This window comes from Paenibacillus sp. FSL L8-0708 (genome assembly GCF_038009325.1).
GTDB classification, from domain to species: Bacteria; Bacillota; Bacilli; order Paenibacillales; family Paenibacillaceae; genus Paenibacillus_AQ; species Paenibacillus_AQ odorifer.
On record NZ_JBBPBC010000001.1, the window covers coordinates 632396 to 747738 of the forward strand.

At 45.7% G+C, this 115343-nt stretch carries 106 protein-coding genes and 2 riboswitches (2 of these 108 running past the window's edge); of the genes, 80 read left to right on the forward strand and 26 right to left on the reverse strand.

Annotated features, from left to right (window positions below; translation table 11 throughout):
- Nucleotides 1–185: the final stretch of a UbiA-like polyprenyltransferase gene (locus NYE58_RS02960; RefSeq protein ID WP_076276036.1), read on the forward strand. The gene continues 700 nt to the left of window position 1, outside the view; 185 of the gene's 885 nt are visible here — the last part of the coding sequence; its start codon lies off the left edge, out of view; the stop codon is at nucleotides 183–185.
- A gap of 520 nt (nucleotides 186–705) precedes the next feature.
- Here NYE58_RS02960 and NYE58_RS02965 read toward each other — a convergent pair.
- From NYE58_RS02965 to NYE58_RS02980, 4 genes are all read right to left on the reverse strand, one after another.
- Nucleotides 706–1686 carry a polyprenyl synthetase family protein gene (locus NYE58_RS02965; RefSeq protein ID WP_076138208.1) on the reverse strand — a complete coding sequence of 327 codons (981 nt, stop codon included), beginning with the start codon at nucleotides 1684–1686 and terminating at the stop codon, nucleotides 706–708.
- 16 nt (nucleotides 1687–1702) lie between these two features.
- Complete coding sequence (locus NYE58_RS02970) at nucleotides 1703–2152, reverse strand: hypothetical protein (protein WP_076124508.1); 450 nt, start codon at nucleotides 2150–2152, stop codon at nucleotides 1703–1705.
- 245 nt (nucleotides 2153–2397) lie between these two features.
- Nucleotides 2398–4278 (reverse strand): FAD-dependent oxidoreductase, encoded by a 1881-nt coding sequence (locus NYE58_RS02975; RefSeq protein WP_076124507.1) that lies wholly within the window; start codon nucleotides 4276–4278, stop codon nucleotides 2398–2400.
- A gap of 48 nt (nucleotides 4279–4326) precedes the next feature.
- Nucleotides 4327–5220, reverse strand: a complete 894-nt coding sequence (locus NYE58_RS02980) for an FMN-binding protein (RefSeq protein ID WP_076124505.1) — start codon at nucleotides 5218–5220, stop codon at nucleotides 4327–4329.
- A gap of 460 nt (nucleotides 5221–5680) precedes the next feature.
- On the opposite strand from NYE58_RS02980, the gene NYE58_RS02985 reads away from it, so the two are divergent.
- The 5 genes from NYE58_RS02985 (at nucleotide 5681) to NYE58_RS03005 (ending at nucleotide 9995) form a co-directional block, all read left to right on the forward strand.
- Nucleotides 5681–5884 (forward strand): CsbD family protein, encoded by a 204-nt coding sequence (locus tag NYE58_RS02985; protein ID WP_036682530.1) that lies wholly within the window; start codon nucleotides 5681–5683, stop codon nucleotides 5882–5884.
- Nucleotides 5885–6053: 169 nt separating this feature from the next.
- Nucleotides 6054–7466: an ATP-binding protein gene (locus tag NYE58_RS02990; RefSeq protein ID WP_076179738.1), complete on the forward strand. Its 1413-nt coding sequence runs from the start codon at nucleotides 6054–6056 to the stop codon at nucleotides 7464–7466.
- 95 nt (nucleotides 7467–7561) lie between these two features.
- On the forward strand, nucleotides 7562–8836 hold the full coding sequence (locus tag NYE58_RS02995) for an MFS transporter (protein WP_051491245.1): 1275 nt from the start codon (nucleotides 7562–7564) through the stop codon (nucleotides 8834–8836).
- Between the two features lie 19 nt (nucleotides 8837–8855).
- Nucleotides 8856–9521: an oxidoreductase gene (locus NYE58_RS03000; protein ID WP_076124502.1), complete on the forward strand. Its 666-nt coding sequence runs from the start codon at nucleotides 8856–8858 to the stop codon at nucleotides 9519–9521.
- A 93-nt stretch (nucleotides 9522–9614) separates the two neighbouring features.
- Nucleotides 9615–9995: a RidA family protein gene (locus NYE58_RS03005; protein WP_036682524.1), complete on the forward strand. Its 381-nt coding sequence runs from the start codon at nucleotides 9615–9617 to the stop codon at nucleotides 9993–9995.
- Nucleotides 9996–10089: 94 nt separating this feature from the next.
- Here the strand turns inward: NYE58_RS03005 and NYE58_RS03010 are convergent, their stop codons facing one another.
- A complete protein-coding gene (locus NYE58_RS03010) occupies nucleotides 10090–10857 on the reverse strand; it encodes a TspO/MBR family protein (RefSeq protein ID WP_076124500.1) in 768 nt (255 codons plus the stop codon).
- A 463-nt stretch (nucleotides 10858–11320) separates the two neighbouring features.
- On the opposite strand from NYE58_RS03010, the gene NYE58_RS03015 reads away from it, so the two are divergent.
- From NYE58_RS03015 to NYE58_RS03025, 3 genes are all read left to right on the forward strand, one after another.
- Nucleotides 11321–14407: a DEAD/DEAH box helicase gene (locus tag NYE58_RS03015; RefSeq protein ID WP_076276038.1), complete on the forward strand. Its 3087-nt coding sequence runs from the start codon at nucleotides 11321–11323 to the stop codon at nucleotides 14405–14407.
- A gap of 33 nt (nucleotides 14408–14440) precedes the next feature.
- Nucleotides 14441–15232 (forward strand): hypothetical protein, encoded by a 792-nt coding sequence (locus tag NYE58_RS03020; protein ID WP_076124497.1) that lies wholly within the window; start codon nucleotides 14441–14443, stop codon nucleotides 15230–15232.
- 141 nt (nucleotides 15233–15373) lie between these two features.
- On the forward strand, nucleotides 15374–16525 hold the full coding sequence (locus NYE58_RS03025; protein WP_341001022.1) for a WD40/YVTN/BNR-like repeat-containing protein: 1152 nt from the start codon (nucleotides 15374–15376) through the stop codon (nucleotides 16523–16525).
- Nucleotides 16526–16889: 364 nt separating this feature from the next.
- On the opposite strand, the gene NYE58_RS03030 is transcribed toward NYE58_RS03025, so the two are convergent.
- Complete coding sequence (locus tag NYE58_RS03030) at nucleotides 16890–17579, reverse strand: GTP pyrophosphokinase (RefSeq protein ID WP_445671779.1); 690 nt, start codon at nucleotides 17577–17579, stop codon at nucleotides 16890–16892.
- 243 nt (nucleotides 17580–17822) lie between these two features.
- Here NYE58_RS03030 and NYE58_RS03035 point away from each other — a divergent pair, with 243 nt between their 5' ends.
- The 4 genes from NYE58_RS03035 to NYE58_RS03050 are packed head-to-tail and all read left to right on the forward strand — an operon-like array spanning nucleotide 17823 to nucleotide 20437.
- Complete coding sequence (locus tag NYE58_RS03035) at nucleotides 17823–18614, forward strand: zinc ribbon domain-containing protein (RefSeq protein ID WP_076276041.1); 792 nt, start codon at nucleotides 17823–17825, stop codon at nucleotides 18612–18614.
- A 40-nt stretch (nucleotides 18615–18654) separates the two neighbouring features.
- Nucleotides 18655–19473, forward strand: coding sequence for a TrmB family transcriptional regulator (locus NYE58_RS03040; protein WP_076124492.1), 819 nt, complete (start codon nucleotides 18655–18657; stop codon nucleotides 19471–19473).
- 25 nt (nucleotides 19474–19498) lie between these two features.
- Complete coding sequence (locus NYE58_RS03045) at nucleotides 19499–19801, forward strand: hypothetical protein (protein ID WP_038568522.1); 303 nt, start codon at nucleotides 19499–19501, stop codon at nucleotides 19799–19801.
- A gap of 42 nt (nucleotides 19802–19843) precedes the next feature.
- Nucleotides 19844–20437: a xanthine phosphoribosyltransferase gene (locus tag NYE58_RS03050; RefSeq protein ID WP_076276042.1), complete on the forward strand. Its 594-nt coding sequence runs from the start codon at nucleotides 19844–19846 to the stop codon at nucleotides 20435–20437.
- A gap of 114 nt (nucleotides 20438–20551) precedes the next feature.
- On the opposite strand, the gene NYE58_RS03055 is transcribed toward NYE58_RS03050, so the two are convergent.
- The 4 genes from NYE58_RS03055 to NYE58_RS03070 form a co-directional block, all read right to left on the reverse strand.
- The gene (locus tag NYE58_RS03055; protein WP_076193704.1) at nucleotides 20552–21508 is read right to left on the reverse strand and encodes a diacylglycerol/lipid kinase family protein; all 957 of its coding nucleotides are present in this window, start codon (nucleotides 21506–21508) and stop codon (nucleotides 20552–20554) included.
- 110 nt (nucleotides 21509–21618) lie between these two features.
- Nucleotides 21619–21957 (reverse strand): DUF4870 domain-containing protein, encoded by a 339-nt coding sequence (locus NYE58_RS03060; protein ID WP_036682511.1) that lies wholly within the window; start codon nucleotides 21955–21957, stop codon nucleotides 21619–21621.
- A gap of 93 nt (nucleotides 21958–22050) precedes the next feature.
- Nucleotides 22051–23016 (reverse strand): serine hydrolase domain-containing protein, encoded by a 966-nt coding sequence (locus tag NYE58_RS03065; RefSeq protein ID WP_340394955.1) that lies wholly within the window; start codon nucleotides 23014–23016, stop codon nucleotides 22051–22053.
- A gap of 313 nt (nucleotides 23017–23329) precedes the next feature.
- A complete protein-coding gene (locus NYE58_RS03070) occupies nucleotides 23330–23461 on the reverse strand; it encodes a hypothetical protein (protein WP_256715230.1) in 132 nt (43 codons plus the stop codon).
- A 48-nt stretch (nucleotides 23462–23509) separates the two neighbouring features.
- On the opposite strand from NYE58_RS03070, the gene NYE58_RS03075 reads away from it, so the two are divergent.
- From NYE58_RS03075 to NYE58_RS03135, 13 genes are all read left to right on the forward strand, one after another.
- Nucleotides 23510–23698: a hypothetical protein gene (locus NYE58_RS03075; RefSeq protein ID WP_019913840.1), complete on the forward strand. Its 189-nt coding sequence runs from the start codon at nucleotides 23510–23512 to the stop codon at nucleotides 23696–23698.
- 403 nt (nucleotides 23699–24101) lie between these two features.
- Nucleotides 24102–25148 carry a cytochrome c oxidase subunit II gene (gene coxB, locus NYE58_RS03080; protein WP_076124488.1) on the forward strand — a complete coding sequence of 349 codons (1047 nt, stop codon included), beginning with the start codon at nucleotides 24102–24104 and terminating at the stop codon, nucleotides 25146–25148.
- 126 nt (nucleotides 25149–25274) lie between these two features.
- Nucleotides 25275–27122: a cytochrome c oxidase subunit I gene (gene ctaD / locus NYE58_RS03085; protein ID WP_076124740.1), complete on the forward strand. Its 1848-nt coding sequence runs from the start codon at nucleotides 25275–25277 to the stop codon at nucleotides 27120–27122.
- Nucleotides 27119–27745 carry a cytochrome (ubi)quinol oxidase subunit III gene (locus NYE58_RS03090; RefSeq protein ID WP_038568531.1) on the forward strand — a complete coding sequence of 209 codons (627 nt, stop codon included), beginning with the start codon at nucleotides 27119–27121 and terminating at the stop codon, nucleotides 27743–27745. The genes ctaD and NYE58_RS03090 overlap by 4 nt, the downstream gene beginning before the upstream one ends.
- Before the next feature lie 5 nt (nucleotides 27746–27750).
- Nucleotides 27751–28077 (forward strand): cytochrome C oxidase subunit IV family protein, encoded by a 327-nt coding sequence (locus NYE58_RS03095; RefSeq protein WP_036682505.1) that lies wholly within the window; start codon nucleotides 27751–27753, stop codon nucleotides 28075–28077.
- 85 nt (nucleotides 28078–28162) lie between these two features.
- Nucleotides 28163–29083 (forward strand): cytochrome c oxidase assembly factor CtaG, encoded by a 921-nt coding sequence (gene ctaG / locus NYE58_RS03100; protein ID WP_341001028.1) that lies wholly within the window; start codon nucleotides 28163–28165, stop codon nucleotides 29081–29083.
- 26 nt (nucleotides 29084–29109) lie between these two features.
- Nucleotides 29110–29574 (forward strand): DUF420 domain-containing protein, encoded by a 465-nt coding sequence (locus NYE58_RS03105; protein WP_076124485.1) that lies wholly within the window; start codon nucleotides 29110–29112, stop codon nucleotides 29572–29574.
- Nucleotides 29575–30569: 995 nt separating this feature from the next.
- Nucleotides 30570–31298 carry a hypothetical protein gene (locus NYE58_RS03110; protein WP_076124484.1) on the forward strand — a complete coding sequence of 243 codons (729 nt, stop codon included), beginning with the start codon at nucleotides 30570–30572 and terminating at the stop codon, nucleotides 31296–31298.
- Between the two features lie 61 nt (nucleotides 31299–31359).
- On the forward strand, nucleotides 31360–31755 hold the full coding sequence (locus NYE58_RS03115) for a GntR family transcriptional regulator (RefSeq protein ID WP_076124482.1): 396 nt from the start codon (nucleotides 31360–31362) through the stop codon (nucleotides 31753–31755).
- A 27-nt stretch (nucleotides 31756–31782) separates the two neighbouring features.
- Nucleotides 31783–32703: an ABC transporter ATP-binding protein gene (locus tag NYE58_RS03120; RefSeq protein ID WP_341001030.1), complete on the forward strand. Its 921-nt coding sequence runs from the start codon at nucleotides 31783–31785 to the stop codon at nucleotides 32701–32703.
- Nucleotides 32704–32707: 4 nt separating this feature from the next.
- Entirely contained in the window at nucleotides 32708–33610 is a 903-nt protein-coding gene (locus NYE58_RS03125) for an ABC transporter ATP-binding protein (protein WP_076218889.1), read from the forward strand.
- A complete protein-coding gene (locus tag NYE58_RS03130) occupies nucleotides 33603–34883 on the forward strand; it encodes an ABC transporter permease (protein ID WP_076124479.1) in 1281 nt (426 codons plus the stop codon). The genes NYE58_RS03125 and NYE58_RS03130 overlap by 8 nt, the downstream gene beginning before the upstream one ends.
- Nucleotides 34884–34917: 34 nt before the next feature.
- Nucleotides 34918–35106, forward strand: a complete 189-nt coding sequence (locus NYE58_RS03135; protein WP_076218888.1) for a hypothetical protein — start codon at nucleotides 34918–34920, stop codon at nucleotides 35104–35106.
- 459 nt (nucleotides 35107–35565) lie between these two features.
- On the opposite strand, the gene NYE58_RS03140 is transcribed toward NYE58_RS03135, so the two are convergent.
- The 3 genes from NYE58_RS03140 to NYE58_RS03150 all read right to left on the reverse strand — a co-directional run bounded on the left by NYE58_RS03140 (nucleotide 35566) and on the right by NYE58_RS03150 (nucleotide 37137).
- Entirely contained in the window at nucleotides 35566–35925 is a 360-nt protein-coding gene (locus tag NYE58_RS03140) for a hypothetical protein (RefSeq protein ID WP_341001033.1), read from the reverse strand.
- 133 nt (nucleotides 35926–36058) lie between these two features.
- Entirely contained in the window at nucleotides 36059–36580 is a 522-nt protein-coding gene (locus NYE58_RS03145; protein WP_051490930.1) for a hypothetical protein, read from the reverse strand.
- 14 nt (nucleotides 36581–36594) lie between these two features.
- Nucleotides 36595–37137, reverse strand: a complete 543-nt coding sequence (locus NYE58_RS03150) for a hypothetical protein (protein ID WP_139330148.1) — start codon at nucleotides 37135–37137, stop codon at nucleotides 36595–36597.
- A gap of 80 nt (nucleotides 37138–37217) precedes the next feature.
- Nucleotides 37218–37382: riboswitch (cyclic di-AMP (ydaO/yuaA leader) on the reverse strand.
- A 419-nt stretch (nucleotides 37383–37801) separates the two neighbouring features.
- Nucleotides 37802–37991, forward strand: a riboswitch (cyclic di-AMP (ydaO/yuaA leader).
- A 251-nt stretch (nucleotides 37992–38242) separates the two neighbouring features.
- On the opposite strand from NYE58_RS03150, the gene NYE58_RS03155 reads away from it, so the two are divergent.
- The 6 genes from NYE58_RS03155 to NYE58_RS03175 all read left to right on the forward strand — a co-directional run bounded on the left by NYE58_RS03155 (nucleotide 38243) and on the right by NYE58_RS03175 (nucleotide 45695).
- On the forward strand, nucleotides 38243–38659 hold the full coding sequence (locus tag NYE58_RS03155) for a hypothetical protein (protein WP_076124472.1): 417 nt from the start codon (nucleotides 38243–38245) through the stop codon (nucleotides 38657–38659).
- A 126-nt stretch (nucleotides 38660–38785) separates the two neighbouring features.
- Nucleotides 38786–38863 (forward strand): K(+)-transporting ATPase subunit F, encoded by a 78-nt coding sequence (gene kdpF / locus NYE58_RS37415; protein ID WP_076116927.1) that lies wholly within the window; start codon nucleotides 38786–38788, stop codon nucleotides 38861–38863.
- Between the two features lie 12 nt (nucleotides 38864–38875).
- Nucleotides 38876–40552: a potassium-transporting ATPase subunit KdpA gene (gene kdpA, locus NYE58_RS03160; RefSeq protein ID WP_076141854.1), complete on the forward strand. Its 1677-nt coding sequence runs from the start codon at nucleotides 38876–38878 to the stop codon at nucleotides 40550–40552.
- Between the two features lie 16 nt (nucleotides 40553–40568).
- Nucleotides 40569–42602: a potassium-transporting ATPase subunit KdpB gene (kdpB, locus tag NYE58_RS03165; protein ID WP_341001036.1), complete on the forward strand. Its 2034-nt coding sequence runs from the start codon at nucleotides 40569–40571 to the stop codon at nucleotides 42600–42602.
- A 76-nt stretch (nucleotides 42603–42678) separates the two neighbouring features.
- Complete coding sequence (gene kdpC / locus NYE58_RS03170; RefSeq protein WP_076124738.1) at nucleotides 42679–43266, forward strand: potassium-transporting ATPase subunit KdpC; 588 nt, start codon at nucleotides 42679–42681, stop codon at nucleotides 43264–43266.
- A gap of 104 nt (nucleotides 43267–43370) precedes the next feature.
- Complete coding sequence (locus NYE58_RS03175) at nucleotides 43371–45695, forward strand: histidine kinase (protein ID WP_341001038.1); 2325 nt, start codon at nucleotides 43371–43373, stop codon at nucleotides 45693–45695.
- 99 nt (nucleotides 45696–45794) lie between these two features.
- On the opposite strand, the gene NYE58_RS03180 is transcribed toward NYE58_RS03175, so the two are convergent.
- The gene (locus NYE58_RS03180) at nucleotides 45795–46034 is read right to left on the reverse strand and encodes a glutaredoxin family protein (protein ID WP_076124465.1); all 240 of its coding nucleotides are present in this window, start codon (nucleotides 46032–46034) and stop codon (nucleotides 45795–45797) included.
- Nucleotides 46031–46357: a bacillithiol system redox-active protein YtxJ gene (gene ytxJ / locus NYE58_RS03185; RefSeq protein ID WP_042123836.1), complete on the reverse strand. Its 327-nt coding sequence runs from the start codon at nucleotides 46355–46357 to the stop codon at nucleotides 46031–46033. Before ytxJ ends, NYE58_RS03180 begins: the two co-directional genes overlap by 4 nt.
- A gap of 228 nt (nucleotides 46358–46585) precedes the next feature.
- On the opposite strand from ytxJ, the gene NYE58_RS03190 reads away from it, so the two are divergent.
- From NYE58_RS03190 to NYE58_RS03220, 7 genes are all read left to right on the forward strand, one after another.
- Complete coding sequence (locus NYE58_RS03190; RefSeq protein WP_341001040.1) at nucleotides 46586–47308, forward strand: SDR family NAD(P)-dependent oxidoreductase; 723 nt, start codon at nucleotides 46586–46588, stop codon at nucleotides 47306–47308.
- Between the two features lie 49 nt (nucleotides 47309–47357).
- Entirely contained in the window at nucleotides 47358–47993 is a 636-nt protein-coding gene (locus NYE58_RS03195; protein ID WP_076185171.1) for a ThuA domain-containing protein, read from the forward strand.
- 145 nt (nucleotides 47994–48138) lie between these two features.
- Nucleotides 48139–48531 (forward strand): MerR family transcriptional regulator, encoded by a 393-nt coding sequence (locus NYE58_RS03200; protein WP_076185170.1) that lies wholly within the window; start codon nucleotides 48139–48141, stop codon nucleotides 48529–48531.
- A gap of 37 nt (nucleotides 48532–48568) precedes the next feature.
- Entirely contained in the window at nucleotides 48569–48895 is a 327-nt protein-coding gene (locus NYE58_RS03205; RefSeq protein WP_341001042.1) for a thioredoxin family protein, read from the forward strand.
- 111 nt (nucleotides 48896–49006) lie between these two features.
- The gene (locus tag NYE58_RS03210) at nucleotides 49007–50755 is read left to right on the forward strand and encodes a spore germination protein (protein WP_341001044.1); all 1749 of its coding nucleotides are present in this window, start codon (nucleotides 49007–49009) and stop codon (nucleotides 50753–50755) included.
- 27 nt (nucleotides 50756–50782) lie between these two features.
- On the forward strand, nucleotides 50783–51874 hold the full coding sequence (locus tag NYE58_RS03215) for a GerAB/ArcD/ProY family transporter (protein ID WP_341001047.1): 1092 nt from the start codon (nucleotides 50783–50785) through the stop codon (nucleotides 51872–51874).
- On the forward strand, nucleotides 51871–53082 hold the full coding sequence (locus NYE58_RS03220; protein ID WP_076310501.1) for a Ger(x)C family spore germination protein: 1212 nt from the start codon (nucleotides 51871–51873) through the stop codon (nucleotides 53080–53082). Before NYE58_RS03215 ends, NYE58_RS03220 begins: the two co-directional genes overlap by 4 nt.
- Before the next feature lie 28 nt (nucleotides 53083–53110).
- Here the strand turns inward: NYE58_RS03220 and NYE58_RS03225 are convergent, their stop codons facing one another.
- Nucleotides 53111–53998, reverse strand: coding sequence for a CHAD domain-containing protein (locus tag NYE58_RS03225; RefSeq protein WP_076124450.1), 888 nt, complete (start codon nucleotides 53996–53998; stop codon nucleotides 53111–53113).
- 239 nt (nucleotides 53999–54237) lie between these two features.
- On the opposite strand from NYE58_RS03225, the gene NYE58_RS03230 reads away from it, so the two are divergent.
- Nucleotides 54238–55131 carry a lipoate--protein ligase family protein gene (locus NYE58_RS03230; protein ID WP_081391852.1) on the forward strand — a complete coding sequence of 298 codons (894 nt, stop codon included), beginning with the start codon at nucleotides 54238–54240 and terminating at the stop codon, nucleotides 55129–55131.
- Nucleotides 55132–55233: 102 nt separating this feature from the next.
- Here the strand turns inward: NYE58_RS03230 and NYE58_RS03235 are convergent, their stop codons facing one another.
- On the reverse strand, nucleotides 55234–56019 hold the full coding sequence (locus tag NYE58_RS03235; RefSeq protein ID WP_341004231.1) for a carbon-nitrogen family hydrolase: 786 nt from the start codon (nucleotides 56017–56019) through the stop codon (nucleotides 55234–55236).
- A gap of 158 nt (nucleotides 56020–56177) precedes the next feature.
- Between NYE58_RS03235 and NYE58_RS03240 the strand changes: the two genes are divergently transcribed.
- From NYE58_RS03240 to NYE58_RS03275, 8 genes are all read left to right on the forward strand, one after another.
- Nucleotides 56178–56606 carry a MarR family winged helix-turn-helix transcriptional regulator gene (locus NYE58_RS03240; RefSeq protein ID WP_076304354.1) on the forward strand — a complete coding sequence of 143 codons (429 nt, stop codon included), beginning with the start codon at nucleotides 56178–56180 and terminating at the stop codon, nucleotides 56604–56606.
- Between the two features lie 33 nt (nucleotides 56607–56639).
- Nucleotides 56640–57275 carry a nitroreductase family protein gene (locus NYE58_RS03245; protein WP_076223389.1) on the forward strand — a complete coding sequence of 212 codons (636 nt, stop codon included), beginning with the start codon at nucleotides 56640–56642 and terminating at the stop codon, nucleotides 57273–57275.
- A gap of 59 nt (nucleotides 57276–57334) precedes the next feature.
- Entirely contained in the window at nucleotides 57335–57628 is a 294-nt protein-coding gene (locus NYE58_RS03250) for a putative quinol monooxygenase (RefSeq protein WP_036676736.1), read from the forward strand.
- A 175-nt stretch (nucleotides 57629–57803) separates the two neighbouring features.
- Nucleotides 57804–59372 (forward strand): phospholipase D-like domain-containing protein, encoded by a 1569-nt coding sequence (locus tag NYE58_RS03255; RefSeq protein WP_341001050.1) that lies wholly within the window; start codon nucleotides 57804–57806, stop codon nucleotides 59370–59372.
- Between the two features lie 62 nt (nucleotides 59373–59434).
- Nucleotides 59435–59812 (forward strand): hypothetical protein, encoded by a 378-nt coding sequence (locus NYE58_RS03260; protein ID WP_341001052.1) that lies wholly within the window; start codon nucleotides 59435–59437, stop codon nucleotides 59810–59812.
- A gap of 74 nt (nucleotides 59813–59886) precedes the next feature.
- Nucleotides 59887–60213, forward strand: coding sequence for an ArsR/SmtB family transcription factor (locus NYE58_RS03265; RefSeq protein ID WP_036676741.1), 327 nt, complete (start codon nucleotides 59887–59889; stop codon nucleotides 60211–60213).
- A 107-nt stretch (nucleotides 60214–60320) separates the two neighbouring features.
- A complete protein-coding gene (locus tag NYE58_RS03270; protein ID WP_076185164.1) occupies nucleotides 60321–62084 on the forward strand; it encodes a SulP family inorganic anion transporter in 1764 nt (587 codons plus the stop codon).
- 150 nt (nucleotides 62085–62234) lie between these two features.
- Complete coding sequence (locus tag NYE58_RS03275) at nucleotides 62235–62930, forward strand: DUF1361 domain-containing protein (RefSeq protein WP_038568569.1); 696 nt, start codon at nucleotides 62235–62237, stop codon at nucleotides 62928–62930.
- Here NYE58_RS03275 and NYE58_RS03280 read toward each other — a convergent pair.
- Nucleotides 62927–63244: an MGMT family protein gene (locus NYE58_RS03280; RefSeq protein WP_076124439.1), complete on the reverse strand. Its 318-nt coding sequence runs from the start codon at nucleotides 63242–63244 to the stop codon at nucleotides 62927–62929. The genes NYE58_RS03275 and NYE58_RS03280 overlap by 4 nt on opposite strands.
- 214 nt (nucleotides 63245–63458) lie before the next feature.
- Here NYE58_RS03280 and NYE58_RS03285 point away from each other — a divergent pair, with 214 nt between their 5' ends.
- The 17 genes from NYE58_RS03285 to galU all read left to right on the forward strand — a co-directional run bounded on the left by NYE58_RS03285 (nucleotide 63459) and on the right by galU (nucleotide 89827).
- The gene (locus NYE58_RS03285) at nucleotides 63459–64511 is read left to right on the forward strand and encodes a LacI family DNA-binding transcriptional regulator (RefSeq protein ID WP_076193723.1); all 1053 of its coding nucleotides are present in this window, start codon (nucleotides 63459–63461) and stop codon (nucleotides 64509–64511) included.
- A gap of 67 nt (nucleotides 64512–64578) precedes the next feature.
- Nucleotides 64579–66993 carry a hypothetical protein gene (locus NYE58_RS03290; RefSeq protein WP_076276049.1) on the forward strand — a complete coding sequence of 805 codons (2415 nt, stop codon included), beginning with the start codon at nucleotides 64579–64581 and terminating at the stop codon, nucleotides 66991–66993.
- Between the two features lie 93 nt (nucleotides 66994–67086).
- On the forward strand, nucleotides 67087–68487 hold the full coding sequence (locus NYE58_RS03295; protein WP_076124434.1) for an extracellular solute-binding protein: 1401 nt from the start codon (nucleotides 67087–67089) through the stop codon (nucleotides 68485–68487).
- 13 nt (nucleotides 68488–68500) lie between these two features.
- Complete coding sequence (locus NYE58_RS03300) at nucleotides 68501–69499, forward strand: carbohydrate ABC transporter permease (RefSeq protein WP_341001055.1); 999 nt, start codon at nucleotides 68501–68503, stop codon at nucleotides 69497–69499.
- Nucleotides 69499–70377 carry a carbohydrate ABC transporter permease gene (locus NYE58_RS03305; RefSeq protein WP_081383335.1) on the forward strand — a complete coding sequence of 293 codons (879 nt, stop codon included), beginning with the start codon at nucleotides 69499–69501 and terminating at the stop codon, nucleotides 70375–70377. Before NYE58_RS03300 ends, NYE58_RS03305 begins: the two co-directional genes overlap by 1 nt.
- Before the next feature lie 19 nt (nucleotides 70378–70396).
- Nucleotides 70397–76771: an S-layer homology domain-containing protein gene (locus NYE58_RS03310; protein WP_341001057.1), complete on the forward strand. Its 6375-nt coding sequence runs from the start codon at nucleotides 70397–70399 to the stop codon at nucleotides 76769–76771.
- 1527 nt (nucleotides 76772–78298) lie between these two features.
- Nucleotides 78299–79849, forward strand: coding sequence for a spore germination protein (locus tag NYE58_RS03315; protein ID WP_143762001.1), 1551 nt, complete (start codon nucleotides 78299–78301; stop codon nucleotides 79847–79849).
- Nucleotides 79846–81003, forward strand: a complete 1158-nt coding sequence (locus tag NYE58_RS03320; protein ID WP_341001059.1) for a Ger(x)C family spore germination protein — start codon at nucleotides 79846–79848, stop codon at nucleotides 81001–81003. Before NYE58_RS03315 ends, NYE58_RS03320 begins: the two co-directional genes overlap by 4 nt.
- Nucleotides 81004–81243: 240 nt before the next feature.
- A complete protein-coding gene (locus tag NYE58_RS03325; protein WP_076279652.1) occupies nucleotides 81244–82350 on the forward strand; it encodes a GerAB/ArcD/ProY family transporter in 1107 nt (368 codons plus the stop codon).
- 246 nt (nucleotides 82351–82596) lie between these two features.
- On the forward strand, nucleotides 82597–83115 hold the full coding sequence (locus NYE58_RS03330; protein ID WP_076278132.1) for a DJ-1/PfpI family protein: 519 nt from the start codon (nucleotides 82597–82599) through the stop codon (nucleotides 83113–83115).
- A 23-nt stretch (nucleotides 83116–83138) separates the two neighbouring features.
- Nucleotides 83139–83765 carry a hypothetical protein gene (locus tag NYE58_RS03335; RefSeq protein WP_076278133.1) on the forward strand — a complete coding sequence of 209 codons (627 nt, stop codon included), beginning with the start codon at nucleotides 83139–83141 and terminating at the stop codon, nucleotides 83763–83765.
- 18 nt (nucleotides 83766–83783) lie between these two features.
- Nucleotides 83784–84080, forward strand: a complete 297-nt coding sequence (locus NYE58_RS03340; protein WP_076278134.1) for an antibiotic biosynthesis monooxygenase family protein — start codon at nucleotides 83784–83786, stop codon at nucleotides 84078–84080.
- 14 nt (nucleotides 84081–84094) lie between these two features.
- Entirely contained in the window at nucleotides 84095–84913 is an 819-nt protein-coding gene (locus NYE58_RS03345; RefSeq protein WP_076186267.1) for a phosphotransferase family protein, read from the forward strand.
- Between the two features lie 28 nt (nucleotides 84914–84941).
- Entirely contained in the window at nucleotides 84942–85487 is a 546-nt protein-coding gene (locus tag NYE58_RS03350; RefSeq protein WP_076278135.1) for a DUF1697 domain-containing protein, read from the forward strand.
- A gap of 206 nt (nucleotides 85488–85693) precedes the next feature.
- Nucleotides 85694–87823 carry a glycosyltransferase family 39 protein gene (locus tag NYE58_RS03355; protein ID WP_341001064.1) on the forward strand — a complete coding sequence of 710 codons (2130 nt, stop codon included), beginning with the start codon at nucleotides 85694–85696 and terminating at the stop codon, nucleotides 87821–87823.
- 78 nt (nucleotides 87824–87901) lie between these two features.
- A complete protein-coding gene (locus NYE58_RS03360; RefSeq protein WP_341001065.1) occupies nucleotides 87902–88888 on the forward strand; it encodes a glycosyltransferase family 2 protein in 987 nt (328 codons plus the stop codon).
- Between the two features lie 18 nt (nucleotides 88889–88906).
- Complete coding sequence (gene galU, locus NYE58_RS03365; RefSeq protein ID WP_341001067.1) at nucleotides 88907–89827, forward strand: UTP--glucose-1-phosphate uridylyltransferase GalU; 921 nt, start codon at nucleotides 88907–88909, stop codon at nucleotides 89825–89827.
- A 389-nt stretch (nucleotides 89828–90216) separates the two neighbouring features.
- Here the strand turns inward: galU and NYE58_RS03370 are convergent, their stop codons facing one another.
- The 3 genes from NYE58_RS03370 to NYE58_RS03380 form a co-directional block, all read right to left on the reverse strand.
- Nucleotides 90217–90783, reverse strand: coding sequence for an FAD-dependent oxidoreductase (locus NYE58_RS03370; protein ID WP_076278138.1), 567 nt, complete (start codon nucleotides 90781–90783; stop codon nucleotides 90217–90219).
- Between the two features lie 167 nt (nucleotides 90784–90950).
- The gene (locus tag NYE58_RS03375) at nucleotides 90951–92534 is read right to left on the reverse strand and encodes a sensor histidine kinase (RefSeq protein ID WP_076124414.1); all 1584 of its coding nucleotides are present in this window, start codon (nucleotides 92532–92534) and stop codon (nucleotides 90951–90953) included.
- Nucleotides 92531–93214 (reverse strand): response regulator transcription factor, encoded by a 684-nt coding sequence (locus NYE58_RS03380; RefSeq protein ID WP_076220407.1) that lies wholly within the window; start codon nucleotides 93212–93214, stop codon nucleotides 92531–92533. The genes NYE58_RS03375 and NYE58_RS03380 overlap by 4 nt, the downstream gene beginning before the upstream one ends.
- Nucleotides 93215–93689: 475 nt before the next feature.
- Here NYE58_RS03380 and NYE58_RS03385 point away from each other — a divergent pair, with 475 nt between their 5' ends.
- From NYE58_RS03385 to NYE58_RS03395, 3 genes are all read left to right on the forward strand, one after another.
- Nucleotides 93690–94853, forward strand: coding sequence for a glucose-1-phosphate adenylyltransferase (locus tag NYE58_RS03385; protein ID WP_076278140.1), 1164 nt, complete (start codon nucleotides 93690–93692; stop codon nucleotides 94851–94853).
- A gap of 122 nt (nucleotides 94854–94975) precedes the next feature.
- Complete coding sequence (gene glgD / locus NYE58_RS03390) at nucleotides 94976–96079, forward strand: glucose-1-phosphate adenylyltransferase subunit GlgD (protein ID WP_036676786.1); 1104 nt, start codon at nucleotides 94976–94978, stop codon at nucleotides 96077–96079.
- A gap of 99 nt (nucleotides 96080–96178) precedes the next feature.
- Nucleotides 96179–98611, forward strand: a complete 2433-nt coding sequence (locus tag NYE58_RS03395; RefSeq protein ID WP_036676789.1) for a glycogen/starch/alpha-glucan phosphorylase — start codon at nucleotides 96179–96181, stop codon at nucleotides 98609–98611.
- A gap of 81 nt (nucleotides 98612–98692) precedes the next feature.
- Here the strand turns inward: NYE58_RS03395 and NYE58_RS03400 are convergent, their stop codons facing one another.
- Nucleotides 98693–99172, reverse strand: coding sequence for a GAF domain-containing protein (locus NYE58_RS03400; protein ID WP_341001070.1), 480 nt, complete (start codon nucleotides 99170–99172; stop codon nucleotides 98693–98695).
- Between the two features lie 228 nt (nucleotides 99173–99400).
- Here NYE58_RS03400 and NYE58_RS03405 point away from each other — a divergent pair, with 228 nt between their 5' ends.
- From NYE58_RS03405 to NYE58_RS03420, 4 genes are all read left to right on the forward strand, one after another.
- Nucleotides 99401–99682 carry a hypothetical protein gene (locus NYE58_RS03405; RefSeq protein WP_036676794.1) on the forward strand — a complete coding sequence of 94 codons (282 nt, stop codon included), beginning with the start codon at nucleotides 99401–99403 and terminating at the stop codon, nucleotides 99680–99682.
- 184 nt (nucleotides 99683–99866) lie between these two features.
- Entirely contained in the window at nucleotides 99867–100421 is a 555-nt protein-coding gene (locus tag NYE58_RS03410; RefSeq protein ID WP_076219362.1) for a GNAT family N-acetyltransferase, read from the forward strand.
- A gap of 30 nt (nucleotides 100422–100451) precedes the next feature.
- A complete protein-coding gene (locus NYE58_RS03415; RefSeq protein ID WP_076219361.1) occupies nucleotides 100452–101960 on the forward strand; it encodes an MDR family MFS transporter in 1509 nt (502 codons plus the stop codon).
- A 25-nt stretch (nucleotides 101961–101985) separates the two neighbouring features.
- A complete protein-coding gene (locus NYE58_RS03420) occupies nucleotides 101986–102444 on the forward strand; it encodes a hypothetical protein (protein ID WP_341001075.1) in 459 nt (152 codons plus the stop codon).
- A gap of 163 nt (nucleotides 102445–102607) precedes the next feature.
- On the opposite strand, the gene NYE58_RS03425 is transcribed toward NYE58_RS03420, so the two are convergent.
- On the reverse strand, nucleotides 102608–102967 hold the full coding sequence (locus tag NYE58_RS03425) for a hypothetical protein (RefSeq protein WP_341001077.1): 360 nt from the start codon (nucleotides 102965–102967) through the stop codon (nucleotides 102608–102610).
- A 243-nt stretch (nucleotides 102968–103210) separates the two neighbouring features.
- Nucleotides 103211–103678, reverse strand: a complete 468-nt coding sequence (locus tag NYE58_RS03430; protein WP_036676802.1) for a MarR family winged helix-turn-helix transcriptional regulator — start codon at nucleotides 103676–103678, stop codon at nucleotides 103211–103213.
- Between the two features lie 349 nt (nucleotides 103679–104027).
- Between NYE58_RS03430 and NYE58_RS03435 the strand changes: the two genes are divergently transcribed.
- The 3 genes from NYE58_RS03435 (at nucleotide 104028) to NYE58_RS03445 (ending at nucleotide 107528) form a co-directional block, all read left to right on the forward strand.
- On the forward strand, nucleotides 104028–105371 hold the full coding sequence (locus tag NYE58_RS03435; RefSeq protein ID WP_341001079.1) for an MFS transporter: 1344 nt from the start codon (nucleotides 104028–104030) through the stop codon (nucleotides 105369–105371).
- A gap of 160 nt (nucleotides 105372–105531) precedes the next feature.
- A complete protein-coding gene (locus NYE58_RS03440; RefSeq protein ID WP_036676805.1) occupies nucleotides 105532–106272 on the forward strand; it encodes an ABC transporter ATP-binding protein in 741 nt (246 codons plus the stop codon).
- On the forward strand, nucleotides 106269–107528 hold the full coding sequence (locus tag NYE58_RS03445) for an ABC transporter permease (RefSeq protein WP_076186290.1): 1260 nt from the start codon (nucleotides 106269–106271) through the stop codon (nucleotides 107526–107528). Before NYE58_RS03440 ends, NYE58_RS03445 begins: the two co-directional genes overlap by 4 nt.
- A gap of 449 nt (nucleotides 107529–107977) precedes the next feature.
- Here NYE58_RS03445 and NYE58_RS03450 read toward each other — a convergent pair whose 3' ends face one another.
- A complete protein-coding gene (locus tag NYE58_RS03450) occupies nucleotides 107978–109246 on the reverse strand; it encodes a BaiN/RdsA family NAD(P)/FAD-dependent oxidoreductase (RefSeq protein WP_076219358.1) in 1269 nt (422 codons plus the stop codon).
- 394 nt (nucleotides 109247–109640) lie between these two features.
- On the opposite strand from NYE58_RS03450, the gene NYE58_RS03455 reads away from it, so the two are divergent.
- The 3 genes from NYE58_RS03455 (at nucleotide 109641) to nadE (ending at nucleotide 112676) form a co-directional block, all read left to right on the forward strand.
- A complete protein-coding gene (locus tag NYE58_RS03455; RefSeq protein WP_081393520.1) occupies nucleotides 109641–111143 on the forward strand; it encodes an ATP-binding protein in 1503 nt (500 codons plus the stop codon).
- Between the two features lie 120 nt (nucleotides 111144–111263).
- Entirely contained in the window at nucleotides 111264–111698 is a 435-nt protein-coding gene (locus NYE58_RS03460) for a BrxA/BrxB family bacilliredoxin (RefSeq protein ID WP_036676813.1), read from the forward strand.
- Nucleotides 111699–111866: 168 nt separating this feature from the next.
- A complete protein-coding gene (gene nadE / locus NYE58_RS03465) occupies nucleotides 111867–112676 on the forward strand; it encodes an ammonia-dependent NAD(+) synthetase (RefSeq protein WP_076124401.1) in 810 nt (269 codons plus the stop codon).
- A 95-nt stretch (nucleotides 112677–112771) separates the two neighbouring features.
- Here nadE and NYE58_RS03470 read toward each other — a convergent pair whose 3' ends face one another.
- The gene (locus NYE58_RS03470) at nucleotides 112772–113599 is read right to left on the reverse strand and encodes an alpha/beta hydrolase (protein WP_341001082.1); all 828 of its coding nucleotides are present in this window, start codon (nucleotides 113597–113599) and stop codon (nucleotides 112772–112774) included.
- 209 nt (nucleotides 113600–113808) lie between these two features.
- Between NYE58_RS03470 and acpS the strand changes: the two genes are divergently transcribed.
- Nucleotides 113809–114207 carry a holo-ACP synthase gene (gene acpS / locus NYE58_RS03475; RefSeq protein WP_076124398.1) on the forward strand — a complete coding sequence of 133 codons (399 nt, stop codon included), beginning with the start codon at nucleotides 113809–113811 and terminating at the stop codon, nucleotides 114205–114207.
- A gap of 37 nt (nucleotides 114208–114244) precedes the next feature.
- Nucleotides 114245–115343, forward strand: partial view of an A/G-specific adenine glycosylase gene (gene mutY, locus NYE58_RS03480; protein WP_341001084.1) — the 5' portion only. The gene runs 185 nt beyond the window's last position; 1099 of the gene's 1284 nt are visible here — the first part of the coding sequence; it begins with the start codon at nucleotides 114245–114247; the stop codon falls past the right edge of the window.

Sequence of the window (115343 nt, forward strand, 5' to 3'; positions counted from 1 at the left end):
GGCAGGATCTCGGCTGGGTGTATCTAGTTGGGATTGGCATCGCTACAGTGCTCCTGATGACCGAGCATAAGATTATAAAACCTTCGAATCGTAAGCTGATGAAGGTGGCTTCTTATAATCTAAATCAGGTAATCAGCATAGTGATATTATTGTGTACGCTGATTGATTTTTTCTATGTTAGTTAGGGAGCTGGCTTTGGTGAGCCGGCTGGCTGAGCATTGGCACATTGCCCTCAAACTAACAACAAAAGACAATAGCCTACCCAAAAGGGGGAGGCAAGGGGATCGGAAAGCTGGCTACGCTAGCTTTCCTTTTTTGTGTTGACTCGGTTCCCCGCTCTGCAAGGGGGAAGCTACGAGTTGAATGCAAAGATTAGGGAAAACCTCCCTAATCTTATTGATTTTTTTATCCTTTGACTCTGTTTTAGGGAATTTCTCCCTGAAATATAGCTGGTTACTTTTAAAAGCATGCTAAAGTGGACTTTATTAGGGAGGTTTTCCCTAATTATATCCGATGGAGTAGAATGACTAGTCTAGCTCATGTGCGCTACGCTGCGTTTGCGTTGTTTAGCTTGTCCTGTTGAAGCGGAAAAATAGCAGTTTGAATTTGCGGCAAGATCAATGAAATGATTTGTTTAAAGCAAAAAAACGGATACCCCCAAGTGAATGGGAGGTATCCGTTTTAATTTGTATTAGAACGTACGCTTTAGCGATCACGGTCCGCAAAATATTGCAGCAACGTTTCCAGATCAGCATGCGCCGGGTAGGAGGAGAGCTGCTGCACAATAGCTGCAGCTTTATCCAGATAGTTCTGGCTGACCCGTTCAGCGCGAGCGAGGGCATCGCTATTGTTAATTAGGGTGAGCACATATGCTACTTCAGCGTCGGAAGAATCCGGGCCGATTGCACGGATCACAGGCGAGAGCTTAGGGTCCTGCAAGGCGTACAGCACTGGCAGGGTGACCTGACCATGTCGCAGGTCGCTACCGGCAGGTTTGCCTAGGACATCGGCGGACTGTGTGAAATCTAGCAAGTCATCTTGTATCTGAAAGGACATCCCTAAGGCTTCTCCAAAATTATAAAGGAGATTGGCAACTTCTTCGGTGCTTTCAGTGGACAGTGCACCAACCCGTAAGCAGGTTGCCATAAGAAGAGCGGTTTTGTTTAAGGATTTCTCCAAATACTGATCCATTGTAATTTCATAATCAAAAGCATGTTCCATTTGCTGATATTCACCCAGACACAGCTGAGCGGTGGCTACAGAGGATAAGTCATGAACGTATCTGTTTTTATCGCCGGTATATTTGCTCAGCAGCTCGATGACCCGAGCGGACATGTAATTACCAACATGTACTGCTGACAATGTACCCGTCTTAATATGTAAGGCGGGTACGCCCCGCCGTAACTCTGAACGGTCAATGATATCATCATGAATTAATGAGGCGGCATGAATAAATTCAGCAGCAGCAGCTAATTGAAGCGCTCTGCGACCGGTATCCTTACGGCCAAACCGACTGCCAACAATGACCATGAGGGGACGAAGGCGTTTACCACCGGAATTTATAAGCTCTAGAACACTTTGCGCGAGCTGAGATTTCTTAGGTACATCTTTATCACGCGCTACAAGGTTTACGATTTCGCGGTTGATTTCATTTATGTCTATATTTAAGGCCTCATGCAGCTTCATTTATGGATCCCACCTGTCAAATGGCTTTACTTGTGCGACTACGCTGTCTGCACTCTTGAATCAAGAACTCTTCGATTCCAGTAGCTGGATCATGTTCCGCGAAGTCTCCATTTGACCGTCTAATCTGCATTTTTTTGATCGAAGGAGCTAGATAAGCAACTAAGTCGAGCTCACGGCATTTCACCGCAAACTGCAGGTAAAAGCTATACAAATAATCTCCATCCAAAATGTTGCGTGTAAGGTCGGGATGATGTGGGATACATTCCATATGGCGCTCTGCTGCCAAAGTGAGAATAGTGTAAATACCCAGCAAATTGACTTTGCGGCTGTATTCCAGATCATGGCGTTCCAGTACCGAGATTAGCTGTTCACATGCAGCCGGAGAGGGCTGAAGCTCAATTCCGGCAATAGGTGACATTTCAGTATGCAACAACCGGAGGGTATCTTCTATGAGTTGTTTGTTCACAAGATTCTCTCCTTCTTGTCGGTTTTGCCGGAAGAAACCATACCCCGATCATCCCTACAAAACCATTCATTCAAGAAAAAACCACCATTTCCTAGGATTAGGAAGGTTATTTTCTTCTTGTAAATAAGGAGAGTAATGTGTCCTAGGGACACATTACTCTGAAGTATATCCATATTTAACCCTAATAAAATACAATTTGCACATATGTTCTATATGATAAATTACACAAATTCAGGGTTTTATTATCAGTCGGTGTATAGATACCATCGTCTGACGAGCGGAATTCTCTTCCACTGTTTCTTAAGCCAAGGAAGTACATAGTAGTCTAGACCAAGTGTGCTTCCCGATCCGCCGATGCAGGCAATACCAGCAGCAACGTACCATAACATTTCTGTCGAGGCCATTTTGGTTGACCAAATCATGACCGACATGCCTACGGTCGCTATAGAAGCAAGTGCTGTGAAGAGACCAACGATGAGCATAATACCGAAGACGATTTCTGCACATACCATACCGATTTGGAACCATTTCGCGAGGAAAGTATAACTTCCGTCATTGTTGTAGAACATCAAATCCATGAACCAGTTTGTAATGTTGTATACGAAGTTAGGTACAGGCAACGCTTCAACTGCTTCTTTTGCAGTGGATACTGCTGAAGCTGCAGATTGTGCATCTACGGTGTCTTTAACTGCATCTACTGCAACACTGGCTGCTGATGAAGCATCCGTTGCAAAAGGAGCAGCTGGAATCAAGAAAATCTTATCTGGATCTTTCCAAATCTTTTGGATCTTCTCAATACCTTCGTATAACCACATACCCCCAAGTAGAACACGAAGTGGAACGAGCCAGAAATTAGGTGAACGTTTGGAGAAGTGACCACCCAAGAAGCTCTTGCGGTTCTCAACATGGAAGAATTCATGCATCATATATGTCCATACTTTATTGAATCCGACAACCTGAGACAGGTAGAACATATTAATAAAGTGTTTGGATAGCATTGCCATGAATCCAGTAAGCATAAAGAACTTACCTGGCAGACCAACGTTAGCTACGCCGTAGCGGCTACCAATGGAGACCATTGTACCGTGGAAACCTGGTTTGTAAGCTTTTTTAGCAGTGTTCTGAATGTCGGCGGCAATGTTGCCAGCAACAATCGGAGCGGCTTGTTCAGCGTTCTCAACCATTTGTGGTACAGGACGAGTTTCACCTTCAGGAATGTAGAAAATGTTGTCCCCTACTACGTAGACGTTCTTATGATCTACACTTTCCAGGTTCTCATTCGTAACAATCCGTTTGCGGCCTTGTTGTTGAACTTCAAGTCCACCAACGATTTCGGAGCCTTCAACACCAGCAGTCCAAACAATTGTTTGGGAATCGACGACGTTTTTCTCACCAAGGGCAACACTACCATTGCCTACTTCGGTGATTTTAGCGCCAGTAACGATTTCCACGTTCAGCTTACGAAGGCGAGCTTCAGCTTTTTGAATCAGCTTATCTGGAAGGATAGGCAGAATCTTCGGAGCCATATCAGCCACAATCAGTCTTACTTCGGATGGGTCGATAAAGAACTCCTTGCATAATTCCTCGCGTTGTTCAGCCATTTCACCAACCAGCTCGACACCAGTAAAGCCGGCACCGATAATAACGAAGGTCAGCATAGCACGGCGTACAGCTGGATTTTTCTCCATAGCCGCTTTGGTATACATATCGCGGATTTGGCGTTTCAATGCTACCGCATCATCGTAAGACCAGAAGGAGAAGGTGTTTTCTTCTGCGCCTGGAATGCCGAAGAAGGTTGGTTTGCTACCTGTGCCGATTACAAGGTAATCGTAAGCGTAGGTAGCTTTATCGGACTTAAGTTTTCTGCTTTTGAAATCGATATTGCTGATCTCATCAAGAACAACATCTACTTTAAGGCCCGCAAAAATTTTCTTAAGATCGATCTTGATTGAATCCTCTGGAGCACGGTTCGCGGCAACCTCATGCAGCTCAGTCAATAGAGTGTGATATGGATTCCGGTCGATCAGTGTAATTTCAACATCTTTGTTTTTCTTAAATTTCTTTGCCAGTTTCTTAGCCGTGAGTACGCCGCCGTAGCCGCCGCCCAAAATGACTATTTTCTTCAAGAGAAATTCACCTCATTCGTCTGATTAGCTGCAGAAGGTCCTGCGAAATTATTTCGCGCCTTCGAGTGCTTTTTCTGCAAGTGTAAAATATTCACCAACATGAATACTCACGCCGGAAATTGCATCAGTTTTGCCTTCAGCATCAAGCGTTGGAGCAGTACCTTTGTTTTCAAGGAAGTATTTTTCAGCCAAAGCGATTTCTTCATGCCATTCAGCAGAAGCGCCGCCAGCTTTCATACCATATTTACCATCAACGGAGAATTGCTTCTTGTCATCGCCAGCAGCATTCAAACCACTGAATTTAACAGCTACAACATTACCGTTAGCAACAGTCAGGTCAACAGTGGATTTCCAACCGGATTCAGCGTCCATTTCGCCTTCAGCATGGTAGCCTCCGTCTTTATATTGACCAGCTTCTACTGGACCAGCAGCAAGAGCAGCTTGAGCAGCTTTTACAAAGTCAGATACGTGTACGGATACACCAGAGATGGCATCAGTTTTCCCCTCAGCATCAAAAGTTATAGCTGCTGGATCTTGTTTTTCGATCAGGAATTCTTCAGCTTTAGCTGCTTGCTCGTGCCATTCAGAAGAAGCACCGCCAGCTTTCATGCCATATTTACCATCTTCAGAAACCTTTTTCTTCAGGTCGCCTGCAGTGTTAACGTTAAAGGCATCCCAGTCAGCTTTAGTGATCTTTCCACCTTCTACAGTTAAGAGTGCGAAATATTGCCAGCCAGTTTTAGCATCAACGTCAGCAGTACCGTAGTAAACTCCGTCTTTGTACTGTCCAGCTTCAGTTCCAGCGTTACCGGAATTTGTTGCAGGAGCAGTTGTTTCAGCTGGTGCGTTAGTAGGGGCTGCGGCGTTGTCTGTGTTGTTACCACAACCTGCGAGCAATCCAAGGATAAGTGCGCTCGACAAGATAACAGAAGCTTTTTTCATTTCAAATGACCTCCAAAAATATAGTTTAAAATATATATATTAAAATGTAAAACATTTTAATAGTCGAGCGAAGTGATAAAAATCACTTTATAAATGATATTTGTCACTTTAATCTCATACCTCATTACCCGTTTGTAACAGTATCATGACTTATATCGGCATAGATTAGAAAAAAATTTAATGATGTTGTTTTATCTCCGATGGCATTCTAGCACATGGACTAGGAAAACATTTGTGAAATAAATCACTTAAAAAATTAAATATTTAATTTATATCTGGATTATATCAAATTTTAAAAGATTTGAATACATAAATTAAAAAATATATGTGACAGAATACGACTTAATTTGCTAATGCCATGAATGGCGGAAAGATTCATAGCGAATGGGGAAGGGTAAGTAAAGGTAACACGGGATAACGATCCTACCCTAATTAATTCAGCTAAGGAGATGAGCTTATAATGGACAACAATGTATTTAAAGGGAAATGGAAACAGCTCAAAGGCGAGGCCAAGAAGCAATGGGGCAAGCTTACAGATGATGATCTTGACGTAATTGATGGTGAAAAGGATAAATTAGTAGGTAAACTACAAGAACGTTATGGACACACGAAAGAAGACGCGGAAAAAGAGTACCAAACTTGGGGACGTTCCTACCGCGATTAATTCGTTACTAATGACGTCTATAATAAAATTCCAGAAGAAGAGCGCAAATCGCATCTGATTTGCGCTCTTCTTCTGCGTCCGTGGGCGGTTAGTTATCGAATAGGGCTTTAGTATGGTAGTATTATGAGATGAAAGTTGTAATTTATTTTGCCAAGGTGGGAGTGAATCTATGGGTTATCTTAAAATATTTTTTGGAAACACCGCGATGCTAATAGCTGTAGCCTATTTGGCTAATCTTATATATAAAAGCACCATTTCAAATGCAAGTGTAAGAATAAAGAAAGTAAGCTGGGTATTACTAGCCATCTTTGCCGGGTGGATTAGTACTCTTTTTGGATATAGGCTGGATGAGCATGTGATTTTTGATTTGCGTTTTGTGCCACTTATTATTTCAACGCTGGCTTATCCGCATCCTTTCATTCTTGTTTTGATTGGTATAGGAACAGGTCTTACACGGTTAACTTTTGGAGTAAATGAGGCAGCAATGGCTGGTACAATTAATTTGTCCATTCTAGGATTTGTTTGTGCTGCGCTTAGCTACTGGGTCAGACGATCTAGCTTATGTATAGTGAACAAAGGTTTGATCGTGATTCTAGTCGTAAATGTAATGAATGCAATCAACATTATGGTGTTTGGTGTGATTCCCGCCCCAGAGTACATAAGAGAGATTATGCCGATTACTTTCCCTGCAGGGTTGATTCTAAGTGTTCTATTCTCCTTAATTATTCGTGACTTTCAATTAGGACTCTTACGGAATGTGCAGATTCAGCGTGCTAATGAACAACTGTCCGCCCAGACGGAGGAGCTGCATAAGAATAAGATAGCGCTTGAAGAACGTGCCGATCAGTTAATGATGGCTTCGCAATTTAAATCCGAATTTCTGGCCAATATGTCTCATGAGCTTCGAACACCACTGAATAGCATCATTAATTTATCGCAATTAATTGAAGACAATGATAATTCTCTTACGGAAGCAGAAATGAGTGAGTATGCAGCCATTATTCGCCGTTCTGGTGAAGAATTATTGATGATAATTGGCGATATATTAGATCTCTCCAAAGTGGAAGCAGGTCGATTGGATATTATAAATGAAGATTTAAGTGTTATTGAGATCCCAGAGATCCTGGCTATGCAATTCGCTGTCACGGCTAAACAAAAGGAACTGGAATTTACTATTGCTATGGAAGAAAACATCCCGCAAATGATTCATTCCGATCCACAGCGGATTCAGCAGATCCTGCGTAATTTGCTCTCTAATGCTTTTAAATTTACAAAGTCTGGCCATGTCGCACTCCGTATTCGTCAAGAGGAACGTGGGGAAAGAGCTATTGTGAAGCATTGGATTGTATTTGAGGTAGAAGATAGTGGGATAGGTATTGCACCAGAGAAGCATGCCATGATCTTTGAAGCCTTCCAACAGGCGGATAGAACAATTAGTCGAAAATATGGCGGAACAGGATTAGGACTTTCTATTAGTAATGATTTGGCCAGACTGCTCGGAGGGTTCATTACTTTAGAAAGTGAGGAGGGTAAAGGGAGTCGTTTTTCGCTTTATTTACCCCTCGAATTCATAGAAGAGTAAGCTCCAATATTATTTGTTAATTTGGCGTATTGACAGTAGATTGATGCGGAGTAGAATGAAGCAAATGCCGCATCAAAGGAGTGTTACCCCTTTCTATGAACAACATGGAAACTAAGCACACAGTTACTAGTTCAAAGCGTGTCCGTAAAACCTCAGTACATCGCAGAAATTTGCGCATTGCTACCTGGGAAGGTGTGCCATCGACCATTTTCCAGGTCCTTCTGCAAGGGCAGTTTCTAACAGGATTCCTGCTATATTTAGGAGCCACTTCAAGTCAAATTGGATTTGTGCTAGCGCTTACCACTTTGGTTAACGTGATGCAGATCGGGGTAGCTTTTTTGATTCAGAAGCTGCCAAGCCGCAAATGGGCTATGGTTACTTTTATCGGCCTGCATAGGATACTTTGGAGTTCTACGGGGCTAATTCCGTTTATTTTTCCTAAAGAGTATTGGGTCATGGCTTTTATAGCCTTATATACTACTGCTTTTATTGCCAATACGGCGGGTGGTGTGCTGTGGAGCTCTGTGATCAGCGATCTTGTTCCGGCACGTGTGCGTGGACGTTATTTTGGGATTCGTAATACGTTCCTGAATGCACTCGGTAGTCTGGTGATGTATGGTGGGGGTATCGTTTTGGATCGTTATCCCGGGAGCCATGGCTTTCTGATTCTTTATATTGTCGTGTGGATTTTCGCGATCTCTAACGTTGTTGTATTCTTTTTTTATCCCGACGTGCCTTTCGAGAAATCGGAAGAACATAAATTTTTGCCGATGTTTAAGAAACCGCTTAAAGATACTTTATTTATGAAGTCTACTTTGTTTCTGGCCGCCTGGTTGCTGCTGCAGAATTTAACTGTTCCGCTATACTCGTATGTCATGTTGCAGTTACTTCATATAAATTATGAAACGTTATCACTGCTTAATGTATCCCAGACTCTTTTTATGATGGCTAGTTTCTATGTTTGGGGTAATCTAAATGCAAAATATAGCAATAAACGTCTGTTGTTCTTTACGTTGCCGATTATTGCCTTGTCCTCGTTGATGTGGGGACTCTTGTCTGTGTTGCCGATGCTGTTGGTGTTGTTTGCCGCTCATATTGTTTTTGGTGTAGGTGTAGGCGGTTTCAACCAGCTGGCCTTTAATTTTATTATTGGAGACACGCCGAAAAAAGAACGGCCTATGTATATGGCGACCTATGCGGCGCTTACGGGTTTATCATCCTTTTTTGGTCCGCTTATTGGGGGACAGCTGTATGAAAAAATTGCCCACTGGCCGCAATGGACCCAAGTATACGGTATGCAGTTGGTAGTGGGAACGCTTATGATCGCTCTTGCCTTCCTGCTGGGCCGTCGTATTCTAAAGGACGAATAGAAGTAAAGGGGACTATTCCATGTTAAGGATTGCGTTGGTATTAGGGGCTACTGGATTAGTAGGGAAAGCGGTTACGGAGGAATTGCTGAATCGTGAAGGTTGGGGTGAGGTGAGAGTGCTTGTACGGACTCCATTAGCTTTAGAACATCCTAAGCTTAAGCAAATCGTTGTGGATTGGGAGAGCCTGGCGGAGTATAGCGATTCGTTCGAAGGTGTTCATTCCATCTTCTGTTGCCTCGGGACTACGATCAAGAAGGCAGGTTCACAAGAGCAGTTCGAACGTGTCGATCTGGATTATCCGCTTGCAGCTGCTGCTATTGCGAGAGATCACGGTGTTAAACAGTTCTTGGTTGTTTCATCCATGGGGGCAGATGCCAAATCGCGCAATTTCTACAGTCGGACTAAGGGGAGAGCAGAGGAAGCGTTAAGCAAAATCGGTTTTCAAGGGCTGCATTTGTTTCGGCCATCCTTGCTGCTGGGTCATCGTGAGGAATTCAGACTGGGAGAACGCGTCGCGGCTAGATTGATGAAAGCACTGGAGTTTGTGATGGTTGGCAAAGCGGCTAAATATCGTGCCATACCTGGTGTAACTGTGGCGAGAGCTATGGTTAATATTGCCTCTGCTGACACGCATGGTCTGCATATCTACACGAATGAAGTAATACATGTGATTGGAAAACGTTAAGTTTTTCGGGCTGCTAATAAATTTGCATTACGGTGAGAACAGGACTTACAATGGACAATAAATGATCAGCGTTTAATGGAGAGGGGTAACAAGATGAGTAAAAAACAAGTAGCTACTACAAAAGCACCAGGAGCCATTGGTCCTTATAGTCAAGCCATTACCACCGGTAGTTGGGTATACACTTCAGGACAACTGGGCCTTAATCCCGAGACAGGGAATTTGGCTGAAGGCGTTCAGGAACAAGCTCGTCAAGCACTTAGCAATGTACAAGCTATTCTTGAGGAAGCTGGTGCATCACTGGATCATGTAGTGAAGACCACCGTATTCCTAAAAGATATGAATGATTTTGCAGCAGTTAACGAGGTTTACAGCACTTTCTTTAAAGAACCTTATCCTGCCCGCAGTGCTATTGAGGTTGCTCGGCTGCCCAAAGACGGACTTGTTGAGATCGAAGCGGTAGCACGTAAGAAATAAATATGATTTCGCACTTCTAGATTATTCTACAAAAAAAAGGCGGGTTAAGGAGGATCACCTTCTTAGCCTGCCTTTTATATTATCAAGAGGACAATCAGTATCTGCTGTATCTTCTGCGGCGTGGTGTGAGCAATAGCCAAATGCTGTAGAGCAGCAGAAGACCTGCCGTTACTGTGCCCGTTACAAAGACTGCATTAGCTTCTCTATGTTCCAAGGCGATCGCGATGAAAGCCCATACGAAGACCAGAGGATAGATGCTGTCTCGGTTAGGGTAGCTGACTAACACCGCAAGCAGTGTCCCCACGCAGAGCATGATCACGGCCCAGGTTATCCCGCTAAGTCCAAACCCATCCCAATGATTTTTCTCCAGAACAACGCTAACATTCACGATAGTCGCCACAGAGATCCAGCCAAGGTATATACTAAAGGGTAGCTTGATCAGCCATTTCTCACCTGAAGTAGGATTTGCAATCTGGCGCGTTCGGCGATAGATAACAATGATGGAAATTAACATTAACACCATGGCAATCAAAGAAAGCTCGATGTATAGATACTGCCAGAGGAAAAGCCAGCTCATATTAAAAACACAGCTCAGGATAAACCAGAACGAAATAGCTCGTACAGAATCCCTAGAACTTGTATAGGAGCGGAATTGATAAATAACGAAACCGGCTAACAAGAGGTAGATCAGCGACCAAATGGAGAACGCGTAGCCAGCAGGAGTCATGTAAGTCTTATATTTGTCAGAGATTTCTCCTGTACTGTTTCCGCCCAAAGGCAAGGTTACCGCCAGCACATTTACGATAATTACACCCACAAAGAATACGAGGTTCCACCATTTATAAGGATTATAACGTCTCAAATAATTCACTCCCTAGCTTTTTTAATAGGGTGTTGCTTATTTAGAATATACCCCTTTTTGGCCTAATTAAGACTATAAAAAGAAAAGAAGTGACTAGTGAGTCATAACATTCTTGGATAGCAGGGCAGTAGTGCGGGGTATTTTAAATGAATCAAATTACTGGGTGTTTCTATATCCTTCAACTTTATTTCATAAAAATCTACAGAAAATATGCAGAAATGTTTTTAAATCAGCGCTTTTTCGTATAAGATGAAGAGATGAAGATTCAAGAAAATATAAGTTTTGTCCTAGTTCTTTATCCTTATATTTACCGCAGGAGCGCATCGCCTCTCTAAAAGAGGAAGAAGCGGCTTCTACTTGTATAGCTTCAAAATTTATTTCTCGCGGAAAAGGTTGCAGTTACCCTTCCTGATGGTAGGGGGCTGGTTCTTTTTTTGCTTGCTTAAAAGACAGGAGATCACCGATGACTAAGCATCTGTATGCAATATGGTTAGGGGACGTTTTATTTTGCTTCTCTGGCGAAACTTCGGAGCCGAAGGTTGACGCTTGGACTCGCGTAGTGAAGCGGATGGAGCTACAGGGAGGAGTGCGTCCTTTTGCAACTGCTGCTCTGCGTCTGGCAGAAGTGAAATATCCGGCTCCCCCTGTAGAGGGGAAGCCAGCCCGGCGCGGATTGCCCGGACGAACGTTCGAAGGGCTCGCCTTGGTTCCTAGCGATGCATTTCAACTGCTTCTGGCATGGGATGAGACGTTATGCCGAGATCAGGGAGTGGAGCCAGGCGGCGAACTGCGTTACTGGGCAGCAGCGGCACGTTTTGCGCTGGAGCTGATGGGTACGGGCGGGATTACGCCGGGGGCCTTGCCACCACGCCCTGTGGGCTCACGTCGCCGCGGCGGCGAACAGGCGGCGACGGTCTGCTGGTCGCCAGCTTTCCGAAAGCAGGAGGACAAAGAGATCTTTCTGCAGCTGGCAGCATCCATGCCTGTTCTTGCACTAGGAACGCATATCGCAGAGGCAGGGGATTTATCCTCTCGTGATGAGGCTGGAGCATATGTGCTTTACTCCTTTATGCAGGCTGTAATGACTGCTGAGATAAAAAAAGTAATTGCGGGCATTGAAAGTGAGTTAATCCCTTATAAAGCGAATTATCGCCGGGGTTATTCCCCTTTAACAGAACTGTGGTGGAATAGCCTTCTCACGGGAAGCCGAGATATACCCGTGCAAGGAACTCCGGCAGAGGTGACAGACCTTTTGGTCACTGTGAACGAGACCGCTGGCAGCGATGTGCCACATTCAGAACCAGAGGAAGCACGGAGCGGGCAGCTGGGTCTTGGGTTACGGCTGGAGCCGCCAGAAGACAATAATGAAGTCTGGCGGTTAACCTTCTGGGCGGAGAATAAGGAAGAAGGGGAATTCTGGTTTCCCGCCAAATCGATCTGGAGTAGTAAAGAACGAGAGTTTACGTTATGGGGTAAACGCTATCGCAATATCCAGCAGCAGCTGCTTATAGCGCTGGGCCGGGCTGCGAAGATATCGCCGGATATTCAGCGCGCTCTTGCTAAGCCTGCGCCTACGGGGGCGGATTTGGAACCGGAGCGTCTTTATTTCTTTTTGAAGGAGACGGTGCAGCAGCTGCGCGATCGGGGAATAACGGTGCAGATGCCTTCGCGCTGGAGCCGTGAGGGACGCCGCCGCATTGGCATGAAGATGAAAATGCAGCCGGGCGTGAACGGGGGCGATAGCCCTGCGCCCGCAGCTCTGGGTATGGAAGAGCTGATCTCGTTCCGTATTGAGGCCTCGCTTGGAGATAGTACGATTAGTGAGGAAGAATTAAATGCATTAGTAGAGGCCGGTGTACCTTTTGTACGTTTCCGCGGGGAATGGATCGAGATAGATCCTAAAGAAATCCGCCAGGTTCTTAGATATATGAAACGCCATGAAAACGGAGAAATGACTGCCGCGGATTGGATGCGTCTAGAAGCCGAGGATGGTGAAGATCGGCTCTGGAAAGGAATGTCCGTCACTGGGATGGAGACATCCGGGCTGTTGGCATCACTTATGCGCGGAGATGTATTACGTAATCTTCCGGTGCGTCCTGTACCTGAGGGTCTGCATGGAACTTTAAGACCTTATCAGGAGCGGGGTTATCAGTGGCTGGCCGAGCTCAGTGGTCTGGGTTTTGGGGTATGCCTCGCCGATGATATGGGTCTAGGTAAAACGGTGCAGGTTATCACCTGCCTGCTGGACCGGGCGTTAAGTGCTCCCCCTGAAGAGAAGCAGGAGCCTGTACTGATTCTCTGCCCAACATCGCTTCTTGGCAACTGGCAGCGGGAGCTGCAGCGCTTTGCACCTTCGCTTAATGTACACATACATCATGGTGGACGCCGTGTTCGGGGAGATAGCTTCTTAGAACTGGCAACCAGTCATGATATCGTACTGACGACCTATCATTTGGCAGGCCGTGACAGTGAGGATTTAGCCAATGTCCAGTGGTCAACAGTGGTGCTGGATGAAGCTCAATATATTAAAAATCACCGTACGAAGCAGGCGCAGAGTGTGATGAAGTTATCAGCGCCGCATCGCATAGCTATGACAGGTACTCCGGTAGAGAACAGACTTGGCGAGTTATGGTCTATTTTCCACTTTTTAAACCCGGGCTATTTAGGAACCTATCATTCCTTCCGGCAGCGTTATGTGTCTGGTGAAGGTGGGGAACGCCTGCGGGAGCTACATCGCTTGGTATCCCCCTTCCTGTTGCGGCGTCTGAAGAGTGACCCGGATATTTCTAAGGATTTACCGGAGAAGCTGGAGCTGAAGTCTTATTGCCCGCTGACCGAGACCCAAGCTGCCCTGTATCAGGGTGTCGTGGATGAAATGCTCGGTGTGATCGGGGAGAGCAGTGGTATGGCTCGCCGTGGACTGGTGTTATCCTCTCTGACGAAGCTGAAGCAGATTTGCGATCATCCTCAGCTATTCCGGAAAGAAGAAGGACGGAGTCCACGCAATGAACATTCCGGTAAAATGGAGGTTATGTTCGAGGTGCTGGACAGTGTCGCTGAAGTTGGCGAATCTGTGTTGATCTTTACGCAATACGTAGCGATGGGTGAGCTGCTGGTGAGCAAGCTTACTAAGCGTTATGGTACATCGCCGCTGTTCCTTCATGGGGGGATTCCAAAACGGGAGCGGGACGAGATGGTGCATGATTTTCAAGAGGGCAAGGGTCCAGCCTTCTTCGTGTTATCTCTTAAAGCGGGCGGAGTAGGTTTGAACCTAACCCGGGCCAATCATGTTATTCATTACGATCGCTGGTGGAATCCGGCAGTGGAGAATCAGGCGACAGACCGGGCTTTCCGAATTGGGCAGGATAAGAACGTACAAGTTCATAAGCTGATTTGCCAAGGAACGCTGGAGGAACGTATTGACGAATTAATTGAGCGGAAGAAAAGCCTTTCGGAGCAGGTTGTTGGTTCTGGTGAAACATGGTTGACCGAGATGTCTAATCATGAACTGAAGGAGCTTATTGAACTGCAGGATCAGGATTGGATGTAAAGAAAGACATGAGGAATACGGAGGGATCGAACAATGAGTGAACTGTTAGAGATGCGGCTGGAAGTTGTGCCTGGATTAGTAAAAGCAGCATGGACGGCTTCGCCCGGGAAAGTGACGGGAGGGTCGCGGGCAAAAGGTGAATGGAATGTCGGTACTTCTGCTGTTCCTCAGGGACAAAGAACGGAGCAACCTCTCTCTCTGAAGGTTCCAGTATGGCATGCTGCCCGTAGAAAAGAAATATTGCGGCGTCTGGCGCTAAGTCCGGATGAGGTATTTGCTTTGCTGCAAGGGAGATTGACGGGTGGGCTGGCGGAACTGGAGCTTCTGCCTACAGATACTGAGCTGGAGCAAGCCCTCTTTGAGGGGGAAGGGTTAGAGAACCAGGCGGAGACTCTGCAGCTTATAAAAGAACGACTTGCTGAAGAGCCGCTGCTGGCGCTTTCTCTGAGAGGATTTACTAAGGGAGAACTCCTGGATGGAATATTTGCCCTTTGGGCTGAAACTGATATAGCTGCCGATGATTCTGAGACAGAGGCAGCCCCAGCTAGTGAGCTTGCAACAGAATTAGCACGGCTAGAGCGCAAGGGCCCCGCAATTTCTTCTGGGGAATGGCTTGCAGAAGCGGCTGCTGAAGGTTCGCTTCACCAGCCGGGACCGCAGTTCCATGAGATTACGGCTAGGCCATTTCCTTCATCGCCGGTAGTAGCAGCGGTAACGGAAGACTGGGGAGCTTTGCTGCCTCAGACACCTAAGGCTCTAGAAGGCCTAACTTTGATTATGAATCGAGTAGCAGAAGCTGCTGCCCGTCGTGCAAGTAAGGCGTAATTAAACAGCAGTGGAGTTTAGAGAAGCCGCATCCTATCTGAGGAGGCGGCTTCTTCTTTGTGTAATGCTTCTGTAACCTTTTACCATTAAACTCTGTCTATGATTATAGAATAGAAGGAAATGGAAAAAGGAGGATTTCATTTGAGACTATATACCGTTTTTGCCCCGATAATCATTGCTGGGTTATTTCTGCAATCCTACATGGTAAACGATAATCTTGGTTTAGATTCGAGTATGGGGACAAATACCGCTGAGCTGAAGACGAAGATGAATTCTTTGCAGGGGTATCCTGCTAAATTTCGCATGAATGACATAAAGCATGGATGGGGAATAGACGAGACTGGATTATGGACTACGAACGATGGAGGAAGTAGTTGGTACCATCCGGACAGCAATATCGTTCCTATTCCACAAGAAACAGGCATCTTTGCCGCAGCAAGCTTTTTCCTGAATGCCACAAATGGCTGGATTATTAGTAGTCATGGTATGGGTCAACCTATTCAGATCTATCATACCTCTGATCAGGGCCAGACCTGGAAGGAGACAAAACTCCCCGTCACGGAGGATTGGGAGCAAGGATACAGTGGCGGTTTTATTCATTTTATCGATGTGAATAACGGGTATGTGTTGCTGGATTCAGAACCTGGTCTCGGGATGATGGAGAAATCCTTGTATCGCACGGCTGATGGCGGGAACAGCTGGAAGCGAATCGGAAATCTAACGGGGAGTATTAAAGCCTATCCAACAGGGATAACCTTTCAGGATTCCCAGAATGGCTGGATCACCTCCAGCAACCATGGGCAAGAATACATTTTAACATTCAGAACTACGGATGGCGGGAAGAGCTGGAAGCCGGAGCAATTAAAGAAGCCAGCTGCTCTGGCAGCCTTTACTTACAGTAATAGTTATCCGCCTAAATTCTCAGGCAAAGACAATATGAAAGGCATCCTGCCGCTGGAGATCGTTGACGATGGGATTCGAAGTATGGTGTTTTACACAAGTGATAACGGAGGCAGGACATGGAAGCTTGGCCCTCAATTGCTCGGTACTGAGGCAGCGAGAACAACATGGCTGAACGCTCGTGAAGGTTGGGCTTTGCAGGAGGGCGGCAAACTGGTGGCGACTGTCAACGGGGGTGTAAGCTGGAGGTTGATTGCGACATCACAGCTATTCGCGAAGGCAGAAAACATTCAGTTCGTTACGCCGAAAAACGGCTGGTTGGCGGGTCCAGGATTTCTACAGACCACTACAGATGGCGGCGTCACATGGAAGCCTTTGGTTAGTAAGCCTTGAGGCTGAATACAGCGGAACGCCGGGTCATGATTAGCCGTTGGTTGAGGTTTAGGGACTCAGGAGGCGTTATTCACACATTTATCGCCTATCCAGCATGTTTTCGGACTCCAGTGCAGCTATTTCATATAGTAGGGCGCAGATCGGGTGTTTTTTATGCCGTTAGCGACTTTGGGGTCCGTTAGTATGCAAAATGGAGGATTATTTTGCGAATAAGATCGGCTGTGTCCGATAGCACCTTGCTTCGGCGGCGAAGGGTAATGATCAAACGGCCTAATCGATTAAAAAGAAGGGGGTGTCCCAGCAGCCATTGTCATGGCTTATGAGACATCCCCTTAATTTTTGAGAAATGTAGAAATATGAAAGCTTAAACCTGCCCGCCGGCAGGGGATTCCCCTTCTGCAAGTTCCAGAATCTCGTGGCGTAGGCGCAGCATTTTTTGATCCAGTTCATCGGCGGCGCGTGCGGCATCCTTCAATTCCTCCGCAACATGCGAAGGAAGCTGCTTATCGAATTTATAATACAGAATATGTTCCATACTTGCCCAGAAGTCCATGGCTAGGGTTCGCAGCTGTATTTCGGCTTTGACCCAGCGTGTTCCTTCCAGCAGGACGAGCGGAATTGCGACGATAAGATGCAGGCTTTGATACCCATTCGGCTTGGGATGGGCTATATAATCTTTGATCTCCAATACGCGAATGTCTTCGCGTGTGCTGAGGTGATCAACCAGACGGTAAATATCTTTAACAAAAGCACATACAATCCGCATACCTGCAATATCGTGAATGTGCTGCTCCATATTTTCCAAGTTGAACTCGAAACCTTTGCGCTCCATCTTTTGAAGGATGCTCTTGGGTTCTTTAATTCGGCATTTAACATGCTCGATGGGACTGAAGCCGTCACGGACCTGCCATTCCGTTTTGATCACATCGATTTTATTCTCAAGATCGTTTAGTGCATGGCGATAGAGTGCTGGCAGAGACTTGAACTCATTGATAAGATTTGTGAAATCCTCGTTATCTTGCCAATGTTGCAGATCCTTAACGTGTACCTGCATCTGTTTTAGCGTAAGCTGTGTGCTGTCATGTTCTTCCACTGAAACTCTCCCAATTTCGTTATTTGTGATTAATTCTATTTTAACCGATGTAGAACCCCTGACGCAAAATAACGTCTGAAATCAGGGAAAATAAGAATTTATAGGAACATTCTCCGCTAAATCGCGTATTAAAGCACATTAATGAATCTGTTCGATACATTTGGTATGATAGAAACACGTATCGCTGGAGAGGGAGGAACTGTAATGAGTTTTATGAAACGAATCAAAGATAGTGCGAGCCGGGTTACCGAAAAAGCACAAAGCTCTGTTGAGATCGGCAAGCTGAACGGGCTTATTTCCGATATTGAACGTGAGATGGAAGTGGAATTCACGAAAATGGGCAGGCTTTTTTATGAAGGGTATCGCTCTAAGGATATGTCTGTAGCTGAAGGCAAAATGGTAGAACTGGCACGGACCTGTTCCAAGCTTCAGGAAAAAATTGAAGTCCAACGCGCAAGAATTGCTGAACTGAAAAATGAACGGTTATGTTCTTGTGGCAATGTTGTGGCGCTCGATGCAAATTTTTGTCCAAAGTGTGGAAGTAAGCTGGAGGAGCTAACCACATCAAGAAAGATTCCGTCACCGCCGGTATTCGTCAAAACTGTGGATGAGGACGAAGAGGATGAGGATCAATACTATGGTGCGGATGAGCTAACGGATGAAGAGAAGGAGATTGCAATGAAGCTCCATCCGCAAAGTGTGGTGTATTCTGAGATCCTGCCTTCAGAGGATGATGAGCTGCCATTGGAGGAATATGCGGCGAACGAACATGACATTGAACGGGATCGCAGACATGCTGATCAGCTGGAACGGGAAAGACAAAGACAGCTTGAGCTGGATCGTCGCATCCGCGATTGGAACGCGAATGAACATCAGGACGAGTCCGCAGTCACCCAGGACAGTGGTGTTCGTGATATGATTAAGTGTCAAATCTGTCGGAATGAATTGCCAAAGGGCTCCTTATGGTGCCCGCGTTGTGGATCGGAGCAAATATAGTACAGATATCAGTCAGCTTAGGGCTTAGGGGGACAACAAGATGGAACAGCTGCTGCTGCATCTGCGCAATCTGGGCTTCACGGAGATGGAGTCCAAAATCATGGTCGAGCTTGCGACTAAAGGTCAGGCTTCTGGCTATGAGGTTGCCAAACAGCTCGGAGTTTCAAGATCAAATGTGTATGCGGCGCTTCAGCGCCTAACACAGCAGGGATATGTACGATGTGGTGAAGGAGAGCCTGCGCGGTATAGTGTTCTCAATCCGGAGGAGCTGGCGACGATGATCTCGGGAAGAGTTCAAGCTTCGCTGGCTTATATGGAAAGTGAGATGCCTCGCGGGGGGCCTGTTAGTCCTTCTTTTTATAATGTAGAGGGCGACCGCAATGTAATGGGGGCGCTGATTCGCCAGCTTAACATGGCAGAGCAGGAGATTGTAGTGGATATGTGGCGCGAGGAAGCGTCGCTTCTGCGGAGCGAACTTGAACAGGCCGAACTGCGTGGCGTTAGGCTTTTATGGGCTTTTGACGGTGGCAATGCTGCTGCTGCCTCTTACCCGGTATGGCCGTCATTCGGAAAAAATTCGCAGCGGGCGGATGGACGGAAGTTCTCATTTGTGATTGACCGGAGCTGGTGTATGCTGGGGATGCGTTATGATGATGGGTCGGCGCAAGCAGTGGTAACAGAGCACCCGGTGTTAGTGGAGCTGCTGTTGAATCATTTCACACAGGAAATGGTCTTGTTCGAGCTGGAGCAGGATATGGGCGCAGAATTAGTAGAGCGTTATGGAGAACGTTACAGCAAAATTCATAGCAAATATGTTATGTATGATCAAGGCGATGATGGGGAAGAACAGGCGCAGTAGTTATTATCATAGGGAGGTGAGAAGCATGGAATGTATCGTTCATTTTGAAGTGGTGCACAATGATGGTCCTAAAAAATTGCGTGGACTGTTGTTTCTGGATAAGGGAGCATCTCCTGGAGAAGCAGAATTAGTCGAAATGTTTAAGGATATGAATTTTAACGTGAGACTGGAAGACCGCGAAAAATTGATTTTTAAACCGGTAAATCCGGGGGATTTCTTGGAGATTCGAATTACGGGTTATGATAACGGTCAGGAAAAGAGCAAGGATGATCATAATTTAAAATCGATCGTTGGAAATTTATTGCCTCAGAAGCCGACAGGTCTGTAATGTGGGGAGAATGGATTCAATGATGGGAGAAGGAGGAGCACTATGGAGCTGTTGAGACAAAAAGTGTTGAAAGAAGGTATTGTACTCGGGCAAGGAGTGCTCAAGGTGGATTCTTTTCTGAATCATCAGATGGACCCCTTCCTGATGCGTGAGGTTGGCCGTGAGTTTATCCGCCGGTTCGCTGGCGAAGAAATTACGAAGGTGCTGACTATAGAATCCTCGGGGATTGCTCCGGGGATTATGACAGCATTAGAGCTGGAGGTTCCGCTGATTTTTGCCCGTAAGCAGAAATCGCTGACGCTGACAGAAGACATTTACGTGGAGAAGGTCTACTCCTTCACGAAGAAAGAAACGAATGAAATTACCGTTTCGAAGAAATTCATTGCTCCCGGAGAACGGGTGCTGATTGTTGACGATTTCTTGGCGAATGGTGAAGCCGCCTTCGGACTTGCCCGTATTGTTGAGCAGGCGGGGGGAAGTGTGGTTGGAATTGGTATTGTGATCGAAAAAGCGTTCCAGCCAGGAAATCGGCTGCTGCAGGAAGCGGGATATCGCGTAGAATCACTTGTGCGTATTGCTTCACTGGAGGACGGAAGAGTCACTTTCGTGGAAGACGAGGAAGAGCCTCTTATTTGAGGCTTTTGGAATGAATTCTCAGTCAAAAGCTATAGGATATACAAAACAGCAAGCGACTTGGTAATGAACCAGTCGCTTGCTGTTTTTTGTGTGTATGGTATGCACGGGTCAGGGTTACCCGTTACTGCCGCATGCCGCTGCAGTGTCGGCGGGCAGCTGTACGCTGTCCGCTGCCAGCGGCGATAGCACCCGCAGCGCCCCCGGCTCGCAGCGAACGGCCAGCGGCCCTTTGCCGAGGCTCTCGCCGTCGCCGATTGCAGGCCGGGCCTCGGCAAAGCCCACAGCTACGCTGCGTCCGCGCAGCATAGACACGAAGGGCAACGCCACATGCTTGCCCTTCAGTACCGTGGGGAACAACCGCAGCAACTGCCCGCGGCTGCACCCATGCACGACGCAGACGTCAAGCTGGCCGTCATCGGCCTTTGCCTGCGGGCAGATCAAAAGCCCGCCGCCGTAGCTGGGCAGGTTGCAGATCGAGACCAGCCATGCCTTCTCGAAGGCGTGCTCCGTACCGTCGCAGACTACACTTACCCGGCAGGGCTTGAATGTCATCAGCGTATGCAATATGCCGATGATATACGCCAGCTGGCCTGCTCCAATGGCATTGCACAGCCGTTTGTAACGGCTGGCATTCACATTCTCGGCCACTTGAGCATCAAAGCCATTGGCAACGGCTGTTACGGTCAGTCCGTTTGCTCCTGAAAGCAGGTCTGCTTCGATATACCGCTCGCTAAGGGCGGCCTCCAGCGCGGCTTCTATGGAAAGTGGAATGCCGAACCCCCGGGCGGTGTCGTTGCCGGAGCCGGCAGGAATTACGCCCATGGGGATATCTTTGCCGCAAAGTGCACCCAAAATGCTATGGAGCGTGCCGTCACCGCCGATTACAATCACGGCTTTCCAATCCTCGCGATGCTTTAGTGTATTTAAAACAAGGGCTTCTGCACCCTCTACGCTGTGCGTAAACAAGGACATGAAAGGCAGCGAACGCTCCTTCATGAGCGCCTCTACAGTATGCCAGGTCCGGCCGCCTGCTCCCCCGCCGGAACGCGGGTTTATGATAAATAGATACATATGATTTCCTCCAGCCTGTAGAATTCCATTGATGCCCTTTCTACATTGTAAGGAGTGGATGGGCAAAAGGGAATACTTTTCAGCGATCAGAGGGGCTGCTTTTTGGGGGATTACAGATGGCGAATCTGACTTTCTGCGATATCACCTGCCCAAGGAAGTTTATACCACCTGCCACTTAAGGCATGGTAGATCATTAACAGCCACACCCCAAAGCTGCAAAGAGAGACGAGGGCACTCATCAAGGGACCGAGGAATGGGACCAATCCGGTTAGAACGTGGAGGATCATCAGCACCCCGAAGGTAATCAGTGATTGCAGCGAATGGAACAGCACAAAGCGGCTGCGTTTCTCCAATGCGAGAAAGACGACGCCGCCGAGAAAAGGGAAAAAGTAACATAACGCGCCCGCTATATTATCGGGCAATCCGGTGGATGATTTAAAAGGGGACAATGGGCTCACTCTCCTTCTGCTTGGAGAAGAAGGGGCTTGATTGTTCGAATCCTTCTTCCTTACAAGCCTATGACTTGTCAGGAAAAAGTATGTTTAGCTCATTGAAGGGAGAACATACTTTTCAAGCAGCCTGCGAGGGTTCTTCCAGTTGTTTGTCTTGCTCTCTGCTGTAAAGACCACTACAGCATCCAGATTGGGAAAGAGCAGAATCTGCTGCCCGCCATGCCCGTGGGCGAGCTTGTAGGGCTGCCCGCTCATCGTACCGATCCAAAACTGATATCCGTAATCACCAAACGCTGGATATCCCTTTGCTTGAGCGGTAAGTGCATCCTGCAACCAATGTTCTGGGATGATTTGCTGCTCTGCAAACACTCCATTATTCAGCAGGCAGATTCCGAATTTAGCCATATCCCGAGACGTTAGGTGCAAACCGATATGACCCATGCTATGTCCTTCGGGGCTAGGTAACCAAGCGGTATTAGCCATTCGGAGTGGAGTGAATAAATGCTGTGCTGCATAGGAAAATGCATCAAGACCTGTAGATTCACTAATCATTATCGAGATTAGATGTGAGTCGATGCTTCGATATTGGAACTGGCCGATTTGTTCTGGAATAATGTTCAAGCTAAGGCCAAAGGAACCCCAGCGGCGGCTGCGATGGAGGTTCCGAACAAGCGGTTCACCAAGCTTCTTCCCTGTGATCCAGCTAAAACCGGAAGTCATGGTAAGAAGATGACGGAGTGTAATTTTTGAGAGATGTGGGGAGTGAAGGTATGGAATATGCTTGCGAAGGACCTCGGACACAGAAATATGGAGATCAGGCATCTCTCCACGGCCGATAGCGATTCCCGTAAGGACACTGACAAAACTTTTGGTGGCAGAACGGAGATCATTTAATGCTCCAGCATGATGGTCGTTATAATAACGTTCGAAGATAAGTTTTCCATGACGCACAATAAGCATGCTATGCATCTTGGGGTATTCTTTTAGGATAGCTTGATGGGCTTGTTCAAGACCCTCCCGGCGTGTATCGGTGTCTTCTGGCGTTGCGGTAGTCATTAGGGGAATTACAGGCTGGGCCATAAAGATCTCCTTCTCATTTGTTGATAAATACAATTTCGCTTGCTGTATAGGTTATTGTATTTTAACCAGTTTGGAGACATCTGACTTACGAAGACAGCTGTTAAAAATAATATTTTCCAAATAGTACATTTTACAAGGAAAGGTGGAAGTTAATCCGGAATATGATACAATATAACGATAAGGCCCGAAAGGAGTGATTCAGTAAGTGGCTCTTCGGGTAATAAAAGTGTCAAGGAGCTATCGTTCATCAGGCGTCCTTACTCTCAGCCCAAATCACGACGAACCTGCTTCACCGGCAAGGCGGTGTTTCAAAGGCTAGATTTAGCTTTAGATTCCACGTTTTGACGGATAGTGCAAGCCACGTATGTGTAATGGATACTTCACTTGCATTCGAGGTTACGGCGTACTTTTCATCATGCATTCTCTACAACGGAGCATTCATTTTCAATGTTTTGGGAGGGAACTGATCATGGCAAGTAAAGGTCATAACGAAGTCAAGGAAAGTCTACGGGAAATGACACGCATTTTCCGGCCCAAAGATCCCAAGAAATTCGTAAAGGAGTACGTCCGAAAGTATCGGATTACAGGAGGCTATGAAGAAGAACTGACCATGGTCGTGGAACACGAGTTGGTACGGATGAATTCATCCGTCTCCTAGCTAACAGATACGTTTGTCACTTGCTTAACTTTAGACATCATTTTGAGTAATAACATCCACGAGGATTCTTATAAACCGTGCCCGAGCAACTTTTGTTGCTGGAATCGGTTTTTTTTGTATGCGCATTTACGAATAAGGAAAAGTCTTCCTCATAGAATAGTCAAATGAATTAATAGACACATTTTAAATTGAATACGCTTTCTTTATTATTTTTTATTTGTTTGCGTTTTCATAAAATGCTATAAAATCCAGATGGGACAAGGGTTTATTGTGTCGAAAATTACAATGTGAACTAGTTGTGAACGATTGACAAAACTTTCCCTTAAACTTATATTAATAGTGATTGTTATAATTGACAGAAAAAAACAGGAATCTACGAAATCGGGAAAAGCGGGGTAGATCAATGATGAAAACGTGGCAGGCTGTAAAGCGACTCCTTCCCATGACCGCTATGTTTGGACTCTTTCTTGCCGGGTGCGGTCGTGAGGACTTGTCAGTACTCAGACCACAGGGACCTGCAGCAGACAGATCTTACGGATTAATGGAGCTGTCGATCAGCATTATGATCGTGGTGTTGCTGATTGTCTTTACGATTGCAGCTTATGTACTGATCCGCTTCCGCAGAAGACCGGGTCAGAATGAAATCCCTGAGCAGGTTGAGGGCAGTATGAAACTTGAGATTCTCTGGACAGTCATTCCGCTCATCCTTGTTGTAGTACTGGCCGTGCCAACGGTTAAAGCTGTGTTTGCCGCTGGAGATGATCATTCCAATGACAAGAATGCGATCAAGGTTAAAGTAACCGGCCACCAATACTGGTGGGAGTTTGAGTATACCGACTATAAGGTAACTACAGCGCAGGACCTGATTATTCCGGTGGGCAAAGATATCGCCTTTGAACTGGAAACTAAAGATGTGCTGCACTCCTTCTGGGTCCCTTCTCTTTCCGGTAAAATCGATACCAACCCAGCTGGAACGATTAACCGCTTTAGCTTTAGTGCGCCTAATGAAGGCGTTTACCGTGGGAAATGTGCGGAGCTATGTGGACCTTCTCATGGATTGATGGAATTTAAGGTGAAATCAGTTAGTGAACAAGAGTTTCAAAAGTGGATTGATTCTATGAAAGCACCTGTAGCTGTGCTGCCAGAGGATCCTGCTTTAGCTGAGAAGTTCAAAGCGGCATGTCTGACTTGCCACGCTGTAGGTGATCAAGGGATTAATAATGCGCCGAACTTGACCGGAATTGGTTCTCGGGAATCGATTGCTGGAATTCTGCTCAACGACGACACGAGGGAAGATGGTGCGCCGATTGAAGAGAATCTCAAAACCTGGCTGCACGACCCGCAATCCGTAAAACCAGGCAATCTGATGCCTAACCCCAAAGATCTGGGCCTGAGTGATGCTGAGATTGATGGCATTGCAGAGTATCTGGCCAACTATAAGCTGGACTAATGCCTTAGCCTAAAGGCGGGCGGAACTTTCGAAAAGGGGGGACGAACTTTGGCTCAAGCAGCGCATACCTTGAATTCATCCAAGCCTCTGAGGCACGGCCACAGTGTGAAGCGCCATACAGGACTTATGGATTGGCTAACAACCGTCGATCACAAAAAAATCGCGATTTTGTACCTATGGGCCGGAGGATTATTTTTTGGCATCGGGGGAATTGAAGCGCTTCTGATTCGTTGGCAGCTCATCAAGCCGATGAATAACTTTTTGGATGCACAAACGTTTAATGAACTCATAACCATGCATGGTACGACGATGATCTTCCTCGGCGTCATGCCAGTCATCTTCGCACTCATGAATGCCGTCATTCCGCTACAGATCGGTGCACGTGACGTAGCCTTTCCTTTTCTAAATGCACTTGGTTTCTGGACCTTCCTGTTCGGCGGGATTCTACTGAATCTTAGCTGGGTTATGGGTGGTGCTCCTGATGCCGGGTGGACCGCCTACACCCCACTATCTACGAGTACATACAGCACTACACACGGTGTAGACTTCTATACGATCGGCTTGCAAATTGCCGGATTAGGGACCCTCATCGGGGGGATTAACTTTCTAGCCACGATCATTACGATGCGTGCGCCGGGAATGACCTATATGCGGATGCCGATGTTCGCCTGGACTACATTTATTACTTCCGCCATTATTTTGTTTGCTTTTCCAGCAATAACAGTAGGTTTAGTACTACTGACATTCGACCGGATTCTAGGAGCCAATTTCTTCGAAGTCGGAGCCGGAGGAAGTCCAGTGCTATGGCAGCATATCTTCTGGATATTTGGTCACCCGGAAGTGTATATTCTCATTCTGCCTGCCTTTGGGATTATTTCCGAGGTCATCCCAACCTTTTCGCGTAAAAGACTGTTCGGATATAGCTCCATGGTGTTTGCAACCATCTTGATCGCCTTCTTAGGTTTTATGGTTTGGGCTCACCACATGTTCACAACTGGACTTGGACCTGTAGCTAACGCGTTGTTCTCCGTATCAACGATGTTAATTGCGGTTCCAACCGGGATTAAAATTTTTAACTGGTTGTTCACGATGTGGGGCGGGCAAGTACGTTTCACAACCCCTAACCTGTTCGCTGTAGGATTTATTCCTACATTTACTATGGGGGGAGTTACTGGAGTGATGCTGGCGTCCGCACCTGCTGACTTTCAGTTCCATGATACGTATTTTGTTGTAGCGCATTTCCACTATGTTATTGTAGGTGGTTTGGTGCTTGGCCTGTTCGCAGGTCTGCACTACTGGTGGCCAAAAATGTTCGGAAGGATGCTGAGTGAGACGCTGGGCAAGTGGACTTTCTGGACGTTTATCATCGGATTCCATCTGACCTTTTTTGTACAGCATTTCCTTGGGCTTATGGGGATGCAGCGCCGCGTATTTACTTATTTACCAAATCAGCAATTTGATTTGCTAAATCTAGTCAGTACCATTGGTGCAGGACTTATGGGTGTTGGTATGATTATTTTCTTGGTGAACATCTTCCTGACTTCCAGAAAACCAGCGGATGCAGGCAATGATCCGTGGGAGGATGGACGTACATTGGAATGGACCATTCCTTCACCGCCGCCAGAATATAACTTCAAGCAAACACCTCTTATTCGGGGGATTGATGCCTTCTGGAAAGAAAAAGTAGCAGGGAATAAAGGCATGACACCAGCAGAGCCGGTGGGCTCAATTCATATGCCGTCAGCAACGATTTTACCGTTTACGATGTCTATCGGAATTTTTATCGCTGGGCTTGGCTTTATGTTTAGCCGTGATGAATTCGGCAATGCTTTTATGAGCTTCCTGTTTAATAATTATATCGTTACAGCCATCGGTCTTATTATTACATTTGGATCCATGCTGATGCGTTCACTGTATGATGATCACGGATGGCATATTGAACCTGAAGAGCTGGAAGGAAGTGAGCGGACATGACAACGGCACATGCAGAAGCTTCTAAGGATACCTTTCCGCACGAGCCGGAAAAAGCTACGCTCGAAGGACGCAACAAGGTTCTTGCCTTTTGGTTGTTTCTAGGCGGCGAAGCGGTATTGTTCGGCACGTTGTTCGCTACTTTTCTCGCACTGCGTAATCAGACGAATGAGGGGCCTTCGGCGAATGAACTGTTTCACCTGCCGCTTGTTGCCGCTGCAACATTCATCCTGCTGGTAAGCAGTCTGACGAGTGTATTCGCTATTCAAGCGATGCACAGAAATCGGCCGGCACTGCTACGGAATTGGCTTTTAGTTACTGTAGGCTTAGGTTTAGGTTTCCTGGTTTTGGAGATCTATGAGTTTACTCAATATGTAAGACACGAAGAATTCGGAATGACCACAAGTGCATTCAGCTCGGCATTCTACACACTGGTAGGATTTCATGGTGCGCACGTAGCCTTCGGGATCGCTTGGATCTCCATCTTGATCGGGCAGCTCGCCCGCAAGGGGTTAACGGTTGTTACTGCACCAAAAGTGTATGTGTCAGCCATGTACTGGCATTTTATCGATGTAGTATGGGTCTTCATCTTTACGGTTGTATACCTACTCGGAAAGGTGGGCTAGGCACTATGACGACGGATCAGCATATGCCAGATAGCGGCGGGTATAAGCAACGTCATCGGCATGAAGGACCACAGAAACATATTGTTGTCTTTATTTTCTCCATTGTCTTAACATTGATTGCTTTCGCTGCTGTTGCGGCTGGGGGCGTAAATGCAACCTTTGCGATTATTTTGCTGCTGGTAATGGCTGTTCTTCAGGTCATTGTGCAGATGGGCTTCTGGATGCATCTAAAAGATAAAGGGCATCTTCTGCCGATTCTCTTCATGCTGGGTGGCTTCTTTATCGCTGGGACCTGTATTGTTATGTCGCTGTATTGGGTTTGGTGGAATTAACGGACGATAATGAAAGAGGTGGGCTGCGATGCCCCCTCTTTTTGATGTTTAGATATATGAATTCCTGCGCTAGGAGGTTGGGATTATGCTGGGATTAGAATACTTTAGCTTTGCTGAACTATGGAGTCCGCTTTTTCTAGCGGTAATGCTGCTGCTGACAGCAGGTTATTTTGTGTGGATTGGTCCGATTGCTGGGCGTTATGCCGATTCAATAACGGTGCCATTTTGGCGTAGAGCGTTATTTGTCTGTGGGATGCTTGCCCTTTACCTGGCACAAGGAGGACCCATTAGCCTTTTGGGGCATATGATGTTTTCCTTCCACATGGTCAGTATGGCCTTGTCTTATCTGGTAGCGGTGCCGCTGATTATGCTTGGAATTCCAGATTTTATATGGCGCAGGATACTAAAGGTGAATCCGCTTCGGCGGTTATCTTTTTTAGCTCATCCGGTAGTAGCTGCTCTATTGTTTAACGGACTTTTTTCCTTGTACCATATTCCTGTTATTCATGATTATGTGATGCTGCATTTTACTGTTCATCGTATTTATTACATTGTTTTGTTCCTGACTTCTGCTTTAATGTGGTGGACACTGATTAATCCGCTGCCGGAACATCGTATGGCGAGTGGGCTTGGGAAGATTGGATTTATTTTTCTGAACATGGTATTGCTGACGCCGGCTTGCGGGCTGATTATATTTGCCGATCATCCGCTCTACGCCACTTACAGTGATCCAGAGACTTGGGCGCGTGCTATGGGCTATTGTATCTCGGGTGACCCCTCTGTTTTACTTCAGAATTTTGGAGGTCCTGCATTCTTTGAAATGATGTCGCCTAAGGTGGACCAACAGGTGGGAGGCATCGCGATGAAGTTCATTCAGGAATTTATTTTTGCCTCTATGCTTGCTTATGTGTTCTATCATTGGTATAAAAAAGAGAACGGACAAGACGACGATGAATTGTCGACGCCATCCTCAACACTTCAGGAGAGCAACTTGAACCGTGCATAACTGGTAGACTGCCGAGGGGGAGAATCATGGATATTTTCACAGTGTTTCCGACTATTAGTACGTCATTCATCGTGATCAGCGCGGTGCTGGTGGCTATAGGTTGGTGGCTCATTATCAAGGGCAAACGCGAGGCGCATAAGAAAACGATGATTGCTGCCGCTATCGCTGCGCTGCTGTTTTTTATTGTTTACGTATCGAGAACGTTGTTTGTGGGAAATACCTCATGGGGTGGACCGGATGAACTGAAGACAATTTATCAAGTGTTTTTGATCTTCCATATCGTTCTGGCAACCGTAGCTGCGGTATTCGGACTTACTACGTTAACACTTGGTTTCAAGGCGAAGTACTCCAAGCACCGTAAGTGGGGCAGAGTGACATCCATAATCTGGTTTATCACAGCGATTACAGGCGTTATGGTGTACGTGCTGTTGTATGTTTTGTATCCAGGTGGACATACCAAGCCGGTGTGGGAAGTTATTTTGGGTGCGTAAAATAAGTGCTTGAATAGAGCACAGAGTTTAGTGCGTTGAGCGAATGAACTGCACTAAAGTAGCAGAACCGTAAATAGTTATGAAATAAGCCTATATATCTGCATGTTCCTGAGTAGGGATTGCGGGTGATGGGCTTATTTTGGTTTGTAGAGCTTCGGGATCTGTCCTGAAAATGAACGAAGTTAGCACGAAAAAGATGTAATTGGGGAAAACCTCCCTGAAAATGAACGAAAATAGCTTAAAAAGGCCATAATTAGGGAAATCCTTCCTGAAAGTGAATGGATTTAGCTCAATAACGGAGTAATAGCTGAAATTTTGGGGAGTTTTTCCCTAATGTTAATCCGTCCGGCAGTCGCCCATATCCCATACCTGAAACTGCACTAGCAGCCGAACTAGCATTCCACACCTGAAACCTGAACCAGTCAGCAGCCGAATCAGCACCCCGCCCCCGAAACCGCACCATCCGCAATACCCGCATCACACAATCGGAACTGTACCATCCGCCGCTCACGCATCACACAATCGGAACTGCACCATCCGCCGCGCACGCATCATCCCCCCGAACCAGCACCACAGCCGCACCAGCATACTAACCCGAACCAGTATCCGCTCCGGCACTCGCCTCCATAACGCACTTCACACCAACGCGTTACATAGAAGCAAGAGTGAACTCTTACTACTTCATTTCCAGAATGAATTATCTAATAAACTCAATTATCCCAGTTATATTCGCCTCGTAGCATTCTGCCTCAATTCCCCCTCGTTGTAGATAATCCTAACAAATAAGCTTTACCTAACGTCTGAGAGTGTCTTCATAAGCTTGAAGTATGAGGTTGCTTAAACCTCCTATTTCTTTTGAATAATTTCCAGTTACAGGATTGACAATGTAAAATTAAGGTCATATACTGTGTATATAGATATATACAGTAAGCACAGGGATATGAACACCTGCTTCTGCTAGACGCTGAAGACATTGTAAAGCGAGGTTAGCATTAATGAGAACATTAAAAGATTCATGGTTTATGTTGCGCTCTGATTTTCGCGGAGATAAATTAAAAATATTAGGGACCCTCGTAATAACAGTTGTTTTTATGAGTTATCTTGGTGGACTGACTAGCCTGATAGCAAATGATGTACTAGGTGAGCAGGATCGGACGATGCTAGCGGATTTCTTATTTCTCTCCTTTATCCCCTTATTGGGATTAACATTCTCTCGCCGCTCCATGAAATATTGGAGTGAAGATTCTTACACAAAAATGTTGGTTTACTTACGAACTTTACCGATTCCAGCTGCAGTAATATTATCGCGGAGGAAACTTCAGGGTGTGGGCTCCTTTACTCTAAATGGTACGTTATTCTTCGTTATTATTTACTTGTTAGGAGAGAATTTCCGGGCAGAGCTGGCGGTTCCTTCGTACATAGCTTTTGCGATTACTTGGCTTGGCTTCGGATTCATGGTCTCAGGTCTATATATTTTTATTGAATATCTTTTTAGCGGCAAAGCTTATCTATGGCTAACATTGCTTATCGTAGTTTTATCGTGGGCAACATCGTTCTTAGTTACACTGGGCGGAGGCAGTTTGTTCTTATACAGTATCTCCTATTCGAAGGAGTGGGGGCTGTTATCTCCGATCATGTGGGGGTCACTACTGCTGGGAACAATATCTGTGCAGTTATTCTCTAAATGGACTATACATCGGCTGAAAAGTCGCAATCTCATATAAAAAATCGGAAATGGCAAGGACTGCGCTCTAGCACGCTAGAGTGGAAGGCGAGGTGTAAATAATGTGGATACCGGTACAAATCAACGAAAATAGTGCAGAGCCCCTCTATCATCAAATAGAGACTCAGCTTAGATCATTAATCATTAGCGGAGTCATTACAGAAGGTACGCTGCTGCCCTCGATTCGTGAGTTCGCAGGAGATCTGAAATGCAGTGTAATTACAGTGCGGCGCGTATATCAGGATCTGGAGAACGAAGGTTTGCTGCGAACGCGACAAGGAACAGGTACCTTTGTATCCCATGTAGGTGACGGAGCCATGGAAGAATATAAACGTGAAACGGTTGGCAAAGCACTTGAAAGTGCAGTGGATATCGCCCGATCGGTACATTGCAGCAAGGATGAACTTGAACAGATTTTTATGGAGATTGTAGAACGCAAGTATAGAGAAAAGGATTGAGAGGGGGCGCTTACTCATATGGTACAGATGGCTATAGAATTGCGGAATGTACTTAAACGGCGGAGAAACAAGACGATAGGGCCACTGACCCTGAATCTGCCTAAAGGATATATTACAGCTTTGGTAGGTCAGAATGGATCCGGCAAAAGCACGCTGCTGAATCTGCTGATGCAGCTGACTAATCCAGAGGAAGGCGAGATATATTGGTTCGAGAACAGGTATGATAGCGGGTTGTCTCTGGAGCTTCGCCAGACCATTGCCTATGTTCCTGAAACGTCAATTACTGAGGAGAACCACTGGAATGCAGAGGAGGCAGCACGATTTCGGAAGTATTGGTATCCAAATTGGGACGATCAGTATTTTCACGAGCTGATGGATCGCTTTGAGGTTCCGTATCATATGAGACTTTCGAAGATGTCTAAAGGGGAGCGCCGGAAATTCGAAATTGCTGCAGCACTTGCGGCACGGCCAAGTCTGCTGCTATTGGATGAACCTTCATCGGGTCTTGATCCTTTTGCCTGGAAGATTATGATCGAGACACTTCGTAAATATATGGATGAGCACAACGCAACGATTATCATCTCCACACACATTGTGGATGAGGTGCGACGGCTGGCGGATTATATCGTCCTTATGCATCGGGGAGAACTGCTGGGTATGGCTGAAAAAGACAGTCTGTTCGGTGCTTGGACCGAGGTTTGGGTGAATGCTGCGGATGAAGAGGAGCTTGCGGAGTTATCGGCTGAGTTGCCAGGAGGCTTGCACTTTACCATGGATACACCGGGTGTAGCTTCTTTTATCATAGAACAATTTTCTGAAAACGAGAAACGCATTCATGACTTGGGCGTAAAGGTTATCAAGAGCCGCAGTTTGGAACTGGACGAAATATTAAGTTTATGGACACAGGGTCATCGTCCTATTCTAATTGACCACAAGAGAGGGGACTAGAGAAATGGAAGCCTTAAAGCTGGAAAGTGTAGTTAAGCAATATGGAGAAAAAACCGCAGTAAACGGAATTAACCTAACCGTAGGTAAAGGGGAAATTTACGGATTACTGGGGGCGAACGGCGCGGGAAAAACAACCACGATGCGTATGGTGCTCGGCCTAATCTACCCTGATGAGGGCAAGATTTTGTATAACGGAAAACCTTTCAACAGTGAACTGCAGCAACTTATGGGTTATCTGCCCGAAGAACGTGGACTATATCCTAAGGTGAAGATCAGCGATCAAATCGTTTACTTGGCCCGCCTGCGTGGGATGTCAGCTAGTGATGCAGATAAGAGCTTGCGCTATTGGCTGGATCGATTCGAGGTTCCGGATTATTACAATAAAAAAATAGAAGAGCTTTCCAAAGGAAATCAGCAAAAAATGGGCTTTATCGCCGCTGTCGTTCATAAGCCGCAGATTCTGATTCTAGATGAAGCTTTCAGCGGGCTGGACCCAGTAAACGTGGAGCTGCTGAAAGATACGGTCAAAGAATTACGTGATTCGGGAACAAGTATCCTCTTCTCTACGCACCGGATGGAGCATGTGGAAGAGCTATGCCGTAACATTACGATTCTCGATCGATCCAATACGGTCGTTCAAGGGGATATCCGCACGATCAAGAATGGCTACCCGCGGGAAGAAGTATTGCTGCGTACAGCTAATGAGGTAAAAGGTTTGGAGTCCATCGCAGGTGTTACAGCAGTTAAACAGCTGGAGCGTGGGTATCTGTTATCGATCAGTGAGATCGGTGCAGCACAGCGTATTTTACAGCAGGCGATAGCACAGGGTGAAGTGGAGCATTTTGAAATCAAGGAACCTACGTTAAACCAAATCTTTATCAGAGCGGTGGGTGAATCTAATGAATAAGATGGGGACAATTATCGGCTTTACCTTTAAAAATAAAGTTAGAACGAAATCATTTATGATTACTACTTTGATTCTAGTATTATTGCTCAGCATAGGGATGAATCTTCCCTATATCATCGATCAGTTTAAGGGTGATTCGGCCAAAAGTGAAGTTACTCAAATTGCTGTGATTGCTGAAGAGGGAAATCAGGTTGCAGAATTGTTGAAGGCTTATACTGCGCCAGAGGGCATGCCACAGGCTAAGATAGTACAATATGCTTCTGCGGAGGATGCCGAGTTAAAGAAAGCATTAGATGAAGAGACCGTAGAAGGTTATGTTACTTTTGCGGAACCTACTGGTGAAGGGCTTCCACCCGTTACTTATCATAGTAATGATGGGGAACTAAACGGAGATGTGCAAGTTTATCTCCAAAATGCACTTCAGCAAGCAAACACACAATTCATCGTTGGCGACAAGCTGACCTCTGAACAGATTGCTGCAATGTCAACGCCTGTGCAGATTACTACACAACAGCTTAACGCAGGCGGTGGCAGTGAAAGCTCTCAGGAGGACACTCCAGCCATTAACTACATTATCGTATATGCCATGCTTATGTTGTTCTTTATGTCCATTATGATGACAGGCAACATGATTGCCGCAGAGATAACTTCTGAGAAAAGCTCGCGGATTATGGAGATTCTGATTACAAGTGCCTCACCTTTAGCGCAAATGTTCGGTAAAGTTATCGGTGTTTTCCTAGTAGGAATATTGCAAATTGGGATCTTTGTCGCAGCGATCGTCGTCAATTTGACGCTCCCGCATAATGCGACTGTATTGGCTGATTTTGATCTCGATTTAGGCCAGCTCAATATTAACTTGCTGCTCTATGGATTTGTCTTGTACGTATTAGGTTACTTCCTCTATGCCTTGATGTATGCGGCTGTAGGTTCGATTGTCAGCCGTACGGAGGATCTCGGTCAGGCGGTAATGCCAATCATGATGTTAGGCTTCGTAGCGTTCTATGTTCCACTGTTCAGTATCTCCAATGCAGATACTCTAGTGGTTAAGATAGCGAGTTATGTGCCCTTCACCTCACCATTGACGATGCTGCTCCGAATTGGTGTCGGCGAGGTGGCGATCTGGCAAGTCATTGTATCGCTGCTGATCCTGCTTGTGACTACCTTCATCTTCGGATGGCTGGCAGCCAAGATCTATCGTACCGGCGTACTGATGTACGGCAAACGCCCAAGTATTAAAGAAATTAGAAAAGCAATGAAAGCTTACAAGATCTAAGATGACCTCATATAACTTTTAAGGAGTGCTAATGATGTCTACAAGCGAACAATATACCATTATGCTTTTAATGAGTTCGGTATCGCTGGCTACGGTTAGTAGAATGCTTCCGGATGGCTCCACTTTTATGGATTTTGTTCAAGGTCTATTGACTGGTGTTGCTATAGTGGGGATGTTGGCGGGATTGTGGATGTACGGTAAGGCGCGTAAGAGTAAAGCGTAATAGTAAGCACTGAGTTTTCGGGGGTATCCTAACAGCCGTTTATGGTTGCTGGGATATCCCCGTTTTTGAGTTGGCAATCTCTTTGTATACGAGCTGATATAGCTAACGGACCCAGCAGCACTTAAATGCAGCAATCATCGAGATTTGGCAAGATATCGGACACTATAGTCGCTATTGGCATGAAAAAGGGTGAATCAGTAGCTCTTTTAACCAAATAGTTGCACTGGAGTCCGATACTATGCTCAAAAGGCGATAAACGTGCAAATAACGTCATCTTGGTCCGTAAGCCTTGGTGGAAGATGATTAGGGCTTGCTTTAAGACGATCCGAGACGTTCACTGCTCGGGATTTCTACTGGAGTCCGAACGCCGGCTATATTTGTGGAAAAGCTTCAATTAAAGGCTCCTGAGTCCGTTAGATGCTTCATGCGCTTAAAGATTGTCTGAATTCTTGTCAGTGACTAAATTATAGAAAGATTTGCGCTCGTTAGTATATCCGTTTGGGTGGTCATCTGCTCCCGTAGAGCTCTAAGCTGTGTTTTCAGTGCGGGAACACTTTTTTGCAGAATAATGCTTATTTGAGAAAGAGGCAGCTTTAGGCCGTACCACATGACCTTCACAAGCTGTTCCTCCCAAGGTAATGCCTTAGCCGATAGAAGGGAGCGCCGGGCAAAAGAATCAGCACACTGGTGAATACAAGTGCGGTAAGCGTGGATAGAGAATAACTGAGGATCAAAATCATCCTGACGATATATTTTATGAAGCTCTGTGAAGGTGCGGATAGTAATCTTGTCTGCCTCATTAGATTGTTCTAACAACATGGAACTAAGTACGTAGACTTCATTAGTATACTTTTGAACACACTCTGCAAATTTAGTACTGTAGGTGGACTCGGGAGGTAAGGGGTCAGGCATGGTGAACACGATCCTTTCAGATTGAGAGATTTGCTTGAATCTATAATATAGAAAAGTAAGAGATGGATTTATTGATAAGATCGGCGGTGTCTGGTTCCGGGCAACTGTGTTTCTGCTGGGAGGCAGTGGATAAAGCTTTTGAAGGCTTGTAGTAGAGCCGTTCACTTCTGGAATTGCTCCCCCCTGCTGCAACACTGTACAGACGCCCTTGCTGAATATGCCCTGCCAAGGATTTACCCTGGAGCTTGGCCTTTAAATCCTGCAAAGCACCCTGAACTAGCTCAAGCTTAACCTGCTCCCAATCTGAACCTTCGCGGCGGACCTTATCCAGCGCTTCTTCAAGACGGCAATGACAGATGGCCCGTAAAAAAGAACTCCATTTAATGAGATCGAAATTTTTGGTGTTGGCAGAGATCAGACAAGCCCCCCAACTGCAGCCTCCCTTACAGGTGAGCTTCAGAATACCATAACGGCAGCCTTCAGCCCCTTCCATTCCATAGTGAATAGGCTCGGGTTCATCCAATACAAATACTTCAATGCGGGATAGTCTGCGCTGGTCCATAGTAGGGTTCCTCCTTAGATTTCCAAAAGCTTTAAGTCTACATGATGAGTGACACTAGCCCTTTCTACACAAGCGAGCATTTCCATTTTATTCTCACAGACTGCGGTATGCTCTAGCCATAGTCGGAACTTCTCTTTTCGTATAACAGATAGATGTAAGGGAAAGGTGCTGCGGGATCTCAAGACATACCAACCGGCGCTTACATCTTTCCAAGGCTCCTTGAAGGCTGTAAACCACGGGAGCTTTTGGTGCGATGACCAATCCTGCTGCTGCTGTTGTTCTCGAATTTTTTTATATATCTCATATACAATCTTAGAGTCTAAACAGTCTTTACAAGAAGAAGGTGTGCTGAACTGGCGAAGGGCTTGGATCTGGTTCTGGCCAAATGCATAGCCTACAATGTACCTGTGATTATGTTCTTCGAACCACAAGGCCCCGAAACAAACGTAATTTAGACTTATCGGCTCAAGCAGCCCTTGATGTATCCCTAAATAATAGTGCTTCAAAACATTCACCCCATCCAGCGTGCTATCACCTAATAAGCTCAGGTAACGCAAAAACCGCAGCAAGAGGAGGACCTCTGCTGCGGTTTTGGATTACAGGCAGATATACCTGGGCCAAAGCGTGGCGGATCAAGGGTCTCTCTCTTTACGCTTACGAGGTTAGCTGTCGGATTCGGACGGTGAGAGTCGCCCTACCTATTGAGACTTATGCAGTCTCCTTTGGATTCACCCCAAGTAGGCCAGGTGGCCTGATGGTTCCCCCGTTCCCTGCGAATGCAGGAACTCAGCGTTGATTGTTTTTCATGAATTAGATTCAACCCGAATCATACTCTTTTCAAGATTTTCTGTAAAAAACGGAAAATGTTCTTTTAGAGCAATTTTAACCATATCCTGCCGACTACGACTGAAAAACGAGGTAAATAGGTATTTATGGCGTGTTATCGCGCCTCTTTCTCGCTCAGCCTCAGCTTCTTGCGTTTCTACCTATAATGGGAATTTGCAGTATTTTCGCTCTAAAAAGGTGAATAAAATCACATGGGTTATAGATAGCGATTAAACGCTCCAAACTCGAGTAAACAAGAGATATAGAGAGATTAGATATCAAGTAAGCGCTATCTAATGGGAAAATAGTTTTTAATTTGCATTATTTTGGCATCATTCAGGTTTTACAAGTCTTCGTGCATAAGAGTATGATTACTCCTGTTTCAACGACAATCGAATATTTGATCCGCTTAATTTCCGGTAAGGAAAGCGGGGGAACCAACAATCGGCAGCCGATGTGAGAGTCGGAAGCAGATTATGGGGTGAATCCTGTAGAGGGTGTGAGTGAGCTCGCATCTATACAGGTAGGGCGACTCTCACCGCCCGAATCCGACAGCTAACCTCGTAAGCGTATGGAGAGAGGATGAGTGCAATGTGACCGCTAGCGAGCCACAGAGGAGATCCTTTGTGGCTTTTTGCTGTGCTCTTAGAAGCAAAGCATTTATGGAGGCCTCCCCTAAGAGGTCGCTAAATTCATCATTAGCGGTATTTGTAAGGCAGCGTCTAATGACGTGACACAACCGAGCTTTAGGTTGTGCCCGAAAATGACGATAGGTCAACATCCTTTCGGAGATTTTCGTTGCCTCCTTGTTGTAAATGAGCAGGAGGAGAAAAAAAGATGACGGATCAGAATGAATATGTGCTTGTATGTGCGCCTACAAAGGCGGGAGAACATTTCATTAAACTTCTGAAGTTCAGGGGTATTAAGATGGCGGGATTAACCAACAATGTGGCTGAGAAAGCTTTACTTGAGGAGCTCGGGATTGAGCAGGTTATTCTAGTGGATACCCGCCATCAGAGCACTTGGTTTCGCCCATCGTTCCCGGTAGGCAGGGTATATCTGTTTGAGAGCAGCTTTCCGCTTTGCTGCCGCTATATTCAGATGTGCCGTACCTGGACGACACAGCCGATTTTTGTGATTACAAGTTCAATAAATCCTAGATTGGTCTATAAAAGACTTGGTGCGAGCTATGTAATCTATTCCCATAGTGGTGATGCTGATTTTCTAATCGATAGATCACCTCATCAAGGATAATGGAAGGAGTGCGGAAGATATGATGGATCTGTATATGGTGGCTTCGTTAGCTGTAATTTACGGGTTATTTTATGGCTTTATGCGCTGGTGCGCAGGTGTAGTTGAGGATACGGGGAGGGATAAGCTGTGATTCTAGTAATCGCTGTTACCCTACTGTTGTTTTTATATCTGGTTTACGCGTTGATTCATCCTGAGAAATTTTAAGGAGGGGCATTCATGGGCATTTTGCAAATAGTCGTCGTAATTGTAATTCTCATCTTGCTGGTCAAGCCGATGGGAACGTATTTATATCATGTATTTTCTAACGAACCGAATCGTACGGATCGCTGGTTTGCAGGCACAGAGAAAGGTATTTATAAGCTGATCGGCCTGAAAAAACGGGACGGAATGTCCTGGAAGAAGTATGCACTCAGCTTTGTTTTAACTAATATCGTACTGGTTGCTTTCAGTTATATTTTTCTGAGATTACAGCGGGGATTGCCGCTGAACCCGAATGGAATTGCCGATATGGAACAGACGCTTTCATTCAATACGGTGATCAGCTTTATGACCAATACGAACCTGCAGCATTATAGCGGGGAGACGGGACTATCGTATTTTTCACAAATGGCAGTCATCACGATGATGATGTTCACGTCTGCAGCGAGCGGATTTTCTGTTGCGGTTGCTTTTGTCAGAGGGATTACAGGACAGAAATCAGTCGGGAACTTTTTCGAGGACTTCGTAAAAGCACATATTCGTGTATTCATTCCATTAGCTCTGCTAGTTTCATTGGTGCTGGTAGGATTGCATGTGCCACAAACGCTCAAGCCATCGCTTGAGGTCACTACACTCGAAGGGCAGACACAACAAATCGCTATCGGTCCAGTCGCTTCTTTGGAATCAATTAAACACTTAGGTACGAATGGTGGCGGCTTCTTCGGAGCCAATTCAGCGCATCCTTTCGAGAACCCTAATCCACTTACGAACGTGCTGGAGATTCTCTCTATGTGGATGCTGCCAGCCTCTCTGCCATATATGTACGGATTGTTCGCTAAGAACAAACGTCAGGGCTGGGTGATTTTCACAGCAATGATGACCTTGTTCGTACTACTGCTGGGATTGAATTATTATGCGGAAACCAAAGGCAATCCAGCTATCAATGCGCTGGGGATCGAGTCTTCGCAAGGTAGCATGGAAGGTAAAGAGGTACGTTTTGGTATCCCGCAATCTTCGTTGTTCACTTCGGTAACAACGGCAGCTACGACAGGTAGTGTTAACAATATGCATGATACGCTGACACCGCTGGGTGGCATTACCCCTCTGGCCCTAATGATGCTCAACAATGTCTTCGGGGGAAAAGGTGTCGGACTAATCAATATGCTGATGTATGCCATCATGGGTGTCTTCTTATGTGGACTAATGGTTGGCAGAACACCAGAGTTTCTCGGGCGAAAGATAGAAGCCAAGGAGATGAAGCTAATTGCGATTGCTATCCTTGTGCATCCGTTCATTATCCTTGTACCAACAGCAGGTGCGTTCTTAACGGACTTGGGCAACGGTTCCATCACGAATCCCGGATTCCATGGACTTAGCCAAGTGTTATATGAATATGTCTCTTCTGCCGCGAACAATGGTTCAGGATTTGAAGGGCTTGCGGACAACACCACCTTTTGGAATGTTACAACCGGGATCGTAATGCTGCTTGGCCGTTATGTCTCTATAATCGCGATGCTGGCAGTTGCAGGCTCACTGATCCAGAAGAAGCCAGTTCCTGAGACGATTGGCACATTCCGCACAGACAATGGTCTGTTCACCGGAATTCTGATTGGTACAGTAGTAATTATCGGTGCGCTGACGTTTCTGCCGGTCATTGTGCTCGGCCCGATTGCAGAATATTTGACCTTACGGTAGGAAGAGGGAGAACAAGATGAGTACTGTAAAAAGAAAAAAGCTGCTGACGGGACCCATACTCCTAAGCGCTATAAAGGATAGCTTTATTAAGCTTAACCCGGTGACGTTAATCAAAAATCCGGTCATGTTCGTAGTCGAAATCGGTACGATTATTGTATTGCTTATGGTACTGGCCCCCGGATATTTTAATGCAGAGAAATCGGTAGGCTTCAATATCACAGTGTTGTTCATTCTGCTATTCACAGTGCTGTTTGCCAACTTCGCTGAAGCGCTGGCTGAAGGCCGCGGGAAAGCCCAGGCGGATTCACTCAAGAAAACGAAACAGGATATCACAGCTAACAAACTCGTTGGAGGGTCTGTGAAGACCGTTTCTTCTTCCGAGCTTCGTAAAGGAGATATTGTCATCGTCAGTCAGGGAGAACTTATCCCTGGCGATGGTGAAGTAATTGAAGGGCTGGCCTCCGTAGATGAATCTGCAATAACAGGTGAATCTGCACCTGTTATTAAGGAAGCCGGCGGAGATTTTGGCTCAGTCACAGGCGGCACCCGGGTAGTCAGTGATGAGATTAAAGTCAAAATTACCAGTGACCCCGGTGAGTCATTCCTGGATCGGATGATCTCCCTCGTTGAAGGGGCGAAACGTCAAAAGACACCCAATGAAATTGCACTAAATACACTCTTGATCAGTCTGACGTTGATTTTCCTGATTGTAGTAGTGACCTTGCGGCCAATTGCGACTTATCTGGGCGTTGATCTAGATATTCCTGTTATGATCGCCTTGCTGGTCTGTCTGATCCCGACCACAATCGGGGGTCTGCTCTCCGCTATCGGGATAGCAGGGATGGACCGCGTCACACAGTTTAATGTCCTTGCTATGTCAGGGAAGGCCGTTGAAGCTGCCGGCGACATTAATACAATGATTCTAGATAAGACCGGTACGATTACTTTCGGAAACCGGATGGCGAGTGATTTTGTGCCAGTTGGAGATGAAACGGAAGCTGAGCTTACGGCTTGGGCAGCTATTAGTTCGCTAAAGGATGAGACTCCGGAAGGACGTTCTGTTATTGAGCTGGCTAAGAAGCTGGAACGCAGCTATGACAGCAAACTTGCTGAAGGCGGAGAGTTCGTAGAGTTTAAGGCTGAGACCCGGATGAGTGGTATAGATCTGCGTGATGGACGATCTGTTCGTAAAGGGGCAGTCGATTCCGTGAAGAAATGGGTACAGTCGAAGGGCGGAGTCATTCCCGCGAACCTCGACAGTAATTCCGATGCTATCGCTCGGATGGGGGGGACCCCGCTTGCTGTTGCGGTAGACAACCGGATTTATGGACTTATTTACTTAAAGGATACAGTTAAGCCAGGCATGAAAGAGCGGTTTGATGAGCTGCGAAAAATGGGAATCAAGACTATCATGTGTACAGGGGACAATCCGCTGACCGCAGCTACTATTGCCCGTGAAGCAGGGGTAGATGATTTTATTGCAGAGAGTACACCTGAGGATAAAATAGCGGTTATCCGCCGTGAGCAGAACGAAGGCAAGCTGGTGGCAATGACTGGTGATGGTACGAATGACGCACCTGCCCTTGCCCAAGCTGATGTGGGCTTAGCGATGAACAGTGGGACTACAGCCGCTAAGGAAGCAGCAAACATGGTTGATCTGGACTCCGATCCCTCGAAGATCATTGAGGTTGTAGCTATTGGTAAACAGCTACTGATGACGCGGGGCGCGTTGACAACGTTCAGTATTGCGAATGATATCGCTAAATACTTCGCAATTATTCCGGCAATGTTCATGCTCGCCATTCCTGAAATGGAAGCCCTGAATGTCATGGGATTGGGTTCACCTAGCTCGGCAATTATATCTGCATTAATATTTAATGCGATTATTATTCCGCTGCTGATCCCATTGGCTATGAAAGGTGTCTCGTATAAAGCGATGAGTTCTACGAAGCTGCTGGGACGTAATATTTTTATCTATGGTTTAGGTGGAGTAGTCGTTCCTTTTGCGGGCATCAAGCTTATTGATTTGCTCGTAAGTGTATGGATTTAACAACGGATTGACTAATCATTGAAAGGGTGAGAGCATCGTGAATAACAGAAAATCGATTGCGGACGCTGAAGAACAGTTGTCATCATCGAAGGGTGCTAATTTCTTTATTATATTACGGCTATGTCTAGTGTTTATTGTTCTTTGCGGAGTGATTTATCCTCTGACTACTACAGCGATTGCTCAAGTTCTGATGCCATCGCAAGCGAACGGCAGTCAGCTGAAGAATGACGCTGGAGTAGTTGTGGGCTCAGAACTCATCGGGCAAAGCTTTACGGACCCGGCATTATTCCATGGCCGTGTATCCAGCATTGATTATAAAGCGGAAGCCTCAGGCTCCAATAACTACGGCCCATCCAACCCGGATATGCTGCAGCGGACGAAGGATTCCATCACACAGTGGCAGCTTGATAATCCGGATGTGCCTGTAAACAAGCTGCCGGTTGATTTAGTAACCAACTCGGGTTCAGGTCTTGATCCGCATATCACTCCTGCGTCGGCAATTGTGCAGATTCCCCGGATCAGTAATTTGACTGGGATTCCAGCCGCGCAGCTGGAAGAGCTAGTGAATAAGCAGACCGAAGGTCGCGATCTAGGGCTGTTTGGTGAAAAGCGGGTAAATGTTCTGAAGCTGAACATGGAGCTGCAGAAATTAACGAACAAATAAATATAGCTAATATCCCTGCCCGATTGTTCAAACTGGGTCAGGGATATCTTGCTTTCTGGCATAGAAGAGTGAATGGATGAACGGGTTATTAAGGAGTGGTCTTGATGGGAACATATCGGAGGAAGACGCCGGAGGAACTGCTGCTCTCTATTTATGAGCTGCATCGTGGACGTCTGAAGATCTATATAGGTCCGGTCAGTGGATCAGGCAAGACCTATCAGATGCTGCGTGAGGGTCAGGCGCTGAAAGCTCAGGGCATCGATGTTGTAATCTGTGCGGTTTCAACCAACCAAAGTCCAGAAACAAGGGATCAGCTGGGTGACTTGGAACGGATTCCAAGTATTCATTGGTTTCAGAAGGAGATCGAGAAGAAGGATCTGGACGTGGAGGCCATTGTGGCGCGTAATCCAGAGGTTGTACTGACCGATGGATTGGCTCATCATAATCGCGAGGGTGCGGAGAGATCGACTAGGCTGGAGGATATCAAATATTTATTGGGCTGTGGAATTAGTGTCATCACAACTGTAAACGTATACGAGCTGGAAGGCGCAGCAGATCTTGCGCGGAAGTGGACGGGGATTGAGGTGGAATATTCCTTGCCTGCGGAAGTGCTCACCCTTGCAGATGATATCGTTCTAATTGATGTGACTCCGGAAAAGATACTTCAACGTTTGTCCGAAGGACATTTGGGCAAGAAGCAGCGGACTTCGCTTTTTAACAAAGGGAATCTAAGCAAGCTGCGGGAGCTGGCGCTGAGAATGGTTGCGGAGGATGTTAATGGTTCGCTGGAGAAGCATCGGGAGGAGCAAGGATTGCTGGGGGCTTCGGGGATTGCCGAAAAAGTGTTGGTGTCCGCACAGTATTATTGGAATGGCTCGATTCATATCCGCCGTGGGCAGCAAATCGCTAAACGGTTAAACGGAGATCTGGCGGTGGTATCCTTCTGGAAGCAGGGCCTGACGCCCTCTAAGGAAGCAGCAACCTTCAAGCGATCCCTATGGAAGCTGACTGAGAAGATTGGGGCCTCGATGGAGGAGATTTCTTTTCGCTCGAAGAGGGAGATTCCGGGACTTCTAGTGAAATACGCCATCCAGCATAATATTACCCGTATCGTTATGGGTCACTCTAAGCAAACGGCGTGGCAGGAGCTGTGGAAGGGTTCGATTGCTAACTCATTGTTAAAGCAAATCCGCGGAGTAGATGTGTTTTTCGTGGCTGATCGTGCTGAGCGTGAGGGAGAACGTGTTCTTCCTACCCGGCAGAGCCGAAATGAGCGGAAAGCTGATGCCTATCACAGATTAAGCACTCAGGAAGTAAAGGATAAAATCGATGCGATTCGTGGGGGCACATTTAAAGTGTACATTGGTGCTGCTCCCGGGGTGGGCAAGACTTATAAGATGCTGCGAGAAGGAAATGATCTCTTAAAGAGAGGGATCGATGTTGTTATTGGACTACTAGAAACGCATGGACGTAAAGAAACCCTTGAACAGATCGTTGATCTGGAGATCCTTCCGCGACTGAGCATTGACTATCGGGGGACTGTCCTTGAGGAAATGGATACGGCAGCTATTATTAAGCGTAATCCGGAGGTCGTACTGGTAGATGAACTGGCACATACCAATATGCCGGGCAGCAAGCATAAGAAGCGGTATATGGATGTTATGGAGTTATTGGATGCGGGGATCTCTGTAATCTCCACAGTGAATGTTCAGCATTTAGAAAGCTTGAATGATGCAGTAGAACAAATTACCGGAGTTAGAGTTAGAGAGACTTTCCCGGACAGCATTCTGCAACGGGCCGACGAAGTTGAACTTATCGATGTATCCCCCAAAACACTGCAAGAGCGGATGAAGGATGGAAAAATATATGCGATGACCAAAGTGGATCAGGCGCTGGGTGCTTTTTTCAAAATCGGCAATCTAATCGCCCTCCGTGAACTGGCGCTGCGGGAAATTGCTGATGATGTGGATGAACGTCTGGAGGCCTGGGAACGTGTCGGGTCGCTGCGGGGACCTTGGCGGCGGCAGGAAGTGATCTATGTGTGCATCACCTTAGGAGATCATGCGGAACGTCTGATTCGGCGCGGTTTTCGGATTGCCTATCGTCTAAAAGCTTGCTGGTATGTTACGTACGTACAGGAATATAAGCAGAGCGGGCCTTCTTACGATAAACGAATTAATGATTTGAAAGAATTGACGGAACGACTGGGTGGAACGTTTAAGATGATTCCTAACGTGCTCCCGGCACGAGTGTCTTCCTTGCTGCTTGAAAGGTCTCAAGCCTTACAGAGCACACAGATTATTATCGGCCAGTCCCAACGCTCATGGGTGCGCAAATGGCTACGCGGGGATGTCACTAAACAGATTTTGCGTTCGGCCAGAAATGTAGATGTACTGGTCGTGGCAAATCTTATGCGTGAGGAACCCTAAGCTTTAGAACAATGAAAAAAAGGGATTCCTTGCCGAGTGGCTGCTGGAATCCCCTTTTTTGTAAGCATATATCAAGTGCTAAATAATTAAACGAATGAATTACTGAGCAGCTTCGAGAAGTGCTTTCAGCTCGGGAAGATTGAATCCTTTGGTGGCGTGATCCCCTGCTACAGTAACAGGAACACCCATGAAACCAAGCTTTTCGACTTCCTCTTGATAGACGGTGCTAGTCATAACATCTCTTACTTCAAAAGGGATACCTTGCTCCGTAAGATATTGTTTGACCAGATTACAGTCGCTGCAGCCTGCTGTTGAATAAACAATCACTTGCTGGCTCATTGGTTCACAGCCTCTTTGATAGCATCTCTTGTGATCTTCCAGTGGGAAGTGTTCCAGCGGACCTCATTATCCTCAAGCAGGAAGAGCTGTGGAGATTCATGCTTAATCCCGAAATCCTCGGCAATTTGATTGGAAACTGGACGATCCTCGATGACTAGAACTACTGCTGCTGCAGTATCCGCATCCTTTAGATAAGCCTGGAATTCTTCATTAGCTTTGGCGCTAATCGGGCAGGTAGTGCTGTGTTTGAACAGCAGCTTCTTGCCAGGTTTAGCCACATACTGCTCAAGATCTTCCAATGTATGAAGTTGTTGAATAGACATAGATATCACCCTCCTGGGATCGTTATTTTACTAACCATTGTGTTGTTAACAACCTGTAATCATGATTGTAACATATATTAAATTTAAAACAAAAAGGATTCTGGAGCAGCTAATCCAAGAATGACTAAACCCTCATTTTAGCGCGTTGAAAAAAAGAGGACGGCATGCTAAGGTGAAAGGAAGACAACTTGCTTCAATAATCCTTACTAGGTAGGAGTGTTGATAAGAATGAACAGAGTCGCATGTGTGACTGGAGCTGATCGGGGTCTCGGATTGTCTCTTGTGCACTCTCTTTTAGAGAAACAGTTCTCAGTATTTGCTGGACAATACATGAGAGATACAGATGAATTGAAAGCGCTTAAAGAGGAGTATCCGGAACAGCTGGAACTTATTCCACTCGATATTGGTAGTAAGGACAGTGTAAAGCAGGCAGCAAGGGCTATCGCCAGCAGAACTGTGCATGTTGATATTCTTATTAATAATGCCGGAATTATTCATTCCGCAGATGATGCTACGATGCTGGTGGATATGGATGATGAGGGCATGGCGGAGATTTATAATGTGAATACACTAGGCGCGTTGAGAGTCAGCAATGCACTTATGGGACTTTTATTGCAAAGTAAGGATAAATTGATTGTTAATATTTCTTCGGAAGCGGGCAGCATTGGCAGAAATAAACGTATTAACATGTACGGCTACTGCATGTCTAAGGCGGCTCTCAATATGCAATCCTCCCTGATGCACAATCATCTAAAGACGCTTGGGGGTCAAGTGATGGTGTTTCACCCCGGCTGGATGAAGACTTATATGCATGGCGAAAAAAATGAGCAAGCCGATATTTCACCCGATGTGTCTGCAGACCAGATTATAAGTCAGGTTATGGAGTATAAAAAGTATCTAGGGGATGAGCCGGCCTATCTTGACGTGGATGGAAATACATGGCCTTGGTAGATGGGCTTCCCGTAATCAAAAAAACTACACGAAGAAAGGCGATGATAGGATGTCTACACTAAAAGCACTGGCACTCGGAAGTTATTCGGAGGTTAAATATCACCCATTTGCGGGAGTAGACCGGGAGATTGAGCAGATCCTTGCCAATGACCTGCAGGTATTCTCCTCGGAGGATTATGGGCTGCTTAATAAAGAAACATTATCTGACTACAAGCTGGTGATCTCTTATACCGAATTCTCCGATGATAAAATACCGGCGGAACAAAGCAGCGCATTGCTCTCCTATGTGGCTAACGGTGGTGGATTACTAGTGGTACATAACGGAATCTCCTTACAGCGTAATCAGGAGCTAGGCGCTATGCTGGGAGCGCATTTCACTCATCATCCAGAATTCACTTCGCTCCAGATGTCCATACCGGCACGGGAGCATCCCATTATGCAGGGGATCGAAGAATTTGTGATCGATGATGAGCCTTATTATTTTGAGCAGCATCCCTATTTCGAAACAACTGTGCTTATGGAATATCCTCATGATGGGGCAATGAGACAGGCGGCTTGGTGCCATGAATTTGGTCTAGGCCGGGTTGTTTATTTAATGCCTGGTCATCATTTGCCGTCATTTTCCGTAGAGCCCTTTCGCCAGATGATTCTTAGAGGTGGACTTTGGGCGGCAGGATTATTATAGGATATAAGCGGATATACCTGTTGTAAAATAAAACACGAGTCCAACTGCGGGTTAGCCGCGGTTGGATTTTTTTTGTTGACTCTAACATTGGTGTCAGGGTTTATACTGGTGTAGAACAATTCTCATGAACCCCGGGGAGAATGCTATGAAAATAGGTGAGCTTGCTAAACTGACGGGCGTAAGCGTCCGTTCACTTCGTTACTATGAGAGTCAAGGATTAATCTCGCCGATCCGTCAGGCCAACGGATATCGGGAGTATTCTTCACTTGCTGTAGAGACGGTAGAAACGATTAAACTATATTTGAACCTGGGTCTGTCGACAGAGCAGATCGCGGGCTTTCTACATTGTGTCTTGAAGAACAAAGAAGCTTTCTGCGCAGAAGTGATGCCACTATACCGCAGTAAATTGGAAGATATTGAACGTCAGCTTGTAGAGCTGAATCAGATCAAGAGAAATTTGGAAGAACGAATGGCATCTATTCTGCAGGAGCAGGATGAGAGCAAGTTGGGAACGTGTCCACTGGAGAACTTGGAATAGTACTGCTGGTGTTGAAAAATATGAGGAGGAATGGCAAATGTCTATTATAAATGCCGATAGTGCGGATTGGGTGCGGTCAGAAATACGTGGTGGAGGAACGGTACTGGTGGATTATGGTGCGCCATGGTGCCCCCCTTGTAAGGTGCTGCTGCCTGTTCTGGAAGATCTTCACAAGGAATATGGAGACGATGTTTCTATTGTTAAGGTGAATTGTGATGAACTGCCGGATTTGGCTGGAGAAGCGGGTGTTATGGGGATGCCTACAGTCATTGTATATAAAGAGGGGCAGCCTGTGGAAAAGCTGGTCGGTCTGCGTCCGAAAGCAGCCTACCAAGGCATACTGAACAAGGTTCTTCAAGCATAAGGCGATAATTTTAAAGATGAAATTAGGGAGACTCCATATTGTGGGGTCTTTTTTGCGTGCATGATTTACCCATCTTCGGTAAAAAATACGAACACAGTTATAAAGGAGGTGATGAGGGTGTGGAATATTATTCTAGAGATAATTCCTAAATGGAGTGTGATTTTCCAAGCTATTATGATCTTTTTCGTTCCGTTTATTCTAATCCGGATGATGAGTTGGGCTAATGTAAAGGAAGATACGATAAGTACTAGAGCAAAAAAAGCTGCCGGCAGCATAGGCGGGGGTGTTCCTTACGGAGAAGCCTCTCTAGGTTCTAGCAATACGAAAAAGGTTGCTAAGGCGGACGATTCTGTTGGAATCAGTGAAGAATCTTCTACAGGAGCAAGCTATAGCGGTCAATTTCGGGAGGATTTGCAAAGATTTAAAGAGATGAGCACAGATATGCATGATGTGAGTTTTCGGGAGTTACGTATCGGAGGTATAAAGCTGCAAGCGGCCCTTATATTTGTAGATGGACTGACAGATAAAGATAAAATGGATCGGAATATTCTGAAGCCTTTAATGAATGCCTATAAGGTTTTTAAGGATCCCCATACGATACCGGAAGCAAAGGATCTAAAAGATATTCTCATTCATGAGATCGTGCTTATTTCGGAAGTTGAGTTTACAGATGATGTGAAGCTCTCCCTTCAAAAGGTGTTGTTCGGCTCTGTAGTGCTGTTAGTAGAAGGGATACCGGAGGCTATTGTGCTCAGCACCCCGAAGGGGAACACAAGAGGGATAGAAGAGCCTGAATCAGAAGCTGTCTTGCGGGGATCTCGAAGCGGATTTAATGAGACGTTAAGTGATAACACGGCATTACTGCGCCGACACGGGCAGAGCACAGAGCTAGCCATGATTTCTTTTACTGTAGGCAAGAGGATGAAGAAGGATCTGGTTCTAACTTATATCAAGGACATCGCGAATGATGAACTGGTCGAAGAAGTCAAAAGAAGAATCAGGACGATTGATATAGATGATGTGCAAGAATCTGGTTATGTGGAGCAATTAATCGAAGATAATAGCTTCACGCCATTCCAGCAGATTCAGAATACGGAAAGACCTGACCGCGTAATGGCAGCGTTATTGGAAGGGAGAGTAGCTATCCTGCTGGATGGCACACCCTTTGCCTTGATCATGCCCGTGTCCTTCGGGATGCTGTTGCAATCCCCAGAGGATTATTACGATCGGTGGATGGTGGGGTCGTTGGTGCGCTTACTGCGTTTTCTCGCCGCATTGATATCAATGTTTGCACCGGCACTATATATTTCCTTCCTCTCGTTCCAGCCAGGATTAATTCCGACTAAGCTGGCCATATCAATTATCAGCTCCCGCCAAGGTGTACCTTTTACAGTATTAATCGAAGCCTTAATCATGGAGACCTCGATTGAAATATTACGGGAGGCTGGACTCCGGCTACCTAAACCTATCGGTCCTGCAATGGGGATTGTAGGCGGTCTGATCATCGGCCAAGCCGCGGTAGAAGCAGGAATCGTGAGTCCTATTCTAGTTATCGTTGTTTCAGTTACAGCGATTTCCTCTTTCACCATCCCTATGTATAGTGCAGGAATGACGCTGCGTATGCTCCGTTTTGTAGCCATGTTTTTTGCAGCAGTCTTTGGATTATATGGAGTGGTGTTATTCTTTCTTTTCATCAGTGCCCATTTAATCAAGCTAAAAAGCTTTGGCATGCCTTATCTTGGCATGTTTATCCCGTATAAGATTAAGGATTGGAAAGATTTTATATTCCGTATGCCGCTGCAATTTCTAACAGGCCGCCCTACGCTGTTGAAGCCGAAGGACCCCCGACGCAAAGGGTGAGAGATCGAAGTAAAGGAGGAAGCGAATATGAGTACCGAGGTGAAGGACCGAATTACTGCTGTTCAAGCGACGATCATATTAGCCAATTATACTATTGCGGCAGGGATACTTACACTTCCTCGGACGATTGTAGAGGCGAGTGAAACTCCAGACGTGTGGATCTCCGTTTTTTTAGGGGGAGTAATTACCTTTTTAACGGGTTTAATTATAGTGAAACTTAGCCAACGGTTTCCAGGTCAAACTATTTTTCAATTTAGCGGGAAAATCATTGGCAAGCCACTTGGAGTGATGCTCTCTATATTAGTGATTGTTTATTTTCTGTGTATAGCCAGTTTTGAAGCACGTTCCGTACAGGAAGTGACCTCTTTTTTTCTGCTGGAGGGAACCCCTCCTTGGGCTATTGTTGCTGTGTTTATTTGGATAGCCTTCTATTTATGCAGAGGAGGACTTAATGCTATCACTAGCATGTGTAGGTTGATTGTTCCGATTACTTGGACAGTTTTTGTTGGAGTATGCTTGCTTAGTATTGAAGTTTTCGATATCGATAATTTGCGGCCTTTCCTTGGAGATGGTTTAGGACCGGTATGGAAGGGCATCAGGCCAACCATTCTGACTTTTACTGCTGGTGAAGCGATGCTGTTCGTTGTTGCTTTTATGGATAAGCCACAAAAAGCAGTAAAGGTAATTATTGCTGGATCATGTATATCAACGTTCTTTTATCTTTTAGCTGTTGTAATGACTATTGGTGCGTTTTCTATAGATGGAGTGGTCACAAGAACTTGGCCATTTCTTGATCTAGTGAGAAGCTTTGAGGTGAATTATCTTATTTTTGAGAGGTTTGAATCGCTGCTGCTGGTAATCTGGATTATGCAAATTTTCTGCACCTTCTGCATCACTATTTATGCTGCTGCTTTGGGAGTTTCTCAAATATTTAATAAACGATTTAATAGCTGCTTATTGGCTATACTTCCAGTAGCCTATCTAGTTTCCAGAATGCCACCAAATGTGAATGCTCTATTTGCATTAGGGACAGTCGTAGGTAATTGGATGATCGTTTTATTTGGATTAATTCCATTGCCGCTATTGATCATCGCACATTTCCGGAGGGCGGCTTCATGAAAAAATGGAGAGTGTCGATTACATTTCTTATAGTATGTATTCTGTTGACCGGTTGCTGGAGCAGTACACCTGTTGAGGAGTTAAGTATGGAGATTGGTGTTGCCCTGGACAGTGCGGAGCAGAACGAGAATGAAGAGGCTACTCAGCAAGGAGGTGGGGGGAAGCCCATGCCTAAACAAATCATGAGTACTTATCAGTTTGCGATTCCTCAAGGCTCGGGAGGGTCAGGTATGAAGTCTGGTGCGGCCTCATCCTCAACCAGAAATTACTATAACATGAGTGAAGTAAGTGATTCTATGTTTGAAGCATTACGGGCACTTTCACTGCGTACTAGACGTACTCCAATCGGACATCACCTTAAGGTCATTGTGATCGGTGAGAAGCTTGCACGCTCCACCAAGTTTTCTGAGTTAATTGATTTCTTTAGCAGGGATAACGATATCCGTCCCAGTGTTCTACTATATGTCAGCAAGGGAAAAGCCAGAGATGTATTGGAAAATGCGCTGCCCGGCCAAACCCCTTCATTTGTATTAGAGGGGATTTTTGTGAATAGAAGTCGGAGCACGAGGATATGGGAGCCGGTTTCAATAGCTAAAGTGGCGGGTCCTTTGCATGGTAAAAGAAGTTTCATGTTGCAGAATGTGATTTCTTTAGAAAAAGAGAAGGAGACAAAGCTGGATGGAGCAGGCGTAATTAAAGGGAAAACGGGAAAGCTCGTTGGTTTTTTAGATGCATCGGAGCTGGAAGGTATGGTCTGGCTGACTGGAAAGGGAGAGGGGGGTGCTCTCAAAGCATACGACCCGTCTAACAATAAGCTCATTACCTATGAAATCAAATCTCTGGGTAGTAAGTATAAAGCTAATGTGAAGGATGGGAAGATCTCTTTTCATGTGAAAATAGAATCTACGGGGAGATATGGTGAGGCTTTTGCCAAGAGTGCAAAGAAGTTACATGACGGCATTGTAAAGGAGGATAAAGCAGTGCTGGAGAAGCATGTCTTAGACATGCTTCAGGTCACTGTGAAAAAAATGCAGAAGGAGCTGCATACAGAGGTTGCAGGTTTCGGCAACGCTTTGCGTATTCAACATCCAGCCGTATGGCGGAGCGTAGAGGATAACTGGGATGAAACCTTTAGTGAGATTCCGATTACCTATGAAGTGAAACTGAATATTGAAGAGTATGGTGCATCAGATACAACGGCTGAATAGAAAGGACCATTTGCAATGTTGTATGGAGCTACTTCGTTTGTGTCTGGATAGGAATGACATCATTATGATGCAGTGCATCGAGCACTTCATCCTTTAATTGCGACGTGAAGGCATTCCATGCTTTTTTACCGATGTCCAGCTCTTCACGTCCAATAGCATTCAGTGTTTCCAGCCATAGACGTTTGTCGTTAATCAGCCCAAGTTGATCTTGAATCTCCTTATAGATCTCCTCATGCGCATGGAATTTCTGATTTAATGCAAAATCGGCTGCACTCGCGGTATAACGCAGTTCCTTAGCAGCGATTCTTAGCTGGTGCAAAGCGTCGAAGGCTTCTTTAGATTCGGCATTGTCTTCATGGAAAATAGCTTTACAGGTTTTTTTCTTCTGCTCATAAGCGATCTCAAGCTCACGCATAACAACGTTAACATTCTTTTTGGCGGCTAGGGCTTCAAGCTGCTCGCTTAGGAAGGTCTTCCACTTTTCCTCGAGGTCTTCATTAATTAGTTCAGGCAGCTCCTTAGCGAGCTTCTTGCGGTAAGTTTTGCGCTTGTCCTTTTGGTACGCAATCACTGCCTTTAACAGGTCTGCAGTTTTGGAATCTCCGTTCTCCTTCGCCTGCTTGCGCTTGTTCTTGAAAGATTCTATTAGAACATCTGCATCTCGCACTTTACCTAATCTCTTTTGCGCTTTTTTGAAAATAGGGTACAGGCCTGAAGTGTGCCGCGGATCAAGAATGGATAATAGACTTAGCAGCTTACGGCAGTTCACTCTTGCCTGGTGGATATCTTCATCAGCGAATTTATTTAATGCGTCATGGCTGTAATCCCAAAAGTTGATATAAAGGTGGTTAAGGGCTTGTTCCCATTGCTTTGTTTTGGTTAGCTGTCGTTCTTTGGTCAGCTTGTCTCCTGTCATGCAGCATCACTCCTTAACGTTTGGGATAGCATGAATTTAGGGCTTCCCCTATTATGCTCTGGGGTAAGTCCATTTACTATAAGAATAGCGTTATCATAACCTCATTTCAATTCTCTGCTCACAGCATGGAGACAGATCGGTTACAATATTACTATCATTATTTATACGGATAGGCTTGGATCTTTAGCTGGTAGAGAATAGCAGGTCTCGTGGCTCATATTCGGGAAAGAGGGGCTTTGGTGGATACTCGTGAGTATGATTCAATATTTAGTAAACTTCCTTCAGAAATGGGGCTCTTTCAACATCTGAGTGCAAGGGATGAGAGCAAAGGTACAGAAGCAGGGAGCTTAGAGGATATGCTGGTCCCGTTCGCTTTTGAGGAAACCTTATGCCGGGATGTTGGAGCGGGACTTATACCTCCTAGCTTACATCTGTGGAGTCATTCTGGTGGTGTGGCACTTGGACTTCGGGACAGTAAGCTACCGTGTGCAGCTCAGGCGATGCTTACGCTTGAGGCGCAAGGGATTAGAACAGCGGTTAGGCATTCCGGCGGAGCTGCGGTGCCTCTGGATGCAGGGATCATTAATGTTTCTCTAGTTCTGCCCAAAGGACGTGGAAAGCTGGACTTTCATGATGACTTTAAGCTCTTGGCTGCTTTGATCACGGAAGCGGTTGCTATTAGTCATCCACAGGCTGCGGCGCAAATTGAGGCTGGTGAGATTGTTGGTTCTTACTGCCCTGGTGATTTCGATCTGGCCATTGGTGGCCGGAAGTTTTGTGGTATTGCTCAGCGTAGGCAGAACAATGCCTATTTTGTACATGCATTTGTTGTAGTTTCTGGCTCGGGACAAGAACGCGGTGAACAAATTCGTAATTTCTATGCGCAAGCCTCCGGAGGAGACTCCTCACTATCATATCCACAGGTTCGTCCAGAGACGATTGCTGGACTGGGTGAACTCGGTGGACCTGAAGTGGCGAAAGTGTTTGGGGAGGGGATTATTCAGGCTTTGATTCGTCGTGGAGTCTCTCTTAGAGCATCCCGCATTTTGCAGCAAGAGACAGGATACAGCCTGGACTATGATGATCCACGTGTGCTCGATGCAACGCGGGTGCTGCGCGAGCGGTATTCCTAAGGGCTGAGCATGGGTTAGAGTCTGTTAAAAAAGGACGTAACGGAAAGCTGGATAATGCCAGCCTACGTAACGTCTTTTTTAATATTCAACAATGACGCTCTATTAATTATACAACTCAGGACGTCTGTCCGAAAAAATCGGAATTTGTTTCCTAATCTCACGCACCTGATGTAAATCGATCTCTCCGGTTAGAATTTCTTCCTCTTCAGAAGCCTCACACACAATATCTCCCCAAGGATCAATAATCATTGAATGCCCAGCAAAGATATTGGCAGGATCGCTGCCTGCACGGTTGCAGGCTACAACAAAACATTGGTTCTCGATGGCCCGGCTGATCAACAGCGCCCGCCAGTGGGACAATCTGGGCAGTGGCCATTCAGCGCAGACGAACAGGATTTCCGCCCCTTGTGCGGTATGGGCGCGAACCCATTCCGGAAACCGGATATCATAACAGATTAGCCCTGCACATAACGTATTGTCTAATGTGAATAGTCCTTTGGCTTCTCCCGGCTGCAGATACAAATGTTCATCCATCAGCTGGAACAAATGCAGCTTGCTGTATTGTCCGACGAGCTCACCTGATCGATTAAATACATACATACGATTAGTTACACCAGTATCATTTCGGCTAGCGACAGAACCAGCGATGATATTGATGCTGTATTGTTTAGCCAAGCTGGAGATAAATGTCTTGGTAATTTCTCCTTCCGGATCGCCAATATCTTCTAAGCGAGTTAGATCATAACCAGTGGTCCATAGCTCAGGGAGAATCAGACAATCGGGGGCAGCGACAGCGGCTTCTTTTATTTTCTGGACAACAGCAGCATAATTCATAGTGGGATTGCCAAATGCTATATCCAGCTGAATCAGGGATATTCTCATAGGTATCCTCCTCTTTTGTTCAAGCGTATAGCACCGGATGAGGATAAGCAATGTTGATTTTTTAAAAATGATTTGATATATTAGTTGACGGGTCAATGATTATGCGTTAGTATAATTTTACACAAAACAATTGCATGCAATTAAATATAGAAAGGAGGTATATTTTGACGGAGTACTGTCCTGAGGAAGAACATATATTTGAACTGCTGCAGGCCTTAAACAAAGGAATCTCTCCAAAATTCGAACGTTGTGCAGGGATCAGTCCCACACGGCTTCGCCTCCTGCATGAACTGTTTCGGGTAGATGAAGTCAGCCAAATCAGTCTGCAAAAGGAAATGGATATTGATGCGGCAGCCGTCACACGTCATCTGAAGGGATTGGAAGAGAGTGGCATGATCGCTCGCCGCAATAACCCAGCCGATAACAGGGTCACATTGGTCTCATTAACCGATCAAGGTCGGGAAAGAATGGTTAAATATAGCGAAGAGAAAAGGCGGTTTATCGCTACTCTGCTAACAGGTTTTAACGATCAGGAGCGAGCAGTGCTCATTGATATGCTCAATCGTCTGCAATCTAATATCATTCTGTTGTAACTTACAAAACACACTAAAAGGAGAATTAAACATATGAACGCTACACAAACAAATGATTTTCAAGAAATTATTACAGGACGCCGCTCTATCCGCAAATATGATCCATCCGTTAAAATCAGCAAAGAAGAAATGACACAGATCCTTGCCGAAGCTACACTTGCTCCATCTTCAGTGAACATGCAGCCTTGGCGTTTTCTGGTCATTGAAAGTGACGAAGCTAAAGCTACTTTAGCGCCTCTCGCTCGTTTTAATAACGTACAAGTAGAGACTTCTGCGGCTATGATTGCCATCTTTGGTGATCTGAACAACTTCGATTACGCTGAAGAAATTTACGGTACGGCTGTTGAACGTGGACTTATGCCTGCTGAAGTAAAAGAAAATCAATTAACCAGATTATCCGCTCATTTCGCTAACCTGCCACGGGAAATTAACAGAGACACCGTGCTTATCGATGGCGCACTTGTTGCTATGCAGCTGATGCTGGTTGCTCGTGCACATGGTTACGATACAAACCCAATTGGTGGATTTGAAAAAGACCAAATCGCTGAAGCGTTTGGTATGGAAAAAGATCGTTATGTTCCTGTAATGCTGCTCTCCATTGGTAAAGCTGTTGATGCAGGTTACCCCTCTGTTCGTCTGCCTATCGATAAAGTTGCTGAGTGGAAATAATTATTAAAGTTAGTAAGCCAACACGCTACCATAAACACTAATCTTAGGAGGAATATACAATGATCATTATTCATGCTGTACTTAAAGTTAATCCAGAGCGTCGCGAACAGTTTTTGACGGAGTCTAAAGCATTACTGGCTGCTACTCATGCTGAAGAGGGTAACCTTTCTTATGAGCTATATGAGAATGCTGGAGAAGCCAACTCATTTATTATGATTGAGCAATGGCGTGATGCTGAAGCAGTATCCAGCCACAATACGAGCGCTCATTTCACTGCTTTCTCAGCTAAAGCTGGCGAATTCTTGGCTGCTCCTCTAGATGTTAAAGTATTTAGCGCAGAACAGGTAAAATAAGCTGTCTCCATTCTTAGCGAATTCTATTTAAACCTAAACAGGGATGATCCATAGCCATAAAGGCTGTGGGGCATCCCTATTTTGCATTTCACCCCGTTTATAAAAAGGAGATCTAGGGTATCTATCCTTACCTTGATTCAAAGGCATGCAATATAAACGATGGGGGACTTTACATATGAAGACACAGAGAAATATGATTGATTTCTTGAATTATTATCTATCCGGCGGATCGCTTGCCCGTATTATGGGTGTAGCAGGAGAAGAGGTGGAGCGTAAGCTTGAGGGGATAGACCTAGAGGCTGCCAGAGCCTATCGTCAGACGCTTGGCGGAGTCATTACGACAAGTCAGCAGCTATTCCAGCTTCCTGGATTTAGTCCAAGCTTACTGGAACAACTTACTGAAGTATTGGGCAGACTAGACTCAGGCAAGCTAAAGGTTCTGGCTCCGCAGACTACGTGGAATAATCAAGTAACACCTTACGTGAATGGTCCGGAGTGTCTAGGAATGATATTAGAGGAGATCAGAAAAGCGCAGCATTATATCCACCTGTCTGTCATGCTTTTTTTTAATGATCGCTCGGGCAATCTGGTTGCAGATGAACTGTTTTATGCTCTTAAGCGTGGCGTTAAGGTAAGGGTTATGGTCAATTACACATTGACGGCATTGGGGTACGGAAATAATCTGGAGTACGGCCAGTTCTCCAAGATTGCTGATCAGCTCGAGAATGCAGGCGCCAAGCTGTTGAATACCTTCAATTCGTATTATTCAGCTATGGAATGGCGGGTGAAACGAAAGGCGCTGGAGCAAGAGGGAGTGCCGGAAAGTATCCTGTTTCTGCAGGATAAAGTGCAAGAGGATGTTGAGGTCACAGGACTGAATGTCATCGATCATCGGAAGTTTATGGTCATAGATGGGGTAACCTCGATTATAGGCAGTGTAAATATTGGTGACCAATATACGTATGAGACCCCAGTGCAGGCATCCTCTGCAATGAGTATAGATGGACATCCACAGGGGATTCCTAGTAAAGAGGCTGAGTGGCATGATGGCTGCTTCCGGATTCGCGGCGCAGCAGCGCAGCCTTTGAATGCGATGTTCTATTCTCGCTGGCTGCTTCTAGGCGGAGATCATTTTGATGTGAATGATGTCTTTTATTATCCGGATGTGGATTATCATTTTGGTGAGGAAGAATGTACGCTGTTAGCAAGCTTTCCAGGTAACCCGGTTAACCTGATTCAACAATATTATCTGGATCTAATTACTTACGCGGCTGAAGAGACTATCATCGTGAATCCTTATTTGATTGATCAGGATTTTTGGGATCGGCTCGGGCTGCTTGGTCCGGAATGCTCGTGTAATTTGAACATTTGTAACCCGCTGGAGGTTAATGATCATCCTACAAATCGCGCGGCGGTAAGAGGCAATATGTATATGCCGTTTATTAACGGTGTTTCCTTCTATGACTACAGTGCCACCGGTCGATTTTCCCATTGGAAAATTACCTATGATCATAGATCACAAGCCGTTTTTCATGGTTCATATAATATCAACGAAAGAAGTGCCTGCCACGATTTTGAGCTGGGAATGCTGGTAAAAGGGGAGGCCTTTGCAGAGCAGATAAAGTCTATGATCGATTATGACCTGAGTGTCTCGCGGAAGATTACCAGTAAAAGTGAGTTCTTTAAGCATCCTTGGTTACACCCTAGTACTTATCTGAATAAGGCAACCCAGAATTATACTTGATAAATTGGGCTAATTCTCATGATATAATGATCGTTATAAATCATTAGGGTGGAGTATGGGCTATGCAAATCAAAATTACAAAAAGTGGTTTGAAAAAGGACGAGGTATTTTTTCTCACAGAATTTGGGGAGGGCCGGGGAGTCTGGTGTGGTGCTCCTGTGAATCCAGGGGCAGAAATGGATGTGGAATTGGAGCTTTCGGAGCTGCTTATGAGGTGGGTGGATATCCATCCTGTGCCTGCAGGTGAGTTCAACATCAGGCTCGAACAGGATAGGGTTATTTTTACGGGCGTATTGGAGAATATTGAAGAAGATGGCACAGGATTTTTACGAATAGGTGAAGGGTTAGTGATGTTCGAGTGTCTCGGTGAACCTATGGCACTGGGTGTGTTCGTAGAATTGCAGGTCCGTGATGTGCGAATCTATCCCTTCAGTATTTGACGCTTCTTAGGGACTAAGATAACATACAAAGATAACATTAGATTCAGAAAGTTAAGCATGAGGAGTAGAAAGCTATGAACACCGAAATTCAGCAATTTAAGACCGAATTCTTCAAGGCGCTGGCTCATCCGATGCGTATTCGTATTCTGGAGCTGCTTAGCGAAGGTGAGAAGAATGTGAATGAACTGCAGGCTATTCTCGGCTCGGAAGGTTCTGCTGTATCCCAGCAGCTAGCTGTTTTACGCGCCAAAAATGTAGTAACCAGTGTGAAAGAAGGCACCACAGTCATTTATGCCTTACGTGATCCTCTGATCAAGGACCTTCTGGTCGTGGCCAAACAAATATTTGATAACCATCTCGTGAATACCATTTCATTACTGGAAGGCATGCGCGGCGAGTGAAAATGGAATAGATTAACGTTATTTTGGCGTTGACAACAGTCGCGTCCTAGAGTAATGTTCTTCTTATATTCAAATAATCAGATATTTAAAGAAAAGAAGGTTTGAACATGACAGGGCGGGGTCGTTATAAAGGCTACAACATGAACGCTTTTCGCAAGGATTTGATATCAGGGACAATCGTCGGGGTTATTGCCATTCCTTTAGGGATGGCATTTGCTATTGCTTCTGGTGTAAAGCCGGAATATGGCATTTATACGACAATCGTTGCGGGCATATGTATTTCATTGTTCGGGGGATCGAAATTTCAGATTGGTGGACCGACAGGTGCATTTATTCCTATCTTGTTCGCTATTGGGATGCAGTATGGTTATGAGAACCTGCTGTTAGCGGGGATGATGGCGGGGGTTATTTTAGTCCTCATGGGATTGTTAAGGCTGGGTGTACTGATTAAATTTATTCCGAAGCCGGTCACGATTGGTTTCACAGCAGGCATAGCGGTTATTATCTTCACCGGACAGATTGCTAACTTCCTTGGGTTAAGGGATATTGAACGGCACGAGAGCTTTGTAGATAACATGAAAGAAATTGGACTTCATCTATCGACGATCAATGGATATAGTATCCTGACCGCCGCGATTTGTCTGGCTGTTGTTATCCTAGCGATTCGCTTCGCTCCGAAGGTGCCGGGTTCATTGGTCGGTCTTCTTTGTGCAACTGTCATAGCAGCGTTATTTTTTAGCGGTAAGGTGACTACGATTGGTTTGGCCTATGGGAATATCCCTAATACATTGCCAAGCTTCCGTTTTCCGACCATTACCTGGGAGCGGATTACACTGCTGATTCGTCCGGCCTTTATCATCGCGATGTTGGGTGCTATTGAATCCTTATTGTCAGCTGTCGTAGCTGATGGGATGACGGGCAGCCGCCATAACAGCAACCGTGAACTGATTGGTCAGGGAATCGCCAATATTGCAGCTCCATTGTTTGGAGGAATTCCAGCCACGGGTGCCATTGCCAGAACCGCCACAAATATCAAAAGCGGCGCAGTTTCTCCGATCTCAGGGATCGTTCATGGGGTAGTGGTATTCCTAATTCTTCTGTTGTTTGCACCCTATGCTTCTAGTATTCCGTTGGCAGCGATGGCTCCTATCTTGATGGTAGTGGCTTGGAATATGAGTGAGCGTAAACAATTTCTTCATTTGCTTAAAATCAAAACAGGTGATTCTTTGGTATTATTCATCACTTTCTTGTTGACGATATTTGCAGATTTAACGCTGGCCGTAGAGGTGGGATTGATTCTTGCGGTGATTTTGTTTGTGAAACGGATGGGAGAGGTTCATCTGGTATCCAAAGTATTGCCTGATCCTAATTCCGTCAAGGTAGGAGCACATATGGTAACGGAGAGTCATGATTGTCCGCAGATTGGGATTTATACCGTGGAAGGACCGCTGTTTTTTGGCGCTGCGTATAGATTTGATGACACCATGCCGGGTTATGGCTCAGATCAGCCGAAAATTATATTAATGCGGATGGGAAAAGTGCCATTCATGGATACTACGGGTGAATCCAATCTGGCGGAGCTGGTGCGGCATCTCCATGCTGTTGGAGGGAAACTGATGATCTCCGGTGTTCAGCCGCAGCCGCTTGAGCTACTTAAGAGAACCGGGCTATATGACAAAATAGGAGAGGCACAGTTTTATCACCATACCGGTGAAGCGATCAATGAAGCTCTTAGCAGTATTAATCACAATAAATGTATCGGATGCAGTCATGCGGCGTTTAGGGAGTGTACGGCATTATCCTGTCAGGAGGATGCAGGTGGACTACGAGGTCTGACAGGACGCAAGAAGCCAGCATTGCCTCTGAACTAATCAGCGGTACTTGAGCTTAATAAATAAAGTCGGCCTGGGCGCTATTCTTGCGTCTGGGCTTTTGTATTAAAATTGGACTTCGGAATTCTGAATTTGTACAATTGGGTATAAGTTTAATGTAATCAATATCGATAAGGAGAATATAAGCTCATGAAGGAATTGAATTATCCGAAGGTGTTTATGCTCTTGGCGGGATTGTCTGTCGCTACATTGGCGGTATATCGTGTAGTGTCACTTCAGACGGATTCGTTTTACGGTTTTTTAATTTGGAATTTGTTCTTAGCTTGGATTCCGTTTTTATTTTCCATGGCTGCTTATGAGCTAGACAAAAGGAAGATAGGCGGTTTATTACTTCTTCCTTTGGGTGTCGCGTGGCTGCTGTTCTTTCCCAACGCGCCTTATCTCATGACTGACCTGGTGCATTTAACGGTAAGAAAAAGTAGATATATCGTGGAGGGGGCCATTCAGAATCGCTACTGGTATGACTTGGTCACTCTTTTATTGTTCACCTGGAGTGGATGGTTGACCGGTTTTTTCTCATTGTATCAGTTCCAGACGGTCATTTATCGCAAAAGCAACCTGCTGTGGTCATGGGTATTCGTGCTTGCGGCATGTATGCTCGGGGGATATGGTGTACTGCTTGGCCGAGTCTACAGACTCAATAGCTGGGACGTCCTGACGGACAGGCATCAGTTGTATCAACTTGTTCTGGATAGCCTGAATCTCCAGTCCGTATTTTTCAGCTTGTTCATTGCCTTTGTCCTGCTGGTCATTTACGCGACGATGTATTGTCTACTCAATGCTCTTGGCACCGGAGAAAGACGAAGAGTTACCAGAGGGTACTAATCGGCACACTCCGGCTCAAACTGGAATTGCTTCAGATCTACCACACCTTTTTCATTAAAACTAACTCCCTCTCCCTGTAGATAGAGCCTCTGGAGGGAGTTAGACTCATCCTCAGTTAGTGCGATCATTCCCTTAGCATTAATGACCCGATGCCAGGGCAGCTTATATTTTTTGCTCATGGAGTGAAGGATGCGAACGACCTGCCTCGCTCCTCTTGGGCTGCCTGCCGCGCGGGCAACTCCTCCGTAAGTCATCACTTTACCTTCTGGTATAGACTGTATGATATGAATAACTCTCTCAGTAAATGGTGTCATAGCAAGCTCAAGCTCCTATATCTTATTTTTATCCAATGAACAACAGATAAATCAATTCTAAACGAAACGGGGGACGAACAGGAGGATTTTTTGAGAATAGCAAAAAAGGGGTTGCAAAGCAATAAATACGCGTGGTATATTTTAACTGTAAAAATAATCTAAACGTTTAACAACGTGATTGAAAGAGTTCCATAATAAGATAGGAGAAGGTGTAATGAGGAAAACCAGCATTAAAGACATAGCCGCAAAGGCTAATGTTTCGATTGCTACAGTCTCCTATGTGCTTAATGGTACCCGCAATGTACGTTCCGATACAAGGGAACGAGTTGTTGCAGCCATTGAGGAGTTGAATTATAAGCCGAATGCTATTGCGAAGAGTCTCAAACTCAACCGTACGAATACAATAGGTGTTATTGCAGAAGATGTGACGGTATTTAACACCCCCGATATTATCGATGGAATTAATGATTTTGGAGATCGTAATGATTTGCATATTTTACTGGTGAATCTTCGTTTGGACAAGCGTATCGGCCGTAACTTCTCGAATACGGAAGACTATCGAAAGTATGCCGCTAATGCGGTTGCCGAACTGCTCAGTAATCAAGTGGATGGGATTATTTATATCGGTGTTCATCCCCGTGATTTAACGGGTTTAATCGATACGGAAGGTAAGCCTATTGTGTATACCTACTCTTACACACAGGACGATATCTCTATCCAGTATAATGATGAGCAAGCTGCTTACCAAGCCATGTCCTACTTGGTTAACCAAGGACATAGCAGAATTGCTGTAATCAGTGGTTTGATGGATTCAATCCCTTCCAGATTAAGACTGAACGGTTATTACAAGGCCGTTACTGAATATCAATTACCATTCGATCCACTGTTAATTAAGATGGGAGACTGGGAGAGGGAATCAGGGTATCGTCTTACCTCCGAGTTGCTCGCTTTGCCGGAGCCTCCAACCGCGATTCTTTCCATGAATGATGTAATGGTTGTAGGTATTTTGCAGGCGGCAGAGGAAAAAGGGTTTAAAATACCGGATGATCTGTCGGTTGTCGGTTTTGATAATCGTGAATTCAGTGATTACTTACGCCCGCGTATAACAACAATGGGACTTCCGCTACATGAGATGGGCTATCAAGCTATTGAGGTGTTGTTCAATTTAATCAAGGGGACGAAGATGGATTCACTGACCATGCCGGAGTGCCGGTTGATCGAACGTGATTCCGTGGCTACGTTAAAAAATGCTGTGAGACAAAAATAAGTTTCACAGCTCCTTTTTCCTCATAAATCTAAACGTTTAACTTAAAATATTGAAGAGGTGCTAGGCAATGACGATTCTAGGCAACGAAAATTTCAGGATGGAGTTAAGCGACCGCGGAGCGCTTCAGTCTCTGATATTACAGGGCGACCCTAGTGAAATGAACTGGGTAGTTGATCCGTCTTATTTGGAAGAGGCAGGTTATGCGGATACAGATAAGCTATTCGGAGAATGGACAATAGAGCTAGACGGGAATATCATAAAAAGCACTGATCTGTTGCCCAATATCACGCTAGAAGGAAAACACCGTGTAATTGTGGATTTTGAAGGCGCGCCGATTGCAATCAGACTTACATATTCTTTGGAAGATGAGCGACTAAGATGGACTATTGAAGCTACGAACCGCTCAACACAGTCTGTAAGAATTAATGGACTTCATGTGTGGTTTTCGCTCGCTTATGTCATGTACCGAGATGAAAATGTGCAGCGCAATATGAGTCAGTCCTGTGCAGTATTCCCCCATCTTGGTGGAGATTTCGCTAAAATTGCTGCCATTCGACGGAACAACGAAGCACCACATCTGGGTGTTTATGGTGTTCAGGGCAGAACAGTAACCGTAGGTACTTATTGTAGTTATAAGAATCGTTTTCTTGAGCAGGTTTCCCCTTCTTTGGATGGTCTGCTGTATCATCGGCTATCGTTGGTGGAGGACGGATCATCTATGACCGAATCTGCAGCTGCCGACTGGATATATGGTGGCGCTTACAGTCCGCTGGATCTTGACGCTGGAGAGACCTCCAGCTGGGAATACATATTCCATCCCTGTCAGAATCGAGATGATTTCTATAGGCAGGGTATGGCCTATGGACATCCACGCTGGAGCTATACGCCTGTATTAACCCGGGGAGGAAGGTTCGAAGCTGTTGTTGATCTGCCGCAGGGCCAGGCTCTACGTGAGCTGCGTTTGTATAGCACTTCACCGGTAACGGAGCTGATCCGCCAGGAGAATATTACGAACGAAGCTGTACGGTTGGAGTCAGGCAGCAGCTACACTATATCTTTACAGCGTTTGGAGCCGGGAGAACATAAGCTGGAGCTGGGGCTAGAAGATGGACGGACCGATATCCTGGTCTGGAATGTACTGGAGTCGATTGACCTGATTCTGGAAAAGAGAGCCGAGTGGTTGGTAAATAACAACTTTGGAGGGACAGGTGAGGCCGAGAGGCCATATGCCTTCCGTCCGCTATCGAATCAGGGAGAATCGCTGGGTAAGGTTGCTTTTCTTCTGATGAAGAATAGCATGGCCAAGGCTGTCCCCGAACAAGTAGCTAAGGCCGAGATTGCCGCAGTATTGGATGTGAAGGAGCATTGGTTTGAAGGCGGAGATTTCAATCATCCGCGTCCCTTGTATGGAGAATTCTACCGCATTTATGATCTGGATTATATTGGGCATGTCTTTTATCTATTGTCACGAATGGATGGTTCATTACTTAAAATTCATTCTCCTAGAGAATATCTACAATGGGCTGCCGAAATCATGTGCCTTCGCCTAGACCCTGATCGGCATAGTGGGCAGCGTGAGCAGGATGAGAGCCGTCTAAATGGTATATTTGTGCTCTATATTCTTGATTTATTAGAGGCACTGAAGCAGAGCGGTCTTTCGGAAGAGTATAAACGTCTACTTACCTTATGGGAGCAATTTGGCAGAAATCTGGAGACAGGGATACAGCAGTATGAGGGAGCTATAACGGAGCATTTTTACGATAATGCAGGATTTGGTCCTACCTGTGAAACATTGTGTCACCTTGGAAATAAAGAGGAGGCTCAGCGTTATGGGCAACTAATTCTGGCAAATATCGGATTCAGCAATGATTACAGAGTGCAGAATCCGGATCGCTGGTGGGAAGCTTTGTCGTATATGATTCATTCCCTTTGGGGTGGATTGGTAGCAGGAGCATCCCGGGTTGCCTATGAATTCCTTGGAGACCCTGAATATTTGGAAGCCGCTTACCGTTCTACGATGGCAGTATTCAATTGTTACGATTGGAATGTACGCTCTACTCCACGCCGTTTGTTGCCTGGAGAGGCAGCCTCTACATATAGTGTGGCAGCTCCTAACCTGAACATGCCAGAATTGTCGCGAAACCGTTTTGGGCAATCCGTATTTGTGGGGGCAAGTGATTCCTTGTTTGCTTCGCTGTTCTCGGGTGTGACAGGAGATGATTGGGATATGGGGGAGGAGCTAGTGGCCTATCTAATGGGCTTCGGGACAACCACATATTTGTACAGGGATCCACGCGGAAAGATGCGCTGTATTAACGGTTATATTGAAGAAGACTCGGAGGGCTGGATCGTAACAAGTTACGCTGCATATCCGTCAAGATATGTGCTGCTTGAGGATAAGCTCGAATATCGCACAACTGAGGGGATACTAGAGTCTCGCGTAAGACTGGCAGGCGGAGGAATATTCAGCCCTTGTCTGTAATCGCTAAGAATGACAAACCATGATGATTTTAGGCTAAAGCTTTAAATGCTTGGCTTGAAATAAATAGATATGAAAAAAAGGGAGGCAACAAACATGAAGTTTGGAAAACGTACTCTAGTTCTATCTTTAGCATCAATGATGGTTTTTTCCGCACTGGCAGGCTGTTCGGGCGATTCCAACAACGCGGCTCCAAAGGCATCTGAAGGGTCTGGAGCAGCCAACAAAGAAACTACGCCTGATAAAGATGTAACCTTGGAATTATTGTATTGGGGTGATGATGTACAGAAAAAGCTGGTAGAAGCGGCAGCAGAAAAATATACAGCCGACACCGGAGTGAAAATCAATGCACAAGTACTTCCAGCAGATGGCTCCTTTGATACATTTATTCAGACCCGGCTCGAATCCGGTGAACTTCCAGATATCAGTTATATGGGTGAAGGCGATATCCAAAAGTACAATGAAATGGGAATTATCGAAGATATCAGCGATTTATTAGCGGACGGAAGCATTCCTGAAAAACTATCAGCGATTACAATCCATTCACCTGAGCAAAAAGTGATTGGAGTCGGCCTATCCAACCAGTTGGAGCTGCTTTACTATAGCAAGTCCAAATTTGATGCAGCAGGTCTTGAATATCCACCCTCCAAAGTTGAAAATGCGTGGGATTGGGATACATTCGTGACAAACGCGAAAAAGCTAACGACAGATACTAAAGGAAAAACAGCGGCAGATGAAGGCTTTGATGCTGCTCTGACCGAGAACTACGGGCTTGGTATGACAGCGGGACGGGAGTTCCACCACTTCTGGGCAGCTTATGCCAACGGTGGCGGGATTGTTTCCCCGGATGGAAAGGAGTTTCAATGGGATTCTCCCAAAACGGTTGATGCCATCCAGAAGCTAGCTGATCTCGTTAACAAAGACAAGGTTGCATCCGCTTTCAATTACACTTGGAATTCCGGAATTGGTTCTGCGGTAGACGCTTTGAGTGGTGGTTATGCCATGGCAATCAGCGGCTCTTGGGATCTAGCTAATATCAAAGGTAATGAAGATATCGGCGTTGGCGTTCTGCCTAAGATGGAAAAGGCAGTAACGATGAACTGTGGTGCTCCGCTTGTTGTGTACAATACATCGAAGCACATTGAGGAAGCCAAGAAATTCTATGCTTACATGGTCAACCCTGAGAACAGTCTGGAGCTGCTGAAGAGTGGTGCGTGGTTGCCGAACCAGGCAGATTGGTATACCGATCCTACCTTGGTTGAAAAGTGGACCTCCGATCTTCCTGAAAGCGCAAAAGAAACTATCCTTAGTTATTCCACAACGAAAGACTCTATCGCACAATGGCCTGCATATTACGTTCCTGCCTACCTCAAGATGAATACTGAATATGAGAAATCTATTGATCAGGCGTTGGCAGGTAAGAAAAGTGTTAAAGAAGTCTATGACGCGATCATGCCAGCGATCAAGCAGTTGTTCGAGAGCGGCAAGGTTTCCTAATTAGAGCTTATATTTGAAAAGAGGGCTATTGCTTATGAACCCAGAGAGCAAAACCGAAACGGCTGCGGTCTATGTTAAAAAGCATGCCAGAGGTGTCACCAAAGAGGCGGTGGCTGGATATTTGTTTGCAGCACCGGCCATTATTGGATTTTTGGTATTGACGCTTTATCCGATGTTGGCCAGTTTGTTTTACAGCTTTCATAAAATAACGATTATGAGCGGAAGCCAAGTTATGGAGTGGATTGGACTGGATAATTTCCGGTACATATTCACCAATACCAGCTCCGAATTCAAGAAATCCATAACGGTAACCTTGATTTATGCCTTCATTAACGTGGCGCTTGTAATCACCTTTTGTCTGATTGTTGCACTCTTATTGAACCGTAAATTTATCGGCAGAAACTTGATGCGGGCTATATTCTTTCTGCCGTCTGTAGTTCCGATGCTGGCGACAACGATTGTGTGGCAGATGCTTCTACAGAACCAAGCCAAGGGTGGATTGCTTAACTGGATTTTATTGCAGATAGGAATAGCCCCTGTTGATTTCCTGACAGATCCCATCCGTATTTTTGAGACATTGTTTATCATGAGCTTGTGGACCTGTGGTGGGACGATTGTTGTGTTCATCGCTACGCTGCAGGATGTTCCGGGAGAATTGCTGGAAGCTATCGAGATGGACGGGGGAAATGCTTGGCACAAGTTCCTCAAAGTAACCTATCCGACGATCAAGCCTGTCCTCTTTTTCCAATTGATTATGTGCATGATGACCTCTATCCAGATTTATACGCAAAGTGTGGTGTTGTCCAGAAATGGTGCACCCGATCGGATGACTTATTTTATCAACGTTATGATCTATGACCATTCATTTGTTCAGGTAGGGATGCGCGGTTTGGCGTCTGCTGAGGCATGGGTCGTCTTCCTAATCACTATGGCCATTACTGGTGTGCTGTTCTACTTCCAGGGCGCATTTAAAAGGGACGATTCGATGGGCAAAAGAAAGAAGGCGAGATAATGGCGGCTACCGCAATTATGAATTATACAAGTATCCAGAAAAAAAAGAAAAGAGCTAAAGCCATCAATACCGGGCTGATTCTGCTCTCCTGTCTGCTCGCAGTGGTGTTTGCTTTTCCGCTTTATTGGCTGCTGCGAGGTGCCTTCGTGAGCCATACAGAAATACTGGCGCGGCCGCCTGTGTTTTTCCCCGAGTCACTAAATGTCGATAATTTTCGGCTTGGGTTGGAACGTATTCAGTTCCTGCGGCAGCTCTGGAATTCAGTTTCGATTGTAGTTCCTTATGTGATCGGGACGGTGCTGACGACAAGCTTTGCGGGGTATGCCTTTGCTAAGCTGAACTTTCCGCTGCGCGGGATGTGGTTCGTGCTGGTCATCAGTACGATGATGCTGCCTAGTGCCGTAACCCTGCTGCCACAATATTCTCTTTACACTTCTTTGGGACTGGCTGGCAAACCTGCTCTTATTATTCCGGCCTTTTTCTGTGCAGGCGGCAACGCGTATTTTGTCTTTTTGCTCCGGCAATTTTTCATGACGATTCCACTAGAACTCAGTGAAGCTGCCAAGATTGACGGTGCGGGTTACTTCCGTATCTACTCCCGCATCATGCTGCCGCTTATACGTCCCGCAATGATTGTTGTGGCGTTGTTCAGCTTTATCAACTGTTGGAATGAATTTTTCTACACCATGATTTATTTGAAGACTGAAGCAGATTATACGCTGCCTATGGGCTTGTATATTGTGAACGGGATGCGCATTCCGAACTATGAACAGGTCATGGCACTGGCGCTCGTCGTTACAGCTCCTTGTCTAGTATTTTTCTTGATCGGCAACAAATATTTTGTTGAGGGCATTACATTAACAGGAATCAAGGGATAAAAAGGAGGAATTCATCCAAATGACAAGTCATAAATGGCCCAGAAGAGCTTCTGTAGCGGCATTATGCGCGGCTGTGGTATTAAATGCAGGGATTGTTCCCGTATCGGCTAACTACACGACTGATTTCTATCATGAAGGTGTAGGCACCAATTACGGGCAGGCGAAGTGGAAGGATAATTCTATTGTTAAGGAAGGCGTTAATTTCAGCGATGTCACCGTCGGAGAAATGATGCAAGCGATTGAAGCTTTTGATTTTGAGGCTTTTGCAAAAGATAATTCCGATTTGCCTTGGCTTGACGCCTTGCTAGTTAACGAAGGTGTCATTCCGGATGATGTCAACGACGAAGTTAGCGCCAATACTCTGTTCAGCCGGGGAAGCGCTTTGTACATGAAGACTCAGGATAATACCAAGCTGGGTTTTGTGGGAACGGTGCATTACGCGGATACTTTGAACAAGGACACGATGTATAACATCACCCTTTCTACAGGAGACTTGGCGGAACAGAAAAATGTGCGGAAGAACTACCCGAGTCATGAGAATCAGACCTACACAAGCGGAGGCCTGGAGATTAACCAGCGGAAATTTATTTCCAGCTATAACAGTGCTGTAACGCTGCTTCAATTGAAGAATCCTACAGCCAGCGATATAACGTTGACGATGAAGGTTAAATCACCTTTCGTCTCAGCGGCTGAGGGTGATGAGCTGGTGGGTTACAGAGTGGCTGCTCCGCTAATGATAGGCAAAGCCGGGCAAAAGGTAGTTGAAGCAATGTCCTACGTGGATGTTCACCTGAGCGGAAACGGCATGAGTCCTTCCGGAAATGAACTGGTTAAAGAGATTACAGTGCCCGCCGGTGGCTCCGTTGACCAAAAGGTAGTCATGGGTTGGCTCGCGGATGAAATACCAGGCTCAAAGCTGCATTATGAGAGCTTTAAGGCTGCTGACAGCAATGATACAGCCTTCTCCGCACAGGTGCGGGAGTACAACGAGTGGTGGGCAGAGAATATTCCATATATCGATGTTCCCGATGAGAATGTGAAGAAGGTACTTTATTATCGTTGGTGGTGTAACCGCTTTAATTTGCTGGATGCCAACATTCCGGGCAATGACTGGCAGTTCCCGATGAACATGGAGGGCGTTCTCGGCTACAACAACGGGATTACGGTCAGTGTACCTTGGGCGATGCAGGATCTGAAATGGCTGCGTGATCCTTCCTACTTGTATGGAACCTGGCTGGCTCAAGGGGAATATTCCGAGAATAAGAACTATAAAAATAATCCCGGACGTCCTAACATCTGGACTTGGGATATGATGCAGAACACGTCGCAAGTAGGCTGGGATGCTTACAAGATTTACGGTGGTGGTCAGGAAATATTGAAGAAGTTCGCTGATTTTTCCGCCACTGATGTTACCGGCACACTTGAACATTTTAAAGGCACTAATCCAAATCTTGTTTATTATAACCATGGTCCGATTACAGGTAATGACGGAGATACCGTATCCATGCACTGGAATGGCAGTGGTAACTATGCCCGGCTGGATGGCTCTTCTACTACCTACGCCAATGCAGTGGCAACAGCGAAGATGTACGAGCAGCTTGGAGATACTGCGGGTGCAGCTAAAATGAACACTGTGGCGCAGAATATTAAGAATTCAATTCTGAATGAGATGTGGTACGACAAGGCTGACTTTGATGGTGACGGTGTGGCAGATACGAATGGTACAGGCAGCTTTTTGCACAAAAAAGTTGTAGGCGGTACCGATGTATTCAACCCTTGGCGGGATAATAACATGTTTGTCTTTAATTTTGGTGTAGTACCAACTGAAGGTGAAGAAGGATATGAGGCGAAATATTTATCCCAGTTGTCTGATTACGCAGATCCGAATTATTATCCGATCTTTCCTTTCTTTACAGCGGATCAGAACAGCATTATGAAGCGGGTGGAAGATTTCAAGAATGGCAAGACGGATGCCTTCGGTACAGACCAGTTCGCATGGTGTAACTTCGGCAACTATATTAATACCGTTCGTGCCTCTCTGCGCTATTATCCTATAGATAACATCAATAGTGACGTTTACAAAACACTGTTTGATTGGGGCGCTTGGTTGCATACAGTGGAGCCGGGCAATACGGACCACCTGGACTCTAATGAATTTTTCTGGCTGGAGGATTACTTCTTCGGTACGCCATGGACAAAAGACAATCCTCCTAACCCTAGTGGAGATATGGTACGGGCATGGATTCACCACGATACGCTTGGCATGATGAATTACACTGTGGTTGAAGATATGGCGGGTATTCAGCCACGGACAGATGACAAGATCGAGCTATGGCCGATTAATGTCGATTATGACTATTTTGCTGTAGATAACGTGCGTTATCATGATGCTAACTTATCTATCGTATGGCAGGATCCTGCTAAATACGGCGACAATCCTCATTATCAAGGTATTCCAGCAGGTTATTCGCTCTTCATTAATGATGAACTCGTAATGACAACTAACGAAATGTCCCATCTGATTTATGATACAGCTACTGGTAAGGTGGAAAAACCTTCAGGTGATGTAACTGGGGCTGTTGGCGATAACTCGAAGACACAGGTGTTATATGAAAAAAGCAGTGCTACGACACTTGCTGCGGCAGATCAAACATCCCTAGCTAGCAATGAGAAGACTGTCGATATGTTTAATAAAGCAGGCGTAGATATTGTTAATGACGGTACGAATCTGGCTGTTGCTTCAGGCACTACTGTTGAATCGACTTATATCAAGAGCGGTTCGAACATCCGCAACCTGGCGGACAATTCGACAATCGCATCGATTAATCATACCTCAAACACAGCTTTATTCGGAGGTTCGCCGAATTCCGTCGATACGGTTACGTTCAAATTTGATGGAGTCCAGGCTGTGGACAATGTAAAAGTCTATTTCTATAATGACCGGCTTCTGAACGGTTATGGTACACCACAGACATTCGGTGTCGAATATCAGGATGCTGATGGAAGCTGGAAACCAGTGGAGGGGCAATTCCGCTATCCGGAGTATATTGCTTCCAACTATAACAATGTAGAGTTCCAAAAGGTTAACACTGCAGCGATTCGCATTCATGTGACGCATTCGCTGGAACTTGCGACCGCCATCAAGGAGATTCAGATCTACAACAATAATCTGGAGGTTAAGGCGGCTGCCAATCAGGCACCAAAGGTTTATCTAGAAACACCATTGAAGGTTGAGCAAAATGTGCCTCTGACGATTATGCCGCAAATCGTTGATGATGGATTGCCAAGTGGCAAGCTGACTTATACCTGGGAGAAGATTTCAGGTGAAGGAGAAGTAGAGGAGACAGGGCTTGATAAGGCCATGCTGCAAGCAACCTTTAAGGCGACTGGTGAATACGAATACCGCCTGACTGTCAGCGACGGGGAACTTGAAACTGTCGTGAAGGTTCCAGTCACCGTATTTGTAGCTACTGCAGAACTGACAGAGATGATCGCGAAGTTTGCGGATCGGGATTCCGGCAGACTTGTCCGGAACAAGGATGATTTTACTGCGGCAACATGGCAAGAGCTGCAAGCTGCACTGACTGCTGCCAAGGCATTGCTGGCTCAGGGAGAATATACACTGGAAGAGATCAAAGTGGCAACGGATCAAATGCGGATGGCGGTGGATAACCTTAGATACAGAAATGCTGCCCTTTTGGCTACCCCTAGTGCCTCTTACACTTCGGCATGGGAGTCTGTGTATGGCATTAATGATGGTTATATCCCTTATACTTCAGCAAGTATTTACAATAGCGAAGCAGAAACTCAGTATGGGAACTGGGGCGGCCCCGGTGAAAGCCACTGGCTACAACTGACCTGGAAAGAGCCCGTGACTTTGTCAGGCAGCTCCGTGTACTTCTATGATGATGAAGGCGGTGTACAGGTACCGGGAGATTACAGCTTCGAATATTGGGATAAGGATGCCGGAAAATACGTACCGGTAACGGGCTTGAGCGAGAAAGGCAAAGCAAGAAATGCATTTAACGAGGTAACCTTTGACGAGGTGAAGACGGATAAACTCCGTTTGATTCTTAATAAGCAGTCCACTAGTATTTGGACAGGCGTTAAGGAATGGCGGGCAATTTCGTCTAAGCCAGAAGGAGAAGTTCCTGCTCCCGGCGACCATGGTGCGATTGTAAGCATTGAACAGATTGCGGTGAGTACGACAGTTAACGTCGTGCCTAATCTTCCAGCTAAGGTTACGGTAACTTACGCCGATAAAACGACAGGCTTGGCAAGTGTGGTATGGGAGGAAATTCCCCTTAACAAACTCACCATTGCTACAGACTTCACTATATTTGGTAAAGTGGCGGGCACCGATATTGCTGCCAGCTGCCGCATCAGTGTGAGGTACGATAAATCTAAACTTAAAGCAGCCATTGATACAGCGGAAGATCCTTCGATAAATGAAGAGAATTATACCGGAACGCCTGAGCAATGGGAGGCACTACGCATTGCACTAGAGGCTGCTAAAGCCACTTATGCAAATGACGGTGCTACCGATGGTGATATTAATGTGGCATATTCCAATTTGAAAAATGCCTTTGAAGCCTTACAGCCTGTCGAAGCTCATGATGCAACGATCAGCGGAATCACAATTCCGGGCGGATCTATTGATCAGGTAGCCAAAGAAATTATTTTACCGGATACGACTACACTTGATGAGCTGAAGGAAGGACTTACTGTTCCGGTAGGGGTTACCTTCGCTGTGTATGAACCCGATAGCATTACTATTGCGGGAGAAATTCAAACGGGTTACAAGGTCATTGTGACGGCACTGGATAAAACAACGACCAGAACGTATACCTTAACATTAGTTTCTGTAAATCCACCTCTCATAACGGCAGCCTTGGAGGAGAAGCTTAGAGCAATAGAGGCTCTGGATAAGAGCCTTTATGTAGAGGAGAGCTGGAATACTCTTGAGAAAGAGGTAGCACGTGCAGTGATGTTGCTGGAGAGTGGAACTGCTACTCAGGCAGACATTGATGAGGCATTAAGTCAGCTTACTGCGGCGGTTGCGGGCCTGAAGTTGCTTTCAGAAGCTACGCCAACATCAACACCTGCACCGACAACGACACCAACGCCAACGCCAACGGCAACGCCGAAACCAACAGAGGCACCGGGTACTTATGTGCCGGTAGCCACGGCAAAACCTTCGCCTAGCGCGTCTGCGACAGCTGCCCCTGCTGTAAGCAATGGTAAAATCATTGTCCAGATGGTTATCGGAGCAGATGGAAAAGCATTGGCTGAACTGGCTGCCACAGATGTTGAAAAGGCAGCAAAGGATGCAAAGGATGGTATTCTGTCCATTGTCGTGAATCCTACCGGAAACGCGAAACAAATTGTAGTTGAGCTGCCACTGCAGTCACTGGCAGCAGCGGGGAATGTTAAATCCCTCAAGATTGATACAGGAACAGCAAGCATAATGCTGCCGGAAAATTTCCTGAAGACTTACAAAGATGCTAAGAACGGCAAACTTAAGCTTATTGTGGGCACTGGAGATATATCCGGATTGCCACTTTCGGTAAGCAGTCAGTTGAATGCAGGTACAATTAAAGACATCAGTCTTAGCGTAGATGGTGTGATTATTCCAGGCGATGTACTGAAGACATCGGGGATCAAGCTGGCACTTCCTTATACGCTGAAGTCTGGTGAGAAAGCACATAAAGTAGTGGTTTATTACTTGAACAGTAATCAGCAACTAGAGATCGTTAAGAACGGAAGATTTAATACAGGAACACAGATGCTTGAGTTAAATTTGCAACAGCTTGGCAGTTATGTAGTGGTTCACTCGAATGTTTCATTCAAAGATACCGCTACAGCTAATTGGGCGGTAAACAGCATTGAAGCACTCGCAGCACGAGGCGCAATCCAAGGGATGGATGCTGAACACTTTAATCCAAGTGGAAATGTGACCCGTGCAGAATTCATCAAAATATTGATGAACGCTTTTGATTTACTAGATGAGACGGCTGTAAGCACATTTACAGACGTTAAGGATGGGGCATGGTATGCCAGTCCGATTGCGAGCGCTCAAAAGCTCGGTATTGTTAAAGGCCAAGCGGATGGCAACTTTGGTGCAAGCGAGGAGATTACTCGTCAGGAAATGGCGGTCATGATTTATCGTTTGGCTCAGACGATTAATATCCCATTGACCGACGGAACAAAGGCTTCTGGTGAAGCATTCTCTGATGTGAACCAGTTGTCTGCGGATGCAGCCAAAGCTGTAGAAGCGATGCGTATTAGTGGAATTATTAACGGTATGACATCCAACCAATTTGGACCAAACGGCAAGGCTACAAGAGCGCAAGCAGCGGCCGTGATCTTCCGCCTGTTTGAGCAGCTTCAATAATCATGCAGCAATACAAGATATAAAAAAGACGCAGGTGTCCCGTAGTCATGATCATGACTGCTGGGCACCTGTGTTTTTTTGCTGCCAACCCCAAACGCCTAATCTCATGCTCGTATCCACCACGCTCTTAAAACAAACTTTGCTTCATGGTATGTAATTTGCACGCAAGAGATCGCTAACGGACCCAGTAGCCCCTAAACGTTGCATTTATCGACTTTTGGCATGCTATCGGACCCAATAGTCGCTATTGGCATGAAAATCGCCCGATTAGAGCCACTTTTGATGAAATAGCTGTACTGGAGTCCGGAAATGTGCCCAAAAGGAGGTAATTGAGCCAATAACGCCTCCTGAGTCTTTAAGCACTTGAAGATGTACTGGGTGTTATCGTGCTAGGTCGGTAAGTTCCAAGGGATGACTGGGATGCGGCGGTAACGGACCCAGTAGTCCCTAAACGTTGCATTTATCGATTTTTGGTGTGCTGTCGGACCCCATAGTCGCTATTGGTATAAAAAAAGCCCGATTAGAGCCACTTTTGATGAGATAGCTGCACTGGAGTCCGAAAATGTGCCCAAAAGGCGATAATTGAGCAAATAACGCCTCCTGAGTCCGTAAGCGTCTGAGGATGTATGCGGTGTTATCGTGGCCGAGTCCGTAAGCGTCTGAGGATGCGTTGGGGGTTATCGTGTCTGAGTCCGTAAGCGTCTGAGGATGTACTCGGTGTTATCGTACCTAGATCCGTAAGTACTTGAGAGTGTATTCGTGTTATCGTGCTAGGTGCGTAAGCCCCAAGGGATGAGTGTGATTCGGCGGTAACGGACCCAGTAGTCCCTAAACGTTGCATTTATCGACTTTTGTCGTGCTGTCGGACCCCATAGTCGCTATTGGTATAAAAAAAGCCCGATTAGAGCCACTTTTGATGAGATAGCTGCACTGGAGTCCGAAAATGTGCCCAAAAGGCGATAATTGAGCAAATAACGCCTCCTGAGTCCGTAAGCGTCTGAGGATGCACTCGGTGTTATCGTGTCTGAGTCTGTAGGCCTCAGGGGATGTGTCCGGTTTTATTGCGCTAGGTCAGTAAGCCCCAAAGGATGAGTGTGACTCGGCGGCAACGGACCCAGTAGTCCCTAAACGTTGCATTTATCGACTTTTGGCGTGCTGTCGGACCCCATAGTCGCTATTGGTATAAAAAAAGCCCGATTAGAGCCACTTTTGATGAGATAGCTGCACTGGAGTCCGAAAATGTGCCCAAAAGGCGATAAATGAGCCAATAACGCCTCCTGAGTCCGTAAGCGTCTGAGGATGTATGCGGTGTTGCGTGCCTGAGCCGAAAGTGTCTGAGGATGTATGCAGTGAGTCGCTATTGGCATGACCCCAAGGGCTGATTTAGTGACTTACCTGCGGAACCAACCTATGGAGCAGTCTCATTTTCTTTCTTGTTGATCCCTTTTCAGTATAATTTTGGCGGATAGGATTTGGAGAGACGGGGGATAATTTCTAGGAAACCTAATTCTGACAGGAGTGACTACTGTGGAGGAACGGCCAGCAGGTGGGAACAGCAATACGTCTCAAAAAAACACAAAATCTGAGCAGACTCTGAGTACGTCACTGGATAAAATGATGACTTTGTTTAGAGACATATTCAAGAACGATGGAACGCTTAGAATCAGAGTGTTTAGCAACATGTTTAGTGATAGTCTTCGCTTTGGATTAGTCTATGTTGACGGAATGGTTGACAAACATATGATCCAAGAGGGGATTATCAAGCCCGTCATGGCATTTGATTTTACCGAAAAGGATTGTGGCAATAAAGCCGAGCTGATGGAGAACATCCGGACTCAGGTCATTAGTATTAGCGATGTGGTTGCCTCTGAGAATTTTGATGAAATGATCTATGCGATTATAGCTGGCAAGACCTTACTGTTGATGGACGGTTATGCCGGTGTTCTGAACATTGGTGCACAGGGTTGGGAGACGAAAGCTCTTGCGGAACCGGTGACCGAAAAAAGTGTGAAAGGTCCAAGGGAGGGATTTACGGAATCACTGTTAGTAAATCTCACTCTTATTCGGCGCAGGGTACAAGATTCCGAATTAAAATTTGTTTTTAGTTCACTGGGAACACGGTCCAAAACACCGATATGTATCTGTTACATGGAGGGGTTAGCATCACCGGCTATTCTCAAAGAATTACAGAATCGAATGGAACAGATTGACATAGATCTTATTCTAGATACGGCATCTCTGGCGGAATTAATTAGAGACGAGCCCTATTCGCCCTTTGAAATGACAGGAAGTACAGAGCGCCCGGATGCCGTAGTCAGTAACATGATGGAGGGCAGAGTTGCCGTGCTCATTGAAGGCAGCCCGTTTGCAATGACTGTCCCCTATGTATTTGTAGAGAATTTTCAAGCCAGCTCGGATTATTACATTAACTTTTATTTTGGTTCCTTCAATCGAATGTTGAGAGTTTTTGGAGCTTTTTTGTCGATCAGTATACCTGCTCTTTACGTAGCTTTAGTTACCTATAGCCAGGAAATGATCCCAACCATGTTGTTGCTCAGTATTTCTACAGCAAGAGTAGCAGTCCCTTTTCCTACAATAATAGAAGCGTTATTCATGTTAACTATATTTGAAATATTAAGAGAGGCGGGTGAGCGGATACCTACCTATATAGGACAGGCTATCAGTATCGTAGGCGCTCTCGTGTTAGGACAAGCAGCAGTGGAGGCTAGAATAGTTAGTGCTCCAATGATTATTGTAGTCGGTTTAACAGGAATCATGACGCTACTTAACCCTAGGTTGACCGGTCCTTTAATTATCGTAAGAACATTGCTGCTGGGTGCGAGTTTTTTTCTAGGGATATACGGTTATTTTCTTGGAATGCTTGGTTTAGTAGTTCATTTGATGAGTCTGCGTAGTTTTGGGGTTCCATACATGCTTGGAGTAGGCTCAATCCGTCCTCAGGACATTAAAGATACAGCGATCAGGGCGCCATGGTGGCATATGTATCTGCGTCCGGCGTTAATTGGGGCACGAAATATGAGGAGAAAAGGTTCCAATAAAATAAGGAGAAGACCATGAGCAAGCTGAAAAGGATACTTCTGATTGTTACATCCATGATGCTTCTGATCTGCAATACAGGCTGCTGGAACTACTTTGAAATTGACGATATGTCGATTGTTGCCGGGGTCGCGATTGATAAGGGGAAAAAAGACGGTCAGTTATTGGTGACAACAGAGATTGTAGATACAAAGGAAGGAATGAAATCAAGTCAGGCTGGCTTCAAAATGATCACGCTCGCGGGCGAGACCATGTTTGATATTGTGAGGGGAATGATCTCGATCACTGGAAAAAAGTTATTTTGGAGCCATTCTAAGGCGATTATCCTTAGTGAGGAGATTGCAAGGGAGGGAGTCACCAAAGTAATAGATTGGTACAACAGGGATACGGAAACCCGATCGGATGTGTATATTTTTGTCGCTAAAGAGAAGTCGGCTCAAGAAATCATAAGTCTCAGCAGTTCGACTGAGAGTATTATGTCCTATGCACTTGCACAGCAGATGAGGACTGAGAAAAATGTAAGTACAGCGCCGGTTGTGGAAATTTGGGACTTCATAGATAAGCTCGAGGCTTCTGGTGAATATGCCATCGCTCCATTAATTTATGTTCATGAACAAAATAAGACGAAGAATGCACGAGTTAGCGGAACAGCTATTTTCAGGATGGATAAAATGATCGGTATGATCAGTGGCGAAGAAACGAAATACATGTTGTTTGCCAACAATCAAATCCAGGGAGGTGTGTTAATCGTAAAGGATGAAAGTGGAGAACCTGCCTTTTCCCTCGAAATTTTATCCAATCGTACAAAAATAAAACCTGTATGGATAAACGGTAAGCTCCAAATAAAGCTTAATACACTGACACACGCAGGACTGGACGAGGTCAAATCTTCGGGGGAATTCAATAATCTGGACAGCAAGAAGACTATAGAAAGGTGGGCTGAAAAAGAACTGGAGGAGCAGATTCTCTCCGTTATTCATAAGGTTCAGAAGGATTACCAAGCAGATATTTTTGGATTTGGAGAGCTTCTTCATGAGAAAATGCCACGGACCTGGGAGAAAATCGAGAAAAACTGGGGGGAGGAATTTTCCAACGTAGAGATAGTAGTGAATTCCAAGGTGATTATCGAGAGCAGTGCACAAACGTCAAGGTCTATCAAGATTCATCAAAAATAGGTGATAAAATTGGTTGTTGTGGTCATATTTATCTATGCGGTAATTGTTTTGAGTGATCCTTATGGTCTATGGAAACAGGGGATGAAGCGGGATTTTTATGTTTCTTCCGCACTATGTCTGGTATCATTCTGTATTGCTTTTGCATTGGCAATGAGATGGTCACTCCCTAGTCCTTCACCATACCTAGAACACTGGATTAAGATGCTATTTTAGGGGACAAGCCTAAAGGGAGAATAGAGTATGAACAAAGAGATCGTATCAACAGGGCATGCTATTAGTATTGCTGTCTTGTTTATTATGGGGACTTCAATATTTATGGGTGTGCCGGGAGAATCCGGTAACAGTAACTGGATCGCCGTATTATTAGCCATGGTACTGGTGGTCCCACTGCTGCTGATATATGCCAGACTACACATCCTATTACCAGGCAAGGATCTATTTGATATGTTGATTACCGTGTTTGGAGGCGTCTTGGGTCGAATCATTTCTTGTCTCTATATTTGGTATACCTTTCATCTAGGGACACTAATTCTTAGGGTTTTTGGAGAATTCAGTAGATCCGTTACTTTAACCGAAACACCAATGATAGCACCTATGGCATGTCTTGGACTGTTGTGTATATGGATAGTTAAGGCTGGGATTGAAGTGCTGGGGAGAAGTTCTAAGCTTCTATTACTGTTCGCAATATTTGTTAATCTAGTCATTGTCACCTTAGCTTTTTCCAAAATGGAATATCATCACTTACTTCCGCTGTTGGATAAAGGCTGGAAGCCATTATTTAACGATACGCTGGGCACATTTTCTTTTCCATTTGCAGAGGTTGTAGTCTTTCTGGGGGTATTCGGTAATTTATCGAAGAAGAGCTCAGCGAAGAAGGTATTATTTGGTGGCGTAGCGATTGCTGGGGCAATTATTATTATGGCTACACTACGGAACCTATTGATGCTGGGTCCTGAGGTCTTGTCTAGTTTATATTTTCCGGCTTATGTGTCTGCAGGGCGTATTAATGTAGGAGATTTTTTGACCCGAATTGAAGCGTCATCGGCAGTGGCTTTTGTAATCACAACATTTATAAAAGGAAGTTTATGCCTTTACGTATCTTGCATTGGAGTAGCTAAAGTATTCAAGCTCAAGAGTTACCGCTCCGTTGTGCTTCAGATGGGACTACTCATGATCTATTTTGCGGATTTTGTGTACAAGGATATTATGGAAATGTACTATTTCTCTTACCATATTTATAAAATATACGCCTTTCCTTTCCAGGTGATTATTCCGTTGATATTATGGATTTGCGCTGAAATTGTTGTGAGCCGAGGTAAAAATAAACAGATAGCGCCGCAGTCGTAGCAATAGCTCTAAATAGGAGGATACAGGTGTCTCGTGAGCCATAAAAAGTGGCTGTTGGGATGCTTGTGTCCTTTTTGTTATGAGTAATTAGGTGAAATCCCACATTCGGAATCTTAGCGGAGCGCATAGTTGTTATTGATTAGCGTCCTCTGAGTCCGTAAGTTTCAGGAGAGGGCGATGATGCTATAATGATAGATACATAGAATAGGGGTTACTTTTTTTGAGAACAGGGGAGCTGATCCATCATTGAATACATATATTCTTATATATGATAGCTTTGTGCAGTTTGAGGTTACATTGGCAGCTTATTTTATGAAAACAAAGGGTGAGGTTTATACCTTAGGTTTGGAAGATAAGGCGTTAATCTCCTGCGAGGGTTTTTCTGTGAATCCATCCGTATTGGTTGAAAATGTGGACGTTAGCACCATAGATTTATTGATTATCCCTGGTGGGAAAACAGATAATTTAATAGGGCAGGAGGCTCTATTAGATTTAATCAGAAGCCTGAATCGAGCAGGCAAAGTCATCGCGGGCATTTGCGGTGGGGTATCCATTCTTAAGGCTGCCGGAGTACTGGATGGTAAGGTTTATGTGGACAATGAATCCGGCGTATCTAACGTCGTTGTCGATGGAACAATCATCACCGCTAAGCCGAATGGATATGTAGATTTTGCGCTTGAAATTGGGCGAGTAATGAGTATCTATAAAGATGAGGCAGATTTGCAAGAAACGATAGATTTCTTTAAATATTTTAAATCCGTTTAAGGAGTAGAAGAGGGGAAACATGTATGAACGTTAGCAATATCATTATGTCCTCTTATTGGGGTAGAGAGGTTAAACATAAATATATCACCCAAGGTTCCAAAGCGCTGGCTGTTATTTTTCCGGGTAAAAATTATTCAGCTGATCGCTCTCTGCTGGATTATGCGGCTAAAGCTGCCCGGGAGCATAATTGTGATGTTCTGCTTTTAGAATATGGTTACCAGAGTGCTAGGGTGGATTTCAAGCGTGAAGAAATGAGTATTATCATTGAGGAATGTAAAGCCGTGATTGCTTCTCTGCCGGATTATAAGAGGTTTCTTTTTATAAGTAAAAGCATGGGAGCTGTTATTGCAGGTAGAATAGCTGATGAGCTAGAAATACAGAAGAAGACGTCTCATCTATATATCACCCCGTTGCCTGAGGCGGTGCCGCTGATTCAGCGGAGTCGGGGGACTGTAATTTATGGAGGCAGTGACCCCTTATTTGGTGAAGAGCATTCGGGTGAAATTAGTGGGCTGAATCATTTGAAGGTGTATAGAATCGATGATGCCAATCATTCGCTGGAGGTAGGCAGTGTCAACGAGTCACTAGCAATACTGCTGGTCATCATTAATTTCTATCATGAATTTTTCCGGGATGCTTTAAATCCATAACTTTAGGAGATGATGAGTGTGATTTTGGAAGCTGCGATGCTGCAAGTGAAGCCTGGTTTGACTACTGAATTTGAGCAAAGCTTCAAGGAGGCATCAAGCTTAATCTCCTCGATAGAAGGTTATATGGGCCATGAATTACAACATTGCTTGGAGGATGAACATAAGTATCTGTTGCTGGTGAAGTGGAGAACGCTTGAAGACCACACTGTTGGATTTAGAGAATCCAGCCAATATCAGGAATGGAAAGCACTCCTTCACCATTACTACGACCCATTTCCGGTAGTTGAGCATTTTACCCGCATTAATCTGGACTAAATGGAGGATGCCGAATGAAGGCGAAGCTTGTTGGGGAAGGCAGAACAGCGGAGATCTGGCAGCATGACGATCAGAGGATTCTTAAATTGTACCGGGAGGATATAGCAGAGCAACATGTCAGCCGGGAATATAAAATCAGCCAGTTTGTACATGCGCGGGGTGTTCGGACCCCCCAGCCTTTTGAGCTTATTTCTGAACAGAATCGACAAGGTATCGTTTTTCAACAAATTCAGGGTCCCTCTTTACTAAAGGTGATGGGTGAGAAGCCTTGGAAAGTTACCCAATATGCCAGGCTGATGGCGGGGCTTCATTGTGATTTGCATAAGCTTGAAACTACAGAGGAAATCGGCCAGCAAAAGGATATGCTGAAAAGTCAGATCATGGTTGCCCCTATGCTAAGCGAAGAGGAAAAATCCGTCATTTTAAAGTATCTGGAGAAGCTGCCGGAAGGTACTCGTTTATGTCATGGGGATTTTCATCCCGACAATGTGCTTATGGATGAACAGCTCTGGGTGATCGACTGGATGACGGGTGTAGTGGGAGAACCTGCTGGAGATGCTGCGCGTTCCGTAGTGATGTTCAGTTTGGGAGCTATGCCTCCGGGAGCTTCGGCCTTCTCCAAATTAATGTTAGGTTTTATAAGAAAAAGATTAACTAAGGGATACATTCAAGAGTATCTCAGATTATCAGGACACACTTATGAGGACGTAGACCGCTGGATTTTGCCGATCGCTGCCGCACGTCTGGTGGAGGGGCTTTCGCCTCCAGAGAAGGAGCTGCTGGTAAAAGAAGTTCGTAAACGTCTACACACCTTAGCCGCAGAGGTAAGCTGATCATGGCACAAAAACGGAGGTGTATTCTATGACTACTTATATAGCGCTGCTGCGTGGAATTAACGTGGGCGGGAACAAAATTATTAAAATGTTGGACCTGAAGGCGATGTTTCAGTCTCTTGGATTTGCAAATGTACGAACGTATATTCAGAGCGGAAATGTCGTGTTTGAGAGTGATGAAGGTTCGGTGAGCCTGCTTAGCGGAGTCATTGAACGTCAGATTCATGAGGTTTTTGAATTCGAGGTCTCTGTTATTATCCGTACTTTAGCAGAAATGGAGAATGTGATCGCTAACGATCCCTTTCAGCTGTCCGAGCCAGAGGAATTCAAAAGATGGTATGTTACTTTTTTACCAGCCGAGCCTTCAGCGGAAGCATTGGATAAACTGCGCACTTATGAGAATGGACCGGATAAAGTGCGTTTTGTCGGCAGAGAGATGTATATATTATATGAGGTCAGTGTGAGCCAATCGTCGCTTTTTAAAGTCCCTTTTGACAAAATACTCGGGATGCCCGTTACCGCACGCAACTGGAACACGGTGAATAAGCTTGTTGCCATAGGCAAGATGGAATAACATAGTTTGGATTGAACAGGGTACCGAAAGGCTCCACATTGTGGGGTCTTTTTTGCGTGCCGGCAGCCTCATTTATTCAGCAAACATTCAGCTTGCACTCATTGAGAGTTAAGGTATGGATGAAATAATACACCTACGGAAAGCTTGGGCCGGAGTTACAGAACTGCCGGCATATAGAATGATCAAGGGATAGGAGTGAAATGGAGATGAGTTTTGCTAGAAAAATAAGCTCGGATCTTATACTGTGGCTCATTTTAATACTCGCTGCTTTTTTGTACGGTTATGGAGTTTGGAATGACCACTATGTGAATACATACTACACCACTGCCGTGGGAAGTATGCTGCAAAACTTTCATAATTTCTTCTTCGCTTCACTCGACTCTGCAGGTTCAGTCACGGTGGATAAACCACCAGTCACCTTTTGGATTCAGACTCTTAGCGCACTCATTTTCGGGCTGCATGGCTGGAGTGTGATTTTACCTCAGGCGCTTGGGGGCGTGGGCTCCGTGTTGCTCGTATACCTTCTGGTAAAACCTACCTTTGGTAAAGTAGCTGCACGTTTAGCAGCGCTGGCCATGGCAACAACTCCAGTAGCGGCGGCTGTTAGCCGGACGAATAACATTGATGCTCTGTTAGTATTCACGTTACTGTTGGCGGTTTGGTTTTTATTTAAAGGAACGAAGAGTAATAAGCTGGGCAGTCTCCTTGCCGCATTTGCTTTAATCGGTGTTGGGTTTAATGAGAAGATGCTGCAGGCTTATATGGTTTTGCCGGCATTTTATCTCTTTTATGTCTTGGCTGCGAAAGTGAACTGGAAGCGAAAAACTGGAGTATTAGCGGCCTCGACAGCTATATTACTCGTGGTCTCGTTATCCTGGGCAGTGATAGTGGATTCGATTCCCGCTAGTAAACGACCTTATATCGGCAGCAGCGGTACTAACTCCGTGCTCAATCTTGCCTTTGGTTATAATGGTGTCGCCCGATTGACGGGTGATCGGGGGACAGGTGGTGGCGGAGGTGGAATGCCTTCAATGAATGGTGGTGAGATGCCGAACATGAATGGCGAGATGCCAGCTATGAACGGTGAAAGACCCGCTATGAACGGGGCATATGCTGAAAATGGTACGGATAGCGGACGTGGAGCATTTTCGGGTCGGCAAGGTATGAATTCAACCTCAGACAGTCAAAATGGCGCCGATGATGGAGGTTCTCCAGGGCAACCACCCGGCGGTGGAACGGATAATCAAAACCGGCAATTTGGTGGTGAAGGTGGAGGTCAAGGACAACGCGGCGGCATGAATGGCGGCGGAGGTGGAATGTTCAATACTGGAACCGCAGGTCCACTGCGCCTGTTCCAATCAGAGCTGTCAGGTCAGGCAAGCTGGCTGCTGCCTTTTGTATTGTTTGGCTGCATTGGATTATTCGCTAATCTGCGGAGAAGGAACTTTACGCAAGGGCATAAAGAAGCTCTATTCTGGTTAGCATGGCTGGTGCCGGTGATGGGATTCTTCAGTATTGCGGGATTCTTCCATCAATATTATCTGGTGATGATGGCTCCGCCGATAGCCGCGTTGGTCGGTGCAGGCTGGTCAAAGCTCTGGAGTCTGTATCGCGAGCACTTTGGTTGGCTGTCATGGCTATTGCCAGTTGCAACGCTGGTTACAGCAGCTTTTCAGTGGTACATTATTCATCCTTATGACGATACGATTGGCAGGGGCTGGTCGATTGGTATTCTGGCTGCCGGTATAGTTGTTTCTCTGGTGCTGGTCGTTCTTAAAGGCAAACAGAAGCCATTTGTTTTCTCGGCAAGTATTGTTGCTGTACTAGTATTGTTAATTGGCCCGCTCTACTGGGCAGCTACCCCAATTACTTATGGCCTGAACAGTCAAACCCCTGAAGCAGGACCAGGCAGCAGTGAGGGCAGAGGAGGAATGGGCGGCAATTCTAGCAACTTTGGACGTAATAGCGCTACAAGTGCAAATGAGAGTCTGTTGTCCTATCTGGAGGAAAATAATACTGGGGAGCCTTATCTGTTTGCCGTATTGGATTATGGCACAGCAGCTCCTTATATCGTCGATAAGGGGGCATCGGTTGTTATTCTGAACGGGTTTTCCAATTCGGACACAGTATATACCACAGATACCCTAGAGGCGTTAGTAAAGAGTGGAAAGGTGAAATACTTCCTGCTGAGCAGCGGCGGTATGGAGGGGGGACGTGGAGGGAACTCTACGCTATCTACCTGGATTACCGACAATGGTACAGAGGTTCCAGCAGCGGATTGGGCAGGAAACGATGCTGGTAACAGCGGAACGTTATACAAAGTTACAGTTAACTAGTTCAGTGTTTTAGAGTACGAAGCGTGCTAATACATTTGCAGGCACGCTTCAGCATTCAAATTAAAGGAGGAGCTGCTCATGAGCATCAACGTGCGCTATTCCATTATTATACCGATGTTTAATGAAGAGGCAGTCATTCAGGAAACGTATCGCCGTATTAAAAAAGTGATGGCAATGACGGAGGAAGTGTATGAGCTGATCTTCGTGAATGACGGCAGCACCGACAACTGTGCCCAGATGATCGAGGAATATAGCTACTGGGATGAGAGTGTGAAGCTGATCGATTTGTCACGTAACTTTGGACATCAGATCGCTATTACTGCCGGAATGGACTATGCCCTTGGGGATGCAGTTGTCATTATTGATGCTGATTTGCAAGACCCGCCTGAGCTGATCTTGGACATGATTGCGGAATGGAAGAAGGGGTATGAAGTTGTATATGCTAAACGGGTGAAGCGTAATGGTGAATCCTTATTCAAAAAGTGGACGGCCAGCCTCTTTTATAGAATTCTGCGTTATTCAACCGATATTTCTATCCCTGTGGATACGGGTGATTTTCGGCTCATAGATCGTATGGTCTGCGAAGAGCTCAAACGTCTACCGGAGAAAAACCGTTTCGTGCGCGGACTGGTCAGCTGGGTTGGTTTCCGTCAGAAGGCGATTGAATATGAACGGGATGAACGTCTGGCGGGGGAAACTAAATATCCACTAAAACGTATGATCAAGCTCTCTTTGGACGGAATTACCTCCTTTTCCTATAAGCCGCTGAAGCTGGCAGGATATTTGGGCGCACTGCTGTCGGCTTCTGGTTTTCTGTACCTTATGTATGTTTTGTACCTGGTGATTTTTACAGACTCAGTTGTTAAGGGCTGGGCTTCGATGATTGGAATTACGCTGACCTTCAACGGATTTGTACTCATTATGCTAGGAATACTAGGTGAATATGTCGGCCGGATTTATGACGAAACTAAAGGACGTCCGCTTTATATTGTCCAAGAGTTCTATGAAGGTAAGGGGCAGCAAAAGAACATTCGTGAGCACCCTGTGACCCATCTCCGTAAATAAACTGCAAGGGAGGGATTCATGATGAAGATTAGAAAAGCTGTCATTCCCGCCGCGGGCTTAGGCACTCGTTTCCTGCCTGCCACTAAGGCTCAGCCAAAAGAAATGCTGCCCATTGTGGATAAACCAGCGATTCAATATATCGTAGAAGAAGCCGTCCGCTCTGGTATTGAAAGTATTATCATCGTGACCGGCCGCAATAAGAAGTCGATTGAAGATCATTTTGATAAATCGGTGGAGCTGGAGCAGACGCTTTTGGAAAAAGGGAAAGAGGAACTACTTCGTGAAGTCCAGCTAATTAGTGAGCTAGCGAGCATCCACTACATTAGGCAAAAAGAGCCGCTGGGACTAGGCCATGCCATCCTTTGTGCGGAACAATTTATCGGTGATGAACCTTTTGCTGTTTTGCTTGGTGACGATATTATGGTTTCGGAGGACCCGGCGCTGCTGCAGATGATGAGATTGTATGAGCAAGAAGAGCAGACTATCGTCGGTGTGCAGCAGGTGCCACGGCAGGAGGTTAACAAATATGGGATTATAGCCTCCAGCGGCTCACTAAATGGAGTTCATGAAGTAAAAGGATTGGTAGAGAAGCCCTCGCCTGAAACAGCTCCTTCAGAATACGCCATTATGGGGCGATACATTTTGGAGCCTTCGATATTCTCAGTGCTGGCTAACCTCAAACGTGGAGCGGGCGGTGAATATCAACTGACGGATGCTTTGCACGAGGTATGCCGGCAAGAAGGATTGCTGGCGCTGGATTTAATCGGCAAACGTTATGATATTGGTGATAAATTTGGTTACATTAAAGCCACGCTGGAGGTAGGTTTGATGCGGGAGGATTTGCGCCCATTATTGGTTCCGTATTTGCAGGAGCTGGCTGCTAGTCTTAAGGGAAGAGAAAAAGAAGTGGATTCCTTGCATTGGAGTATACACAGTTGAGGGAGAGGAACTGTTTCAAACGATCATAACATCGGCTTCGGCGGTGGGATGAGGTTTTGAAGCAGTTTTTTTGCGTGTGGTGTTCAAAGGACGGTGAGGGACGAGCAAATAAGTGTACTTTATACAATTAAAAGTATGGGGGACAGCTGCAAATCGATTTAGTTGCACTTGATACATCTATATCTTCACATTTTAACTAGAATGCTCATTTAGTTTGTTTTTAGTTGCATAAAATACACTTAAAACAGCCGTGTGGGTGTTATTGTATGAAATAGCTGCATCAAGTGCAGTTATTTTTAAATTTCGTAACTTGGTTCTCCTGGGTGACGAAAAAATCCGAAAGACCGATTCCTAAGAATCATCCTCCGGATTTATGTTTTGAGTATAGATTAAGCTTTCAGCACATCATGATCAACGTAACGCGTACCATTTAACTCGCTAATTACATTAATAGCTACCTTCGCACCATCGCCTGCGGTAATAATGGCATGTACACTTACTCCAGCAACAGTACCAGCAGCCCAAATGCCTGCGATATTCGTTTTGCCTTCAGGATCTACGGCTACTACAGTTTTGATTCTTGGCTCTGTACCATCCTTAGTCTCTACGCCAGCTTTGGCAGCTAGATCTGTAAGGGCGCCTGTGGCGAGAATGACATGTTTTGCTTCATAGATAATTCCATCTTCAGTTTCAATGACAAAACCATTGCCGCTGGAGGTGAGGTTGATAGCCTGTTCGGAAACCAGCTCAGCGCCAAATTTAACGGCTTGCTTATGCCCGGTTTCGACCAGCTCAGGACCACCTACTTCGGAAATTCCATAAAAGTTCTCAAACCAACCTCTGCGGGTCATGCCCTTATCGTTGTCGATCAGCAGCGTTTTTTTGCCCGCCTTGGCGGCGAACAGGGCTGCGCTTGCACCGGCAGGACCGGCGCCAATTACGGCGATTTCGTACATGTATTTACCTCCTAAAAGTTTTGTGGAGCGATGCTCCTTAGAATGGACTACATAGCAAAACTGGTAACGAAAGCATACGCTTGGTTTTGTGGAGCAAAACTCGCTTCGAAAGCATACGCTTAAGTTTTGTGGAGCGACGCTCCAGTTCCTCTTAATTATAACGGTTGTTACTCTTCCTTGGCTAATCCTTCCTCGCAAGGCAGGCTAACCGTAAACGTTGTCCCCTCGCCAACGGTGCTATTTACACTAATCTTGCCGTGATGTGCCTCGACAATAGATTTTGTGATGGAGAGACCCAACCCTGATCCGCCGTATTTACGTGTGCGAGAGGAATCACTGCGGTAGAATCGATCAAAGATATGTGGGATATGCTCCGCGGCAATTCCGTAGCCATTATCCCGCACGCTTAATAGAGCTTGATTTCCTTCCGCTTGTAAAGAGAGATGAATGCTCCCTGTCGTGGCATCGGTATGCTGAACTGCATTGTGGAACAGATTCAGAATCACCTGCTTGAGCTTATAGGGATCATATTTACCACGGATGCCATAGGAAATATCAAATGTAACTTTCCGTTGATCTGCGAGCAAAAGCAGATGCGGCTTCATTTCGTGAATCACCTCGCTGAGAATCAGATCAGTCATCTGCAGCTGTGGAGCTCCATCCATTCGAGCGAGCAGTAGCAGATCCTCGACTAGCTTATTGATTCGTTTCGATTCACCATGCATGCTTCGCAACGAGTTATATAACTGTTCTTTATTATCGGCGGCGCCCCGCAGCAAGACCTCAAGAAAACCGTGTATTGAGGTAAGCGGAGTTCTAAGCTCGTGGGAAGCATCGGCAGCGAACCTGCGCATCTGCTCCTTGGCCTCCCGTTCATTATGAAAGGATATTTCGAGACGTTCGAGCATACCATTGAATGAATGAGCAAGCTTGTCGATCTCGGCTTGTCCTTGGTCAACTGGAAACCGAATGTCCAAATTACCGGCATTAATGATCTCAGCCGATTCTCCCATATTAGATAGAGGAACTAACGTCTTTCGCAGGGCCGGTAAGTATAGGAATAATCCAGTCAATAAAGCAATCACTGACAAACCTGCGTAGATCAGCAGCTGCTGCATTATCACATCCGTCAATGGCCCCGTGCTCACACTCATTTGCAGCAGCAATCTAGTATTTCCAGGTCTATAAAGATTCATGAATATAGCTAGATGTTCAGTTCCGTCTTCAGCTTGGATGAGCTTGTAATTTCCTGTTGCCCTATCCGTGGTGTGAATCAGCAGCGCATCGTATTGCTCATTGGTCAGCCTGGGTGCTGCTATATCTGAGAGGGTTAATTGCTGTAAATCCCTGAAGGTGCCATCCGAGCTGTACATGGCGAGAGTTGTATGGGCATCAAGCAGAAGCGGGCGCCGGTTCTCGCCAGTTCGCAGCCCACTTGGCATTTTATTCATGTCTTCTCTTTCCAACGGGAAATTGCTGTTAAACTCGTTGTTCGTGTCATTTATACCTGTGCTGTCCTCGTCATAGGAATTAAAAAAGTTAAAAAACATCTCACGGGGGACAGAACGTATTTGCGCTTCCATAGACTCGGCTCTATTGCTGTATATAAAATCTCGCATAAGGATATATTGTAAGACTCCAATTAGCAGCAGCAATCCTGATAGAATAAGCAGCGATGTGGCAAGCAGCTGTTTACGCAAGGAACGTGGTGCAGGCAGTCTGCGAAGCCATCTGAAGATGGGAGTGCTCATAGATCCACCCGGTAGCCTGCGCCCCGCAGGGTACGGATAATACGGTGCTCCTTATCTCCGAGCTTCTCACGAAGCGAACGGATATAGACCTCAACAATATTTTCCTCACCGCCAAAATCATAGCCCCACACTTTATCAAGAATCATAGGCTTGCTGAGTACAAGGCCGTGATTGATAACGAGATACTGTAATAACTCGTATTCCGTAGGGGAGAGTTCAAGTACTTCCTCCCTGAAGCGAATTTCCTTTCGCCGACTGTCAATTCGGAAAGGACCGCAGCGGACCTCACCTAGCAGCCCCGGAAACTGATTCCGCAGCCGCGCTTGGATCCGCGCTAGTAATTCATCAAAGCTGAAGGGCTTGACCATATAGTCGTCAGCACCAATAGATAGTCCTTTTACGCGATCATCCACTTCGTCTTTTGCAGTAAGCATGATGACAGCTACCTCTGTCTCTTCTGAGCGCAGATAGTGACATACCTCGAATCCATCCATACCCGGCATCATAACATCCAGGATAGCTACATGGGGCTTGAATTCAGCTGCAATCGAAATGGCGCTTAGCCCGTCCGACGCGGTTCGTACATCAAAACCTTCGTTAAGGAGACCCAGCTCCAGGAACTGTAATATATGAGGCTCATCATCTACGAGCAGAAGTCGAACTCCTTGTACTGCTTTCATCATAGGTTCCTCCAAATCGGTGATAGATAGCTTCATTATGCCATATCCGGTTGAATGTTTGCTGAAGACCGAATGATTCTTTTTCTAGAATAAATGAGTGAATTTCTTTCACATGGCTTTAAATTGGTTAATCTAGTTATAAGGAATATTAACGTGTTTAATGACAAACAGGGTTAAAAATTCCGGATTTTCGGAATTGCGATAAAGGGTTTTGACGAAGAATATAGAACACTTTACAATAAGGATAATCTCCTGATTCAGGCTCCTGATTTTGGAGAATGCTCTCCCTATTTTAGGTTAGATCATCCGAACGTGTAAAATTTCCTTCCTCGTTTTTTCAACTTTGTCATCTTCCTATCAAGGCTCATTTCTTTCTGGTGTATTTCTTTTCTAATTCACTTCTTTTTGGAATTCTGTTCATTCATCCTAGGTTTGCTGAACTTTATATTACCCATAAGTCAAGGGAGGCTTTTCCATGAAGAAAAAAGAAATGGTAGCCATGCTATTGGCTGGAGGCCAAGGCAAAAGATTGAAAGGTTTAACCAAATCGCTTGCCAAGCCCGCTGTCTATTTTGGGGGCACTTATCGGATCATCGACTTTCCTTTAAGTAACTGCTCCAACTCGGGTATTGATACTGTCGGTGTATTGACACAGTATGAGCCACTTATACTACATTCTTACATCGGAGTAGGCAGTGATTGGGATTTGAACCGTAAGAATGGTGGAGTATTCGTATTGCCACCGCATGAACGTGAGAATGGAAGCAGCTGGTATCGGGGAACAGCCGATGCGATTTATCGAAATCTTAAATTTGTAGATCAGTTCGACCCTGAGCATGTTCTTATTCTATCCGGTGATCACATTTATAAAATGGATTATCATGCTATGCTGCAATACCACAAGGAGAGAAATGCAGATTGCACAATTTCTGTGATTGACGTTCCGCTGGAGGAAGCAAGTCGATTTGGAATCTTAAATACGGAGGACGATCTGAAAATTTACGAATTTGAAGAGAAGCCTGCACAGCCAAAAAGCACGCTAGCTTCTATGGGTGTGTACATCTTTAAATGGGAAATTCTCCGCAAGCATTTACTGGAGGACGGAGAGAATATAGGGTCATCTCACGATTTTGGTAAGGATATCATTCCTTTGATGCTGGAAGACGGAAACTCTTTATTTGCGTACCCTTTTGAAGGGTATTGGAGAGACGTTGGTACGGTAGCAAGCCTGTGGGAAGCGAACATGGATTTACTGAGCGATAATCCACCGCTTAATCTAAATGATCCCAACTGGCGCATATTTACACGCAATCCGAATCAACCTGCTCAATATGTCGCACCTGGGGCGAAAGTGTCAGGATGCATTATTAATGAAGGGTGCATTGTGCATGGTGAAGTGAAGCACTCGGTTCTTTTTTATGGCGTAGAAGTAGGTGAAGGCAGTGTGATTACGGACTCCGTAATTATGCCTAAGGTTAAGATTGGTAAGAACGTACGCATTCATAAAGCGATTATTAGTGAAAATACGGTAATCGACGATTATATGGAAATAGGCATCGAGCGGGAGAACGAGAACGAAATTCTGCTGATCGACAATAAAAGCAAAAAACGTAAATCAGCTGTGGCCAAAACCATATAATCAAGCTAAAACGCCTTCGGCGTCCTTCTAGGGACGGTAAGCGTTTATGCGAGATTTATAAGGATAAAGTATATAGTGAAACTTATACTTTCTTATAAATTATAAGAGGACGGTGGATTCCGATGAAGCAACTCATGGGTGTAATTAATCTGGATCATGAACTCGATAAACTAAATGAACTCACTTATTTCCGCTGTGGTGCAGCCGTACCTTTTGCCAGTCGTTATCGGTTGATAGATTTCGTGCTTTCCAATATGATGCGTGCGGATCTGGAGAGCGTGGGCCTGTTTGTTCGCCGTAAATATCGTTCTTTAATGGACCATTTGGGTGACGGGAAATCTTGGGATATGAATCGCAAGCATGGGGGACTATTTATTTTGCCTCCGGACTGGAATGATCCCACCGATACTTCTCTTGGCGACCTTCAGCATTATCATAATAATCTGGATCTTTTTAAACGGGGATCTGCAAAATATATTGTGTTTTCCGGCAGCCAGCATATTAATACTATCGATCTCCAGGACTTGTACAGCTACCATTTGGAGAAGGGTGCCGATGTTACAGTAGTATACAAAAAAATAGAGCAATTGCAGCCAGAGCATGAGTTATGCCAGCGTATTGAAGTGGACGAAGAGAATAATGTGACCAATATCCATCATGAGAAGGATCATCCCAATTTATATCTCGATATCTTCATTATGGAGAAAAAACTGTTCCTGGAGCAGGTGGAACATTGCATTGCACATGGGGAGAGTTACTTTTTCCGTGATGTCATTCAGAAAAACCGCCATAAATTCAAAATCGCTGCTTATGAGTATCATGGCTATCATGCCGTAATTAATTCATTGGAAAGCTATTATAAGAATAGTCTGGAGCTGCTTCAGCAGGAGAATTACTTTAGTCTGTTCAAAGAAAGCCCAGTACAGACGAAGATTAAATATGAGGCTCCTACCCGATATTTAGAGAGCGCAAATGTCAGCAATTCACTGGTGGCTAACGGCTGCATTATAGCTGGAACGGTGGAGAACAGCGTGATCTTTCGTGGGGTTCAGGTACGTAAAGGAGCGAAGATCATCAACTCTGTAATTATGCAGAAGTGCATTATAGAGGAAGATGCTGTTATTGAGAATGTGATCATGGATAAGGACGTACATTTAAGTAAGAATCGAATTCTCGTCGGGGATAGTAAACGTCCATTTGTGATCGCCAAGAGCAGCAAAATATAAACCAACTGGATTAGATGAAACGAAACAGTATAACCTATCTGATCTACAGGCATAGTCTAATGCATCCCTAAAAAAGCTTTTGTCAGGAGGAACCTGCTGTTGTTTAACGATAAAGAAACTTTCAAACAGGTGTTTCGCGAGACGCTCATCAGTAAATTGGGCAAACCTTTGGAGGAAGCCTCGAATGCTGATGTCTATAAAATATTAGGCAACATGATTCGCGAGAATGCCGGGAAAAATTGGGCGGATACCAATCAAAAGTACAAGACGGATAAGGATAAGCAGGTATACTATTTTTCTATGGAGTTTCTGATCGGAAGACTTCTGGGGAACAATCTGCTGAATATGGGCGTGCTGGAGGTCGTGCGTGAGGGATTGGCCGATCTTGGTTTCTCGCTGCAGGATATTGAGGAGGTAGAAGCCGACGCTGGGCTTGGCAATGGAGGACTTGGACGTCTAGCTGCTTGTTTCTTGGATTCACTGGCCTCCCTGCAATATGCGGGGCATGGTTGCGGTATACGTTATAAATACGGCCTGTTCGAGCAGAAAATCGTTGACGGGTATCAGGTGGAACTGCCCGATTACTGGCTGCAAAATGATAATGTATGGGAAGTGCGTCGTGAAGACAAACAGGTAGAAGTAAGGTTCTGGGGCGTGATTGAGACTCGGGAGGAGAACGGGCGGCTTATCTTTGAGCATAGTCAATATGAGGCCGTTCGTGCAGTTCCGTATGATGTGCCTATCATTGGTGCAGATCGGCGGCATGTGAATACACTGCGCAACTGGAGTGCGGAGTCCATCACCCAGCCTACCAGAACCTTTGGCTCTTTTGCCGGATCAGACTATCATAAATTCCTGGAATATAAGCGTTCCGTAGAATCCATCTCGGAGTTCCTGTATCCGGATGACTCTCAATACGAAGGCAAGCTGTTGCGGTTGAAGCAGCAATACTTCCTCTGCAGCGCTGGCCTGCAAAGTATTCTGCGAACCTTTGGAAAGCTTGGACTCCCTATACAATCGCTGCCCGACAAGGTTGCACTTCATATCAATGATACACATCCGACGCTTGTAATTCCTGAATTGCTGCGGATTCTGATGGATGTACATGGATTAGGATGGGATGAAGCGTGGAGTATTACAACTCGTATGGTGTCCTATACAAATCATACGATCTTGAGCGAAGCCCTGGAGAAATGGCCTATTCAAATGGTCAGGGACTTGCTTCCACGTATTTTTCTTATTATTGAAGAGATCAATGCCCGCTTCTGCGGCGAGCTGATGAGTCGTTATCCCGGTGATCAGGACCGGATTTCACAGATGGCAATTATTCATGACGATCAGGTTCGCATGGCCCATCTGGCGATTGTGGCGAGCCATAGTGTCAATGGGGTAGCGGCGCTGCATACAGAAATATTGATGAAACGCGAAATGCGGCTCTTTAATGAAATGTACCCGCACCGCTTCAATAATAAGACGAATGGGATTACTCACCGGCGCTGGCTGATGCATGCCAATCCAGATCTGGCTAATCTTATCAATCAATCGATAGGAACCCGCTGGATGAGCCATCCGCAAGAGATGATTGGCTTGATTAAATATTGTGAGGATGCATCCTTCCAGGAACAAGTGGCCAGCATTAAACGGCGGAATAAGCTCAAGTTGGCTGAATACATCTACAGCAAGCATTCGGTACATGTAGACCCCGACTCTATTTTTGATGTTCAGGTGAAGCGCCTGCATGCTTATAAGCGGCAGCTGCTAAATATTTTGCATATTCTGCATATGTACAACCAAATCAAAGATAATCCTTCGATGGATATGGTACCGCGCACGTTTATATTCGGAGCAAAGGCGGCGCCAAGCTATCATTTGGCGAAACGAATTATCAAGCTGATCAATACTGTGGCGGAGGCTGTCAACAAAGATCCGGATGTTAAAGGCAAGATTCGTATCTTTTTCCTTGAGAATTATTCGGTATCTTTGGCCGAGAAGATCATTCCTGCTGCGGATATTAGTGAACAGATTTCTACAGCGAGTAAAGAGGCTTCCGGTACGGGGAATATGAAGTTTATGATGAACGGTGCATTAACCGTAGGTACGATGGACGGCGCTAACGTGGAAATGCATGAGATGGTAGGGGACAACAATATGTTCCTGTTCGGTCTTCGTGCTGAGCAGGTAATGGATTATTATCAGCATGGCGGCTATCACGCACGTGATATCTACAATGGGGATAGCCGTGTGAAGGAAGTATTGGATCAGTTGGTTAATCCGGGACCTATATGCTGTCATGGTGCGGAGTTTGAGACCATTTTCCATTCTCTTTTGGATAATAACGATGAATTCTTTGTGCTTAAGGATTTCGCAAGTTATGTCGAGACTCATGTCGAGATTGACCGGGCATACCGCAACCGTCAGGAGTGGCTGAAAAAGTCTATTATAAATATTGGTCATTCCGGTAAATTCTCAAGTGATAACACGATTAGCCGCTACGCGGCGGAGATTTGGAATATCAGTCCGGTACGGCTATAGGCTCAACAAGAATAGGCTGTCTTATAAGTAGGAGATTCCTACAAATGAGACAGCCTATTTCTTATGCTCTATAGAGCTGCTTTAGATAACTTCCGATACCAGGGCTGCGAATCGCTCCAGGAACCGGCGTTCCTCATCATCAAAACGATCTTTCAGCGGACTGTCGATATCGAGTACGCCAATCAAACGATCATCCTTGATCAGCGGGACGACAATTTCGCTGTTTGAAGCGGCGTCACAGGCGATATGTCCCGGGAATGCATGCACATCTCCTACTACTAACGTGCGTCGTTCCGCAGCAGCCGTTCCGCAGACTCCACGAGATAACGGGATGCGGATGCAGGCAGGAAGACCTTGGAAAGGCCCGAGCACAAGCTCCTTGCCATCAAATAAATAAAAACCGGCCCAATTCGTATCCGGCATAGCGTGTTTAAGCAGTGCCGAAGCATTGGCCAGGTTGGCCGTTGCACTTGGTTCGTCCTTTACTAATGCTTCTAGTTGGATTAGAACCGCTTCAAACTGCTCGTTGCGTGTTCCATCGTAAGGCATAGCTTGAAACATGAAGCATCACCTTCCTGTACTTTAAATTCAAATATCAACTCATAACTGTAATTATCAACATAGTACAGCTAGACATGATACGTCAAGCGACAATACCAATCTGTAACAATATGGAATCTTCCTTGAAGTCCATGAAATGCGGAACAGCCACAATAATGTTTCCGGGGATCGGTCAGAGGGTAATGCTAGTATAAATACCGAAGGCTATATAGCCGGAAGAGGTGGAATATGCGCGCTGATGTACAGAACTTGTTCATAGGAATTCATATGCTTTATTGTGCACGGGATAAAGATGTGACGATCTCAGAGATGCTGCTCGGACTTGAAGATCTGGGGTATCGTGTAGGAGAACGCGAAGTGAAACAGGAATTGGAAAAGCTGACACTGGACAACTTTCTGACTGCCCATACCGAAGGGTACAGTATTACGGGGACTGGAATTGAAGAGTTCAAGGATATTCGAGCCAAACTTCAGGTGTTATGCAGTGAAGTTATTCATGAAGCGGAATGAAATCATTGTAGTTAAGTTTAATAAAAAGCGTCTGTATTTAGGGAGTGTTTGCTCCCTGTTGCAGACGTCTTTTTACGTTAACGCGTAGAATTTGTTCTTTTCAATGTTAAAGAATTTAGAACTTTTATCTTAAGGATATACTCTTGAATGATGTATAATTGATAAGTTGAAGGGGGGCAGAGACTTGTACATCTGCAATGGAGTGATACCCACACTGGTCGGCAGTAGAGTGAAGCTGTGTGCTATGACTACTGAACATGCTTCAGCATTGTATCAGATCTGGTCTCATCCAGAGGTCACCCGCTGGCTGGGGGTTCCAGCATTATCCTCTATCGAAGAGACTGAGCAACTGATTGCATTTTTATCACAGATGGCTCAGGAAGAGGACAGCTTACGCTGGAGTATTGTAGGACCCGGAGGTGAAGTTATAGGGAGCTGCGGGTATAACTATTGGCAGTTACAGGGAGCTTACCGCGGGGAAATTGGCTGCGATCTGGCGCCTGCCTTATGGGGGCTTGGATATATGAAAGAAGCGCTTGGTTTAGTGCTCAACTTCGGCTTCAATAGGATGGGGCTGAATCGGATAGAAGCGCTGTGTCATCCTGATAATAATCGTGCGGAGAGGCTGGTTCAAACGCTCGGCTTTCAGAAGGAAGGTATACTGCGTCAATATCGTCAGACACCTTCCGGCTTTCAGGATGTGACTCTGCATGCGCTTTTGCGTGGGGAATGGCAATGATTTTATTACATAAAGAGAGGGTTTGGAACATTGAAGTCAACAGGGGATTTAGAACGTAAATTAATACTGATAGGGGTGCTGCTAGCTACCTTTTTGGCTGCGATTGAAGGAACGGTAACAGGACCAGCGGGTCCAGCTATCGTAGGTGAATTTCAGGGAATGCAGTGGCTTAGCTGGATTTTCACTTCTTATTTGCTGGCAATGGCTATTACTACTCCTATTTTCGGCAAAATCAGTGACCTCTTTGGACGCAAGCCGGTGTTCATGTGGGGGGCAGCTGTTTTTTTATTAGGCTCATTATTATGCGGTATTTCGCAAAGTATGGAGCAATTGATCCTGTTCCGGGCAATACAGGGGATTGGCGCGGGTGCGCTCATTCCAATGACCTTTACCATTATCGGGGATATTTACAGTATTGAAGAGAGAGCGAAGACACAAGGATTACTTAGCTCTGTATGGGGGATTTCCTCTTTGGTAGGCCCTCTTCTTGGAGGATATGTTGTAGATTACCTAAGCTGGCGCTGGGTATTTGTCTTTAATCTGCCATTTGGTTTACTAGCAATGGTATTTATTGCCCGTTATTTGAAGGAAGAGAAGGTACGTCGGAAAGCACAAATTGATGTGGCAGGGGTGCTGCTATTCGCTGCTGGTATGGGCGCATTACTCTTCGGTCTCTCCACAGGAGGACAGAATCTGGAGTGGACATCCCCACTGCTAATTGCAACTCTAAGTGTGGCTGTTATCCTGCTAGTCTTATTTTTCTTTGTGGAGCGTCGTGCTCCTGAACCTATGTTGCCGCTGGGTCTATTCTCGAACCGCAATATCGCAGTATCTACAGGCGCTAACCTGCTGGTAAGCACATTAATTATTGGGCTTTCTACGTATGTGCCATTATGGGTGCAGGGTGTATCCGGAAAAAGCGCCGCCATCTCAGGTTTGCTACTGGCGCCGATGTCGGTAGGCTGGATGTTTGGTTCGATCGCCGGAGGGCGGATGATTCTAAAAGCAGGTTCGCGTCGAACCGCAATGCTTGGGTTGATTATGATCGCTGCCGGGGCTATTGGTCTGGCTTTCTTAACAGGGGAGTCTTCACAGCTGCTGCTCTTATGCTTGATGCTGGTCTGTGGAGTTGGCTTTGGGTATTCTTCTACAGTCTTTACGATTATCGCGCAGTCCTCTGTTGCGTATGAGCAACGGGGAGCATCTACAGCGCTTAATGCGTTCACGCGTTCTTTAGGACAGACTGTTGGGGTGGCTATTTTTGGTTCCTGGCTGAACTTGAATATTGATAAGCTGTTAAGAAAAAAACCAGATTCGAACATCTCAGGAGATGATATTAATAAGCTGCTTGGATCACATGCAGGAACCAACCTGTCTGGGGAAGTATCAAACAGTCTGCGTGATGCCCTTGAAGGTGGTCTTCATTCATTATTTATCGTAATGGCAGTTTTCGCTGTTTTGTCGCTGATAATTTCCTGGGGTTTGCGCAAGGGTGTGCCTTCAGTAGAGGATGCTTCATCGTCCTTGAAAAAGGCATAACTTATTAGGTAGATAGCGTTTAAATGTGCTTGATCCATACGAATTGACTTCCTGGAGTGGCGTACGGAGTGACGCACGGAGTGATGCATGGACTAACGGACGGAGTGGCGTACGGACTAACGGACGGAGTGGCGTACGGAAAGACGCACGGAAAGACGCATGGAGTGACGCACGGAATGACGCACGGAATGACGCACGGAATGACGCACAGAGTGACGCACGGAGTGATACATGGAATGACGCACAGAGTGACGCACGGAGTGATACATGGAATGACACATGGAATAACGGATGGGTGGCACGCCAGATTGATGTAACCTCTAGAGTAGAGCGTCGATGGAAGCAGTGGAAGCAATCGTTAGGCAAATTTAGTTGTATTTTGTACAACTATAATCCTGCCGTTAACTCTTCAATGGATATAACTGTATTTAGTACACCTATTTTCTTGATTTACTCGCCTAGGGGTACTTTTTCTGGTTTTTAATTGTACAGAATACACTTAAAGTTAGAATAATCCGATTTGCATACGAAATAGCTGTACAGAATGCAGTTATTCCCTAAGTTACTGCTCAGGTTCATCAAGATCGGGCGCTGAAAATATAGCGGGTTATATCAAAAGTGGGTTTTACTGAGAGTGATAGTTACGGTCAGCTAGAAGGGACGTCCAATCGGAAGCGTGCACGCCAAGTCCAATCGGAAGCGTGCACGCCAAGTCCAATCGGAAGTGTGTTCGCCAAGTCCAATCGGAAGCGTGCACGCCAAGTCCAATCGGAAGTGTGTTCGCCAAGTCCAATCGGAAGCGTGCACGACAAGTCCAATCGGAAGCGTGCACGCCAAGTCCAATCGGAAGTGTGTTCGCCAAGTCCAATCGGAAGCGTGCACGCCAAGTCCAATCGGAAGTGTGCTACGCCAAATCCAGTCGGAAGCGTGCACGCAAGTCCTGCCGAATAAGGATGATGATGATCCGAGGTTTGCCAAAAGCGGACCTCAAAGTCCGTCTTCGGCATCGACTTACTGCCCTAACTGATCAGTTCCCAACTAATGTTCGGCTAACGGAGGCTGTAAAAAGGCACTCAAATTTTGCTCAGAGGGGTCATAAGGACTTATATCATCTGCTCAAGTAAACTGCCGCAGAACAAAGAAAACCAATAGGCGATTCTCAAATAAATCGGAGAATCGCCTATTGGTTTTCTTTTTACCATTAACAGAAATCAATAACAGCTTGTCTAAAACACATAAATAAGCGACTCTTACTTACGAGGAAGAGGGGATAGCTTCTCAGCTTGTAGACCCATCTTTTTGAGCAGAACAATCATTTGTTCCTTCTCATCATCATTCAGACCGCTGAAAGCAAGATGCAGGCGTTCTGAATATTTCGGATACATCTCATTCATGAGACGTTCACCTTCCGTAGTCAGCTCCGCAAAAATCACACGGCGGTCGCTCGGACAAGGCTTACGCTGCAAATAGCCGCGTTCCTCAAGCTTATCGATTACGTAAGTAACGTTGCCGCTTTGCAGCAGCAGCTTGGCGCCAATTTGTTGAATGGGTTGTGGTCCCTTATAATACAACACTTCCATAACGGCAAAGGCAGTCGGATTAAAACCTTCAATTTTGCTGCCGGTAACAGCATGTTCATTAATGCTCTTAAAAGACTTGGCAAATACCCGGTACAAATGTAGTGTTAATTGCGTATCACGTTCGTAAGATTGTATCATGCTTCTCCACCCTCTATCGTTAATCATGTGTGAACTCATCGCACAGTTTGCAATCAATAGTCATTAGTGCACGGGTTACCTGTGCAACGAACCTTGAGATAACCTTAGAATACGTGAAAGAGCGAATGAAGAACATGTGATTTGTCACAATGAGCACACTTTTAATTATTAAAAATCAAACAATTTTTTGAATACGATAAAAACAAAGGTTTTTTTGATTTCAGTCTTTGAAAGGATAAGAATTTCAGTCTTAGGTTCAAGCGCTATTTACGCCTCCAGACGGATGATTGATGTTCTCCAATATTTTACTATTACTTCATCGAGAAATAGTAACGGGGAGTGAAGTAAGATGGAGGAACAACTGGCTCATGATTCAAAAGAAGGAAAGCTAACGGCGAATAAGCCCTTTATGCTGCTTATTGCCGCACAGCTTGTATCGAATGTGGGAGACTGGTTGCATATCCTAGCGCTACTGACAATGGTAGGTTTTAAATGGAATGCGACACCGTGGGAAATTACGGCTATATCTTTATGTATGGCTGTGCCGTTGCTCTTAGGAGGACCGTTCGCAGGTTATTTAAGTGATCGTTTTAACCGCAAGGCGCTGATGATTGGTTCGGATCTAGCTCGTGCCGGAATCGTTGTTTGTTTGGTATTTGCAGGTTCTCTCTGGCAGGTATATGTCCTGCTGGTGGCTAAAGGGATCATGGATGTACTCTTTTCACCAGCCAAAAGCGGAAAGCTCAAGGAGCTTGTCCCTGCGGCCCAGATGGATAAAGCCATGGCGCTTAGCTCATCTATCGAACAAATAACCAAAATTGTAGGTCCTGCTCTAGGTGGACTGCTGGTTGCCGCATTTGGTATTGCCGTTTGTTATGTGATTGACTCGGCTACCTTCATTTTATCGGCGGTCATCTTAATAGGACTGCCGCGTGCGGCTGCACTGAAGAAAGATGCAGCAGAGGATAACACAGGGGAGAATGGTGCTCGGAAGTCTTTTCGCCAAGAAATGTCGGCGGGTCTGCAGGTGATCGTGGGAATGCCTGTAGTACTTTGCGGGATTGCTATGCTGGTGTTAGTGCTGCTAATGCTGCAAATTGGTGATTCGCAGATTGTAACGTTATTCCGGGAAATTCCGGGTGTGAACGGTGATCTGCTGGGTTGGTGTGTGGCAGCCAGTGGTCTTGGCACCTTACTGTCAGCCCTGCTTGTAAGCCGTATAGGCAGTGGTAAACATACGCTCGTCTTCATGGGATTGGGAGCTGTAATTATGGGGGTTGTTTTCTCAAGTGCAGGAATTGTAACTGCCCACGGTCAGGCTGGATTATGGATGAACATCGCTTTGTTTGGTTCTTTTATGTTTGCTGGTGTGGGGGCAGGCCTTGCGTTCATTCCCTTCAATTCAATGCTGCAACAGCGGACCCCTGCGGAATACACGGGCCGTGTATTTGGGACTATAGGCAGTCTAACAAGTGCGGCTGTTATCTTGGGACCTGTAGCCGGTGGGGCTTTAGTTACAGCGTCAGGACCTGTCCCGGCTTTCATTCTCTCTGGTTTGCTTACAGCCCTGCTCGGAGTGTTACTGTTAATGCTGCGGGGTAAAATCGAGCGTAGAGATGAAGCGGCAATTAAACGTGAAGAAGAAATTTCAGCAACAAATAACCTAGAGCTTCTCGGACAGACCTCTCTTTAAAGGGAGGTTTCTTTTTTAAATAGGAGAGTAGTTCTCTGAGCTGTGAAAAAATCAGTTTGCTTCCTTGGAGAAAGTATATATAGTACGATTAGAGAAGCTATCTTTCTGGATTGGAATTTTGATAATAATATTCATTAGAAATATTTAGGAGTTGGCGAATATGGAGAATGTAGAAATAACAGGGGATACCGAGAGCGACGAAGAGATTGTACTCGATGTTGAGATCGATGAAGCAGGCTATGAAGCAGGTGCCCCGTGCATATTCGATATTTCATTTCAGGTGCGGCGTGGACAGCTGCTCGGACTGATCGGACCAAACGGTGCAGGAAAAAGTACTACAATCAAAACACTGCTCGGTTTGCTTAAGAATACCAAAGCTAAGGTCTCCTTTAATGGAGTTAATAAATCCTATGCTTATGTACCGGAGCAACCGGTGTTTTATGAGGACCTGACCTTATGGGAGCACTTAGATTTGGCTGCTGCTGCTTATGGACTAAAATATGAGCAGTTTCAAGAAACGGCGGAGAGGTTACTGAAGCAGTTCGGCATGAATCATGTCCGTGATGATCTTCCAGCTGGTTTCTCTAAGGGTATGAAACAGAAAATGATGCTGATGCTTGGCTTTTTGGTGCAGCCGGATGTTTATATTGTGGACGAGCCTTTTATCGGCTTGGATCCTCGGGCCACTAAAGATTTCCTGCGGCTGCTGGAAGCGGAGCGGCAGCGCGGAGCTGGTGTATTAATGTCTACGCATGTATTGGATACTGCTGAGAAAATTTGCGATGATTTTGTGCTGATCTCGGGTGGCAGGGTTGCCGCTGCAGGAACGCTCGAAGATATACGTGATTATGCTGGGCTGCCGGAGGCGTCGTTGTTTGATTGCTTCGACGAACTGACATGAGTAAGCAGAAGCAGCGAGGGTTTGCTTTTCCTACCTCCAAAAAGCTATTCTGGCGGCGATTATTTTCTCATTGGCGTGAGCAATCTGCTATTATTCGTACGGCTGCCGATTGGACTGTGCTGTTATATATACTGATTCCCGGGGGATTTCTGGGAGGACGGTTATATTACGGGTTCTGGAACGAGGCATTGCCAGCTTGGAGTGGAGATTTGCCGTTTATGCTCATTCCTTCATTATTAGTGCTCCTGCTCTGTAGAGGGGGACTGGTGCTATTATTGCAGGAAGGCGATCTATTATTTCTAAGACAACGACAGCGATGGATAAATACGATTATGTTTCGCGGGTTGCTGTATAGCCTGATCGTAACATCGTTGAAGTTCTGTGTAGCTTTTGTGCTGTTATTACCTTTTCTGGTTCGGGGATATGGAATGCTGTCATCCGAGGTATGGGCGCTGTTCGCTCTGACTCTGGCATGTAGCTGGTGCGTTAAATTACTTGGGCATATTGTAAAAGTACAAAAGCAAGGCTGGCGGCGCTGGCTGTGGCTGATTCTGGCCATCTCCGTTCCTTGTGGGATTTATTTCCGTGCAGCTACGTTTTGGAACAACAGTCCAGTTTTTATGCTGCTGATTGCAGCACTCTTTGCAGTCGTAGCGGTAATCGCTCTTCAGCGGCGTATAGTGATGCGTGGGACGTTCATGAACGATGTGCGTGAAGATTATAAGCAGCGGATGAAAATAGCGGCCCTATTACTCCGCGGCGTACTGGATAAGCCACGTCCGACCCGCCATAAGCCGTGGATTTTCCGGAAATCACAGCCTTTGCTAAAATCAAAAACTGCCGAGAGCCGTTTCTCTGCGGCAGCGATTAAGGCACTTGTACGGAATCCGGCTCATTTAAAGCTCTACTTATCGTTTACTGCTGTGTCCCTTTTAGCGATATTTATCATTCCATCAGGGTTCAAATGGCTGGGCTTTATAGTTTTAGTTTCTCTCATGACCAATTGGCTGTTGTCGTTCTGGTCGTTATTCGTGGGAGATGATTACATCGGAATTCTGCCGTTTACGAAGGAACAAAAAGCCGAAGCGGGGCTGCGTGCGGTCCCTATCTTACTGCTTCCTTTTTCAATCATTTGTTCTGCGCTGATCTGTATTTCCTTATATGGATGGTTTGGGATTATCCTGTTCATCCCGCTAGGTTATATCGTTGCACTGTTTAGCTCTAGAATATTTGGAACATTTCGCTTAGCGAAATAAAGATATAAATAGAACGGAAGAGTGCCCTATAAGCCGTGAAAAGGCTGCTGGGGCACTCTTCTTTTTTTGTCTTGATTCGATCTATTGCACGCACGTATGTACGAGGTACCTAGCTAGCCTATCGGACACAGCTGCCCCTAAACATACTATTTTTCCACTTTTGGGATGCTAACGGACTCCATAGTTGCTATTGCCATGAAAAACACCATATATGAGCCTCGTTATAATGAATAGCGTCGTTGGAGTCCGAAACCCTGCCCATAAGGTGATAAATTCGCCAATAAAGTCATCTGGGTCCGAAGCCGCAGTAGCTGATTAGGTCAGACGCTCCACATAGCAGCTGAGGAACCCAAAACAGAGGAGCGATTCTCCAATTAATGAGAGAATCGCGCAGACCGCCATTTTCAAAGTAGTAAGCTGCTTGGAGGATATTCACGTTGCATTAGAGATTATCCCAGTCGAATGTCAGCAGCGTGCTTGCCTGCTGTATATCCTGTTGAGAAGGCCGCTGTTATATTGTAGCCTCCTGTATAGCCATGGATATCGAGTACCTCGCCGCAGAAGAATAACCCCGGCATAAGCTTCGATTCCATTCTTTTGGGATCGATCTCCTTCAGGTTTACCCCGCCCCCGGTAACAAAGGCCTCGGATAGGGAACGGGTGCCATGCACATAAACCGGCATGCGTTTCAAAATCCCAGCTAATAGAAGCAACCCATTCTTGGAGACGTGATGGCCAGTTGTATCCCCATCTAAGTCAGCTTTAGTCAGCAAGAGGGGGATGAGACGTTCTGGCAACAGTCCTTTCAGCGAATTGCGGATCGCTTTCTTAGGTTCCTGATCCAGCTTATCCTGCAACATAGATTCTACTTCCTGTGTGTTCAGATCAGGGAAGAGATCAATGGACATCTCCACCGTATCTGTGCCGGATTTACGTTGGACTTGTCTCAGAAATTGGCTGCACCGCAGTGCAATGGGCCCTGATAATCCAAAATGGGTGAATATCATATCTCCTCGATGAGAGATGACCTTCTTCCCTTTAGGATTCCACACAGTGAGGGCTACATCACGTAGCGACAGGCCTTGCAGCTCGCCGGACTTAATCCATTCTTCCCGTGAAAGAATCGGCACCTCTGTCGGAAACAGCTCGGTGATCGTGTGCCCTGCGGCTTCTGCCCAAGGGTAGCCATCTCCAGTGGAGCCGGTCTGTGGTACAGACTTGCCTCCGGTGGCGATGATAACAGCAGTGCAGGCGATCGTCTTGCCTGAGTTCAGCTGGACTCCCTTAACAGCCCCTTCGTCATAGATTATTCTTGAGACGGGACTGTCGGTCATAATCTGCACGCCTAGACTCCGTACTTTGCTGATTAAGGCAGATACGACACTAGAGGCCTTATCGGAAACGGGAAACATCCGCCCGTTATCTTCTTCTTTTAATGCAATGCCTAAACCTTCAAAAAAGGCGATGATATCCTGGTTATTAAAATGGTCGAAGGCACTATACAAAAAACGCCCGTTTCCTGGAATATGGGCGATTAGCTCGTCTCTTTCCTTGACGTTGGTAACATTGCAGCGTCCGCCACCAGATATTCCGAGCTTTCGGCCTAGTTTTGCTCCCTTGTCGATTAGCAGAACGGATGCCCCGTGTTCTGCAGCGGCCACGCTTGCCATTAGACCCGAAGGGCCGCCTCCAATGACGATCACATCGTAATTGCTCATGAAATTTTACTCCTTTACATGTTAAGACACGGAAGCGATTTCCGCGGGTATTCCTAACGGAATCATACCATTCTGATTCACATGTAACCAGTCTTGTCCAATCATTAGGTGATTATCGTTGTCAGGAGAGTAATCCTGTGCTTTAATCTAAGCATGTAGGGTAATTTGTCCATTTTGGGGTGTGATTGTAATTATTGGTGCGGTTAAGGATATCTTATTGCAAATATCGGCAGCATGCTCCTTTCTTTTTCTTTTTCAATGGTGGGTGGACCGTAGATTTGTGACTCGGAAAAAGGGGAAGCTCCCAAATGATCAGACCTTTTTAATTTTGGCGTGTACGTTTAGTCTTATCCTGTGCTCTCTTCTTTCGACAACTCTGTTTGGTGTAGCCTATTTGAATTTAGGATTAATCCCTGCGTATATTGGTATTTTATATGGAACTACCCGTTCGGGCATTTTACTGTCCATTTTTTTGCTTATCTGCAATGTAATCATTGCGGAGCCTACAGGAATCAGTAACGTGATATTGAATTCAGGGGTGTTATTATATCCGCTACTGTTTGGACTGGCCAAACCTTTTAAGAAAGGTACAGTAGTTGAGAAGATCGGTATGTTATGGATGATTCTTTGTCCAAGCATGCTATTTATTGCGTTAGTCCCGATTATAGGCGGGGAAAATATATATGAATCAAATTCCGTGCAAGCATTTCTGATTACGGTATATCTGTTTTTCACCATCGCTTTAGGTGGTGTTTTTGTATATTTTGTTGAGATGGTTAGAAGTAGATTGCGGGATAAAGTACAAATGGAGAGTATCAGTGAAAGTTTCCAGTGGGAGTCCGAGAAGCTGCAGCAGATTACCAATGTAGTCCCTCTGAGTATTATGTCTCTGGATGAACACGGAGTTGTAACTGATCTTAATGATTGTATGTTAGGAATGATGAGGACTCATTATCCCAATTTGCGAAAAGAGGATATTATTGACGAACCGGTAAAAAAGTTTTTTCACAGCTCAGTGGATACACAGGCCTATATGCGGGTAAGTGATAATATCCGCTCTAAACGGCGTTCCAGTGAAAAAATGATTCATGAGTCGCGCATCTATCAGATTTATTCAGCGCCGTTAATGCATAAGAGCTCAGGGGTAACAAGTGGTGCTGTAATTATTGTGCAGGATATGACCAATGAGGAAAAACTACGTGTAGAGCTGGATCATGTGGAACGTTTGAGCTTGGTCGGGCAGATGGCTGCTGGAATTACCCATGAGATTCGTAATCCTATGGCGGTAGTTCGGGGTTTTTTGCAGCTGATGAGAGAAAAGAGTGCTCAAGAATTGGATTCTTATTATCAGATTGTGATGGAAGAGCTGGACCGCGCTAATAGTATTATTAATGATTTTTTATCCTTGGCACAGAGCCGGGTTTCTGATAAAGAGAAGGTGCTGCTGCACCATATTATAGAAGAAGTTAGTCCATTGCTGTGGGCTGATGCTAATCTTCGCGGTCAAAGTGTGGAACTGAAGCTGAGCCCATCACTGCATGAATTGGAGCTAAATGTCCGGGAAATCAAGCAGCTTATTCTCAATTTAGGACGTAATGGTATGGAGGCTATGGGACCCAAGGGGGTGCTGACGCTGGAGACACGCAGTACTCATGATAAAGTGGAGTTGATTGTCACCGATAGCGGTGTTGGTATGTCAGAAAGTCAACGCGAGAAGCTGTTTTTACCCTTTTTTACGACGAAAATTCAGGGAACAGGTCTAGGCTTATCCTTGTGTCTTAGTATTGTGGAGCGGCATAACGGTAAAATAAATGTAGAGTCTGTAGAAGGAGAGGGCACGGTTTTTACGATCTCCTTCCCATTGGATAAGGAGGAACCCAGCGGGGTTCGCTCTTAGATTGAATCACCCTCTACAGCATCTCTTGCTTTCACAGAGTATGAATGTATAATAAAGTTAGTAAGTACTGCTGTAATATTATCTGACAAACAGTTGAAAAGTGAAGGAGAGTGCAGAGAAATGTCCATGTCTTTTAATCAATATATGAGAGATTCAATTCAGCCTATGCGTGATGACCTGACAAGTATCGGGTTTCAGGAGCTTATGACTCCAGAAGAGGTGGAAGCAACTCTTCCAACCGCAAAAGGAACATCGCTTGTAGTCGTAAATTCGGTCTGTGGTTGTGCTGCTGGACAATGTCGTCCAGGTGTAGCTCAGGCTTTGCAAAATGAAATCACTCCGGATCACTTGTTCACAGTGTTTGCAGGTCAAGAGAAAGAAGCTACTGCTAAAGCACGTGAATATTTTGCTCCTTATCCGCCATCCTCACCTTCCATCGCACTGATGAAGGATGGAGAACTCGTTCACTTTATTGAACGTCATGGTGTAGAAGATCGTTCGGCTGCTGAAATTGCTGCTGAATTGAAAGAAGTCTTCAATCGTTTGTGCCAGTAAAAACAGTTATTCCATATAATCTCGCATCAGCCGGCAAATCGGCTGCATGCGGGATTTTTCAAAATATAAGAGCAATAATGGGATAGAATATGCTTAGAAGCATGAGCTTCGTTTGGGTGGATATTTTGATGGATATGGAACCATTTCTGATGGAACGAGGTGTGTTTGGTGAGTTTACAGAAAGAAATTATTGCTGATCTTGGCGTGAAGCCAACGATTGATGTAGAGGTTGAGGCACGAAAACGGGTTGATTTCTTAAAGTCGTACGTGCTGAACGCAGGGGCTAAAGGATTATTGATCGCCATTAGTGGTGGAGTGGACAGTGCGGTAGCCGCGGGTCTTTGTAAACAGGCTACGGACGAGCTGTCGGCAGAAAAAGGCACAGAGTATATGACGCTTGGCGTATTCCAGCCTTATGGGGTTCAGGAAGATATTCAGCACAGCTACGATGTTGCCAAAGCTTTTAATCTGACTCATACTGTGGAGACCAACATTGAGGAAGCGGTAAATGAAATTGCCCTTGAAGTTGAGCATGGTCTGAAATCAATAGGCCAACACCGCCATATGACGCATCAAGGCAAAGGAAATGTTAAAGCCAGAACACGTATGGTTATGCAATATGCACTCGCTTTTGAGAACAATCTAATTGTAGTAGGAACGGATCATGCTTCTGAAGCGATTACCGGCTTCTACACGAAGTGGGGCGATGGCGCTGTAGATATTACACCACTATCCACACTTAATAAACGTCAGGTACGTCAATTGGCTGCACATATCGGTGTGCCTGCGGATATTGTCACAAAAGCACCTACGGCGGGCTTATGGCCGGGTCAGACGGATGAAACCGAGCTGGGCATTACTTATGACGATAACAGCGACTATCTGGAAGGTAAACAGGTTAACCCTGAAGTAGCTGAGAAGCTTGAGAATTATTACCGGAGAACGGCACATAAGCGTAATGTTATTCCGGGGATTTAGAATAGGTTGAACTAGAAATCGCCACGGGTCTGCGTAGCAGCAGAGCTCGTGGCGGTTTTTGTGAGTTGGATAGCTGGATAGACTAAGAAGAATAATTATTCTGTAAGCGTAAGTGTCTGATCGATAAAATTAGTTGTCGCAGCAATCGCGAACTCTAATTGCGGAGTCGTGCCAGCAAAAGGATGCACAGTGTTGAACGTATGATTACCCTCAGGAACCTGCACCCAGCTAATATCTGGCCGAAGTTTGATGAGATGCTCAGATCCTTGGCGGAGATGTACTCCATCTTGACTGCCTTGAATAAGGACAACTGGGAAGGACGCTTTCTGTATGCGTTCAAGGATGTTATAGCGTTCTTTGTTGTTCTCCATATCTTCTAAAATTACAGCATCCAGCGGCATTTGTTGGCCAGTACGTCCATTAAGGACATAGGTTCTTCCTGTTTCCTTCATCTGCTGCTTTTGTTCTTCCGTCAGCAAATCGAGTTTCGTAACCCCGTTCCAGGAGATTACTCCGCTGATCTCATTGGGATGATCAAGCGTGTAGACCAAACAAATTCCCCCTCCGAGACTGTGGCCGAGAAGGAATAACGGCAGGCTGCCGAATTTCGGGTGTTGACTAAGATAGGACAACAGGATTTCCATGTCCTTCAAGCTGCGGCGATAGGTGTTGCGGGCGAACTTCTCAAGTTCAGTGAAATGCAGCAGATCTTCCCCGATGCCAGCATGAGAGAAGTTAAAAGTAATTACTTCATGCTCTTGGCTGAGAGTTGTGGCTATGTAAGGAAACATTCCCCAATCTTTAAAACCTTTGTAGCCATGGGCTATAACTATAACGCTTTTGGCTTTGCCTTGGGCTGGGAATTGTGAGCAGCGGAGAACAGCTCCGTCTCCGGCAGGTATTTCAAAATTACGATGATTCATAGGGTAATCCCCTCTCCATATATAAAAATGAAGTAAATCAGCTAGTCTATCGTGAAGTCGCTGGATAGTCTTATTAGACTTAGAGCGCATTTTCTTTTAAGATAGCAGAAAGAATCTTGCAGGACTATTACTTTTAATAATACTTCATATGATTGATCATACCATTATTGAAGCAAAATGGGATACACGTCCATAAGGAGCGTGAAGTGTTGATTTACGGAATCGGACATGATGTGTTAGAAATTGAACGAATCTCAGAGGTAATAAATAGAGGACTGGGTAAGAAATTTAACCAGCGGGTCTTAACAGAGCAAGAATATCAACTTGCTGAAGAGCGAAGCGGGAGGTTGGCTGAGTTCGTAGCCGGACGTTTTGCTGCCAAGGAAGCAGTTGTGAAGGCTTTAGGCTGTGGCATCGGCAATGTAGTTGGGTTTCAGGATATTGAGATATTGCCTGATGCTAAAGGAAAACCAGAGGTAACTTTATCGTGTGAAGCTTGGAGCAGACTAGATCTGCCAAATGGACAGAGGTACACCATTCATCTTACGATAACACATGGCCGTGATTTGGCTTCGGCTTTTGCTGTCGTGGAAGGGCCAGGTTCATAAATTGAACCCTGATTATAGAAGGGCAAGGAGCGTTATAATGACACAACAAGATCTACAAGTTCAAGACGGACAGGAGCTGCGGGAGGCTAAGCAATATTTCAGCTATCATTTGCTGGAGTGGTATCAAGGGCAGAAACGGGATTTGCCTTGGCGTCGGCACCGCAATCCTTATTATATTTGGATTTCTGAAATAATGCTGCAGCAGACAAGGGTGGATACGGTAATCCCGTATTTCAATCGGTTTATCGAAAGGTTTCCTACCGTGGAGTCGCTCGCCGATGCACCAGAAGAGGACGTGCTTAAGTGCTGGGAAGGCTTAGGTTATTATTCTCGTGCTCGCAATATACAGCATGCGGCCAAACAGGTCAAAGAGCTGTATGGCGGGCAGGTGCCGAATGATCGCGAGGCTGTGTTCAGTTTAAAGGGAGTGGGACCTTATACGGCAGGGGCTATCCTTAGCATTGCGTTCAATCGGCCGGAGCCAGCGGTCGACGGCAATGTGATGCGGGTGTTGTCCCGATACTTCCTGATAGAGGATGATATCGCCAAGGGACCCACCCGCGTAAAAATGGAGCGCCTGGCAGCTGAACTGATCCCGGAGGGGGAAGCGGCATCTTTTAATCAGGCGCTGATGGAGCTTGGGGCGCTCGTATGCACTCCTAAATCACCGCGCTGTTTAACCTGCCCGGTGATGGAGCATTGCGCCGCGCGCCTGGCGGGCTGCGAGACCTCGCTGCCCGTCAAGACCAAGGCCAAGCCGCCGCGCCCTGAGGAGCGGCTGGCGGCCTTAATCGAGGGCCGCGGTGCCCACGCGGGCCAAGTGCTCATCCGGCAGCGGCCACAAAGCGGGCTGTTAGCCCGCATGTGGGAGCTGCCGCACTGGCCGGCGCCGCCTGTGGAAGGCGGCGCCAAAGGCGCGCGGCTGCCGGAAGTCGCGGCGCTGGACCGGCTGCGCCGGTCACTGCGGGAGGCTGGGATCTCTGCCCGGCCTGAGAAGCACTGGATGGCTGCTGAGCATATCTTCAGCCATATCGTGTGGACGCTGCAGGTGTACCGCTGCAGCGAAGAGGACGCCCTTCCGCTGCCGATAGCGGCAGAAGGACGGGCGGTGTACAACGCGGATGCGGACTTGTTCT

Coding starts and splice junctions, on each gene's coding strand:
- NYE58_RS03295 (WP_076124434.1), top strand. CDS start 67,087: ATGAAGTTTGGAAAACGTACTCTAGTTCTATCTTTAGCATCAATGATG.
- NYE58_RS03260 (WP_341001052.1), top strand. CDS start 59,435: ATGCAAATCAAAATTACAAAAAGTGGTTTGAAAAAGGACGAGGTATTT.
- NYE58_RS03325 (WP_076279652.1), top strand. CDS start 81,244: ATGAACAAAGAGATCGTATCAACAGGGCATGCTATTAGTATTGCTGTC.
- NYE58_RS03245 (WP_076223389.1), top strand. CDS start 56,640: ATGAACGCTACACAAACAAATGATTTTCAAGAAATTATTACAGGACGC.
- NYE58_RS03195 (WP_076185171.1), top strand. CDS start 47,358: ATGTCTACACTAAAAGCACTGGCACTCGGAAGTTATTCGGAGGTTAAA.
- NYE58_RS02985 (WP_036682530.1), top strand. CDS start 5,681: ATGGACAACAATGTATTTAAAGGGAAATGGAAACAGCTCAAAGGCGAG.
- NYE58_RS03405 (WP_036676794.1), top strand. CDS start 99,401: ATGCGCGCTGATGTACAGAACTTGTTCATAGGAATTCATATGCTTTAT.
- NYE58_RS03095 (WP_036682505.1), top strand. CDS start 27,751: ATGACGACGGATCAGCATATGCCAGATAGCGGCGGGTATAAGCAACGT.
- NYE58_RS02990 (WP_076179738.1), top strand. CDS start 6,054: ATGGGTTATCTTAAAATATTTTTTGGAAACACCGCGATGCTAATAGCT.
- NYE58_RS03045 (WP_038568522.1), top strand. CDS start 19,499: ATGGAATGTATCGTTCATTTTGAAGTGGTGCACAATGATGGTCCTAAA.
- NYE58_RS03040 (WP_076124492.1), top strand. CDS start 18,655: ATGGAACAGCTGCTGCTGCATCTGCGCAATCTGGGCTTCACGGAGATG.
- NYE58_RS03125 (WP_076218889.1), top strand. CDS start 32,708: ATGGAAGCCTTAAAGCTGGAAAGTGTAGTTAAGCAATATGGAGAAAAA.
- kdpB (WP_341001036.1), top strand. CDS start 40,569: ATGAGTACTGTAAAAAGAAAAAAGCTGCTGACGGGACCCATACTCCTA.
- NYE58_RS03090 (WP_038568531.1), top strand. CDS start 27,119: ATGACAACGGCACATGCAGAAGCTTCTAAGGATACCTTTCCGCACGAG.
- NYE58_RS03400 (WP_341001070.1), bottom strand. CDS start 99,172: ATGTTTCAAGCTATGCCTTACGATGGAACACGCAACGAGCAGTTTGAA.
- coxB (WP_076124488.1), top strand. CDS start 24,102: ATGATGAAAACGTGGCAGGCTGTAAAGCGACTCCTTCCCATGACCGCT.
- NYE58_RS03470 (WP_341001082.1), bottom strand. CDS start 113,599: ATGAATCATCGTAATTTTGAAATACCTGCCGGAGACGGAGCTGTTCTC.
- galU (WP_341001067.1), top strand. CDS start 88,907: ATGATGAAGATTAGAAAAGCTGTCATTCCCGCCGCGGGCTTAGGCACT.
- NYE58_RS03310 (WP_341001057.1), top strand. CDS start 70,397: ATGACAAGTCATAAATGGCCCAGAAGAGCTTCTGTAGCGGCATTATGC.
- NYE58_RS03335 (WP_076278133.1), top strand. CDS start 83,139: ATGAACGTTAGCAATATCATTATGTCCTCTTATTGGGGTAGAGAGGTT.
- NYE58_RS03140 (WP_341001033.1), bottom strand. CDS start 35,925: ATGTTGTTAGAACAATCTAATGAGGCAGACAAGATTACTATCCGCACC.
- kdpA (WP_076141854.1), top strand. CDS start 38,876: ATGGGCATTTTGCAAATAGTCGTCGTAATTGTAATTCTCATCTTGCTG.
- NYE58_RS03190 (WP_341001040.1), top strand. CDS start 46,586: ATGAACAGAGTCGCATGTGTGACTGGAGCTGATCGGGGTCTCGGATTG.
- NYE58_RS03450 (WP_076219358.1), bottom strand. CDS start 109,246: ATGAGCAATTACGATGTGATCGTCATTGGAGGCGGCCCTTCGGGTCTA.
- NYE58_RS03220 (WP_076310501.1), top strand. CDS start 51,871: ATGAAAAAATGGAGAGTGTCGATTACATTTCTTATAGTATGTATTCTG.
- NYE58_RS03065 (WP_340394955.1), bottom strand. CDS start 23,016: ATGACTACCGCAACGCCAGAAGACACCGATACACGCCGGGAGGGTCTT.
- NYE58_RS03145 (WP_051490930.1), bottom strand. CDS start 36,580: ATGGACCAGCGCAGACTATCCCGCATTGAAGTATTTGTATTGGATGAA.
- NYE58_RS03200 (WP_076185170.1), top strand. CDS start 48,139: ATGAAAATAGGTGAGCTTGCTAAACTGACGGGCGTAAGCGTCCGTTCA.
- NYE58_RS03130 (WP_076124479.1), top strand. CDS start 33,603: ATGAATAAGATGGGGACAATTATCGGCTTTACCTTTAAAAATAAAGTT.
- ctaG (WP_341001028.1), top strand. CDS start 28,163: ATGCTGGGATTAGAATACTTTAGCTTTGCTGAACTATGGAGTCCGCTT.
- NYE58_RS03005 (WP_036682524.1), top strand. CDS start 9,615: ATGAGTAAAAAACAAGTAGCTACTACAAAAGCACCAGGAGCCATTGGT.
- NYE58_RS03015 (WP_076276038.1), top strand. CDS start 11,321: ATGACTAAGCATCTGTATGCAATATGGTTAGGGGACGTTTTATTTTGC.
- NYE58_RS03375 (WP_076124414.1), bottom strand. CDS start 92,534: ATGAGCACTCCCATCTTCAGATGGCTTCGCAGACTGCCTGCACCACGT.
- NYE58_RS03020 (WP_076124497.1), top strand. CDS start 14,441: ATGAGTGAACTGTTAGAGATGCGGCTGGAAGTTGTGCCTGGATTAGTA.
- NYE58_RS03320 (WP_341001059.1), top strand. CDS start 79,846: ATGAGCAAGCTGAAAAGGATACTTCTGATTGTTACATCCATGATGCTT.
- NYE58_RS03255 (WP_341001050.1), top strand. CDS start 57,804: ATGAAGACACAGAGAAATATGATTGATTTCTTGAATTATTATCTATCC.
- NYE58_RS03250 (WP_036676736.1), top strand. CDS start 57,335: ATGATCATTATTCATGCTGTACTTAAAGTTAATCCAGAGCGTCGCGAA.
- NYE58_RS03285 (WP_076193723.1), top strand. CDS start 63,459: ATGAGGAAAACCAGCATTAAAGACATAGCCGCAAAGGCTAATGTTTCG.
- ytxJ (WP_042123836.1), bottom strand. CDS start 46,357: ATGTCTATTCAACAACTTCATACATTGGAAGATCTTGAGCAGTATGTG.
- NYE58_RS03380 (WP_076220407.1), bottom strand. CDS start 93,214: ATGAAAGCAGTACAAGGAGTTCGACTTCTGCTCGTAGATGATGAGCCT.
- NYE58_RS03360 (WP_341001065.1), top strand. CDS start 87,902: ATGAGCATCAACGTGCGCTATTCCATTATTATACCGATGTTTAATGAA.
- NYE58_RS03050 (WP_076276042.1), top strand. CDS start 19,844: ATGGAGCTGTTGAGACAAAAAGTGTTGAAAGAAGGTATTGTACTCGGG.
- NYE58_RS03105 (WP_076124485.1), top strand. CDS start 29,110: ATGGATATTTTCACAGTGTTTCCGACTATTAGTACGTCATTCATCGTG.
- NYE58_RS03225 (WP_076124450.1), bottom strand. CDS start 53,998: ATGACAGGAGACAAGCTGACCAAAGAACGACAGCTAACCAAAACAAAG.
- NYE58_RS03275 (WP_038568569.1), top strand. CDS start 62,235: ATGAAGGAATTGAATTATCCGAAGGTGTTTATGCTCTTGGCGGGATTG.
- NYE58_RS03440 (WP_036676805.1), top strand. CDS start 105,532: ATGGAGAATGTAGAAATAACAGGGGATACCGAGAGCGACGAAGAGATT.
- glgD (WP_036676786.1), top strand. CDS start 94,976: ATGAAGCAACTCATGGGTGTAATTAATCTGGATCATGAACTCGATAAA.
- NYE58_RS03055 (WP_076193704.1), bottom strand. CDS start 21,508: ATGTATCTATTTATCATAAACCCGCGTTCCGGCGGGGGAGCAGGCGGC.
- NYE58_RS03070 (WP_256715230.1), bottom strand. CDS start 23,461: ATGCATGATGAAAAGTACGCCGTAACCTCGAATGCAAGTGAAGTATCC.
- NYE58_RS02965 (WP_076138208.1), bottom strand. CDS start 1,686: ATGAAGCTGCATGAGGCCTTAAATATAGACATAAATGAAATCAACCGC.
- NYE58_RS03035 (WP_076276041.1), top strand. CDS start 17,823: ATGAGTTTTATGAAACGAATCAAAGATAGTGCGAGCCGGGTTACCGAA.
- NYE58_RS03280 (WP_076124439.1), bottom strand. CDS start 63,244: ATGACACCATTTACTGAGAGAGTTATTCATATCATACAGTCTATACCA.
- NYE58_RS03135 (WP_076218888.1), top strand. CDS start 34,918: ATGTCTACAAGCGAACAATATACCATTATGCTTTTAATGAGTTCGGTA.
- NYE58_RS02980 (WP_076124505.1), bottom strand. CDS start 5,220: ATGAAAAAAGCTTCTGTTATCTTGTCGAGCGCACTTATCCTTGGATTG.
- NYE58_RS03205 (WP_341001042.1), top strand. CDS start 48,569: ATGTCTATTATAAATGCCGATAGTGCGGATTGGGTGCGGTCAGAAATA.
- NYE58_RS03460 (WP_036676813.1), top strand. CDS start 111,264: ATGTCCATGTCTTTTAATCAATATATGAGAGATTCAATTCAGCCTATG.
- NYE58_RS03350 (WP_076278135.1), top strand. CDS start 84,942: ATGACTACTTATATAGCGCTGCTGCGTGGAATTAACGTGGGCGGGAAC.
- NYE58_RS03110 (WP_076124484.1), top strand. CDS start 30,570: ATGAGAACATTAAAAGATTCATGGTTTATGTTGCGCTCTGATTTTCGC.
- NYE58_RS03445 (WP_076186290.1), top strand. CDS start 106,269: ATGAGTAAGCAGAAGCAGCGAGGGTTTGCTTTTCCTACCTCCAAAAAG.
- NYE58_RS03435 (WP_341001079.1), top strand. CDS start 104,028: ATGGAGGAACAACTGGCTCATGATTCAAAAGAAGGAAAGCTAACGGCG.
- NYE58_RS03355 (WP_341001064.1), top strand. CDS start 85,694: ATGAGTTTTGCTAGAAAAATAAGCTCGGATCTTATACTGTGGCTCATT.
- NYE58_RS03075 (WP_019913840.1), top strand. CDS start 23,510: ATGGCAAGTAAAGGTCATAACGAAGTCAAGGAAAGTCTACGGGAAATG.
- NYE58_RS03370 (WP_076278138.1), bottom strand. CDS start 90,783: ATGTACGAAATCGCCGTAATTGGCGCCGGTCCTGCCGGTGCAAGCGCA.
- NYE58_RS03180 (WP_076124465.1), bottom strand. CDS start 46,034: ATGAGCCAGCAAGTGATTGTTTATTCAACAGCAGGCTGCAGCGACTGT.
- NYE58_RS03305 (WP_081383335.1), top strand. CDS start 69,499: ATGGCGGCTACCGCAATTATGAATTATACAAGTATCCAGAAAAAAAAG.
- NYE58_RS03345 (WP_076186267.1), top strand. CDS start 84,095: ATGAAGGCGAAGCTTGTTGGGGAAGGCAGAACAGCGGAGATCTGGCAG.
- NYE58_RS03290 (WP_076276049.1), top strand. CDS start 64,579: ATGACGATTCTAGGCAACGAAAATTTCAGGATGGAGTTAAGCGACCGC.
- NYE58_RS03270 (WP_076185164.1), top strand. CDS start 60,321: ATGACAGGGCGGGGTCGTTATAAAGGCTACAACATGAACGCTTTTCGC.
- NYE58_RS03030 (WP_445671779.1), bottom strand. CDS start 17,579: ATGCAGGTACACGTTAAGGATCTGCAACATTGGCAAGATAACGAGGAT.
- NYE58_RS03000 (WP_076124502.1), top strand. CDS start 8,856: ATGTTAAGGATTGCGTTGGTATTAGGGGCTACTGGATTAGTAGGGAAA.
- NYE58_RS03115 (WP_076124482.1), top strand. CDS start 31,360: ATGTGGATACCGGTACAAATCAACGAAAATAGTGCAGAGCCCCTCTAT.
- NYE58_RS03175 (WP_341001038.1), top strand. CDS start 43,371: ATGGGAACATATCGGAGGAAGACGCCGGAGGAACTGCTGCTCTCTATT.
- NYE58_RS03120 (WP_341001030.1), top strand. CDS start 31,783: ATGGCTATAGAATTGCGGAATGTACTTAAACGGCGGAGAAACAAGACG.
- ctaD (WP_076124740.1), top strand. CDS start 25,275: ATGGATTGGCTAACAACCGTCGATCACAAAAAAATCGCGATTTTGTAC.
- NYE58_RS03210 (WP_341001044.1), top strand. CDS start 49,007: ATGAGGGTGTGGAATATTATTCTAGAGATAATTCCTAAATGGAGTGTG.
- NYE58_RS03265 (WP_036676741.1), top strand. CDS start 59,887: ATGAACACCGAAATTCAGCAATTTAAGACCGAATTCTTCAAGGCGCTG.
- NYE58_RS03425 (WP_341001077.1), bottom strand. CDS start 102,967: ATGCCGAAGACGGACTTTGAGGTCCGCTTTTGGCAAACCTCGGATCAT.
- NYE58_RS02995 (WP_051491245.1), top strand. CDS start 7,562: ATGAACAACATGGAAACTAAGCACACAGTTACTAGTTCAAAGCGTGTC.
- NYE58_RS03385 (WP_076278140.1), top strand. CDS start 93,690: ATGAAGAAAAAAGAAATGGTAGCCATGCTATTGGCTGGAGGCCAAGGC.
- NYE58_RS03155 (WP_076124472.1), top strand. CDS start 38,243: ATGACGGATCAGAATGAATATGTGCTTGTATGTGCGCCTACAAAGGCG.
- NYE58_RS03430 (WP_036676802.1), bottom strand. CDS start 103,678: ATGATACAATCTTACGAACGTGATACGCAATTAACACTACATTTGTAC.
- NYE58_RS03215 (WP_341001047.1), top strand. CDS start 50,783: ATGAGTACCGAGGTGAAGGACCGAATTACTGCTGTTCAAGCGACGATC.